Source organism: Vallitaleaceae bacterium 9-2 (assembly GCA_038396585.1).
GTDB lineage: Bacteria > Bacillota > Clostridia > Lachnospirales > Vallitaleaceae > UBA1351.
The window spans coordinates 1038086-1153428 of sequence record CP121691.1; the positions used below are offsets into that span (position 1 = coordinate 1038086).

Sequence of the window (115343 nt, forward strand, 5' to 3'; positions counted from 1 at the left end):
GTTTTTCTAGGACATATGTTACGAAAAATGTCGGTTATCCATTGGTTTGTGACCATTCAAAAAGTGTCAAAGATTTAAAAATACAGTATATCCCATTGGAAAAGACAGTTGTAGATCATATTGAACAATTAAAAAGAGATAAACTGATATAAAGTAGCAAGGAACTTCTGATGAGGAGAGGTTCCTTGTTTTTTTGATATATAATTCTTTAGAAGAAGTTGATGGTTGAGTATAAAGTGCATAAATATTACGGAATAATTCAATAAAATCAGGTGAAAACACACATAATGATGAACAAATGTTCATAAAAATATATAAAGTGGACAAATATTCTTTGCGTTGATATAATATTTTTAAATAAAATGTTTTGTTGACATTACGTGTATGGAAAGGAGGATATATCAATTTTTGAAAGTTATTTAAGTAAAATTTAATATGCAAAAGGAGAAATAAAATGTTAAAACGTTTGCAAGAAAATGATTTAGTACTCTATGCGCAAGAACAGCCAGAATCATGGGAAGATGCAATCAAGGTGAGCTGTCAAAAACTAGAAGAAAAAGGTATTGTAACAAAAGAATATGCACAAGATATTATTTTATCATTAGAAGAACATGGTCCATATATAGTATTAATTCCAAATGTGGCGATGCCTCATGCTCCAACAACGAGTAAAGGGATAAAAGGAACAGGGGTTTCGCTAACAGTATTTAAAGATTGTGTTGTCTTTTATGATAAAGAAGAAGAAAAAAAAGCTAAATTATTTTTTACCATTGTTGCAGATAATGCAGAAAAACATTTAGAGAATATAACGGGTTTAATGGATGTTTTGCAAAATGATGAATTGTTACAAGCGCTCTTAGAAACAAAATCATTAGATGATTACAATCAGCTAATTAATTTACTTTAAAATAATGGAGGAACACTTATGGATATTGTAATTGGTATTTTTCAAGCAGTTTTTGATACTATAATTTCTTTTCCACCTTTTTTGATGGCTATTTTAGTTGCACTAGGATACACATTAATGAAAAAGACAGTTTGGGAAGCGATAGCAGGGGGAATAAAGGCTGCTGTTGGTTACATGATATTACAAGTTGGGGCCAAAGGAATGATAACTTCATTTGCTCCGATTTTACAAGGATTAATGGATAGGTTTAAAATTAATGCAGCAGTTATTGACTCAAATATTGGATTTGCAGCAGCGAATCAAGCGATTCAAGATATCGGACAATCTTTATCTTCAACAATGTTTGTTTTACTTATTGGATTTGCAATGAATATAAGTCTAGTAATGCTCATTAAAATCACAAAAATTAGAACAGTATATACAACAGGTCATATTATGGTAAAGCAAGCGGGCTTTATAACCTGGATGATTTTTTATGCTTTACCGGATTTTCAAAATACAATCGGTATTATAATGATTGGACTACTTATTGGTGTTTATTGGTCGGTTTTTTCAAATCTTACGGTAGAAGCAACACAACGTTTGACTGATGGAGAACGAGTGTTTGCGGTTGGACATTCACAAATGTTTGGAATATGGTTAACGGATAAGTTTGCACATAAATTTGGTGATGCTGAAGATAGCGTTGAAAGTGTAAAACTTCCAGGAGTACTAAGTGTTCTTTCGGATAATATAGTTGGATCGAGTGTATTAATGTTGATTATGTTTGGATCGATCTTAGCTATTGTCGGATCTGATGCTATGAACCAGTTTGATCCAAATGTAGCGAAAAGCTCCTATACATCGTATGTCATACAAAAAAGTTTGTCATTTACAGTTAATTTTATTATTCTCCAAACAGGTGTGAAAATGTTTGTTGCGGAAATTACGGAGTCATTCCATGGTATTTCTGAAAAGCTGTTAAAAGGTGCAGTACCGGCAGTAGATTGTGCTGCGACATATGGATTTGCTTCGTCAAATACGATTTTACTTGGATTTGTTTGTGGATTCCTAGGACAGTTGATTGCGATTTTAGGATTGTTAGTATTTAAGTCTCCGATTTTGATGTTAACAGGCTTTGTTCCGGTTTTCTTTGATAATGCAACCTTAGCTGTCTATGCGAACAAGCGAGGTGGACGAAAAGCTGCAATGGGGATACCCTTTATCTCTGGAATTATGCAGGCGTTACTTGGAGCGGTCGGAGTTATGCTCTATGGTTTAGCTAAATATGGCGGTTGGTATGGCAATCTAGACTTATCAACTGTGTGGCTTGGTATTGGAGGGATTGTGAAAAGCTTTGGAATCTTTGGAGTCATATTGTCCTTAATATTAATGCTTTTGATTCCACAATTACAATATAAGAGAAACAAGGAAAATTATTTTTAAAAAGAAAGGAAGATGACAATGTATAAAGTACTTGTAGCGTGTGGAGCAGGAATTGGTTCCAGTATGATTATGAAAAGGAATGTAAAACAGATTTTTGATGAGTTAGGTGTCCCATGTGAGATTACCCATGAGAGCATTGGTACAGCAAAATCAAAAGTCAATCAGTTTGACTTGGTTTTTACCTTAAGTTCAATGGTCACGAACTTTTCAGCAGCAGATCATCCAGAAAAAATCATTGGTTTGAAAAATGTTGTTGCAAAAGAAGAAGCAAGAAAAGCTATTGAGACCTTTTTAGGAGGCCAATAAAGTGAAAAAATACAATGTTTTATATGTGCATACCCATGATAGTGGAAGATACTTCAGTCCTTATGGATATAAACTAGATACACCAAATCTTGAAAAGTTTTCGAAGAATGCGCATGTTTTTAATCAGGCGTTTTCAGTGTCTCCAACATGCTCTCCCAGTCGATCTGCTTTGTTATCGAGTCAGTATCCTCACCAAAATGGTATGATTGGATTAGTAAATAGAGGCTTTAAAATGCAGGATTATCAGCATCACTTGGTTAATACTTTCAATCAAGCACAGTATGATACAGTTTTGTGTGGAATTCAACATGAAGCAGGCCATTATAAAGAAGCAGATAAAGCCGCAGATATCATAGGTTATTGTGAAAATATAACAACAACATTAAATTTGGATGACTTAATAGACAAACGCCCTTGGGATATTGACAATGTGAGTAACGCAATTGCTTGGCTGAAAAAACATAATAATAAATCGCCATTTTTCATGTCTATGGGTTTTTTTGGGACCCATCGTCCATATCCTCCCATGTCTTTAGAGGGTTTGAAAGTAAATCATGGTGTTCCCGAAGGAATGGCCAATGTTATGCCAATTCGTCACGACTTTTCACAATACAATACGAGTGTGGAATGTGTGGATACACTATTTGGTCAGATTCTTGATACATTGGAAGAAGAAAAACTATTAGAAGATACAATTATTGTATTTACAACAGATCATGGCATTGCTGTTCCTCATGGAAAAAGTAATCTAACAGATCTTGGTTTGGAAGTCGCATTGATGTTTTACTTGCCGTGGAGTACGCAAGGAAGAAGCTATGAGGGATTGGTCAGCCACTTGGATGTGATGCCGACTCTGTGTGATTATTTGAAGTTAAAACCCGAACATAAAATGGAAGGGAAATCCCTTGTTCCTATGTTAGAAAAAAGAGAAGAACATGTGCATGATGCTCTATTTTTTGAAATGAATTTTCATACGTCTTTTGAACCGGCTCGTGCAATTCGGACCCAGCGATATAAATATATTGAATATTTGGATGATTATGCCTTGTATCAGTTATCAAATATTAATGATTCGCCAACGAAAGATTTTTTGGTAGAGAGTGGACTTAAACAAAAAGAAAAGCCTTTATATCAATTGTATGATTTGTATCATGATCCCCATGAAAAGAATAATTTAGTTGATAATCTAAAGTATAACGAAATTTTAGAAGAACTACGTAGGCAATTGAATCAATGGCGAAAAGCGACACAGGATATTTTGTATGAAGAGGGGGTTGAGTTGAAGCCTGAATGGGTAATCAACAAAAAAGAAAGTACAACGCCTAATGGCTCTTCAAAAGACGATTTTCTTGAAGGTCATATTCATAAAAAATGGATGTAAAAGTATTAAAAAGGTCGGCCAATCAATACAGATTGACGACCTTTTTAGATAAATTTATAAGTCTATAAGTATGAAAAAAATATATATTAATGAACAAATGTTCAAAAATGCATAAATTATGTACAAATGTTTATAAAAGATGTAATATAGAGGCAATAGTTCGAAAGGAGATGAAGAATTATGAATAAACAAATCATTGATGAAATTTTTAAGTGCTATTCAGTCAATGCTGTTGAAATATACGGAGAGACTCACTTGATTTATGCAGCGGAAGGAGTTGGTTCATGCCAAATCTATTCAGGAAAGAATTTTGAAAATAAAAAAGTGCTTTGGGAAGGTGGCGGAGGTACGATGTCCATTGTTGCTGTACCGGATTATGAAGGATACTTTTTTGCTTCAAAAGGATTTTACTCTATGGTGGACTCAGAGACCAGTGCAGTCTATCTTATTCGCTATCATCAAGGAAAATTTAGTGAAGTCAAACTTTTTGACATTCCATATTTACATCGGTTTGACGTGATTGATGGACCGGAGTGTCGATACTTTATAGGATGTACCCTGCATTCAGGGAAAAAAGATAAAGAAGATTGGACTCAACCAGGAAAGATATATGTAGCTCAATTACCAAAAGCATTAGAAAAACCAATCAAAGTAGAACTAGAAATTTTAAAAGAAGGATTAACCCAAAATCATGGATTTAACCGAGGAAAGTGGAAAGGACAAGACGCTGTTTTTGTGGCTTCCAAAGAAGGAGTTGCTGTTGTGATGCCGCCAATTCAAGCAGAATCTTGGAAGATGGAACAGATTTTTGAGCATCCGGTAAGTGATGTCGCAGCTATTGATCTTGATGGAGATGGCGAATTAGAATTTGCATTACTTAGTCCTTTCCATGGTAACAAAATGAATATCATGAAAAAAATAGGAAACGGATATGAAAGTGTATATAGCTATCCTGTTCCCATGGATTTTTATCATGCGATTTTTGCAGGTATTATTGGAGGAAAACCAAGTTTTGTACTTGGAGCCCGAAAAGACTCACAACAACTATATCTCGTTCAATATGATAAAGAACATGGGTATTTATCCACCCTCATTGATGAAAATGTAGGATCTAGTAATGCTAGAATTATACAGATTAAAGACAAGAGTTATATTATGTCAGCCAATCGTCAAATTGGCGAAGCTGCTCTATACACCATGGATTAAATAAAAACAATATATTATAAAAAATGACAAAGGAGAATATAAATGAGTAAAATTAATGAAATTACAAGAGAGAGTTGGATCTTAAGCACATTTCCTGAATGGGGGACATGGTTAAATGAAGAAATTGAAAATACAAAAGTAGAACATGGAACTTTTTCAATGTGGTGGCTTGGATGTACAGGTATCTGGTTAAAGTCAGAGGGCAATGCGAATTTATGTGTGGATCTTTGGGTAAAAACAGGTAAGAAAAGTCATGGAAATGGCTTGATGAAAGAACAGCACCAACATCAGCGAATGATTGGATGTGTTGAACTCCAACCAAACCTTAGAAATGTTCCGGTTGTGATTGATCCGTTTATGATTAAAGAAATTGACGCTGTACTTTCAACACATGACCATGGCGATCACATTGATGAAAATGTTGCGGCTGCAGTTTGTCAAAATACAGATGCATCTGTAAAATTTATCGGGCCCAAAGCGTGTACTGACTTGTGGAGAGCATGGGGAGTGCCAGAGGAACGTTTAGTTACGTTAAAACCGGGAGATACTTATAAAGTCAAAGATGTTGAGATTGTTGCATTGGACTCTTTTGATCGAACAGAATTAGTTACAGCGCCTAAAGGAGTAACACTTAAAGGGAAAATGCCACAAGAGATGGATGATTTAGCGTTGAATTACCTATTCAAAACACCAGGAGGCAATCTTTATCATAGTGGCGATTCGCATTACTCCAATTACTTTGCAAAGCATGGAAACGATCATGAGATTGACGTAGCCCTAGGTTCATTTGGCGAAAACCCACGAGGAATGACGGATAAATTAACGGCAGAAGGTATTTTGCGTATGGCGGAGTGCTTAAAGACCAAAGTTGTTATACCGATTCATCATGATATTTGGACAAATTTTATGGCGGACCCCAAAGAGATTACAACCTTGTGGCACATGAAAAAGGACCGATTAAAGTACAAGTTTAAACCCTATATTTGGCAAGTAGGAGGTAAGTTTACTTGGCCAATCGATAAAGATGGAATGGAATACATGTATGACAGAGGTTTTCACGATGCATTTGCGATTGAACCGGACCTGCCATTTAAGACATTGTTATAAAGTATGATGGAGGTATTATGTATAGTCTAAGTAATAATCCGATGGGAATTTATGAAAAAGCCATTCCAAATAAATTTGATTGGGCTACAAAAATAAAAATTGCAAAAGCAGCAGGATATGAATTTATCGAAATGTCTATTGATGAGAGTGACGAACGCCTATATCGTCTTGATTGGAGTAAAGAAAAGCGTGAATACATCAAAAAACTTTTAGCAGACAATGATTTTTATATCAATTCTATCTGTCTAAGTGGACATCGGCGATATCCTTTTGGCAGTCGCGATAATCAGATTCGAAAAAAAGCTTTTGATATGATGGATAAAGCTATCGCATTGGCAAAAGACCTTGGGGTTCGAAACATTCAATTAGCAGGGTATGATGTTTACTATGAAGCATCAGATGATGTGACAACTCAACTCTTCATTGATGGACTTAAGTATGCAACAAAAAAAGCTGCGAGTGCAAATGTCATGCTGTCCATAGAAATTATGGATACAGAATTTATTGGGACCATTACGCGCTGCATGCGCTTTATTAAAGAAGTCCAATCACCTTGGCTACAGATTTATCCGGATTTTGGAAATTTAAGTCAATGGACGGATGAACCGGAGGAGGAATTAGCAAAAGGGATTAATCATATTGTTGGGATTCATTTAAAGGATACAAAAAAAGGAGTGTTCAAATGTGTACCTTTCGGAGAAGGAACAGTAGATTTCCAAAAATTATTTCGGAAATTGGACCAGCTAGAATTTCAAGGTCCCTTTTTAGTGGAGATGTGGGTGGATAACTCTATGGACTTGACTTTTGAAGAAAGTGTAAGTTATATAAAAAAAGCAAAAGTGTGGTTGACGAAGAAAGCGGGGAACCGATTTGATACATAATCAAATTAATGAACGTATAAATATTTTAAAGCAACAAGTTTTTAAAGCAAATATTGAATTAGTAAAGCAAGATTTAGTTATATACACATGGGGAAATGTCAGCGGAATTGACTGGGAAACAGGACTTGTCGTCATAAAACCAAGTGGTGTGGACTATGAAAAAATGCAAGTTGAAGATATGGTTGTTATGAATTTGGAGGGTGAAATTGTTGAAGGTAAGTTGAAACCTTCATCAGATGCACCAACACATCTTGCTCTTTACAGAAAATATGATAAAATAAATAGTATAGTACATACACATTCACAGTGGGCCACTTCATGGGCCCAGGCAGGTAGAAGCATTCCGTGTTATGGAACGACGCACGCTGACTATTTTTATGGTGAGATTCCTTGTACAAGAGCGTTAAATGATGAAGAAATAGCAAAGGACTATGAACATAATACAGGAAAAGTAATTATAGAAACATTTGAGCAACGTTGTATTTTCCCGTTGGAAGTGCCTGGAGTTATTATTTCGAATCATGGACCATTTACTTGGGGAAAGCATCCATTAGATGCGGTTCAAAATGCAAAAGTACTAGAAGAGGTTGCAAAGATGGCTTACCGATGTGAACAACTAAATCCGAAAATAAGGCCAGTTAAAAAGGAACTTTTAGAAAAGCATTATTTGAGAAAACATGGTAAAAATGCCTATTATGGACAAAAAAATTAATGCAACATACATTAGGTAATTGAGGTGAAATAATGGCAGACAAAGACGAACAACAATTAATGATTGATGCATCTGTTCTATACTATTTGGAGGGAAAGACGCAAAATGAGGTGGCGAAAGCTCTTTTCCTATCTCGCCCCAAAATTTCGAGACTTTTAAAAAAAGCTCGGGATTTGCATATTGTTGATATTACCATTAATTACAATAATGAACAGATGGAAGAACTGCAAGGTGAAATACGAAGAACATTTAATGTGCCTAATGTTGTGATTGTCAAAACATTGTCTGATGAACAAGAAACCATTAATGAAGTTGGAAAAGCAGCGGCTAAAGAATTAGGGATGGTGTTACACGATGATATGACCTTAGGTATATCTTGGGGGAAACATGTACGTGTTTGCACATCTTATCTAAAAAAACATAGTTACTCAGGTATTCGTATAGTCGAGCTATTTGGTGCGATTAGTTATGACATGAACAAACTTGATATGTTAAGTATTGGACGAAGTATATCCAGTAAATTAGATGGTAAATTGTATCCATTGCCTTCACCGATATATATTCATGATGCTCATGCTAGAAAGGCAATTGTTGAAACACCATTAATTCGAGACACATTAGCTATGATTGAAGGGTGTGATCTAATCTTAAGTGGTATTGGAGCCGTTGATAGTGAAACATCAACATTTCAGACACTTTGGGATAATCATGTCGAGTCAAATATTAAAGAGCAAGTTATAAACCATGGTGGAATTGGATTTATTCTAGCCCATTTTTTTGATCAAAAGGGAGAATTCTTGGACATACCGGCAAATGATTCGGTCATAGGGATTCGAACTGATACTATTAAAGAAAAGAAAATCTTTGCTATTGCCGCTGGTGAGAAAAAAGCAAAAGCTATCTTTGCGGCACTCAGGGGGGGGCTTGTTCACACCATTGTATCGGATGAAGACACGCTGCGACTTGTGTTAAAGTATGGAAAAAAACTTAAAGAAATAGAAAAGGGAGGTTGCTAATTTGATACATGGAATTGGTGCGAGCGAAGGCATATGCATAGGCAAGATATTTAAGTACGATCATGTCGATGTGCAAGCAAAAACAAACACAGTGGAAGATTGTGGAGCAGAGATAGAACGGTTTAAGCAAGGCGTAAGCCAAAGCATTGTTGATTTAGAAGGAATCAAAGAGCATGCGCAAGAAAACATCAGCCCGGAGACAGCGGCGATTTTTGAAGCACATATAGAAATCCTAAAAGACCCGGAGTTTATCGGTCAAGTCAAAGAAGTGATAGAGACAGAAAAGATCAATGGAGAATATGGGCTAGAGAAGGTCAGCCAACAGTTTGTGGCAATGTTTGAAAGTATGGATAACGAATATCTGCGGGAACGTGCGGCAGATATAAAGGATGTATCCCGACGTGTGCTCATGCATATGAAAGGGCTAAAAAGTCATGACTTAAGCGAGATCAATTCAGAGGTCATCTTAGTGGCAAGAGATTTGACGCCATCAGACACAGCGCAGTTAAACCGCCGATGGGTCAAAGGATTTATAACGGATATAGGCGGGCGAACCAGCCATAGCGCCATTATGGCAAGAACCCTTGAGATTCCGGCAGTAGTAGGTACAATGACAGGATTTGAGAGCTTAAAGGATGGCGAGCAGGTCATTCTAGATGGGAACGAAGGCATCATCTATCAGAACCCGGAACAAGAGCGATTGGAAGAATATGCAGAGAAAATACAAGAGCTTGAACGGCAAAAGAAACTTCGAGAGACCTATATAGATAAAGCCAGCGTAACTGCCGATGGAGTGCATATCGAGATTGGAGCCAATATCGGAAGTCCAGAAGATATCGAAGGAGCATTGTCCCATGGAGCAGAGTGTATAGGACTATACCGAACAGAATTTTTATATATGGGCAAGAAAAACTTCCCTACAGAAGATGAACAATTCGAGGCGTATAAAAAAGTGCTGGAAGCCATGGAGAACAAACCGGTGGTAGTAAGAACACTCGATATCGGAGGAGACAAAGAGCTGGATTATATGACAATGGATAAGGAGTTGAATCCATTTTTAGGAAATCGTGCGATACGTCTGTGCCTGTCGAATGAGGAGTTGTTCTTGACCCAGTTAAAAGCATTATTGCGAGCGAGCGTCTATGGGAATCTGCATATCATGTTCCCGATGATAGCAACGTTAGAAGAGTTGCGCCAGGCAAAAAGATTGCTTGAAGTGGCCAAAGAAGAGCTACAACAAAACACAAAGTATAGTGAAGCCGAGTTTAAGTATAAGATTGGAATCATGGTAGAGATACCGTCAACAGCCATAATGGCGCCGGTATTTGCAAAAGAGGTGGACTTCTTTTCCATAGGGACCAATGACTTGATTCAGTATACATTTGCAGCAGACCGTATGAATGAGAACGTATCCTATCTATATCAACCGTTTAATCCGGCGATCTTGAATCTAGTACATATGGTAATAGAGGCGGCCCATAAAGAAGGTAAGTGGGTCGGCATGTGCGGAGAGATGGCAGGAGAACCCTTGGCCCTTGGATTACTGATTGGTTTGGGGTTAGATGAGTTTAGCATGAGTGCGCCAGGAATCTTAAGAGCGCGCCAGCAAGCCGCAAGGATTGATAGCCGCCAGGCAAGTAAGATAGCCAAGGAGGCATTAACATTAACCAGCCAAGAGGATGTCTTGGCACTTGTAAAAAATGTGCAATGGTCAATATAACTATATAAAATAAGCATTCACAATAATCCTGAGTCTTGTACTCAGGATTATTTTCGTTGACAAATCAAATAATAAAAGTTAGAATAAAACTGTTGAACATAAATGAGATGTATTATCAATACGAAAAGATAAAGGTATATTTTTTTAACGTTACAATGAGAATGACTACCGATATCAATAAAAAGAGGTGATATCGGGGACGGATTGTTAAAAATACTACTTTTTTTCTTTTACAACAATACAATAAACAGCAGAAAGGATTAAATATGAAACAACAAAAAATGCACACAAAAGATTTAATTACGACAGGAGTTTTTACAGCAATATACTTTGTCTTGTTCTTTGCTATGGGGATGCTTGGTTATATACCAATACTTTTTGTCTTGATACCGCTATTATTACCTATGGTTTCAGGGATTCCATTTATGCTTTTTTTAACAAAAGTCGACAAGTTTGGAATGGTTACGATTATGGGAACTATACTTGGAGGCTTAATGATGTTGACAGGGCATTCGTATACACCAATTGTTACAGGCGTTGTCTTTGGTGTGTTGGCAGACTTGATTTTTAAACTGGGAAATTATAAGAGCAAAAAACTTTCTGTAGTAGGTTATGGAGTATTTAGTATGTGGTTATTAGGCATGCTGTTACCTTTTTGGATTATGAAAGATGCATTTGAAAAAACGATGACAGATAGTATGGGCGCTGATTATACACAGGCAGTATTAGGTCTTTTTGAAAAGGCAGCATGGACTTTTCCGTTGATGGCATTTTGTGGCGGAGTTATTGGTGCAATCTTTGGTTTTAAAATGCTCAAAAAACATTTTGAAAAAGCAGGAATTGCCTAAGAGGATTAAAGGAGGAACGTTGTGGAAAAAAGCTATATGCAAGTAACACTTGATCAGGAGCAACAAAAGCTTGACCCACGCACAAAGATTATGATTTTACTCATTATTAACATGTCTGCATTTACAGTTAATGCATGGTATGTTATGGCGCTGGCTGCAGCAATACCCTTATCTTTATTATGGTTAACTAAGCAATATCGACAAACAATGTTGCTGACAATGGTATATGCGAGCTCACTTGTTTTATATATTTTATTGCTGGATACTGCTCATGGAAGTGTTAGTATAGTGATTGCAATGTTAACAAGTGTTATTAATCGTATGGGGCCAGGGCTTTTAATGGGATATTATCTGTTACGGACAACTACAGTGAGTGAATTTATTGCGGCAATGGAGAGATTAAAAATCCCAAAACAAGTGACCATTCCTTTGTCAGTAATGTTTAGGTTTTTTCCGACAATCAAGCAAGAGCATACATCAATCAATGATGCGATGAAAATGCGAGGGGTCAGCTTTGGAAGCTCAAAAGGTAATATATTAACATTAATGGAATATAGATTAATTCCTTTATTTATCTCTTGCGTAAAAATAGGGGAAGAACTTTCATGTTCTGCATTAACAAGAGGTCTGGGTGCAGAGACGAAAAGAACCAATGTATGTCATATTGGTTTTGCCTGGAGGGACTATCTGTATACACTTTTTGCACTGGTAACATTGGTATTGCTGATTTACTCAAAAGGAAGGTGAGCATGTGATTGAGTTAAAAAAAGTATCGTTTCAATATGATAACCACCAACAAAGCAATGGAATTATCGATATTGACTTAACCATTCAAAAAGGAGAAGTTGTATTGCTATGTGGCGAGTCAGGGTGCGGAAAAACGACATTGACCCGTTTAATTAATGGGTTGATTCCACACTACTATAATGGCACACTATTAGGTGAAGTGCGAATTGATGGTAAAGATATGTGTCAGATGGATTTGCATGAGATTTCCCAGCATGTGGGAAGTGTCTTTCAAAACCCACGTTCACAATTTTATTGTATGGATACTTGTTCAGAGATGGCTTTTGCGTGTGAAAATCAGGGGATGTCGGTAGAAGAAATAAAGACACGCATACAACGCACAGCGTCAGAGTTAAATATGGAAAAGTTGATGCAACGTAATATTTTCCATCTCTCAGGAGGTGAAAAACAAAAAATAGCATGTGGATGTGTACATACAGCGTCACCAAATATTATCGTGCTAGATGAGCCATCCTCTAATCTTGATACTGAAGGGACGCAAATCTTAAAAAATATTATTCGCCATTGGAAGGGGGAAGGTAAGACAATTATTATCGCTGAACACCGATTACATTACTTAAGCGACTTGGCAGATCGTATGATTTACATGCAATCAGGAAAGATAGAGAAAATCCTTTCGATGGAAGATGCGAAAAAAATAGAAGGACATGTGTTTAAAAAATTAGGATTGAGACCATTGAACCTTACAAAATTGTCCATGAAAGAGAAAATAAATGAAGATGTGGAAACGAAGATACAGCTGAAAAACTACGTCTATAGCTACAAGAAAGAAAAAGTAAAGGCATTAAATATTGATGCTCTAGATATTCCGAAAGGTAAAATTGTTGGAATTGTAGGGCATAATGGGGCAGGTAAATCCACGTTTGCTCGTTGTCTTTGTGGATTATCTAAGAAGTTTAAAGGAAAGATACAGATAGAAAGTCAAAGTTACAATCAAAAACAATGTGTAGGCAAAACATATATGGTTATGCAGGATGTCAATCATCAGCTTTTTACTGAAACGGTTCTAGACGAAGTTATGTTAAGTATGAAAGAAGATAATACTCACCGTGCACAGCAAATACTTAAAAGCTTGAATCTATTGGACTTACAGCAGCTACATCCCATGTCCCTTTCAGGCGGTCAAAAACAAAGAGTCGCCATAGCAGGGGCAATTGCTTCTGAAAAAGATATCATTATTTTTGATGAGCCTACAAGTGGCTTGGATTTAAAGCATATGATGCAGGTGTCTCAAAATATTAAGCAATTAAAAACCATGGGAAAAACAATGATTATCATTACCCATGATTTAGAATTTATTATGGAAACGTGTGATTATATCGCATACTTAAAAAATGGAGAAATTAAAGATTTTTATAAGTTGACGAAAGCAAAGCTATCTAAATTAATCGCTCATTTTAGTGTAAAAGAAGCTATAGGTACATAAGTACTTTTGTACTAAAGGTGGTTTCATCATAATGAATTTTCATAACACCATCGAATTTCTTGATGGAAGTTTGAATACTTTTTATCCCTAGCCCATGACTGCTTTTATCTTCTTTACGTGTTTGAATACCTTCAGAATTATTGTGAATAACACCGTCAAAAGAATTTTGTATTTCTATAATTAGCCGACCTTTGGTATAGTTTATTTTTATGTCAATCCAACGTTTAGGACTACGTACAGTGGCTTCTAGAGCGTTATCTAGAAGATTGCCTATGATGACAGCTATATCAAAGGTCGGCATCTCTAGTTTTGGAGGTAGTAATATATCTGTCGTAATAGCTATACCCTGAGCTTCAGACTGTTGGAGCTTAAAGTTTATAATACTATCAACAGTTGAATTTCCTGAGTTGGCGTACTCTTTGCTAATGTTACAGATGTCTGTCAGCTCGCTAAGACGTTCAAGAAGTTCATCCTTACGTCCGGCAACAGCTAAGGGGTAGAGCGGTGACACACGATTTTTAAGATCATGACGTAAAGTTCGCATCTTTTCTAGGGTGACTTTCATCATGTGGACTTGATATTCATAGTAACGGTTTTGCTCTTCTGCAATTCGTTTATTCATTTGTGAAACTAATAAGTCCGATATCTTGTCATACAGATAGAAGGTGAAGGTATTGATGAGTAATGCACTGACGATACTTAACAAAATTGTAGGTCGTGATAGAGAGGTATTCATAAAAATAGCAAAAAGCATTATGATTGTTCCTACCGGAATACATAATAAACTAAGCCAGTAGACGTTAGATATCGGATATTCATTACGTACGTTTTTAAAGCCTTGAACAGCAAAAACCAATGCCAAAGAAGCGATACGTATAACAATGATTCCAAAAGCAGATTCGTATTGAAAGGGAACGAGAAGATTAAGCTGTAATACACTCGTTAATACGACAAATATAGTTTCAATACTCATTAAGGAGAAGTAAATCATTAATACGGATAGCATGGACTTTTTAATTCGTCCTTCATACAAAAGGGTCAGTAAAAAAAGTAAAATAATATTGGCAACCATAACAATAATAGGTAACTTCAAAAAAACATGGGTAATCGTAATAAGAATAAAATAGCTAAAATATGCAGTAAGTTCAATAAAGACACTGACTTTGCGGGTAGTATAAAATATATGCATAAACTTAAAAATAACATAAGCCATAAAAAAATTGCCAAGTACATAGATGATATCATAGTTTTGCAATGCCATAGAAATCCTCCTTATAAGTCATGAAGCTGTCGGTTGCGAAATGAGCGACGCTTTGTTTTACCGATAGGTAATACTTCATCATTGGTCATTACAACTTCGGAATAACGCAAGACTTTTGCATGATTATAGTTAATAAGATACGAGCGATGAATTTGAAAAAATTGATAATCGCCCAATGTTTCAAAGACATCTTCAATCGTACTATAAAAAGCGTCTTTTGAGGTTGTGGTTACAATAATAATCTCTCGCTTGCGACTTTCAAAATAGAGAATCTCACTGATAGGGACATTATAGATTTCATGCCCTTTTTGATATTTAAAGTATTTTTCGGTAAGCTTCATACGATCAAGAGCAAGTTTAAGGTCATCAATAACGACGGATTCATCAATAGGCTTGGGGATAAAGTGCAATGGCTGCACATCAAATAGCTGACGGTCATATTCGTCATTTCCTGAGATGTATACGATTTCAGTTTTATAGTCTTTTAAAACTTGGCGAATCTGTTTACCCACTTCAACACCATTCATTTTTCCAAGTTCAATATCTAGATAGATAAGGTCAAACATGTTTTTTTGACGAAGGTACTCTATGAGACTCTCACCGTTATAAAAAACACTAATCTCCATTTTCAAATGCGTTGCACTTGAATAGCTGTTGAGTATATTTTCTATTTGAGAGCATATGAACGTATCGTCATCACAAATCGCAACATTAATCATATAAAAAATCTCCTAATCATTTAAAATATCTACAGATATTATAACCCATAATTACATTTTTTGCCATTCGTTACATCAAGAAGTACTGTTCGTTACATCAAGGCGTTTTTGCAATTTTTTTTTGTTATAATATGCAAAGCGCCACTGAAAGGAGGAATTCAGTATGAAACGAATTGTATTAAAATCAAGTGCGGTATTAGCAAGCTTGGCACTAATGTTTACGGCGTTCAATGTCAACACAGCGTGTATGTTATTTGTACATCAGCCAAAGTTGCCAGATAATGCTAAGAGATTACGCAGTTTTTAAGAGGGGTTCTAATATACTGAAATCTTTGCATCAAAGTAACAAAATGCAACAAAACATAATGAGTGGAGATATTTTAAATATATCGCATAAAATAGGATAACAGCATACTGTTATCCTATTTTCGTGTATGGACAAGCTGTCCAAGAACAACCATAAAACCGACACAAATGAGGGAAATACTTAGACAATATGTCAAGCTGTCCAACCCTAAAAACAAGAATATCCCGGTTAGCAAAAGCAAAAAGGATAAAATAATTCGAGAACGTTTTTTATAGACCTGCTTTTCTAATCCATCTAAAGGCTTATTAGCATCCTCAACAGGTGCAAGGATGAAGATGAAAAGGGAAGCGAGGCCAACAAGGGGTAAAAAAATCCAAGGGATCCATGGAACATACGATAAAAAACTAAGGACAACGATGATCATAGCAATAGAAAAAATATAGCAGTTTCGCTGTGTACGTGCATGATATCCGCCGGCAACAATTCGAAGCAAGCCATAAGCTGTGGTGAAGACAAGTGCTTGCCAGAGCATCCTAAACAAGAGACCGACAACGACAACGGATAAAAGGTTACCTATAAAAATAGTACCTTGCCAAAAGCCGTAAGTATATAGGTCCTTGTCTTCGCTTTTAATGATTTCCCATTCGATGAGTTTGTTGGTAAAGCGTTCGGCTAATTGATGCATCTTTATTTTTCCTCCCAGTTTATAATAGAATAATTATATCATAAATTTTAACACTTGACATTATTACTAATTAGTAATATAATAAGCCTATGAAAAAGAATAATAGCTATGGAGAACATAATGATTTAAATTTGAAAACCCTGATTGCATTATCCAGAAGTTTTCAATCCGTTCGCAAGCGTGAAGTCACAACGATTCGAAAGGGAGGCTTGACCATTGCCCAATTTGCAGTTCTTGAAATCCTCTATCACAAGGGGGCGTTAAGAATTGCAGAGATTATTGACGGAACGCTTTCAACCGGAGGCAACATGACAGTAGTTGTTGAAAACCTTAGAAAAGAAGGGTTTGTCACCCGAAAAAAAGACCCTGATGACGGAAGAGCTTGTTTGGTCGAGATTACGAAAAAAGGAGAGCAATACATTGAAGCCATTTTTCCAGAGCACGTCAAAAATATTAGTCAGATTTTTGATGCCTTATCGACACAAGAAAAGCAACAGCTGATTCAATTACTAAAAAAATTAAGTGATGGCGCAAATTAAGCGCCATTATTTCAAAATATATATTACTAACTAGTAACAAAAAACAACAAAAAAACAACACAAAATTAAGGAGTGTAATCTATGAAAAATGTAAAATTAGCAATTGTTTATTATACGATGAGTGGTTCAAATGATCAATTGGCACGATGGGCCAAAGAAGCTGGCATTGAAGCAGGGGCACAAGTGAGAATGGTTAAAGTTCCAGAACTTGCACCACAAGAAGTTATTGAGGCGAATCCAGCATGGAAAGCTACGGTGGAAGCGACCAAAGAGGTGCCGATTGCTTCTCTAGAAGACCTTGAGTGGGCAGACGCAATTATCTTTAGTACACCGACCCGCTTTGGTGTCATGGCAGCCCAGATGAAACAGTTTTTAGACACAACCGGCGGACTATGGGCCGAAGGGAAAACGGTTAATAAAGTTGTGAGCGCCATGTCATCTGCAATGAATCCACACGGCGGTCAAGAAGCAACAATATTATCGTTATATACAATGATGTATCATTGGGGAGCTATTGTTGTGGCACCGGGATATACAGATCCTGTTATCTATGGAGCCGGAGGCAACCCTTATGGAACATCGGTTTCAGTTAATCAAGATGGACAAATGGTTGAAGATGTTGAAGCGGCAGTGAAGCATCAGACAAGACGTACATTGGACATTGCATCCAAAATTGTCGGATAATTCTAGAATTATTACTCGTCCTTCCAAGGACACAGGCGTTTTTCAAGATAATCCACAAGTAAAAACAGAACAATGCCCATGGAACTGATAATAATAATACCTGCGAACATTCCACTATACTGCATTTTTAACCATTGATCCATGATAAAATATCCTATTCCATACTTGGTGGCGTAATTTTCAGCAAAAAACAGAACAGAAATAGCTGTTCCAATGCTAATACGCAATGTGGTAAATACATCAGGTAATATAGCAGGTAAGATTACATGACGATAGACATCCCTTTTATTAGCACCTAATGACTTAATGGATAGGTAGTAAAGAGGATGAATATGATGGACGCTATCGCGTACAGACAAAGTAATCTGAAAAAATAAAATAAGGTAGATCAAGATAACTTTTGACGTATTGCCTAATCCAAAAATCAGCATAATAATTGGTAAAAATGCTATTTTAGGAACTGGATAAAAGGCGTATACCAAAGGAGTAATCCAATGATCTGCCTTTTTATTTATTGCAATAATGATGCCTGTTAGGCCACCTAAAAAAACCGCAATGAGAATACTTGAAAAAACTCGGAGTAAACTGACACTAAGATGGGAGAGCAATAATTTAAAGTGGGACCCAATAAAGAGTAAGGTTTTAAGTGGAGACGGTATAAAAGGCCATGGAGACACAAAATATAAAAAACTCCAAAAAAGTAAAATAACAACTGAGCTATATAAAAAGGGATGGCGTCGAATGGGTGTCATCATGTCCTCCTTTTAAAAACTTTCGAATGTGCTTAATACGCTTAAAGTAGGCATCAGCTTCTCGCCAGTGTAAAGCTGTACATTCAGGGTTGTCAATTGTATGGGCAATAGTTCCATCCGGATGCATAATAAAAATGGTTTGCGCCAAAAAAACAGCCTCTTCAATGCTGTGAGTAACTAAAAAAAGAGAAAAATCCGATTGGCACAAGGTAGCTTTTAACTGATCTTGTAAATCTTCTCGGGTTAAAGCATCAAGTGACGAAAAAGGCTCATCCAAAAGAAGCAGGTCCGGCGCAAAAAGTCCGGCTCTTGCAATTGCAACGCGTTGTTTTTGACCGCCACTTAATGCTTTGGGGTAGTGATGAATATGTTCGCCTAAGCCAAGCTGCTTAAGAAGTGTTCGTGTCTTTGATTCGATATCGTGTTTGTTTTTTGGGGTAAGGCTATTTGGATTTAACTGTAATGGAAGAATGGTATTTTCAAAAACGGTTTTCCATGGAAATAGACCATATTCTTGTAATACAGTACTAATCTTTAAATCAGGCTTAAGATTTTTTTCGCCAATAGTTTGCGCCCCATTAGGTAATAAATTGGCAATAGCATATAAGAGGCTGGTTTTTCCACAACCTGAAGGACCGAGTAAGGCATAAGAGGTTCGAGGCATTAAGTCGAGACTTAGATTTGAAAAAACAGACGTCTGTGGATAGCTAAGACCATAATTTTTCAAAGACACTAGAGGTAATGGGTTGCTTGGGTTACTCATGATGCTCACCCCATGCGACATAACTTGGATGAGCAATATCGATTAAAGAGAGGATGCGTGCAACAGTTTGATCAATAACAGCGTCTAACGATTCGGGATGGGTATAAAAGGCCGGAACAGGTGGGAAAATAGTACAACCTGCTTGGCTAACTTTTAGCATATTTTCCAAATGAATGGAAGACAGTGGTGTCTCACGGGTAACCATCACGAGAGGACGACGTTCTTTGATACAGACATCTGCAACGCGAGTCAAGAGACTATCAGAGATGCCATAGGCAATCTTTCCTAATGTGCCCATTGAACAAGGGGCAATAATCATGGCATCGGTTTTAAAAGAACCGCTAGCAATTGAAGAAAAAAGATCATCATTGTCATGGTAGATTAAAGCATCGTTACGATAATGTGTTAAAAGTTGCTCTAATGGTTCAAGCTCATATTCAATCACTTTTTTGCCTTGAGAAGAAATGACAAGATGTACTTGATGATGAGCTTGGAGCAGAGCATCAAGGAGTTTGATCCCGTAGATGCTTCCACTGGCTCCGGTAATAGCTAAGATTATTCTTTTCATAAGTCCTCCTAGAAAAATATATCCATGGAAGCGCTAAATAGTAAGACCATAGATATGATTTGATTCAAATGATACGACACAAAGTTCATTTTTTTTCTGTTGTCAGAGTCAACAAAGGCATGTTCCATAATCAATAAAACACCGCTAACAACAACACCAACAAAGTAGATATAGGACAATGGAGTCATCAATATCAATGATAATAATGTTAGCCACATCAGAAGATGTAGACCTCGGGCAATCCATAAACTATTACGCAGACCAAAGCGTGCGGGGATAGAAAATAAGCCCGCCTTCGTGTCAAAGGCAATGTCTTGGGTTCCATAGATAATATCAAAGCCGGCAACCCACATCGTGACAACTGCGCCAAGGGCAATAGCCGGCAAATCCAACTGACCCTTAATCGCGATCCATGCACCAACAGGGGCGCCTGCACAGGTGATTCCAAGGATTATATGACATAACCAAGTAAAACGTTTGGTATAAGAGTACAATGTGAATAAAATCAGTGCAACAGGGGATAAATATAGACACAAAGGATTAATCTGTGCTGCTGCAACAACAAATAGTAGATAACATGCAAGGGTAATATAGAGAGCTTCTTGGCGTCGAACTTTTCCGGCAGGAATATGTCGTGATGCTGTTCGAGGATTTTTTTGATCAATCTCGGCATCCACATAACGGTTTAGTGCATTGGCTCCATTACGCCCGGCAAAAAGAGCCAGCATAATCCAAAAAAACACACGCAGTTCAGGAAAACCGTCAGCCGCTAAAAATAGTGCAATGAGGGCGAAGGGCAACGAAAAAAGTGTATGTGAGAACATCACCAATTCGCCATAATCATGAAGTTTTTTTCGTATTGTTTGAAGGATAGGTGCTTTTTTAGTCGATTCCATATAGATTCCATTTCTTTGTAACGCGTTGTTTAATAGGTTCAGACATTTCAATATCATCAGGCCACGGACGTTTGAGTCCATCGCTATCTCCTTTTTTGGTTGCATTGATGATTAGACAGATACTACCGTCTTCACATGTATGATAAGTAATGTCTCGGTTTGCATCAATATTATTAAAAACCTTCCAACTTACCGTGCTATAATCATCAAGCGCAATATTATCATCAACCAGGATACGGTAGCGGCAATTATAAGGCTCTGCGTAAGCTTTTGGGTCACTTATATGCAGCACTTGAATTAGCGAACTTAAGCTTTGGGTGGAGAGAGGTGCAGCCATGCTTTGCTCAAGTGGAAGTTTTTTTGTGGCATCGATACCTAGACGATACCCTTGAAAAGCTCGGTTGGATGCGTGATCTAAGGCGTCAAGCGGGCCTTCACTCACAACGTAGTGACTTCTTATATTGGCATGATATACCATGGCTTTGATAACCGCTTGATAATCATGAACATCGACAGTCTCGTCAACGATAATCAACATTTTGGTATACATCATCTGCCCAAGTCCCCATAGTGCATACATAGCTTTATTGGCGTGAAGAGGAAACGCTTTTTTTATGGAGATAATAGCGCAGTTATGGAACACACCTTCTAATGGAAAATCAATATCAACAATCTCAGGACATTGAATCTTCATGAGAGGAAGGAAAATACGCTCCGTTGCTTTGCCAAGATAGCAATCCTCCATCGGTGGCTTGCCAACAATGGTTGTAGGATAGATGGGGTGTTTTTTGCGTGTGATTTTTGTTAAATGAAATACGGGATACATATCAGCTAGGGAATAGTATCCCGTATGGTCGCCAAAGGGACCTTCAAGGCGTTCTTCTTCTAGGTCAACATAACCTTCTAAAATAAATTCTGCATGGGCAGGTACTTTAATGTCGCAAGTAGTCGCTTTGACTAATTCAATAGGACGTTTTTTTAGATAGCCTGCAAACAAAACTTCATCAATCATTTTAGGTAAAGGAGCTGTTGACGCATAAATCGTTGCAGGGTCACAGCCAAGTGCAACGCAAACAGGCATCCGTTTACCTGCCTTGCGATACTTTTCATAGATTTCCTTGCCATCTTTATGCAAGTGCCAATGCATGCCAGTTGTTTTTTTGTCATAGACTTGCATTCGATACATTCCCACATTTTGTTGACCGTTTTCCGGGTCTTTTGTAAAGACTAGGGGTAAGGTGATGTACTTACCACCATCCTGAGGCCAACACTTTATAATAGGAAGTTGTTCTAGATCCGGCTCTTCAATGACCTCCTGGCAAGGGGCTGATTTTACCGTTCTTGGAAAAATAAATGGGAGTGGCGCAAGCTTGGGAATGGCTTTAATCTTTCCGACGAGGGAAGCATAAGCACTCAAATTCATAAAATCTTCAATCTGTGATGCGATATCATTGAGATTATTAACACCCAAGCCCATCGACAAACGTTCATAGGTACCTAATGTATTGATGATTAATGGATAGTTTGATCCTTTAACATTAGTAAAAAGAAGAGCTTTACCATATGCTTTTGAGACTCTGTCGGCGATTTCGGTAATTTCTAAATCAGGATCCACAGGGGTATCAATGGTTACAAGCTGGTTGTTCTCCTTTAACGCATGGATAAATTGGGGTAAATCTTTATAGGTCATCGTAAAATCCTCCGTAAACATCGGTTTGGCTTTTTGCCATAATTGTAATCATTGTATCTGAAATCTAGAGCACTGTCAACGCGGCTAAAAGCATCGATTTGGTTTTCATGAGGGGTATGCAAAGTGTTAATAAAATGTTAATATTGCCCATTTGCGCAGAAAAAAATAGACGTGATAATCATCGCGTGGTATGATTAACAACGGTAAAAAATCAGGGGATGTATGGAGTTACATGAAATACGAAGTGAAAGGAAGGCAATATGGAAAAAGTGAAGTTCTCAATTGGCAAAAAAATTAGTTTGATTGTTATGCTGCTTATGGTACTTTTAATCACAGTAGTAACCCTGTTTTTTAGGTATACAACAGTCGAGCTTGCAACAGCTCTATCATTAAAAAATGCCCAGGATGTTGGGCAACAAACTGCCCTAGGCATTGACTATTATCTAAAAGGATATGAAAACATTGTCAAATCATTAGCATCGCAAGAGTCCATCCAAAATGGAAACCGCCAAGAGGTTGAAAAAATCTTAACAACATTTATGGCATCTGACAGTGATATAAAATATCTATATGTCGGGTACGAAAATGGAGATTTTATGTCAGGCAGTGGTGAAGATAATACAGGATATGATCCTAGAAAAATGCACTGGTATCAAGAAGGAAAAGAGACATTGCATTATTCGGATGAATACTTTGAAGATGGAGAGGAACTTATCACCATCACGTATCCGCTTTTAAATGCTCAAGGAAATTTTATTGGGGTGGTTGGAGTAGACCTAGATATGGATACATTTTCAAAAACGGTAGCTACAATTAAAGTCGGAAAAAAAGGATATCCCATTATCGTCGACGGTAACGGAATTATACTGGGACATTATGACAGTGAATCCCTTGGAAGTTCCATCGAACAGTCGCCATTAATGCAAGCCATGCTTAATGAACAAAAAGAGTTGGATTATCGTGTAGAAGAAGACGGACAGCAAGTCAATAAATATGCATCTTTTAGCCATCTAAATCAGGTTGAGTGGACCGTTATAACAACCTATTATTATGATGAAGTCGACAGTATTGTTACACAGATTATGACATTTGTTGCAACCGTTGCCTTCATTGTCTTTATCATTGCTCTCATCATTATTTTCTTATTTTCTAAAAAAATATCCAATAATATCGGAAAATTAATAAGTGTCATGGAAGGGGTTAGTAAAGGGGACTTAAGCCAACAAGCTACAGTATCTTCCAAAGATGAAATTGAAGTGTTAAGTTATCATTTTAATACCACAATTAAGGAGCTTTCTTCCTTGGTAAGTCGTATTATTAATGTCTCAGAAGAACTTAGTGGAACTTCACAGATGCTTGCATCAACCAGTGAAGAAGTAAGTGCATCGGCAGAGGAAGTATCAAAAACTGTGGAAGAGATTGCGCAAGGAGCCACAAGTCAAGCAGAAGATGCGGAAAATGGTGTTCAAATGATTCATCAACTGGCTCAAAAGATGGAAGAGCTTGGAGAAAATACTGTTCAAATGATTGATTCGGTTAACGAAAGTAATCAAGCTTATGAGGTTGGCGTCGTGTCGGTTGAAACATTAATTGAAAAAAACACCCAATCACGTGAATCGAGAGAATCCATCGAAAAAGTCATTACCTCGCTTAATCAGCACACATCAGACATTGATATGATATTAACAGCTATATCATCGATTGCAAGCCAGACAAATCTATTGGCGCTTAACGCATCTATTGAGGCCGCACGTGCAGGAGAACATGGCAAAGGATTTGCTGTGGTTGCAGATGAAATCAGAAAACTAGCAGAAGAATCTTCTAAATCCTCAGATGAAATTCGAGAGATTATGCAATTGATTCAAACCGATAGCAATACCTCAATTAAGACCATGGATATATTAAATGAAAATTCAAAAGATCAGGTGTTAGCAGTTGATTCTGTCGTTAGTTCTTTTAAGTCCATTAAAGAAGTCTATAACCAAGTGACAGAAAAAATCAATACGATGAGCCAATCAGTAACGACAATCATTGCGGATAAGGATGCCATGACGTCCAGTATTGAAAATATTTCTGCAGTATCGCAAGAAACAGCAGCAGCGTCTGAAGAAGTAACGGCAACAATGACGCAACAGTCAGAAGCTGTTGATTCAGTAGCGATATCAGCACAAAAATTAAATGGGATTGCAATAGAACTCCATGATGAAATTACAAAATTTAGTGTTTAGTGCACATGGTAGTCACTTCAAAAAAACATACATAGACGTAATAGCAGATCATGTGGTAAAATAATTTTTGGATGGTTCAGTGGATTGTCATAAGTATGGGGATTCACTGGACCAGAACTAAAATTGGAGGAAAATGAAGTGAAAAAAAGAAATGTAGTTCAAAAAATGATGATGTTGATGATGGTAGCGGTATTGCTTATGGGATGCAGCAGTGCAGAAAATAAGACCTTAAATATTGGAGTGATGTCGGATTTAGGGGCTGTACCCATTCTCATCGCGCAAGAAAAAGGCTTTTTTGAAGAAGAAAATATTGATGTGAATCTTGAAGTATTTCGAAGTGCAGTTGACCGGGATAGTGCTTTACAAACAGGAAACCTAGATGGGGCAATGGCGGATATGCTGACAATTTTCTTTTACCAAGAAGCTGGGTATGATATGAAAATGACCTCAAACACATATGGGAATTATAAACTTGTCTCTGCGCCGGGAGTGACAGCTGATACATTTATGGATATCGAAAGCAAGCAAATTGGACTCTCAAGTAATACAGTTATTGAATTTGCTACAACAGTCATTGCAGATGAGATGGGATTTTATGACAGTCTGGAAAAAGTGGCGATTCCACAAATGCCTGTTCGATTAGAGATGCTTAGCACGAATGAATTAAGTGGGGCTACCTTACCGGAACCATTAGCAACAAATGCGGTAATGGATGGGGGAACAGTCATCGGAGATACACAAAGCCAAGGATTATATCCGGCGATTATGATTTTCTCAGAAGCGGCTGTTACTGATAAGACAAAAGCCCTAGAAAAGTTCTACGTAGCATATAATAAAGCAATAGATTATTTGAATGCTACAGATAAAGCAGAATATTATGGATTGTTGGTTGAACATTTAGGTTTTTCACAAGCACTACAAGATACATTTGAGATTCCGGCATTTGAACATATTGCAGTGCCAGATGAATACACGTTTGATGTAACACAAACATGGATGAAAGAAGCAGGATTAATTGAAAATAGTTATAATTATGAACAAGTAAGTAACTTAAATCTATTACCCAATCGTTAAATTGGAGGCGCATATATGAATATATCAGGAACAAAAGTAGCCATTATTGGAACGGGCAATGTTGGAGCAACGACAGCATATAGTTTAACAGTTCAAGGTGTTTGTTCAGAGCTTGTACTTATTGATCGAAATCAAGAAAAAGCTATGGGGGAAGTTTTAGACTTGCAGCATAGTATAGAATATCTTAATCGTAATGTACGTGTAAGCACAGGAGATTATTCACAGTGCCAAGATGCACATATCGTTGTGATCACGGCGAGTGGAAGTATGGACGGCGTCCACTCGCGATTAGATCTATTAGACAAGAATATTCCGATTATGAAGGAAATTGTGGATCAAGTGATGGCAAGCGGATTTAATGGATACATTATTGTTGTATCTAATCCTGTAGATGTACTTAGCTATTATGTCTACAAAAGATCGGGATTATCAAAATCCCAGGTTATCGGAACGGGAACATCTATTGAGACGGCAAGATTAAAGCAAATCATTGGAGAACGCATGCGTGTTGATCCGCGAAGTGTGGATGCTTTTGCTATGGGTGAGCATGGAGACTCTCAAGTTGTTCCATGGTCCCATGTAAGGGTTGGAGGAAAAAGTTTTGACGATATACTTGAAGACAATAGTCATCGATTCCAAGAGGTCGATAAAGAAAAAATTGTTGAGATGACCCGTATGGCAGGCAGTGAAGTGCTTCGACGCAAAGGCAATACTGAATATGGAATTGCAAGTGCAACAACAGGAATTATAAAATCAATTCTGAGGGACGAAAATCAGATTATTACAGTGTCAACGCTTTTAGAAGGAGAATACGGAGAATATGACGTCTATTGTGGTGTGCCGGTGATTCTTGGTAAAGAAGGTGTTATAGAAATCGGAGAGTATCGGTTAACGGCAGATGAGAAGGAAAAGTTTCATGCGAGCTGTGAAATTATACGCGAGCATATTAATAAACTTTCTCTTGATAAAACAGATAAAAGATGATAAAGTATATATGGTCTAGGGAGTATAGCTCAGTTGGTTAGAGTGCTTGCTTGACATGCAAGAGGTCGCTGGTTCGAATCCAGTTACGCCCATAAAAAGCCTGTTTTGTACATGAATTTGTATAGAACAGGCTTTTTTACTTTGCTTTTTGTTTTAAGATGTTATAATACAAAGAGAGTATTTATAAAAATGTAGTATACAAGGAGTGACATAGATGAAAAAAGAGTTGGAAAAACGTTGTCAACAGTTTATCGAGAACAGAGATAAAATCAAAGAGGCTTTTGTGTGGAATGGAGGATTGATTCACCTTGCATGTGCCGCAATCTTTACTGCGAACAATAAAACTGCCGATATTCAGCTTCTTTTTTCAAGCAAGCAAATGTTAAAACAGCAAGTGGGTCCGTTTTCAAACTTTAGAAATACTGCACAGGCTGCCATCATATCTATGCTTGCCGTAAGCGATTATCCGGGAGAGTATTTAGAAGAAGGACTTGATGTATATGCAGCACTAAAAAAACGCTTTTGGAGTTCGACCCATCTTGCATTGGCTGCAATGGTTATCGCTCAATTGACAGATAAGACAGAATATATGGGTATTGTAGAACGTACCCGAAGTATTTATGACCTGATGAAGTCGGAGCATCCTTTTTTGACAGGCAGTGATGATAGTGCATATTGTGCGTTAATGGCCTTATCTGATAAATCAGATGATGCATTACTAGAGGATGCACAAATAATCTATACCACGTTAAAGGAACATTTTTTTTCGGCGAATGCAGTACAGTCGCTTAGTCATGTTCTTGCACTAGCAGAAGGTGAGATTGAAAAAAAGGTAGAGCGCACGATTGAATTATACAGACAGCTTAAGTTGAGAGGATATAAATATGGGACTTCATATGAATTGCCAACACTTGGTGTCTTAGCCTTAGGACAACAAAATATTACGGAATTAGTCGAAGCGATGATAGAGGTTGACACATGGTTGTCCAAGCAAAAAGGGTTTGGCTTTTTTAGTGGAGTCACCAATAAACAGCGCCTTATGTACGCAGGGATGCTAGTGGGGTATCAAGAGGATAACGATAAAATGTTGCAGACAGCAACGCTTAACAGCACAGTATCTATTATTATTGCACAGCAGGCGGCGATGATGGCGGCAATTGCTGCCGGTTCAGCATCTGCAGCTGCCTCAAATTGATTAAAAAGGAGACTATATACATGCAGAAGATTATTTTTTTTGATGTTGATGGAACATTAGTGGATTTTAACGGAGATATGCCGAAGTCTAACCTTCATGCTTTGGAACAGCTTAAGCGAAAAGGACATAAGATATATATATGCACAGGCAGAAGTCGTTTTAGTCTGACGCAAAAACTATTGGATGCGAATTTTGATGGAATTATTGGCGCATCGGGAGCCTATGTTGAATGTGAAGGTCAAGAGATATATCAACACATTATGAATCCAGATGATGTACATAATATCCTTGAGTTGGCCCAAAGAGAAGACTGGATCTATAGTTGCCAGACAAAAGACCAGATTTTGATGCCGGACAGATCCAAAGAGAGAATGTTGGATTATTTTAAAGAGCAAAAAGGCTTGACGGAAGAACAAATCAAAGAAAATCCGCTTTTTGTTAATTTCTTAAAGAAGGGAATTTCGTCAGAAATTGAAAAAAATATTGATAAGATTGAAAAGATTGTCTATAGAGAAAGTCCCTCTCCCATACATAAAGTCAAAGAAGTGCTGGGAGAAAATATCGAGGTGACAATGTTAAGCTTTGAAGGTGCAAATGAAGGAAGTGGTGAAATATCTACAGTAGGTATTCACAAAGCATTTGGCATCCAAAAAGTTCTTGATTATTATGGAATGGACCGATCCGAAAGTATTGCCTTCGGTGATGGACCCAATGATATTGAGATGATGCAATATGTTGGTCTAAGTGTTGCCATGGGTAATGCAACAGATGCAGTTAAAGAAGTTGCCGATATGGTGACAGACGCAGTGCATGAAGATGGGATTATCCATGCTTTAGAAAAATTAAAATTGATAGAATAATATGGTATAATATAAAAATATAGATATGTGTACTAAGGGATATTATATAAATGAACGGAAAGAGAAGATGCCATGAAAAAAATATTTTTTACAGTCATGAGTGTACTTATTATGATTTCATTTTCTTATCAAAGCCAAGGGTCTGTCATTAAAGACAAAAGCGAGAATGTACTTTATACGTATATTGATTCTTCACAATTTATGGCTTCAATATATTGGGAAGATGCCTGGTCCGATTTGGAAGGTGGAGACTTCGAATTAGTCGTTGTGGCAGATAATCATCTGGATGAACCCTTATATAGTGACAAAGTACAGGGGAAATCCATTGTGTTTTCTTATCCTGAACAAACAAAAAAGTTGAACATACAGCTATATTATCAGACGGGTGAAGAGGAACGGTTGCTTCAGGAAAAAGACATAGAGCTTATGGATGGAGAGTTCTTACGAGGTAATCAAGTAAGTGAAAAAAAGTCTCCTCAACTTAACTTAGCCTATTATTCGCTGGAAGAATCGACTCTATATATTGAAGTTAATGATAATAGACAACAACAGGTAATCTATGGGGAAGGTACGATTGCGATTGATTTAGAATCAGGTAATAATCGCTATGAAGTTTTTTTTGAAGGACAAGAGCATATTATTTATGGTGTGAGTGGTGAAGTGTTTTATAATACGGTTCCGCCAAGCATTCAAATTTATGATGAAACGTATGTGATTAATCAAGAGACAGAACGAGCCAGTATTCAGGGAAAGGTTGAGAATGGATCGTATCTTATGATTAACCAGCGCGAGGTTATACTTGATAACAATGGTGAATTTGAATATGATATAGAGTTGAATGAAGGTAAGAACCGAATTACTCTTTTTGCAAAAAGTGAAGCAGGTGTTAGTAGCTTTCGTAGCATTGTCATTGACTATCAACGAGAAAAAGCCACGCAAAAAAGCAATGTATGGAAGATTGTTTTTGGGAGTGTAGCAGGGGGATGTGCAGTTTTAGTTTTAGCTTTGTATTTAGTAAAAAAACGTAAGAAAAATTAGTTTTATAATGGAATAAAGGTTCATAAGTAGAGGATGGATGTACTTGATTGGTTGTGCTTGTACCCATCCTTTTTTGATGCATTATTTTTTGACGCTAGCAATGATTTGGAGTAAAATATAAATTAAGCACATGTAATGTAAAAAAGACTCCAAAGGAGATAAATATGAAAAGGTTTAAGTTTAAATCTATTGTCAGTAGACTCGCATTTCATGTATCCGTTGCGGTGTTTTTGGTCTCGATTGCCTTTAGCACATTAAACTACTTTGGAGAAAAAAAGGACATTGAAGAGAGGATGAGTGCAAAACTCGGATATATTCTTGATACCGCATCGTCAAGTCTTACACTCCCGGTATGGAGAATTGATTATCCTGCGATGGAAGGTATTATAAAAAGTTTTGCCAGAAAGTCGGAGGTTGTATCTATAGAATTGTTTGACTTAGATTATCAACCTATCTATAGTGCAACTAAAAGTGACAAATCCTATGAAGAATATATGACATATACGGATGAAGTTGATATCTTTTATAATGGAGAAATCTTAGCAAGTGTCAAGATATCGATAACCGACTATTACGAAGTGAAATTCTTCCAAAAAACGGTATCGAAAAACATGCTTCTATTAGCCTTTCAGATTATCATTATACTCTTTATGATTCGATTTTTAACGACAAGAGAGCTTCAACCTTTATCCAGAATTAATCAAGCGGCTAAACGTATTGCAGAAGGAGATTTTGAACATTTTATTACGGAAATTGGTGATAATGAAATAGGTGCTCTTGGGACAACGATTAACAATATGCAAGGCAAGCTTAATATACAAAAAAAACAAATCTTACATAACATGAACAAAATACGCCTTCAAAATGAAAAGCTCGTAAATGCCAATATGGAAATAGAAGCCCTTTATGGTCAGACCAAAGCATACAGCCAACAGCTTGAAGCATCAATTGAGATGAATCGGCTGGCGTATTTTGAGACCGTAAAAGCCCTTGCGAAAGCGATAGAGGCCAAAGATCATTATACAGCAGGACATTGTGAGAGAGTTGCAAGTCTATCTGTAGAGATTGGACGCCATCTTAAGCTAGAGGAACAGGATTTAGAGACATTACACTTAGCGGCTACCCTACATGATATCGGGAAAATTGGTATATCATCGGAGGTCTTAAATAAAGAAGGAAAGCTGACGAGAGAGGAGTACAATTACATCAAGCAGCATCCTAGAATCGGGTATGATATTCTTTGTGATATCTCGTCATTAAAAAAAGCGGCTAAAATTGTACTTCAACATCATGAACGCTGGGATGGAAAAGGTTATTCGTGTGAGCTAAAAGCTACAGAAACATCTCTTGAAGCAAGGATAATAGGAATAGTAGATGCGTTTGATGCTATGACAAGTAGTCGCCCATATAGAAAACAAGCACTATCAATAGAAGAAGCAATGCGTGAAATTCTAAACGGAAAAGGTAAACAATTTGATGAAGAGATTGCCGAGATTCTTCTCAAAATCATCGTCTTAGAAGGTGAAGCTTATGAATAAAAATAACAAGGCTCCTTATATTCCGATGTATTTTCGCTATGTACTGTTAGCTTTATTTTTGGCGTTTTTTCTACCGATTTATTTTAAGGATTTTCAAAGGCTTCAAACAACATCTGAAGAGATAACACTCATGAGCGAATATGAAACGGTGTTTAATATAGAAAATCTCCAGACAGAACCTATTATTTTAGTGACCAACAATTATGAACCATATATCTATAATGACCCAGACCGCTTTAGCTTTGTGGAAGAAGTTGTAGAAGCGGCGCTTTTGGCAGCAGAAGTTGATTACGTAATCGAAAGATATCCTTGGGAAAGGTGCCTAGAAATGGTTCAAACGGGCAGAGCATTTGGAACCTTCCCTTATATTGAAACCAAAGAGCGTAAAAGCAGATATATATTTTCATCCAGTATTATGGATACAATGGATGACTTTACGGTACTTTTTTATAATCGTCAGATACGTGAGTTGGAGGGGGTGCATATTGATAATATGCAGCAATTGAGTACATATCGTATAGGCGTGATGAGTAATTTTTATTATTTGCCGATAATTTCAAATTACAACTTGAAAACAGAGACAGCATATGATCAGGTATATCTTTTTCATGAACTTGCAGCGGGAAGGTTGGATATTGTTGTATCCGATTATTATGTTGGAGAATACATAGTGGAAGAAAACTTACCAGAACAAGCAAAAGATATTGGGGTATTAGATTATGAGTGGCCCGTGCATTATGATTATTATAAAGTCATGATGGACAAAGAAAATCCCCAAGCTAAGTGGTTTATACAAGCTTTTGATGAAGGCATGCAGATTATACAAAATAATGGACAATATGATGACTTATATAAGAAGTTTCAAGATGAGTTTTAACGTTAACCGTAGGTTCAATTTTTGTGAACATGTATTGGAGGGAATGCCATGAATAAAAACCGTAAAAAATCAAAGGTATCGTTTAGCATTTCATTAAAAATCACATTAGCAATCATTGTAGCGAATTTAGTTATTGTATCGGCTATTGGTATTATGGTAGGTCTTATAGTCGATAAAAATGTAGGAGAACAAACCAAGCAATATGCAATGGAGCAATTAAACGGACATCTAAATCAAGTGCATCATGTCTTTAGCGAGATTGAGATTGCGACAAAAGTCCTTGAATCCGAATTAGCGACTATGGTTGATGTTCAAAAACTTAAAAATGATATAAATTATGAAAAACAATTCAATGAAGAAATTACCAAGATGGTAGGTAATTTTGACGAGAACCTTGATATCACACGAAGCATATATATTTATTTCGATTATGAACGCTTTGGGAGAGAAATAGATATGTGGTATAATGATGCGAACGATGGTAACGGGTTTGTTCAGCAGGCTTCTATGGGAGGCGCAGAATTTTATGTGGATGGATATCATGCATGGTATCATGAGCCCATTAAGGGTAATGCAATATGGACTGAGCCCTATATGTCTACAGCAGGAGCACCCATCACGTCTTATGTTATGCCATTAGAAGTTGATGGTGAAGTGGTTGGCATGGTCGGCATGGATTTATATTTAGGTGATATACAAGAGCAAATCAATGAATTGGTTTTATTTGAAAGTGGCTATATTTATTTGATTCATGAAAATGGAGATTTGATTGTCCACAAGGATCATGGATGGGTTGATGGAAAGGCGCAAAGTCTACTTGATTTAGATAATGGCCAAGAATTTTTGAATGCGATGAAACAATCACCGACAGGGATTTTAAACACAGTCGATGCATCAGGTAATAAGATGTTTTCAGCTTATGGTCACCTTTCCAATGGCTGGATATTAGGCTCAAGTATTCCTGAAAGTGAGATGACGGCTGTCTTTCGTAATATTATCATGTTTTTAATTATAATTGCCTTGATTGGATTAAGTATTGCGATTGCCGTTGCATTTTTTATTGGCAGAACTATCAGCAAACCTATCTATACCATTGTTGAGGCGACAGAAAAAATCAGTGAAGGTGACTTAACAGTTCAAGTTCAACTCAAAAGCAATGATGAGACGTCATTACTCGCATCAGCTCTTAACAAAATGAGTGGGGAGATTAAGACACTGATTAAAGAGGCAAAAAATGTTGGAGAGCAAATGATTTTTACTGCAACGGATTTGGCTGCGATGTCAGAAGAAACGAATGCAACGGTTGAAGAAGTCGCAACGACCATTGATGAGATAGCAAAAGGAACAAATGAAACAGCAGCAGAAGCAGAGAGTGGTGCAACAATAGCAGGAATCATCGACAAAAAATTTGATATTTTGATTGAGAAAAGCAAGATGATGGGAAAAAATGCAACAGAAGTCATCAGTGTAAATGAAACAGGCCTTAGCACCCTGGGCATATTAAAAGATAAATCTAAAATTGTAGAAGCGTCCAATGCGAATGTTGTGAAAAGCGTTGGAAGTTTAGAAAAAAGAATTCAAGAAGTAACAGATATTATTAATGCCATATCTACGATTGCAGATCAAACCAATCTATTGGCTTTGAATGCATCGATTGAAGCGGCAAGGGCAGGAGAAGCTGGACGGGGATTTGCTGTCGTCGCGGAAGAAATACGAAAGTTAGCTGAAAGTTCCAGTGCTGCAACAGATAAAATTAGCACCATCGTCAGTGCAATCCAAAAAGAAAGTACGGACACGGTGTTGGTTATGGAAAAATTAAATATTATAACCAATGAGCAAAATCAAGCCGTTGGTGAAGTCAGTGGGTCCTTTGCAACGATTTATGCATCAGTGAATAGAATTACCCAAGATATTGATATGGTTATATCTGAGTTGAATGCTTTGTACGCAAGTAAAGACGAACTGATTCGTTCATCGAATAATATATCTGCTGTGTCAGAAGAGACGGCAGCGGCAACACAAGAGGTAAATGCATCAATGAATGAACAAACCAAAGCAGTAGAAGAGGTTGCAACGAGTGCAGAAAAACTCAATGTATTGTCACTAAAGCTTAAAGAGCATATTGATGTGTTTAAGGTACAATAAAAAAAAGGAGTTACGCATATGACAGAGCAAAATACAACGTATAATCAACTTAAAAATGAAACATCGCCATATTTACTCGCGCATGCCAACAACCCAGTCAATTGGTATCCCTGGGGTGAAGAAGCATTAGAAAAAGCGCGTAGAGAAAATAAAGTGATTTTTTTAAGCATTGGATATCATGCTTGCCATTGGTGTCATGTTATGGAAGAAGAAGCTTTTAAAAATAAAGCGGTAGCAGCATATCTTAATCAATACTTTATTAGCATAAAAATTGACCGAGAGGAACGACCAGACCTTGATCATCAGTATATGACTATTGTCAATCAAATCGCCGGACAAGGCGGTTGGCCATTACATGTTTGGCTAACGCCATCGTTGACGCCGATTTATGGAGGAACATATTTTCCGCCTCAAGATCATGTCGCTAAACCTGGATTTATGACGGTGCTTGAACATATTGTCAACAAATGGGAAGAGGGACCAGAAGCAATAGAAAAAAGTGGCACAGAATTTATTGAGCAGATGCAGCGACTAGAAGCTGTTGAGCCGCTTCCGATAGAGGGCAATATTTGCCAAGAAAGCGCCCAAGCGATTATGAAGCGATTTGACCCACCGTATGGAGGGTTTAGCCAAGCACCTAAATTTCCAGCACCCCATCAATTATTATATTTGATGGGATATGACCTGGAACATTCAGATGTGCAGCTACAACATATGGTTAATACGACCCTTATTGGCATGGCTGCAGGTGGGCTACATGACCATGTAGGTGGAGGGTTTGCAAGGTATAGCGTTGATGAACGCTGGGAGATTCCTCATTTTGAGAAGATGCTGTATGATAATTTGTTGCTTTTAAAAAGCTATAATGTTGCTTATGCACAATATAAGAATCCAGTCTATAAAACGATAGCCTATCGAATCGTTAGTTTTTTACGTCGAGAACTTTTGAGTTTAAAAGGTGGGTTTTATACAGCGCTTGATGCGGATACACAAGGCGTTGAAGGCGGATTTTATACCTTTAGCATTGATGAAGTCCAGTCCGTTCTTGGAAAAGAGGGCGATGGCTTTGTCAAGGCATATCAGATGACCCAGGAAGGTAACTTTGAAGGAAAGAATCACTTACACATTAGGATGGAACAATTAACCCAGGAGCATTTTAACCAATGGGAAAAGGCTTTAGAACGCCTGCTTACATATAGAGAAAAACGCAAGCATCCGGCACTTGACTATAAGATCTTAACATGGCAAAATGGTCTTGCTATATCTGTGCTTTCGCATATGGCAAGACTTTATGGAGACCCGCAAATCTTAACATTGGCAAAAGAAGCCAAAGATTTTGTGGTATGGGACTTAAGAAAGCAAGATAGGCTTGTTAGTCATATAACAAGTAAACAACAGGGGAAGCATGTGTTTGTTGATGACTATGCTTATTACATTGATGGTCTTATTGAGTTATATATGACTATGTTTGAACCAGCATATTTAGTGGAAGCCAAAGCAATGATGGAAGAAGCGCTCGAGCTATTTTGGGATGATAATCAAGGAGGTTTTTTCTTAGCAACGCGTGACAATCAAGAAGTGACCATACGACAAAAACAGTTTTTGGATACGGCGACTCCATCAGGTAACAGCGTTATGGGACATAATTTATATCGCTTATATGTGCTTACCCAAGACAAACGCTATGAACAGATGTTTCGACAATTACTAGAGGCCTATGGACACTATTTAAAAAAAGTACCGGGGTATTGTTCCTACGGACTGCTTCCATTACTTCAAGAAGAACGCGGAAGTCGTCTTTTGAAAATTGCTATTACAAAAGAAGATAATTGGCAGGAGTTATATCAAAAAATCGGAGATAAAATGATGGATTATGACGTGGTTTGTCTTGTGGATAATCCCGAAATATATCCGATTATTAATGGAAAAACAACATATTATCGTTGTGAAGGTTTTGTCTGTAAAGAACCTAGCAATGTGTTGATTTAGGAGATATTGAGAATGAAAAGAAACGTTAGCTTAGAGGAAATAACCGATGGTAAAATATATACCATTAACGATATGGTGCGTGCAGATACAGGAGGCTGTCAAGGTTGTCACGTGTGCTGCACGGGAATGGGAGAATCTATAACCTTAGATCCATATGATGTGTATCGCTTGACCCAAGGCTTAGCATGTTCCTTCGATGAATTAAATCAAAGCAAGCTAAGTTGGCATCGTGAAGATATGCTGATGTTACCAAACTTAAAAGTGGAAGGGAAAAACGAGCGTTGTATTTTTCTTGATGAAAATGGACGGTGTACAATACATGTATATCGTCCAAGCGTATGTCGCTTGTTTCCCCTTGGGCGATATTATCATGAAGACCAATTTAGCTATATATTGCAAGTACACGAATGTGTAAAACCCAATCGGTCGAAAATAAAAGTGAAAAAATGGATAAATAATCCCGACGGAAAAGCCTATGACGATTTTATCATGGCATGGAGACGATTTAAGAAAAACACTCAGGCATATATGGAACAAGTGCAGGATAAAAAGCAGATTGAAGCAATGAATCAGTTGGTGCTACATAGATTTTTTAAGACGCCCTATGATAATGAGCGAAGCTTTTATGAACAGTTTTATGAGCGTTTAGGTTAACTTGAAGAAAGGCTTGACTTCGAGTATACTATAAGGGATAAGATGATAGAGTAACGAATAAGGAGAGGATACATAATGATGCTAAGTATTAAAGAGGCTGCAATAAAGGTTGAGCTGACACCACATACATTAAGGTACTATGAATCGGAGGGGTTGATTCCTTTTCTTCAGCGCGATGAACAAGGGCACCGAGTATATCGAAAAAAAGATATCGAATGGATACAGTTTATCTTATGCCTGCGCAACACCGGAATGTCTATACGAGAGATGAAAAGTTTTGTAAAATTGTACAAAGGCGGAGAAGAGACAATACCTGATCGGATGGAGATTTTATATGAACATAAAAAACTCATTGAAGATCAACTAAGAGAGACTAAATGGTACCTGAACAATATTAACAACAAGATAGCATATTATGAATCGATTAACAAGGAGTATCTAAATTCAAAGGAAGAAAGGAAGACATTATCCCATGAATAATTTTGTGTTTAAAAACTCGACAGAACTTGTTTTTGGAAAAAACGTTGAAGACCAAACGGGCATCTATACTGCCAAACATGGTTCAAAAGTACTTTTACATTATGGTGGTGGAAGTATAAAAAGAACAGGATTGTATGATCGGATTATAAAAAGTTTAGAGGAGAATAATGTTGATTATATTGAATTAGGCAATGTTCAAGCCAATCCTAGATTATCTCTTGTTCAAGAAGGTATTCGACTGTGTAAAGAACAGCAAGTTGATTTTATTTTAGCTGTTGGTGGCGGAAGTGTTATTGATTCGGCAAAAACCATTGCGGTTGGAGCAAAATATGAAGGGGATATTTGGGAGTGTTTTGTCGGTGAGGCAAATGTGACAGATGCTCTAGGCTTAGGCGTTGTCTTAACGATACCTGCAGCCGGAAGTGAGACAAGTATGGGAGCGGTTATTACTAATGAAGAGGGATGGTTAAAACGACCATTAGGTCATCCGTTGATGCGTCCGACGTTTGCACTTTTAAATCCGGAATTAACCTATACATTACCGGATTATCAAACAGCATGTGGCGTCTCAGATATGCTTGCCCATACGATGGAACGGTATTTTACAAATACGACAAATGTGGACTTAACGGATCGGCTGTGCGAAGCGACGATGCGTACTATTATAGAAGAAGGACCTAAAGTTCTTGAAAATCCAACAGATTATGCGGCAAGAGCAGAGATTATGTTGGCAGGGACTGTCGCACATAATGATTCCTTAGATCTAGGTCGGGAGACGGACTGGGCGTCTCATGATATTGAACATGAACTTAGTGGAATTTATGATATTGCTCATGGTGCTGGGTTAAGTATTGTTTTCCCTGCATGGATGAAGTATGTATACAAAGAGAACAAGCCACGATTTGAACAATTTGCATATCGTGTCTTTGGCATTGAGCCTCAGTTTGATGATTCAGATGCCAGTATAGTGAAAGCGATAAAGGCACTTGAAGATTTCTATGTAAAAATGGGATTGCCAATTCGTTTGGAAGATGAAAATATAACCGATGATCGTTATAGTGAAATGGCAAAAAAAGCAACAAATAACGACACAAGAACACTTGGGCATTTTAAAGCTTTAAATTCTCATGATATTCATGAAATTTATAAATTATGTGCAATGCCGAAAAAATGGTAATTATATGAAAAAACAGTATGAAGATTTTGCATTTGTTTATGATGAACTAATGTCAGAGGTTCCCTATGAACAATGGATAGCATTTATAAAAAGTGTTTTTGATCAATCGGAGACAAATATACAATTAGTAGCTGATCTTGGCTGTGGCACAGGGAATGTAACAATTCCCCTGGCCCAGTCCGGATATGATATGATTGGGATTGATTTATCAGAAAACATGTTGATGATCAGTCGTCAAAAAGCCGAAGAGGCTGGAGTCAATCCTTTGTTTTTATTACAAGACATAACGGAATTTGAACTATATGGAACGGTTGATGGCGTGATAGCCGCTTGTGATAGCTTGAATTACTTGTCTTCAAAAGAAAAAATATTGGATGTTTTTTTGCTGGTTAAGAATTATTTGAATGAAGGTGGTATCTTTATCTTTGATGTCAATACGGAATACGTTTTTGAGAAGGTGTATGGAAATCAGACATTTACCTATCGCGATGATGATGTAGCCTACATTTGGGAAAACACATACGACAAAAAGAAGAAATCCAACACCTATGATATTAGTTTTTTTGTTCGGGACGATGAGGAAAACTATGTACGTTTTGATGAATATCATAATGAATATGCCTATGGGCAAGCGACACTTGAAGCTTTAATTTTAGAGGCTGGCTTGACATTGCAGGCGGTTTATGATAATTATAGTTGGAAACTACCGCAAGAAAACACAGAGCGATTAACATTTATAGTCAAAAAATAGGAAAGAGAATATATGGATAAATTATTAAGAGCTACAACAACAAATGGTGAGATACGTGCTTTTGCAGCCAATACGAAAGAACTTGTTAATATTGCCAGAACATATCATCAGACATCCCCTGTTGCTAGTGCAGCCCTTGGGCGCTTATTGACAGCTGGGGTGATGATGGGATCAATGTTAAAAAGTGAAAAAGAGTTATTGACTTTGAATATTCGTGGTGAAGGTCCAATTGGGGGCGTGCTCGTTACAGCTAATGGAACGGGACAGGTCAAAGGATATGTCAATAATGCATTAGTTGATTTGCCTTTAAAGCCTAACGGAAAACTGGATGTATCCGGAGCTATCGGACCGGGGACATTAACCGTAATTAAGGATCTAGGAATGAAAGAACCTTATGTGGGACAAGTAGAGCTAGTCTCAGGTGAGATTGCAGAAGATATCACCTATTATTTTGCAAGCTCAGAACAAACGCCATCAGTAGTTGCGTTAGGCGTATTGGTTGATACGAACTATTCAATCAGACAAAGCGGAGGCTTTATAGTTCAATTGCTTCCTCAAGCCAGTGAAGCAACAATTACCCAGCTAGAAAAAAATATTCAAAACTTACCAAGTGTGACAACAATGTATGAAAATGGTCTAGATGAAAAAGGCATGTTAGAGAAAGTTTTGGAAGGGTTTGAGATTCGAATTAATGACACTTCCCATCCAAAGTATTACTGCAATTGTAGCCGAGAACGTGTTGAAAAAGCGCTGATTAGTATTGGAAAAGAAGAGATGGATTCCATCATTCAAGATGGAGAGCCAATTGAAATGGCGTGCCACTTTTGTGATAAAAAATATCGCTTTGATATTGAGCAACTAAAAAACATGCATATATAAGATATTAAATCCTCAGATAATGAGGATTTTTTTATTTCCAAAAGCTACTTGACAAAGGTTCTCATTTGTTGTAGTATAAAACCGTACCCCCCATAGGGGGGTGGAAGGTGGTGCGAAATGAAAAAAAATTATGAAGTCGATGGGATGACGTGTACAGCATGTGCGCTCGCCATCGAAAAAAAGTTATCCAAAGTTGATGGAATCGATAAGGTCAATGTCAACTATGCAAATGAACGCATGGTTGTTGAATTTGATGAAGATAAAGTCGATGAAGCACTTTTAGCAGATCAGGTTAAAGATATTGGGTACCGATTGAAGTTAGATCAGGCAAATACTCAGCATAGTGGACTTGAATCTCCTGTTGAAGAACATCTACGCGATATGAAGAGGCGCTTAATCGGTTCGCTGATTTTTACAGTTCCCGTGTTTTATATAGCAATGGGACCGATGGTAGGGCTGCCTATCCCATCGTTTTTATCCGGGATGCAAAACCTATTAATTATGGCATTAGTACAGATGTTGTTGACGATTCCGGTGATGATTTTGAATCAGGAGTTTTATATTGTAGGATTTAAGACCCTTTATAAAAAAGCGCCGAATATGGATTCTTTGATTGCAGTAGGTACGACGGCTGGGTTTATCTATGGATTATATGTTGTTTTTCAAGTAGCATATGGATTTTCCTATAATGACATGGATAGGGTACATCAATTTTCCCATGATTTGTATTTTGAATCAGTTGTGGTTATCTTGACACTCATTACACTTGGTAAGTTTTTTGAGATTCGAGCAAAAGGCAAGACACTAAAAGCCATTGAAGCCTTGATGGAATTGGCACCGGAAGTTGGCTTAGTTGAACGTAATGGCGAACAATTTATGGTACCTGTTAAGGAGATCGTACATGGCGATATTTTAATCATAAAAGCTGGAAATAAAGTTCCTCTTGATGGGGATTTGGTTGAAGGACGCTTACTTATGGATGAATCCATGCTAACAGGCGAAAGTCTACCTATTCAAAAAGAAGAGGCAGCGACAATATTTGCAGGAACATATTGTCAAACAGGGTTTGGAAAAATCAAAGTGACAAAGCTTCGTGAAGAAACCGCTTTGTTTGGGATTATAAAATTAGTTGAAGATGCTCAAAGTACCAAAGCGCCTATCGCAAAATTGGCAGATACTATTAGTGGGTATTTTGTTCCTGTAGTTCTTGGGATATCCCTTGTCACATTTATCGTGTGGATGGCGCTGGGATATGGACTTGAATTTGCGTTTGTCATGGCAGTATCAGTTTTAGTCATATCTTGCCCATGTGCTCTTGGGTTGGCGACACCAACGGCTATTATGGTTGGAACAGGTAAAGGTGCTTCCTATGGAACGCTGATTAAGGGTGGAGAAGCCTTAGAGCAACTACATAAGATTGAAGCCATTGTTTTTGACAAAACAGGAACACTGACACGTGGAGAACCACACGTAACACAAATCCGCTATGTCGATTCCAAGGTTTCAGAAAAAACGACACTGGAATATCTTGTTAGTATAGAATCTAGGTCGGAGCATCCATATGCACAGGCAATCAATCATTATGGACAAGAACATCAAGTTCAATTGCTAGAGACACAAGAATATGATACGATTCCAGGACATGGAGTAAAAGCGAAAATTAATGGTCAAGAGATATTAGTTGGAAATAAAAAACTGATGAATGATCATAACATAGGTTTAGCAGAGGTAAAAGATGAGCTAGGCAGTATAGCAGAAGAAGGCAAGACACCTCTATTAATGGCAATCCAAGGCAAAATTGCAGCTTATATTGTTGTTGAAGATGTCATTAAAGAAGAAGCACCGGAAGTTATTGAAAAGATTAAACAACTTGGTATTGAAGCTATTATGCTCACAGGTGATCATAAAAAAACAGCACATGCGATTGCCAAAAAAGTAGGCATTGACCAAGTATATGCTGAAGTATTGCCAGATGGTAAAGCTGACATTATAGATCAGATTAAGGCACAAGGTAAATCTGTTGCCATGGTCGGTGACGGTATTAATGATGCAGTTGCATTAACCAAAGCAGATGTCGGCTTAGCCATTGGTAGTGGAACTGATGTTGCTATTGAGTCGGCAGATGTAGTATTAATGAAAGACCATCTTTCCGATGTACTTACAGCCATAGAGCTAAGTAAAGCAACCATTCGCAATATTAAGCAAAATCTATTCTGGGCATTTTTCTACAACGTGGTCGGTATTCCTATTGCAGCAGGTTTATTATATACGAGTTTAGGCATTCGTCTAAATCCAATGTTTGCAGCAGCAGCAATGAGCTTTAGTTCTGTGTCTGTTGTAACCAATGCCTTACGTTTAAAACGTTTTAAACCAACATTTTCAAATGCTGGATCGAAAGGCGTAAGAACACAACAAGTAAAGAATAAACCAACAAGTGAAAACCAGACAAATGCAGTGAATACAAATGAAGTAAATACAAATAAAGTGCAACAAGAAAGGACGATGATTATGAAAAAATTAATGATTGAAGGAATGACCTGCATGCATTGTGTAGGACGTGTTGAAGAAGCGTTAAAGGCAGTTAATGGGGTATCTAGTGTTATGATCGACTTAGAGACAAAAACCGCTGTTGTTAATGTGGAGTCCGGTGTTGAAGAAAGCGTGTTGTCCGAAGCTGTTGCAGAAGCTGGCTATACGGTAACAAGTATTTCAGGTATATAGGTATGAATGAAGAACGTAAAAAAGCAATGAAAATATTAAAAACAGCTCGAGGGCAGGTAGATAGCGTCATTACGATGATTGAAGATGACCGCTATTGCATTGATATCGCTAATCAGATTTTGGCGGTGAATGGTCTGCTTAAACGTGCAAACCTGGAAATCCTTAAGCAACATATTAATCACTGTGTAAAAGAAGCCTTTGAAGAAGATGCAGGAGAAGAAAAAGTCGATGAGGTCATTAAAGTCATCGGGCGATTAATTGATACAAAATAAGGCTTTGAACATCAAAGCATAATCCATTATAGTATTTTCAGATTTTTGAATTGAAACTACAATATGCTTATAAGTTACAAATATTCCGACAATTTTAATGAAAAATGCAAAAACATCTGATAATATACTTGCATTTTCAATAAACACGGTGTATAATATAGACAAAGGTTGAATCCGGAATCACCTTATAAACTTATAAATCGTAAGCTTACACAGTATTTAGATGACAAAAGGAGTGATAGGTATGATTGAAAAGCTCCAAATGGTAGGATTTATACGAGCAGTAAAATAAGGCCCCATGCGTTGCGAGGGGCGTGTAACAACATATGTTTATCAAATGACGTAAAGAAGTCGTTGATAATAGGTGGATATGTTTGACATGTAATTATTATAATGAAATATTATAGTGGTCACAACTAGCACCTAAGCAATCACATGTGTTGTGAGGTTGATTATCACGTAACTGACGGTCGAAGAGAAAGGCCGAACAAGTAAACAATTAAGTAGTACAAGTATATATGCAGTAATAAAAGAGACCAAGGAAACTTGGTCTCTTTTATGTTGGTATGACGAAAAGTAGGAAATGTGATATAATCATCATATGAAAAAGTCAAAGAATAATTATAAAATAGATGAAAAATTTTCAAAACAATTAGTGGAGTGGTTTGAAAAAGAGCAGCGGATACTTCCATGGAGACAGACAGATAATCCTTATCATATTCTGGTCTCAGAAGTCATGTTGCAACAAACACAAGTGAATACAGTCATCGCATATTACTTCCGGTTTTTGGAAGAACTTCCGACACTAGAAGCGTTGGCTCAGGCATCGGATGAACAATTGCATCGCCTTTGGGAAGGATTAGGATATTATTCACGTGTATTTCGCTTGCGTCAGTTTGCGGTGGAAGTATGTAGCAAGTATGATGGAAGCATTCCACAGCAAAAAGAACAATTACTGTTACTTCCTGGGATTGGTCCGTATACATGTGGCGCATTGTTGAGCTTTGCATTCCATATAAAAGAACCGGCAATTGATGGCAATGTTAAACGTGTGTTGGCAAGACTTACAAATGATTCGAGAGATATCTCCAAGGCGAGTACACTAAAAGATATGCAGGAGACAGTTTGTGAATTGATGCCAAAAGATCCTTATGCGTTTAATCAAGGGTTGATTGAGTTGGGAGCTACGCATTGCCGACCGCGACAGCCTAGATGTGACCTATGTCCAGTAAAACAATTTTGTCATGGGTATCAACAAGGTACCTTAGAATTCCTGCCGAACAAACCAAAAAAGAAAAAGCAAAAGGAAATGACCGTGCCTGTGTTTTTGTTTCACGACAACCAGGAGGTGCTTTTTGTAAAGCGCCAATCCGAAGGACTACTTGCGTCCATGTGGAGTTTGCCCATAGTCGAAGTCGATTTATCCCATGTAATTAAAGAAAAAAAATCAATGAAAGCTAAGGAGATTATAGAATTAGCTACCGTACAAGATTTTTTTAGTGAGAACTTTGGACAAATGTTAAACCCAAGTACGATGACCATCGTCGGACCTATTAAGCATGTTTTTTCACATATCATTTGGAATATGCATGTGGTCATTGTCAAGGACCAAGCTTTTTGGAATCATGTAGATAAAATTGAATCACCCGAAATCATCAAAACGACAATAGAAGAGATTTCATTGCCAACGGCTTTTAAAAAGTGTGTTGAGTTCATTCAAAAAAAGGAGCTTATATGAAAAAATATGATGTAATCATAGTAGGCGCAGGAGTGATTGGATGTGCCATTGCAAGAGAGCTTAGCCGCTATCAATTACAGGTAGCGGTTTTAGAAAAAGAAAATGATGTGAGCTGTGGTGCATCTAAGGCCAATAGTGGGATTGTTCATGGAGGCTTTGATGCAAAAGCAGGAACAAATAAAGGATATTTTTCTCGCCGAGGCAATCGCATGTATGCAAAATTAAATGAAGAACTGAACTTTGGGTACTTAGAGTGTGGATCTTTAGTTTTGGCTTATGATGATAAAGAGTATGAGACGCTGCTTCGCTTAAAGGAAAATGGAGAAAAAAACGGAGTCGATGATCTTCAGATTCTTGACCATGAAGCGGTTATTGCGATGGAACCACATGTGTCTACAAAGGTAAAGTATGCCTTGTATTGTCCTTCATCAGGAGTGACATCACCCTATGAATTGACCATTGCTCTTTGTGACAATGCGATTGAAAATGGTGTGGATGTTTTTTTGAATACAGAGGTAACAGATATTACCCTGAATCCATCAACGCAAGCAAGACCACGATTTGATGTGATAACAAAGGAAGACGTTTATCAAGGCGACTATATTATCAATGCAGCCGGTGTGTTTAGTGACCGTATTGCACAGATGGTTGGAATCACTGATTTTACAATTATTCCACGCAAAGGTGAATATATTTTATTGGATAAAAAGCAAGGGCATTTGGCAAAGCATGTTCTTTTTCAGACACCCACAGCAAAAGGCAAGGGAATTTTGGTTACACGGACATTTCACGGGAACTTGATGCTAGGACCTAATGCTCAAGAAGTTGCAACGCGTGATGCTATTGGTACGAATGAAGAGGTGCTAACTTATATTGTGGATACTGCTAGAAAGTCAATTCCTGATTTTGATATGCGGTTTATGTTGACATCTTTTGCCGGATTGCGTGCAACAAGTTCAACCCATGACTTTATTGTCGGACGTAGTCAAGTGGATGGATTTATACAAGCTGCAGGTATTGAATCGCCAGGACTAACTTCCGCACCAGCGATTGCACAATTTGTTGCTAAAACATTAGAAGAATCAGGCTTAGCTCTTGAAAAAGATCCGACGTTTAATCCGAATCGCCCGCCCATTATTCAAAAACAGGACGAGGACATTATTTGTTTGTGTGAACACGTGTCAAAAAAAGAGATTATCGATGCACTTAGTCGAGGATTATATATTGACCATATAGATGGCGTCAAACGACGAACACGTGCCACTATGGGGTCTTGCCAAGGACATCGTTGCAGGCAAAAAGTGGCAAAAATTATTGCTCAATATCATGGTATTGAGCAAGAGCAGGTAACGCTTCGAGGCAAGGAATCCTTTGAGCTTCCTCCAAGAGAAGACCGAATGTTTTGGAAAAAATTAAATCAAAGTGAGGATTAACGAAATGAAGACAAAAGTTGGACATCTCTTGGCGGCATTTGTTGCGTTTGTATGGGGCGTAACGTTTGTATCAAGTAAGATACTTCTAAAAGACTACACACCGATAGAAATTATGTATATGCGATTTGTGTTGGCATATATCGGCCTTTGGATTATCCATCCCAAGCACCATCCATATAAAAATTTTCGTGAAGAGCTGAATTTTTTGATTGCAGGTATTACTGGTGTTTTCGGGTACTTTATGTTGGAAAACTCTGCAATGATATATACATCTGTTTCAAACACAGGGTTGATTTTAGCGGCGGCACCTTTATTTGTATCGATTATTTTGCATGTATTTAAACAAGATGAACGCTTTGAGCTTAAGATACTCATCGGCTTTATTTTTGCTATGCTTGGTGTTGGAATAATTGTCTTTAATGGACAAGTGGTGTTGCAAGTCAATGGATTTGGTGATTTTTTAGCGATTATGGCGGCGATTATTTGGGGATTCTATTCGTTATCCTTAAAGAAAATGGACCAAACACTATCGTCTATTATCTTAACACGTCGTACATTTTTTTATGGTATCCTATCGGCAACTCCTTTTGTGTTCACACGTGGACATGGCATCGATTTAATGCCCTTATTTGAAGGATATGGCTGGCTGCACCTTGTTTTTCTAGGTATTGTTGCATCAGGTATTTGTTATGTGTTTTGGAATTTATCCATTCGCTATATCGGTGCTGTTAAAGCCAGTAATTATATATATTTGATGCCGTTATATACAATGGCAGCATCAGCGATTGTGCTAAAAGAAGACATTACCCCATTGATGTATCTCGGATGTGGACTTATCTTATGCGGTGTATATGTTTCAGAGCGAGGAATGAAACCTTGGAATGCAAAAAAAAGTATAAAAGTGTTACCGGATTCAAAATAAGGAGGCGTGTTTATGATTGAACAAGGGCGGATAGAAGTTCATTGTGTTAGCGAAAAGAAAAAAGATGCAGCATATGTATTATATTGGATGCAGCAGTCACAGCGTGTTTCATATAATCATGCCCTTAATTATGCGATTGAACAGGCCAATGCATATGATGTTCCGCTATTAGTGGTTTTTTGTATTACCCCGGACTATGTGGATGCTAACGCACGACACTATCAATTTATGCTGGAAGGCTTAAATGAAGTGGCAAGGCGACTTTCAAATCTACGCATTGGATTTGTGTTAGAAACAAGTCATCCGGTCAGTGGTATTCAAAAATATATGGAAAAGACAGAACTACTTGTAATGGATAAAGGTTATTTACACATACAACGAAAATGGAGGGAAGAAGTCCTACAAGCCAGTCGCAAGTGTAGAGATATTTCTGTTGTCGAAGTGGATACAGATTTAATTGTACCTGTTGAAAGTGCTTCAGATAAGGCAGAACATGCGGCAAGAACGATTCGACCCAAATTATGGCGCCAATATCCAAATTTTGATCATACACCTGGCAGTTATATAGTGAATAAACCTTGGGAGAATAGGTTGCTTCAAGGCTTAAGGATATGCAACCAAACCCAGTTATTAATGGAACAAGAGTATGACCAGTTAATGCAAAGCCTTGGAGTGGATTTTTCGATTGCACCTTCCAAGCTTTATCATGGAGGATATACTCAGGCAGTTCGCGTTATAGAAGAATTTTTTGAGAACCGATTAAATGCATATAAGGATCCATCGCCAGTTGCAAGAAATACATCGCGTATCGGTATGTATTTACACTTTGGACAGATAAGTTCCCTTGAAGTACTTAAACGCCTTTATGCTTATGTATCCATTCAAAAACAAAAGAAGAATGCGTTGGATCAAGAATCTGTTGATGGGTTTATAGAGCAAATCTTTATTCGACGGGAGCTTGCATATAATTATGTGTTTTATACTCAAGGCTATGATCAGTTTGAGGCCATGACGGACCCTTGGGCATATCAGACAATGGCGCAACATATCCATGATGCGCGTGAGTATATCTATACTTTAGATGAACTTATTGCATGTCAAACCCATGATGTCTACTGGAATGATGCTATGCGTGAAATGGTTGAAACAGGTTATATGCATAACTATATGCGCATGTATTGGTGCAAAAAAATTCTTGAATGGTCCCCATCGTATGCACAAGCATATGCCAATGCTATATATTTAAATAACCGCTATTTTATTGATGGTCGGGACCCTAATGGATATGCCGGAGTTGCTTGGTGCTTTGGAAAACATGATCATGGGTGGAAAGAACGTCCGGTTTTTGGTAAACTACGTTATATGAATGCCAATGGGCTAAAGCGCAAGTTTAAAATGTAATAGATACTAAGTGAATGAAGGATAGACAGATAAAAAAGGAGAGCTTATGAACCAACAATTAAAACTTATATCATGGAATGTTAATGGGATACGTGCAGCAGTAAAAAAGGGCTTTATGGATACGTTCCATAGCTTAGATGCAGATATGTTTTGTCTGCAAGAGACCAAGCTTCAAGAAGGTCAGATTGAATTGGAACTTGATGGATATTATCAATATTGGAATTATGCAGAAAAAAAAGGATATTCAGGAACAGCAATTTTTACTAAAATCAAACCGTTAAATGTGACGTATGATTTAGGGATTGAACATCATGACAAGGAAGGACGCATTATAACGGCAGAATATTCGGAGTTTTATCTGGTCACTTGCTATACACCAAATTCCAAACGCGGTCTAGAACGCTTAGAGGATCGTATGGATTGGGAAGATGAAGTTAGAGCGTATTTGAAAGGTTTAAATGAAAAAAAACCTGTGGTATATTGTGGGGACCTTAACGTTGCCCATGAAGAAATTGACCTGAAAAATTGGAAGACTAATCGTATGAGCGCTGGATTTACTGATCAAGAGCGAGAGAAGATGTCACAATTATTGGCGACGGGATTTGTCGATACATTTAGATATTTTTATCCGGAGGCAACCCAAATGTATAGCTGGTGGTCTTATATGGGTAAAGCGCGGGAAAATAATACAGGATGGAGAATTGACTATTTTATCACATCCAAGGATTTTGAAAAAAATCTAGTTGATGCAAAGATACACATGGATGTATTTGGAAGCGATCACTGTCCGGTAGAGCTTGAGATAAAATTATAGATATAACTAGAGATAAAAAAACAGTACGGATAAGTTAATATCCGTACTGTTTTTTGGATTTGTTTAAAAGGCTTTTAATAGAGCTTGAACGTCCTTAATATTACGTGTACGTTTAATAATTGGGGTTTTATCCTCTTCATAGACATGCAGTTGATTTTCAAAGGATGCATCGCCTTCTTTTTGATAGAGAACGCCAAGGGCATATTTTTCAATATCTAAAGCTTTGTCCAAGGCTTGTTTTACATTACTTCGATCATAGTCTTCATCTAAGTAGTAAGTATTGTCTTTGAACCACTTAAAATTATTGATTTTATTAAAGGTAACACATGGATGGAAAATATCAACAAGTGCATATCCATCGTGTTCAATAGCCTGCTTAATGATTTTTGTCGTTTGTTCAGGGTCGCCAGAGAATGCCCTAGCCACAAAAGTGGCACCTAGACTAATAGCGACGGCTAAAGGATTAAAGGGTTTGTTGCGTACACCATTAACCTGTACAGGCGTAATAAAATCCAGTTGGCTGGTTGGAGACGCCTGACCCTTGGTTAGTCCATAGACCATATTATTATGAACAATGTGAACAATGTTTGGATTACGACGGATGTTGTGGATAAAGTGATTACCACCTTCACCATACATATCCCCATCACCACCCTCGGCAATGACGGTTAACTCAGGATTGGCTGATTTGACAGCGACCGCAACAGGCATACCGCGACCATGCAATCCATTAAAATAGTTGGTATTGATATATTGAGGCATTTTTGCAGCCTGTCCAATTCCTGACGATAAGACAAGGTTCGTAGGATCAATCTCCAATTCTCTTAAGGCATTAACGATGGAGTTTCTAATTTGAAAGTTACCACATCCTGGACACCAGGCAATGTCTAATTCATAGTCAAATTCATAAGGTTTCATTAGAACACCTCCTTAATCTTTGCATCGATTTCTTCAATGCTAAACGGGGTACCGTTATATTTTACAATACGATTTTGAATATCGCGATCAAGGTGTAGCTTGATAAGATTTGCCAACTGGCTTGTAGCATTGATCTCAAATATAGCGACAGAGTCTGCTTGATCAATATAGTCACGAATCATCGTATGTAATGGGAAGACTTCCTTGATATGTAGATAAGCAAGATCTTTTTGATCCGTACTTTGAACAGCTTCCTTAAGGACACCATAAGTTGAACCCCAACTGATGATGAGCTTTTTATAGTCCTTAGGACCGATGAGTTCAGGTTCAATATATTCTTCAAGGATGCGATCTTCTTTGCTTAGACGCTTGTCATTCATAGTAACACGAACATTAAAGTCTTCAGTAATACTTCCACGTTCATCGTGTTCATCACTATCGACCTTCACAAGTCCTTGACCAAAGCCTGGAATACCACGTGGACTAAGTCCGTTGTCGGTTACTTTATAACGTAAGTAATCCGATGTGGTCTCGACAATAAAAGATTCCAAATACTTCTCGGAAAGTTCGAGGGGAGGAATGGAAAAATTACTGTCAACATAATATTGGTCAGTTAAGACAAAGACCGGAACTTGATATTTATCGGCTAGATAAAACGCTTTTTGTGTGAGTAAAACACCATCCTCAACGGATCCGGGAGCTAGGACAATACGTGGGAATTCACCATGACCGGAATAGACGACCAAGTTAAGATCAGCCTGTTCTGTTCGTGTGGGGAGTCCTGTACCAGGACCGGGACGTTGAGCAATATGTATAACGCTTGGTGATTCTGTAATTCCTGCAAGACTTACGCCTTCTTCCATTAATGCAAAACCACCGCCTGAAGTCGTCACTAACGACCTAGCACCAGCATACCAAGCACCGATGCTCATGTTGATGGCAGCGATTTCATCCTCGGCTTGTTCAACGATAACATCAAAATCATTGCCTTTTTGGGCAAGATATTGTAAGACGCCTGTACCAGGAGACATAGGATAAGATGCGATATAATTAACGCCACCGGCAAGGGCGCCGATACCTATGGCCTCTGTACCACTAATAATCCGATGATCTCTTATGATATCCGTTTTTTCAATAGAGATTTTTCGCTCATATGCTTTTCCAAGTTGATAGCCTTTGTGAAAAGCGTTGATGTTGTTTTCAATAATTTTTTCGGATTTTGATTGGAATTTTTTACGAATGGGTGCTTCTCCGGCTTCGGTATCAAGGTCAAGTAGACCGCTGATAAATCCGAATAATACAGTGTTACTGTATAAAACACTACCGGCTTCGGAAGCCAAATCATTTAACTTAAGTTCTGAAAATCTTGAACCTGCTTTTTCCAACACATCCTCATCGATAAAAGCTCGCTCACCAAAAATAACAGTGTCTTCATTAATGCGATCATGTAAACGATAAAAAGAATGGTCATTAAGGAGAAAGAGCATATCAATAGTATGTTTGTAAGCGTCAACAGGTTGTGATGAGACACGGATCTCTACGGTATTATTTCCGCCTCGAACACGGCTCATAACTTCTTGTGTACTAAAGACATAGTAGTCATTTTTAATGGCTTGACTAAGAAGTTTTTCAATTGTCGCAAGACCTTGTCCGGCTTGGCCGGATAATACAAATGTCAATGATTGTAACATAAATTACCTCCTTCTGAAATATATGTGGAAATTTGCATAGATTCTTGTTATATTAAGTATAACGTAATACGAGTAAATGTACAAACATAAGAAAGAATCAAATGCAAATGATAGTCAATATCAATTAACATTATACACGAAATATTTGGAAGGTCAATAGAAGAAGGCGATTGTATAAATAAAATACAATAATGCAAATAAAAAAGGCGAGTACATTGTACCCACCTTTAACTATCCATAGAGTATGGACAAGCCTTTGTGCTTATTCCGTTGCGTTTGCTTCATTTGCCCATTGATCAAACTTATCCATGGTTAAATCATAGGTTTCGTAGGAAATATCAGGAAGTGTGCCACCAAACATTTCTTCGATTTCTCTAAAACCTTGTTCAAAAGCATCTTTGAGCATTCCTGCTTTTTCAGGATCGCCACCAGATAAAGCTTTTGCGAATTCAACTAATCGGTTTGAAGTTTCATCAGCGCTCCAATAACCACCAGGAGCGATATCTTCTTGAGCTTGCTTAACATCTTCAGCACTATATTCGATGGAGAGCTCATCCGTAAGTTTCAAAGTCATAATAGAAGCATCTTGACGAGCCCCAGAGACTTGTTTTTTTGTTGTTTGGCTAGCTGTTCGTTTGAACAGTTCAAGCATACGTAAATCGGCTTCTTCTTTCATTGCACGAACTTTATCCATATCAACGGTATAGGTTTTTTTCTCCGCAGTTTGTGTTTTTTTGGATTCATAAGAAGCCGCAGGGGCTTTATCTTCAGTTGTTTTATTTGATTGTTTTGCTGTTGATTTATGTAGGGCAGATTGTGATGACGCATTGATTTGCGCCTGCTGGTTTGGGTTCACATTAAAATTTAACATGCATCTTCCTCCTTGAATAAGTGTATGCCGTCCAATGGCATGGTGTCTATTATATATATCGGACAAAGGTGTGAAAATGTTTAGTCAGAATTAGCATTCATTTAATATAGAAATATATGAAAGGAAAACAACATGAGTATAGATAAAATGAAACAATTGCTTCAGAGTGAAAAACAACAAGAACGTATTATTACGGAAGATCAAATGTTTGAATCAGCTGTACTTATACCGATTGTTCGATATAAAAATAGGGAATATATTTTGTTTGAAAAGAGAAGCCAGTTTGTCAGTCAACCAGGTGAGATGTCTTTTCCCGGAGGGCGCAAAGATGTTCAGGACATAACCCTTGAAGCCACGGCTATTCGAGAGACGATAGAAGAATTAGGGGTTGTTCAAGAAGATATACATATTCTAGGAAAACTAGGTGTCATGGTGCATCAACATCGTTCGGTGATTCACTGCTATGTAGCTGAGATCAGCTGGCAAGAGGCATACTTTTCAGCCTTTAATCCAACAGAAGTAGAAGAAATTATTCTGTCACCTTTTGAAGATATTATTCATCAGAAGCCGTTAGAGTATCGTATTAAATTAAAGGCATATGATCATGAATACAGTCCCAATGGAATAAGAAAACAATTGTTTCCGGCGAAGCAACTAAGCTTGCCCGGGATCTATCAAGATGAATGGGAGCTTGGATATCGAAAAATATTTGTATATCCGTTGGAAAGTGTAACCGTTTGGGGAATTACCGGGCGTTTTCTACTGGAATTGCAACATTTATATTTGGAAGCGAACACGAAGTAGCTATAGCTACATAATGAACGCTTTTTTTTTGATATACTGTGTGCATGTTAATCGTAGATATCAGAAAGGAGTTATAGCTAAGCTATAAATATAATGATGATAATGATAAAAAATACAGACACGCTTTATAATACAGTTACAAAATATCCAGAGGTTAAAGACTTTCTTGTCAATCAAGGATTGACACAAGTTCAGGATAAAACCATACTCGAGCAAATAGGGAAAACATTAACTTTAGAAATGGTGGCAAAGTCAAAAAAAATAAGTTTGGACTTATTTTTAGATGAATTGTCGGCGATCATTAAGGAACATCGACAGGCAACGGATACCACATTGGTTGAAAGAGAGCGAAACCAAGAAGCCAGTCTTGATATTCAAGGTATTCTTCCTTGTCCGGTACGCATCCCACTACTAGAAGGGTTTGAGACTTGGCTTGAGCAACAAGAAGAAGCATATAGTCAAGATATCAATTATGAATTAAAAGCAGCTTCAATGGGCGTTGATTGGATTAAGGAAATTATTGAAAACAGTTCTAGCGAAGAAGTACTGGCAGATGTTTTCTTATCAGCCGGGTTTGACTTATTCTTTGATAAAAAACTTATGGGGCACTACAAAGCAGAAAAAGTATTTGAAGATATGACCAACTGGTCAGGCTACAATCATGATTTTGATAATGAAGTTTTTTGCTTAAAAGATCCAGAGGGTGACTACTCTATTCTTGGAGTCGTTCCGGCCATTTTCTTAATTAATACAGATGTATTAGGGAATCGAAAGATGCCGACCACGTGGGAGGAACTTCTTAGCGGTGATTATGACAATCAAGTCAGTTTGCCTGTTGGAGACTTTGATTTATTTAATGCAATCATCCTTAATATTTATAAGGGCTATGGTTTGGATGGTGTAGAAAAATTAGGCAAGACGTTGATGCGAAGTATGCATCCGGCAGAGATGGTCAAGTCTAATACAAAAAATGAGCAGCCACTGGTAACGATTATGCCGTATTTCTTTACAAAAATGGTTCATGAGCGAAGCCCAATGAAGGCGATTTGGCCTAAAGATGGAGCTATTATCAGTCCGATTTTTATGTTAAGTAAACGTTCCAAAAAAGACAAGTTACAACCGATTGTAGATTTTTTTGCTTCAAAGCAAGTAGGAGAGATTTTAAGTCATAATGGCCGTTTTCCAAGTGTACATCCTGAGGTGGATAATCACATTGTACCGGAAAATACCTATCAATGGCTTGGTTGGGACTTTATAAAAGCACATGATATCGGGCAATTAATCGATGAATGTATGCAGGCATTTAATGGAGGGAATAAATAATGAATCTAGTTACAATATCGGGGCCTCCGTCTTCGGGTAAGACCTCAGTTATTATAAAAACAATCGCTGCGTTACAGCAACGCAATCTTCAAGTCGGAGTCGTGAAGTTTGACTGCTTATATACCGATGATGATGTCTTATATGAAAAGTTAGGTGTACCGGTTAAAAAGGGATTATCTGGCGCCTTATGTCCAGACCACTATTTTGTCTCAAATATTGAAGAGGTGGTTCAATGGGGATTAGAACAAGAAGTGGATGTGCTTATTACAGAAAGTGCAGGTCTATGTAACCGATGTTCGCCATATATCAAAGAAATTCAAGCTATTTGTGTGATTGACAACCTTTCAGGAATCAATACGCCAAAGAAAATTGGTCCGATGTTAAAGGCGGCAGACATTGTAGTTATTACAAAAGGCGACATTGTCTCCCAGGCGGAGCGGGAAGTCTTTGCCTCACGGGTACGCTCTGTGAATCCGAAGGCAATGACGATGAATATCAATGGCTTGACTGGACAGGGTGCATATGAGTTAAGCACATTGATTTTTGATGAAACAGCACATGTGGATACGGTTAAGGGGAAGGAACTACGTTTTTCGATGCCATCTGCATTATGCTCGTATTGCTTAGGAGAACGGCGCATTGGAGAAGACTATCAAATGGGAAATGTTAGAAAGATGGATTTAGGTGATTAGTCATGGATAGAGAACAGTTTTTACAGTTAAAAATTAAAGAGGTCATTGAACGTTACCCATTTATGGAAAGCTATTTTGAAGAACATAGCGATCGCTATGTTGATATAAATATTAGTGTTGTAGAAACCTATGAAAACATCAGTGAAGAAGAACGAGAAGATTTTGCCATTGATGTTGAACAAAGCATAGAAGCTTACTATACGTATGTACAGCAGATGTTTGAATTTTTAGGAATTAAAGAAGAAGATAAGGTGCGTTCATTAACTTTATTACCGGGGACGAATAAATTCAAAGAGCCTGAACAGTATGAAAAGCTACATATCCAGCAAGGAGAGATTGTTGCCATTGTGGGACCGACCGGATCAGGAAAAAGCCGGTTACTTGCAGATATTGAATGGACAGCAGATAAAGATACACCGACTTCCAGAAGTGTGTTAGTCAATGAGAAGACGCCGGATAAAAAATGGCGCTTTTCATCAGGTAATAAATTAGTGGCTCAATTGTCTCAGAACATGAATTTTGTTATGGACTTGACGGTTCAAGAATTCTTGGAGCTACATGCTGCAAGTCGTATGATTGAAGACATCAAAGGAGCCATTGAAAAAATAATTGCAGCGGCAAATGCTTTAGCTGGTGAAGCTTTTGATTTAGATACACCGATTACAAGTTTATCGGGAGGGCAGTCTAGAGCGCTTATGATAGCCGATACAGCAATCTTAAGTGAGTCGCCGATTGTGTTAATTGATGAGATTGAAAATGCAGGTATTGATCGTAAAAAAGCACTTAAGCTTTTGGTCAAAGAAGAAAAAATTGTATTAATAGCAACCCACGATCCGATTTTAGCACTTATGGCAGATCGTAGAATTATTATCCGCCACGGAGGAATATCTGATATAATTGAGACGACTGATGAAGAAAAGCAGATGCTTGTTGAGCTTGAAAAGCTTGATAGTTATATGATGGAGCAACGTACGCTTTTACGTCAGGGACAGAGGCTTAAATTAAATTAGAGGAGGCTACAATGCAGTTAACCTATGAACAAATCTACGAAAAGCTTTATGACATTTTATGTAAAAAAGGCGTCGCTAAGGCAAAAGCAAAGCAGTTAGCAGAGACGATTACCAATAGTACACTCGATGGAGTGGTTTCCCACGGAATCAATCGATTTATGACTGTTTTAGAACTTTTAGATGGAGGATATATTGACAAAGACGCACAGCCCACATGTGAAGCATCCTTTGGAGCGTTGGAACAATGGGATGGACATCAGGGATTTGGGGTGACTAATGCCCATCAATGTATGGCACGTGCACTTGAATTGGCCAATGAATTTGGTATCGGGCTGGTTGCCTTAAGAAATACTAATCATTGGCTTCGTGGAGGAACCTATGGTTGGCAAGCAGCAGATGCAGGATGTATAGGAATATGCTGGACGAATACGCTGCCTAATATGCCGGCGTGGGGAGCTAAAGATTGTCGGTTAGGTAACAATCCTATGGTTATTGCCATTCCTAGAGACAATATGGAACATGTGGTTGTGGACATGGCAATGGCACAATTTAGCTATGGAAATCTAACGACAGCAAGTTTGGAAAAGCGTCAATTATCTATTGATGGTGGATTTAACAAAGATGGGAAGTTAACAAAAGACCCGAATGAAATTTTAGAGACATCGCGAGTTCTTCAGATGGGATTTTGGAAAGGATCGGGGTTATCACTGGTTTTAGACTTGCTAGCCAGCGTCTTGTCAGGCGGCAACAGTGTTAAAGATATTGGTACCCTAGAAAAAGAAACATCTATAAGTCAAGTGTTTATTGCGGTTGATCCTAAAAAAGTCAGTCAAACAAAAGCCATCGAAGAAACCATCAATCAAACACTTGAATATATTAAAGCTTCAGATATTGCAACGGAAGGCAGTCACGTGCGATATCCGGGAGAACGTGCGTATGCAACGCGGATAAATCAAAAAGAACATGGCATCCAAGTCCATGAAGAGATTTGGAAAGCGATTAATACTTATTAAGTTGGTATTGCTTTGGTGTCATTCCAAACTCGCGTTTGAACAATTGAATAAAATAGGAAGGGTTTTCATATCCTAGGCTAAAAGCTGCATCGGTTACCGATGTGGCTTTTAATAGTTCAAGGGATTTTTTGAGCTTTCGCAAATGAATATATTTTTGCGGCGACATGTTGGCATGTTTTTTAAATGCGTGAGAAAAATTGGATTCACTCATATGTAAAGCACTGGCAACATCTTTTACCGCGATAGTATCATAGATATGGGTTTCAATCCATTTTTTGGCTTGATCCATAGGTGTTTGGCATTGTTGCATAATCACAGAAGAAGCTTGATCAAACTCTAATAGATCATAGATTAGTTTTTGGGCATACAAATCAATTAAAAAAGGATCTTGTTCTTTTTTAAAGCGACTTTTTTGAATAAGCAAAGCGACATCGTCTTTTATATTTCGATGCAAATTATTCACTAAAACTTCCTGAATATTACCATGACGGCTTTGAGGGAGTTCTTTTGACGTCTTTTTTATAACCGATTGAATCAATTCATCATTAAGCTCAAAAACCAGTGCTTGAGTAGGTTCTTCGATAGTCATCTCAACTTTTGAGTGGGCAGGCAAGAGTAGGGATTCAGAAGTCGAATAACTAAATATTTTGTTTTTGACCTGTATTTTCTTTTCACCATTTAAAATCGTGCAAAACCTTGCATAATGATGGGTTTTATATATGTCCGAAAAATTCTGTGGTAAATCATAGTAGAGAATTTTGACATAATCTGTCTCAAAGCCATGGAGTTTTTCTAATTCGTGATTAAATGAACTTAACATGATGTCTCCTTACACCTCTAATTGTTAAAAAAATATCATTATTATTCAAAAATGTTATGTTTTTTCAAAAGTGAGTGAGTTTTTATTCGATTTATGATGTAAAATCGTTTTTGTAATTCAATAATAATGAAAAGATAGAAGAAAGTCAAGAGAATTGGATTAAAATAGTTATTTTTTTAACAAGAAAGGTATCGATATGAATACGATTATTCAAAGAAAACACTGGAATGAGGTTGTATTCTCATTAGAAGTCAAAGCACCTCATGTTGCCATGAATGCAAAACCCGGACAATTTGTTATTGTAATTATTGAAGAAGACGGAGAACGGGTACCCCTAACGATTGCAGGAATCAACCCGGAACAAGAGACAATTACACTGGTCATCCAAGCGGTAGGGTATTCAACAAAAAAATTAGCGCAATTTAATGTAGGGGATAATATTCCTCATATTTTAGGACCTTTAGGAGAACCAGCCCCTCTTGAAGGATACAAGAAAGTACTTGTTGTTGGCGGTGGTGTTGGAATTGCACCATTATATCCACAAGCAAAGTATTTAAAAGAAAATGGAGCAACCATATATAGTGTCCTAGGAGGACGAAGTGAAGAATATATTATCTTTAGAGAAGCCTTTGAAGAGATTAGTGATGAATATGCCTATGCGACCAATGACGGAAGTTTAGGTGTTGAAGGATTTGTTACAGATGTCATTGAAAAAGAACTTGCCAAAGATTCAAGCTATGATTTGGTCATTGCTATTGGACCACTGGTGATGATGAAGGCTGTATGTGAGGTGACACGTCGTTACAATATCAAAACAAATGTCAGCTTGAATCCGATTATGGTTGATGGTACAGGAATGTGCGGTGGATGTCGTGTAACCGTTGGTGATCAGACGCGCTTTGCATGTGTGCATGGTCCTGACTTTGACGGACATCTTGTGGACTTTGATGAGGCGATTATGCGTCAAGGTATTTATAAAAAAGAGGAAAACCATCATTGTCGATTGGAGGGAATTACAGAATGAGTAGTTTAGTTAAAACACCAATTCACGAATTAGACCCTTTGGTACGTAATCAAACCTTTGATGAAGTGGTGACAGGATATACACTTGAAGAGGCGATGAAAGAGGCAAATCGTTGCCTTGAATGTAAGCATGCACCATGTATGAAAGGATGTCCGGTAAATGTACGTATTCCTGAATTCATACATGAAGTTAAAGAAGGAAATATTCAAAAAGCTTATGAGATTTTGGTTTCAGAAAACCGATTACCTGCAATTTGTGGTCGTGTCTGTCCACAGGAAAATCAATGTGAAGGTAAGTGCGTTCGAGGTATTAAAGGTGAACCGGTTGCCATTGGCCGTCTTGAACGGTTTGTTGCAGATACTGTTGAAGGAAAGGCGCAAGTACTTGATGCAAAGTCGTTAAAAAAGACATTGCCATATAAGGTTGCAGTTATCGGTTCGGGTCCAGCGGGCTTGACTTGTGCGGCAGAGCTTGCTCAAGAAGGAATCCAAGTGACATTATATGAAGCTTTGCACAAAATTGGTGGGGTATTAACGTATGGAATTCCAGAGTTTAGATTACCCAAGGCTTTGATTGAAAAAGAAAAGGACAAATTGGTACAACTAGGTGTTGAGATTAAGACAGATACACTAATAGGACGTTCATATACAATAGATCAATTAAAAGAAATGGGATTTGATGCAGTCTTTATTGGTAGTGGTGCAGGATTGCCTAGATTCATGAATATTCCAGGAGAGAGCCTTAATGGTGTATACTCTGCCAATGAATATTTGACACGCGTGAATTTGATGAAAGCCTACGAAGAAGATGCTAGAACACCGATCAAAAAAAGTGGGAATGTTGTCGTCATCGGTGGTGGTAACGTTGCGATGGATGCGGCAAGAACAGCCAAGCGCTTAGGGGCAGACCAAGTAAGTGTTGTCTATCGTAGATCGTTAGAAGAACTTCCAGCAAGAGCAGAAGAAATTCATCATGCAATGGAAGAAGAAATCGAATTTAACACTTTATGGAATCCGGTTGAAATTATTGGTGATGGTATAAATGTTACCGCAATACAATGTCAAAAGATGGAACTTGGAGAAGCGGATGCATCAGGACGCCGACGACCTGTTCCGGTTGAAAATTCATATAAAGAAATACCTTGTGACACGGTCATTATTGCGATTGGACAAACCCCCAATCCTTTAATAAAAATGTCAACACCAGGAATTGAAACCTATGATTTTGGTGGAATAAAAGTGAATGAGGAAACAATGGAAACCAATATGCCTTTAATTTATGCAGGAGGCGATGCGGTAACTGGAGCTGCAACGGTTATTAAAGCGATGGGTGCCGGAAAAGTTGCATCAAAAGAAATATTAAAACAGTTCATTCAAAAAAATTAAAATATATTCAGGAGGAAGAGACATGAGTTTAAAATGGTTTAGAGTACCAAAGGATATTGTTTTTGGGGAAAATGCACTTGAGTATTTATCAACATTGGAAGGAAAAAAAGCAACCCTTGTTACAGGTGGTAGCTCCATGAAGCGTTTTGGCTTTTTAGATGAAGCACAAAAACAATTAGAAAAAGCCGGAATGGAAGTATCTATTGTTGATGGCGTTGAACCTAACCCTTCAATTGAAACAGTTATCCGTGGCGGAAAAGAAATGGCAGAATTTGGACCGGATTGGATTATTGCCATTGGTGGTGGTTCTGCATTAGATGCAGCTAAAATCATGTGGGTATATTATGAGTATCCAGAAACGAAATTCGAAGACCTTGTACAGATGAAGTTTCCAAAGCTTCGCACAAAAGCTAACTTTGTTGCAGTTCCATCAACAAGTGGTACAGCTTCAGAAATAACAGCTTTCTCTGTAATTACAGATACAGAAAATCATATCAAATATCCTCTTGTATCCTATGAAATGACACCGGATATTGCTTTATTAGATGCGAATATTCCAGCAAAAATGCCACCACACATTACAGCAAACACTGGAATGGATGTTATGGCACATGCAGTGGAAGCTTATGTATCATCTGCAGCGACAAGCTATACAGATCCATTAGCTTATGAAGCAATCCGTCTTGTCTTTGATCAATTGCCAACGGCTTTTGAAGATGGAAGCAATATCAAAGCAAGAGAAGATATGCATAATGCATCGGCACTTGCAGGTATGGCATTTACAAATGCTTCCCTTGGTTTAGTACATAGTCTAGCACATAAAATAGGTGGAGAATTCGGCATTACTCACGGTTTAGCCAATGCAATCTTGATGCCATACATCGTTGATTACAACCGTAAAGGTACAGATAAAGTTGAAAAATTAGAAGACTTACTTCGCATCGATAATTTAACAGATGCATTACAAGCATTAAATAAAGAAGTTGAAATTCCATTAACACTTCAAGAAGTTACAGAAGTTGAAATTACAGAAGAAAAATTCTTGGAAGTCCTTGATCGCATGAGTAAAAATGCATTTGAAGACCCATGTACATTGACAAATCCAAGACAATCATCCGCTGAAGATGTACGTAAAATTTATGAATGTGCATTTTACGGAAAATCTGCATTAACGATCTAGTCGGTTTAGCAGCCATGACATAGATAGATAAGCGTCTGCATACTATACAATGCAGGCGTTTTCTTATTTGATTTTTACACGATAGATTTTTTATGTTGGTTCTTGCAAAAATAAAAAAATTATGTATAATATAAAGAAGTTATAAAATTTGTTTTGAATATAAATCTAAATACAACACTGCCACCGGGTAGATAAAATGCTTTAAGCATTCGTTGCATATCGTTAGGTCTTAGAAGATATGTTACGGGTGCTTTTTTTGGAGGTAAAATAAACATGAACATTTATGCATCAATAAAAAACTTAACATCTTTTGAAAAAGGACTTTGGTTTTTGTCAACGGTATTGGTTTGGGGTTCTTATGCATTGGCAAATCAAAGTGATTATCTAACGCTCATAGCATCACTTGTTGGAGTTACAGCCCTTATTTTTGTTGCTAAAGGAGATGTGCTAGGGCAAGTGCTGACGATTGTTTTTGGAATTATATATGGCATTATATCCTATCGCTTTCGATATTATGGGGAAATCATTACGTATCTTGGAATGACCGCTCCCATAGCTTTATTATCTGTGATTACATGGCTTAAACATCCATATGCAAAACAGGAAGTCAAGATTAGTGAAGTGACAAAAAAACAAGGGATTATCCTTTTGGCAGTGACCCTCGTGGTGACCATTGCATTAGGTTATGTCTTAATTCAATTAGGTACGTCAAATATTGAATTTAGCATTATCTCCATTGCAACAAGCTTTTTGGCATCAAGCCTGATGATGCTTCGAAGCCATTATTATGCCTTAGCCTATGCTGCTAATGATATTGTATTAATTGTTCTTTGGACATTAGCGAGTATGTCTGATGTGATGTATTTGCCTATGGTCATTTGCTTTGTTGTTTTTCTTATTAATGATCTTTATGGTTTCTTCAATTGGAAGCGTATGAAGCATTATCAGCAGGAGGCAGAAGCTGTATAAAAAGCATATGGGAGACACCCTTGACAAGCAGTAGAAAGTTTGATATGATACCTTGATGAGAATAATAATCAAAATCATTTTAAGAGAGGTGTTATATTGGCAAGAAACCGTGAACCAAGATTTAAAAAATGTCGGAGTCTGAATTTGAATGTATGTGGGCATCCGAAGGCTATGAAACGAAGTGTTCCATCTCAGGCACGTGACCGAAGAAAAATGTCACCATATGGCGAGCAGTTACTGGAAAAACAACGTCTTCGTGGCTATTATGAAGTTTTAGAAAAACAATTTCGAAATTATGTAGACAAAGCACTTGCAAGCCCGGAGCTTACAGGAGAAAAGTTGATAGCAGACTTAGAGTGTCGATTGGACAATATGGTCTATCGCATGAACTTCGGTGCGTCCATTCGACAAGCCAGACAGATTGTAACGCATGGTAATATTTGGGTGAATGGAAAAAAAGTAGACCGGCCTTCTTATGCATTGTCCCCTGGTGATAGTGTTGAAATTCGAGATAAAGCAAAAGATATCGCTATATATAGACATAATTTTTATGAAAAGGCAATTTATAATTTACCATATATTGAATATGATCAAGAAGGGTATAAAGCGATATTGCGTGAAAAGCCAATTCGCGAGCAGATTCCTATTGAGATTCAAGACCAACTGGTCGTTGAGTATTACTCCAATAGATAAACTTCTTAAGTGGAGTATTTTTTATAGTTATATAACACATGGTTGAAAAGGTTAAACTTTTCAACCATGTGTTTTTAATATCTGATTTAAGGTATCTTCATAACGTACCTGACGTGAGCTTATTTCAGCTCCGCCATCATGTGGGGTCATGATTACATTATCAAATTGGTGCAAGTTGTATTTTGAAGGATATATGAGCGGCTCTTGCTTGGAAGGGTAATGGTACCACACGTCAGAACCAAAGCCATAGAGACCGATATTTTTTAGACTGTCATAGAGAGCTTCTTCATCAATAACCAAGCCCCTTGCAACATTAACTAGAGTTTTTCCTTTCATTTCATGAAGCACTTCTTGGTTTATGGAGCCATACGTTTTATCCGTTAGAGGCGCAGTAACGACCATGATGTCACACCACTGTGCTAGTGAAGGAAGGGATGAAAAACGTGTTGTATCATTATACTCTCTGTTTTTATAGGCTAAAACGCCTATAGAACAGCGAAAAGGCATTAACATTGTATGCAGATGCTGACCAATATGTCCATATCCATAGATGGCTACTTTTTTATCAAATAAGCTATGCCAGAACTGTCCATAACCGCCTTGACCGTCACGTGACCAGTCTCTTTGTACTAATTTATGATGTGAAGGCAAGAGTTTACCTTGTAAAGCAAGTATAAATGCAAAAGCACGCTCCGCGATAAAAGGGGCATGTGCAGAAGTGTTATGTACATGGATACCTTCAGCCTTTAGAACATCAAGGTCTAAATCATCCAAACCTGTGTAGGGAACAAAAATATGTGTTAAATTTGAAAAGTGACGAAGGTCGTCTTTACCAAAACGTCCGGTAATCAGATGCGTTATTTGAGGATGGTTATTGGTATCGGTTCGCTCAAGTAGTGTCGGTAAAATCAAGTCGGCAATGTCTTTGTTTTCAGGTGTTGACAATATGTCTGTGATCAGAGAAAATTCATGTGAATTAAAAACACCAAGGTGAATCATCGATAACCTCCTTATAAATGTAAATGTTATAGCCATTATACCATTATTTTGTTACAATAAACATATGCTTTTAGGATTAAAAGCAATGAACAATACAAAAAAAGGGGAGTGAATATGGTAGCTTTTTTATATATTTTAGTGATTGGATTGATTATATATGTTGTTATATTAGGAAACAAAGTGCATTGGCTTGAAAAAAAACTGGATGCGATGACACAGAAAAAGACACTTGAGGCAACGAAACCAGCACAAGTAAATCCTACGCCAGTAAATCCTACACCAGTAACGCCTACAGTTAAAGCGCCTGCTATTAAAGCGCCTGAACCCAAACGTCAGTATCAAGGGTTAAAAAGAATCGACAAGGTAGAGAAACCACTAAAAATCCAAGTGTCGATGGCTTCGGTTTTAAGTAAAATGGGAATCGGATTGGTGCTTATAGGTATTGGCTTTTTATTTAAGTGGGGATATGACCAAGGATTTATCACAGAATTTTTCACCATTGTTTTGGGGATACTCATCGGATGGGGACTCATCGCTTTTGGACGTATTGCTTTTAACAAAGGACGCCTAGTTGTTAGCCAAATTGTCTATGGCGGAGGAATTGCAACGCTGTATATTACAGTATATGGAGCCTATGGCGCATATCAAATGCTCAATGATTTACTGGCGTTTTTATTTTTGATTCTTGTCAGTCTTATCGCTTTTTTTATTTCGCTGACACACCAAAAATTGTCCCTTTCAGTTACAGCGCTTTTGGGAAGTCTGATTATTCCACTATTGGTAGATGTCCAGTTTATAGGCTTTTTTGGTTTTGGTCTATATGTGATAGCCCTGGCCTTATTGAATGGAATGATTTTTTACTATAAAAGGTGGCGAAGTCTTCAGTTGCTTTCCATTGTTGGAATCTATCTGCTAATATTTATTGTGATTGCACAGGTCCAGTTATCTATGGAACAAAAATTTGAGCTGGGTATTTTGTTTTTTATTCTATATATTGTCTTTAATGGACAAGATATACTTATGTCCCTTAAAAAACGTACAAAACAAGACGAACTTTGGATAAGTAGCCTCTTGATTATAAGTATTCCCCTCTTTACAATTTTTGTGAATAAAAATCTTCTTGAGTGGTCGGTAAAAGGCTGGACGCTACTTTTTGGAGTTATAGCGATTGGGTATTTTAGTGGATCCTATGCATATTATAAGAAGAAAGGTGAGGACCTAATCAATAATTCGACACTTGTTTTGATGGCGGTCTTTGCATATTTTGCTATCATTCAATTTTTTGAAGGACAGGTGGAGTGGATGATTCTTCTACTTATGGGACATGTCTTTTTTTACTTTTATCACCGTCAAAAGGCAAACATCTTTCAATGGATCGGACATGGAGTTAGTGGAATTGCATGGATAACTATCCTTGGCAATAGCATTATCCAGTTTGAAGATTTTGCCTATACTTTTGAATATATTGGAACAACCATCCTTATCTATCTATTATTTATTGGACTGCTCTTTTGGCAAGGAACATGGAAAAAGCAAGTCTATGGAAGTATGATTTTCTTTGGCTATGGAACCCTTTTTAATGGGTATTATGCGTATCATGTGGTTCAACACGGATACCGTTTGTTCGGATTTTTGGTGTTAACCTTTTTATTAGGAGCTGTTTTGTGGATTCTTAGCCAACGCTATAAGTTATTATTTGCCTATACATTGCCAGCCTATGGATTTATCCTCTTTTTCATTCGAATAGGCATCTCTTGGGATGTTATAATTACTCAAGAAGTCCATTGGATATATACATTCATGGTGATAGGCAGCGTTATCTTTACAATTGGTTTGTATATGCGCCGACAACAACAAAATGAAGGGTTGCTCTATCAGATTCTAGGCTCGATGATTTTATTATGGAGTGCATATTATGATGTACATGAGATAACTCAAGAATACATGTTTGGTCTATTAGCTGCAGGACTTTTGCTTGCACTCATGGAGTTGGCTATAAACCATGTGACTAAGAAAAAAGATATCAGTACGAATGTTTATCGTGGAATTTTCTTTTTAATGTATGGATTTGGACTTATTGACCAATTGTTTTGGTATGAATTTAGGTGGACGCATTTCATAGTTGAGATCATTTTACTAGCTGTCTTTATCTGGCATCTTTACCATATATCCAAAAAACCTATTGTCAACTATTTGATTTTAACGGCGGTATTTTACCTATATACTTATGGCGCATTCCGTGAAGTAGCGACGGGGTTAGTGACGCTATTTTGGGCAGCCATGGGTGTGGGAGGACTTGTCTATGGAATATTAAAGCGCAATCAACGTTTTTCATATGTGGCATTAGGACTTGTTGTCTTTGTGGCAGGACGACTTGTTTTGATTGATTTGGCTTCGGTAGAAGTCTATTGGAAAGTGATTACTTCCATGGTTTTTGGTAGTGCACTTTTAGCGATTAGTTATTTTCTTCAGCCCTATTTTGACAAAGAATAGGAATGAATAATTTTCAGAGGATATATACGGAAAAATTGTTGAAATAGACAATAAACTACATATTCATCAAAAAAAGTGCTTGAAAAGTGAACATAAACACTGTGTCAAGTGCTTTTTTATGTGGATATTCGACGAAAATGCGGGAATCGATTGTGCAAATTCAACGAAAGGCGTATAATGAGGTCTGGGTTGAAAAAAATAGGTAAAAATGGAGGCGAAACAATTGAATGAAATGACAGGAATAGGCATTGCGATTATTGCCGGTTATTTTATCGGAAAACTTATTAACAAACTTAATGTACCCTCGGTTGCCGGATACATTATTGCAGGATTAATTTTAGGGCAATCATTTTTAGGGATTTTCAGCGAAGCATTTGTTGAAAAAACCAGTTTGATTAGTGATATGGCACTTGCGCTAATTGCATTTACCATCGGCGGTGAATTGCTAAAAAGCAGTCTAAAGAAGATTGGAGCAAAAGTCTTTATCATTGCTTTCTTTGAGGGTTTTTTAGCATTCATCATCGTAACGATTGCTATGATGTTGATGAAACTACCCTTTGAAACAGCGTTGCTTCTTGGTGCCGTTGCATCAGCTACAGCGCCTGCAGCAACACTTATGGTTATTAACGAGCTTCGAGCAAAGGGACCGCTTTCAGAGAGTCTAGTTGCTGTTGTAGCGATCGATGATGCCATATGTTTGATGATCTATGCGGTTGCATCATCAGTTGCAAAAGTGATGATCAAACATACAGGAACGATTGAATGGTCCCATGTATTGGTTAAACCGCTCATTGAAATAGGTGCATCAATTTTACTTGGAGCAGTAATTGGTGGGTTGCTTGTTATTATATTGCACTGGGTAAGTTATTCGAGAGAGGTTCTAGCTGTTGTACTTGCAGCGATTATGATTACTCTTGGGTTAGCCACAATTCTTAATCTATCAGCATTGCTTTGTAACATGACACTAGGAATTATGGTGACAAACCTAAGTTCAAATAAAACAAAAGCATTCTCAGTGATTGAGTCAATTACGGCCCCAATCTACACTGCCTTTTTCGTGTTGGCAGGTGCTAGATTACAGATTGGATTGTTGGCGCAAGTAGGACTTATCGGATTGGTCTATACAATTGCAAGAATGTTTGGTAAAATTGCAGGAGCATCTTTTGGAGCAACAATTGCAAAAGCAGATCCAGTAGTAAAAAAATATATCGGTTTTGGGTTATTATCTCAGATTGGGGTAGCTGTCGGATTAGCGATTGTCATCAGTCACGAGTTCGCCGGTACCGAGGCAGGTACGTTGATTATTACAGTATTACTCGCAACAACAGTCATTACCGAAATTGTCGGACCGTTGTCTACGCGGTATGCTATAATAAAATCAGGAGAAGCTGGCGGTATGGATGCGAAAGTAAATTCGTGATAGGAGAGTGAAAAACAGATGTATGTGCTTTTTATTGTATTAAATGAGATTGAGTATTTATCAGACATTATTACAAAAATGCGTGAGGTCGGTTTACGTGGAGCCACAGTACTTGAAAGTATGGGGTCACGTAATGTTGTGGAAAATGAGTTGCAGACAGATTCTTTTCTGGCAAGTATTGTTAATACAGTTGAACGTCAGTCCAAGGCAAGTCGAGTTATTTTTTCACTGATTGAGCGAGAAGAGCAAGTGCAAAATGCGATGAAAGAAATACAGACATTGCTTGGAGGCGATCTTAAAAAGCCCCGTCTTGGTATGATGTTTGTTTTGCCAGTGACACATATGCGTGGTGGTGAATTGGAAAGACATATTGAAAGCAGGGATCGAAAACGCCGAGAACAACAACTTCATGAGGAGGAATAAGTATGTATGTTATGGTTACCGTACTAAGCGAGACGCGTCGATTAAAAGCCATACTTAAAGCGTTATCCAATATGGGAATAAAAGGATCTGTAGTGATTGATTCCATGGGGACCAATTCATTGCAAAACAGCTATTCAGACTATAAGCCGTTTTTGGAATCTTCCCTTATTGCTATCAGTGAAAAAACACGGTATAAAAAGACGATTATTTCTACAGTGACCGATGATGTCTTAGTAGAAAAAGCCATGGATAAGATTCAAGAAATTTTAGGGCAAGATCTAAAAAAACCGAATGTTGGAATTATGTTTACGATTCCGATGCTTACCTTTGTTGAAGGTAGTGCGCTCAATGAATATACTTCTTTTACGTGGGACGAATAGAAATTTCTTGACGACGATAAAACTTTATGTTACGCTTTATGCGTGTTACAATGAATTTCATAAGAACGCTAGGGGGGCCGGAAATGCCGGCTGAGATAAAGACCAATTGTCTTTGACCCTTGACCTGATTCGGATCATGCCGACGTAGGAAAGCTTAAGTCAAATATAAGGCTATTATACAGGTTAAACATGTATAATAGCTTTTTCTTTGTTTAAACCCCTTAAAAAAAACTGCATAATTCGAATCGCCAAATGATTGTAATGATGGAGGTAAGAATGAAAAACGTATCATTGAAACTGTCAATTTCAGGACTATTGATTGCACTAGGCGTTGTCCTTAGTACATTTTACATTCCTTTTGGTGTATCTAAGTGCTTTCCGGTGCAGCATTTTATCAATGTGCTCGGTGCGGTCTTGTTGGGACCTGGGTATGCGGTTATTAATGCATTTTTGATATCCCTTATCCGTAATATGCTGGGGATGGGATCCCTGCTGGCCTTTCCGGGAAGTATGTTTGGCGCCCTGCTTGCAGGTGTGTTTTATCGTTTGTATTCCCATCATCGATTAGCCTGCCTTGGAGAATTTATCGGGACGGCTCTTATTGGTGGTGTGGTTGCAGGTTTTATTGCATCCCACGTTATGGGAAATCCCGTCGGATTGTTCTTTTTTGTGATTCCATTTGGTATCAGTACCTTTGTTGGAAGTATTTTCTCACTGCTACTGTTTGAGGTCACAGATTTGCTAAAAGTCACGAGAGGATGGAAGGAAAAAATATGAAAAGTATTCTAACCATCGCAGGTTCTGACTCTTGCGCCGGTGCAGGGATCCAAGGGGACATAAAAACGATTGCATCTTATGGTCTTCATGGATTGAGTGCCATAACAGCAGTGACGGCACAAAATACCCGAAGGGTGCGCCATATTCAACCGATTCAGGTGGAAGAACAGCTGCTTAGCATTGAGGAAGATTTTACATTAGCTGCAATCAAAATAGGTATGCTTTATACCAAACATAACATGCGCCAAGTTATTGACTGGACAAAGGCGCAGACCTGTCCGATCATTCTTGATCCTGTTCTTTGTTCGTCAACAGGACAGCAGTTAATCGAAACGGATGGGATAGATTTAATGAAAAAACTGATGAGACAAGTAACGTTGATTACACCAAATTGCGATGAAGCAAGCCTGTTGCTGGGTGAAAAAATCGTGACCTATGAAGCAATGGAAAAAGCCTGTAACGCCTTGTATGAGATGTTTGGTACCTCGGTCTTACTCAAAGGTGGACACTTCTTCTTAGAAGACAAGGCGATTGATTTTTTCTGTGATGGAAAAAGTGTACAAACCTATACCCAAGATCGACTTATAAGCACATGTACTCATGGAACAGGGTGTTGCCTATCGACGGCGATTGCCTGCGAGATGGCTTCAGGGCTGGTCTTGGCAGAGGCTATTAAAAATGCTAAGAAGAAAGTCTACGCGGCTATTCGTGATGGGTATAAAATCGGTCAAGGTGAAGGGACGGTGAACATCCTTGGAATATAAGATGCCACGCGTTCACTTTTTAACCAATGCTGTCACAATGAATGATGTTGCTAATATGTGCATTGCCTGTGGGGGATCGCCGATGATGGCGGAGGCTGTTGAAGAATTTGCAGAGATTATTCCCCGTATGGATGGGCTTGTCCTTAATACTGGAACGGCAGATAGTGCACGGTGGGAAAAAATAGTTCATGCACATCGTATAGCTGTGACCAATGACAAACCGATTTTATTTGATCCCGTTGGATGCAGTGGGAGTACTTTTCGGTTAAAGCGTTGTCTAGATTTATTAAATCGTGGGGGTGTGACGGTTCTTAAGTGTAATTACAATGAGGCAAAAGCATTGGTTCAAGAGCAGGTCAATGCGAATTTTTTTGGAGTGGATAGTGAACAGGCCAATTTGGATACTGTCCAAGAATGGGCAAAGCGCCTATGGGAAAAATATGCAAAACTCCACTTAGGACTTGTTGTCGTTATCACAGGCTCTACCGATGTCATCGTATCTCAATATGGATGCGAGTGTGTTGAGGGAGGGGCGGTGCAGCAGCGATACATCACAGGTTCAGGATGTATGCTTGGGAGTCTTTTGATGACAAAACTGTGTCGACACCGTCTGAATCCGGAGACGAAAACTGACGACCATTATGTTATAAAAAAAGGACTTGTATGTATGAAACGAAGCAGTATGATGGCAGCTGCATCTATTAAAGACCAAAGAGCTTTAGGAAACTACAAAGTGCATTTGCTTGATCACGTTGCAAAACGTCAAGGACCCATATATTTAATTACAACGGAGGCAAAAGATGCAGATGCTTTTTCTAAAGAATGCCTTCCAAAAACAAAAAAAGCGATTGAAGCAGGGGTGACCATGCTGCAATATCGGGTCAAACATAAGTCATGGGAAGAAAAACTTTTTGAAAGTCGGCAGTTGCAAAAGTTAGCAAGAGACCATGGAGTTACATTTATTATTAATGATGATTTGGAGTTGGCAAAAACCATTGGTGCGAATGGGATTCATCTAGGGCGTAACGACTGTTCGGTTGCTCGGGCAAGACAAATGTTAGGACCTTTAGCCGTTATTGGAGCAACGGCAAAAACAGTAGAACAAGCATGCAGGGCAATGGAACAGGGTGCAAGCTATCTAGGTGTAGGCGCTTTGTTTCCATCACCAACCAAACCGGATGCTCTGGCTATGAATCTACATACCTTAGAGGAGATACATGCTCATGTACCCCTACCCTTATATGGGATTGGTGGCGTCACACAAGAAAAATTAAGCTCCCAATATACAGAACTTTTAGATGGAGTGGCTATGGTTTCTGCAGTATATAAAGAAAACACAGAAAATATTTTTAATGTGATTAATGCATTTCAACAACTATTTTAGGAGGAAAAGAAGATGCAAGTAAATACAACACAAGAATATACAACACAAATGAATGCAGCAAAGCAAGGAATCATCACAGAGGCAATGAAAATCGTTGCACAAAAAGAAAACATAGATGTTGAGGTGATTCGTGAACGCGTGGCAAAAGGAACGATTGCAATTCCGGCTAACCGTAACCACCTGTCCTTAAATCCGGAAGGGGTAGGAGAAGGTCTGCGTACAAAAATGAATGTTAACCTAGGTATATCCAAAGATTGTAATGATATGGAGATGGAACTTGAAAAAGTACGTGTAGCCCTTGACATGGGGGTTGAAGCCATCATGGATTTGAGTAATTATGGTAAAACAGAAGCCTTTAGAAAAGATCTTATTGATATATCCGGTGCTATGATTGGAACCGTTCCAGTATATGATGTATTTGGATTTTATGAAAAAGAGTTGAAAGATGTTAAACCGGATGATTTTTTAGGCATGGTTCGAAAACATGGTGAAGATGGTGTGGATTTTGTTACTATTCATGCGGGAATGAACAAAGCGGCAGCAGATACATTTATCAAAAATCCACGGATGATGAATCTTGTATCACGTGGCGGTTCTCTTATGTTTGCATGGATGCGCTTAACAGGTCATGAGAACCCTTATTATGAGCGTTTTGATGAGTTGCTTGATATATGTGCAGAGTTTGATATTACGCTTAGTCTTGGTGATGCATGTCGTCCGGGAGGACTGGCAGATTCAACAGATGCCAGCCAAATCCATGAATTGATTATGCTAGGAGAATTGACACGCCGAGCATGGGAAAAGGATGTACAGGTTATTATTGAAGGACCTGGGCATATGTCCATGGACGAGATTGAAGCGAATGTCTTATTAGAGAAAAAACTCTGTCATGGAGCGCCGTTCTATGTACTTGGACCTTTGGTTACGGATATTGCTCCGGGATATGATCATATTACCGGTGCAATTGGAGGAGCGATAGCAGCATCGGCAGGAGCGGACTTTTTGTGCTATGTAACTCCGGCAGAACATCTTCGTCTACCGACAGTGGATGATATGAAGGAAGGGATTATTGCGACAAAGATTGCAGCTCATGCAGCAGACATTGCAAAAAAAGTGCCAAAAGCCCGACAATGGGATAACAAGATGAGTCAGGCGCGAGTGGATTTAGATTGGCAACAAATGTTTGAATTGGCAATTGATCCGACAAAAGCGCGTGCTTATCGAGAAAATGCAGAATTGGAAGATGAGACGACATGTTCCATGTGTGGCAAGATGTGTGCTATTCGTAATGTCCACGAAGCGTTGAAAAAATAAAGTGGATAGGCTATACTTATAGAAGATTATCTGTACAGTTACTGATGAGGAGGAGATAATAATGTCTATAATACCTAGGCCGCAAAAAATAGAATTTAAAAAAGGTTTTTGCAATCTACGCAGGAAACTATCCATTGACTGTGGTGAGTTTTATGAATTGCGTTCGGTGACAGAGCATTATCTTAAAAAAGAGCTGGATTTTGCCGACATAAAGGATGAAAAGCAAGGGGTCACCTTGGAATATAAAAAAGTGGCAAACCTTAAAAGTGAAGCATATATACTTCATGTGGAAACAGATAGGATCCAAATAAGCGCATCAACAAAAAACGGGATATTTTATGGTCTGATGTCATGGATTCAATATAGCTTTGGCAAAGACCGCGTACGACAGGGCAAAATTGTAGATTGCCCGGATGTTGCCTATAGAGGGATGCATCTAGATGTGAGTCGGCGCTTTATACCCGTTGAGGAAGTCAAGCGCTTGGTGGATATTGCCTCTCGCTTAAAGATTAATCATCTGCATTGGCACCTAAGTGATGATCATGGGTGGCGAATAGCCATGGATGCTTTTCCACGATTGTATGCGGATAACAAACTAGAGACACAAGATGCAGAAGATGCAAAAGATGCGATTTGCCGCGGAAAGTACTTAACCAAAGGTATCTACTCCAAAGCCGAGATAAAAGAAGTTGTTGAATACTGTCGAGAACGTATGATAGAAGTCATTCCGGAAATTGATGTCCCGGGTCATGTCTTATCGGCATTGGTATCCTATCCTGAACTAGCATGTGAGCCTAAAGCATTTGACTATCCTAGGGGATCAATTATTGCGGAAGATGTACTATGCATAGGGAATAAGTCAGCATGGAAGTTTGTATATCAAGTGTTTGATGAGATTGTTGAGTTGTTTCCCTATGATAAAGTGCATATTGGTGGAGATGAAGTGCCAAAAGTTCGTTGGATGGCATGTGAAAAATGTCGTGCCTATGCCAATCAACATAATATTAAAAACGGTTATGGGATGCAACTGCACTTTATGCAGCGTATGATTGATTATCTTAATACCAAAGGTAAGACGGCGATTGTGTGGAATGATATGCTCAAAGGTGCCCAGTTGCGTGGGGATGTTATCTGCCAATTTTGGATGGATACCCATGCATTAGATGTTAACGCCAAGCATTATGAACGGCGATATCAGGTTATTGATTCGGATTTTTTCCATTTTTACTTTGATTATTCGAATGTTATGACACCGATGAAAAAAGTGTATACCTATGCGACAAAATTTGACGCTAGAAAAACCTCCAATCAAAAAAGAGGACTTTATGGAAAAGAATGTGCCTTATGGACCGAGTTTGTGGGCTCTAAGGAAGTGCTGAATCGCTTAATGTTTCCGCGAATGTTTGCATTTGCAGAAAATGCGTGGACGGCAAAAAAACGTTTAGACTACCCATCCTTTAAAAAGAGATTGAAGTGTTTGATGCCTTTGTTTGCCCAATGGGATGTAGGGCGCTTTGAACAGGTGCGGTGGGAATCATGTTCAGTGATGCAACGGTTGGCGATGTTAAAACGCTTTGTCTCGATAATGTCATGGGACATGCTCAAACGTCAGCAACGTTCAAAAGAAGCGGACAAACAAGCGTTTCATTAAAAGGAAGTTAATATAAAGTTGGTCGTAAAAAAAGTGGAATCTCCATACCTTTATTCGTAAAGGATTGAAGATTCCGCTTTTTTTGGCTAAAACATAGGTTATACATCTGTCTTTTTTGATTTTACAGTAGACCCTCTTTCGATTAAGAGGGGGAGGGTGGAATACGACTGAACCTGTAGATTTGGATTTTTTATTTTTCTAAGTAAAGTCTTAGCTGCTTGGCAACCCATATCAAACACGTCGATATTGACTACGGATAACATAGGTTCGGTAATGCGTGAATAAGGATAATCGTCAAATGTAATTACTGAAATATCATCCGGTATTTGAAAATTATTGTGTTTTATTGCATCAACTACGCCAAGAGCGATGTTGTTATTGGCGCAAATTACGGTGTCAGGTAATGGTGATTCGTTTAATATTTGGTCCATTACTTCATAACTCATTTTTTTAGAAGAATCCGTGTGCTTGTTATGTAGCAGGGAACTATGACTTCGGTTAATAATCGTTCTGGCGCCTTCTAAACGATGGGCTGATATTTGGTCATCCGGTGTCCCGCCGATAAAGGCAATCTTTTTGTAGCCCAACTCGATAACGTGTTTTGCTGTGATTTCTCCAGATAAATAATTGTTGATATCAACCCAGCATAAGGCGCTATTATAATCAGGTTTGCCTATAAGCACATGGGGGAAATTAGAGGTTGTTATAACGTTTTCTATGGTAGGGTCAAAGGCTGAGGCGTGAATGATAATGCCGTCAGCACTTTTTTGATAGATTATTTTATCAATAAACTTAGCGATGTCTTCTTCAGAATTGGAATTTACAAGTGTAAGATTATAATCTTTTTTTGAGAGTGCTTCTTGTATTCCGCACATAATTTCAAAAGAGTGAGGATTCGTAAAAGCTACGTTTTTTTCGATTTTCATCATATAGATGATGTTCTTTGTTGTCTGTCGAGCAAAATTCCTTGCTCTTGTATTGGGGTAATAGTGTAATTTTTTCATGACAGCTTCAACCTTCTCTGTTGTAGCGTTAGATATAGGTGAAGATTTATTAATAATTTTAGATACTGTAGAGATAGATACTCCGGCTTCTCGTGCTACATCTTTTATGGTTGCCATATGGTTAGTCCTTTCTGTATTGGGAAAGTGTTATACCAAAATAGTACAACGTTTTCCTAAAAAAGTCAAGGTAAATATAGTGATTTTGTTGACTTTGATAATATATAAAGGTATAATTGGGGTAAATTTACCAATTAAAGTCTATTTATGTTCCAAGAATAAAGGGAAAGCGCTTTCCTTAGTTGGTAAAAAATTGTAAGTTATGCTATGTTATCGGAATGAGGAAATGAAAAGGTTTCATTAAAACGTATGCAATTTAAAAAATAGGAGGAATTCGTATGAAAAAAATGTTGTCTGTCTTACTAATTGCTGCACTGTGTTTAAGCGTTGTAGCGGGTTGTGGCAAAACAAATGGGGAAAATCAAGATGTGACTGTGGATTCAGAAGATGAAAGTGCTTCTGGAAATACGGTGCAGGAAGTTCAAGAGCCAACAAATATTATAATATGGTATGAAACGCAAGAAGCCATCGCCCAAGAGCTACAAAAAGAACTAGATAAGTTGGCTCCGGAGATTATTGTATCTGTTGAAAGAAAAGATAAATTGACAGAAGCTTTAAAACTGGTTGGAAATGACCCGAGTAGTGCTCCTGATATGTATTTTTTTGCGCATGATAAGATTGGGATATATGCTGAGATGGGAATTTTGTCACCGATTACTAATTTTATTCCGGCGTCAACATTTGACGATTTTATTCCAATGACAGTCGATGCGGCTACATATAAAGAGCAAATCTATCAATTGCCTATTTATTTTGAGTCATTGTTGTTTATGTACAACAAAGAATTGATGCAAGAAGTTCCGACAACAACAGATGAGTTGCTTTTGTACATGGAGGCAAATACAATAGATGGAAACTATGGATTTGTTGAACAACATAGTACTGCTTATTTTTCTGTAGGATGGATTCATGCGTATGATGGTTTTATTATTAATGACAAGGCGCAACCGGGGCTTGATCGCCAAGAAACCAAAGATGCTATTAAATATCATAAACAGTTTGTGAACTATATGCCAATAGATGGTGACTACAATACAATGACGACACTGTTTAAAGAAGGGCGCGCGCATTCAACTATTGGCGGACCATGGTTAATTCCGGATCTTGTTGAAAATGGTATTGATATAGGGATAGCTCCTATGCCTATTGTAAATGCAACATCAAAAGCGATTAGTCCCTTTGCCGGTATTCAGGGTATTTGTGTGTTAAAAGAGGCGGAAAACAAAAAGGAAGCAGTGACGAAAGTACTTGAGCAACTATCGAAGCCGGATATAGGTATCAATTTGGCAAAAACCATTGGTTCAGCACCTGTTAACAACAAATGCTACGACGATGATGCTGTTAAGAATAATGAAATTGTGATGACGCTTAAAGAAGCTTCTGCAACAGCTGTTCCAATGCCTAATGTGCCGGAAATGGATGTTATGTGGGCGATAACTGAGAACTTGTTGTCCAGTGTAAACAAAGGGGATAAAGATCCGGTCATTGCTTCAGATGAAGCGCAGAAAAAGGCGTTGGAACAGATTGAAGCCATGAAATAGACGACAGAAGGGGGAGTCCCCTTCTTCTGTATAATAACTTGAGAAGAAGTGACGTTAAGGCAGGTGCACAAGATGAAAAAAAGAGGTTATAAAAAATTCATTCCATATATATATTCTTTGCCTGGGTTGATATTTATAGGTTTAATGATTGTCTTTCCCATTCTTTATACAGGATATATTTCTTTAACGAATATGAATGTGTATCATTGGTTTGATTTTCATATTATCGGGTTTCAAAATTATAAGAAGGCGCTTTTTGTGCTAGATACAGGATTTCTCGCAGCATTTGGTCGAACGATTGTATGGACGGCAGTCAATATGATGTTGCAGATGATTATTGCTTTTTTGATTGCGAGCTTGTTAAATGTAGAAGGTCTTAAATTAAAGGGAATGTATAAGACGATACTTATGTTTCCATGGGCGATGCCTGGATATATATCGATTCTTTTGTGGAAAATGGGAATGTTTAATACAGAATTTGGGTTGTTAAACAACTGGTTAAATCGTTTAGGGTTTTCGGATGTGCATTGGCTAAATAGCGACCATATAGCCTTTGGGTCTTCGGTTGTGGTTAATTTGTGGCTGGCGTTACCGTTTATGATTATGATTATTGATGGAGCGCTGCAAAGTATTGATAAAACATACTATGAGAGTGCAACTATCGAAGGTGCGGGATATTTTGTTCAAGTAAGGCAAATAACGCTTCCTTTGTTAAAGCCCATCATAGCGCCGGCGGTTATCATTACTATGTTTACTACGTTTAAACAGTTTGATATTATCTATCTGCTAACACAACAGCAAGGTTCGAAGACGGGAGCGGATATTCATACAGTCATTACATATACATATGAAAAAGCTTTTGTTACTAACAATTATGGATACAGTTCAGCCATATCCATCATTATCTTTATGATTTTGATTATATTTTCATTGGCTATTCGAGGTGGAAAAAAAGGAGGAGATGTAGATGCGTAGAAGAACAAAGCTTAAAGTCAAGTTGGGCTTACTTAATCTGTTTTTTGTTGTAGCCTGTTCGCTGTGCCTTATACCTATTCTTTATACTTTGTCTGTGTCCCTAAGTGGAACAAATAATATATTGAGTGGATCATTTTCTTTTATTCCCAAGACGTTTACATTGGACAATTATAAGGCGGTTATATTTAATGAACCCTATCTTTTGTGGTTAAAAAATACATTAATATTAGTTAGTGCAACGGTTACGTTATCTTTAGCTGTAGCTATTCCAGCGGCTTATGCGTTCTCTCGATTTAGATTTATTGGAAGAAAAACGATTTTGTATATATTGATTTTGTTAAATGCCTTTCCGTCAATTTTATCTATGTTTGCCATATATCGTATATTGATGCCAATCAAGTTGGTGAATTCTTATCTTGGATTAATCTTGATATATGTTGGAACGATGGCGATATTTGGTCTTTGGAATATGAAAGGGTATTTTGATACGATTCCTATAGAGATTGAGGAGGCAGGGAAAATAGATGGTGCAAACGATTTTCAACTAGTGACAAAGTTGATTTTGCCATTAGCCAAACCATCAATAATTGTTACAGCGGTGATGATCATTATTTTTGTATGGAATGAGTACATATTTGCAGTTACGTTTATGACGGGAGCGCAGAAGTATACCTTGGCTGCCGGATTATATGCGCTTCAAGCAACCCAATATACACGTAACTGGCCTGTTTTTTCTGCGGCATCGTTGTTGACAACTATTCCTATACTTATTATTTTTTTGATGATACAGAGAAATATGGTTTCGGGACTTACAGCAGGTGGCGTCAAAGGATGATATTAATAGAGGAGGATTACTAGATGAATTATGAAGCGGTATTGCATATACCCCTCTCGAATTATGCTCATGGCATGGATGAAGAGAATGTTGTGTTTAGACTACGAGCGGCAAGGGGAGATATAAAAAGTTGCAAGTTATATTATGGAGATAGAGCATGTCGGGTCAATCCGGTGGTTTTTAGTTGCGAAACTATGACTGTCGTCGCGCAAGATCAGTTATATGATTACTATGAAGTGGTCCTTCGTTCGCCATATACGCGAATTTGCTACTATTTTGAGTTAAATGATGGTGAAAAAAGTGTGTACTACTATTATGATATGTTCATGAGCACCTTGCCTGTAGAACGCTCGGAGTTTTATCAGTTGCCTTTTAATCGACGTGAGGATATAGCTACAATTCCGTCGTGGGTGCAAGATGCGGTCGTTTATAATATATTTCCGGATAGTTTTGCTACAGCTAAAGGATATATCAGTAATCAAAAAGGTCAAGCCGATTTTTTGCACCATACGACATATAGTATGCGGGGTGGAACGCTAAAAGGCATAAAAGAAAACATACCGTATTTTAAGGATTTAGGTGTTAATTGTATTTATATGAATCCGATTTTTGTGGCTGGAGAGTGGCACAAATATGATGTAATTGATTACTATAACATTGATCCGTGTTTTGGCAGTAACGAAGACTTTAAAGAATTAGTTGATGCTTGTCATGATGAAGGTATAAAAGTAATTATTGATGGAGTGTTTAATCACTGCGGGTGGAATTTCTTTGCTTTTGAGGATGTGTTAAAAAAAGGTGAAGCATCTCGCTACAAAGAGTGGTTTTATGGATTGAAGTTTCCTGTGGAGTATCCGGATAATCAAGAAGATATACCGACATATGATTGTTTTGCATATGAGCGTAAAATGCCAAAAATGAATACCTCTAATGCAGAAGTTATGGAATATTTTTTAGATGTATGCAAATACTGGACCCAAGATTATGGAATTGATGGATGGCGGTTGGATGTGGCGAGTGAAGTTGATGATGCATTCTGGCGTGCATTTCGAAAGGTGGTCAAAGCAATTAATCCGGAGTGTTTTATCATAGGGGAAGTGTGGGAATCAGCCCAACATTGGCTTATGGGAGACCAATTTGACTCTTCAATGAACTATGACATGCGTAAAAATTGCCGCGATTTTTTTGCCGTTGATGCACTAGATAGCTATCAATTTGATGGCAGGGTGACAGCAATGATAATGCGCTATAATAAGCGTATAGCACATGGGCAGTTAAACTTGCTGGATAGCCATGATGTGCCGAGATTTTTATCGATATGCCAAGAGGATATGCATCGATTAAAATTGTCGGTAATCTTCCAGATGACATTCTTAGGTGTCCCTATGGTTTTTTATGGGGATGAGAAAGGTTTGGTTGGAATACAAGAACATGAATATAGAAAACCTATGTGTTGGAAAAGTCAAGAAGGTATAAAGATATATAAATTTTATCAGGATATCATTAAGTTAAGACGAAGCAAAGATACCTTAAAATACGGAGAATATAGAACAGTTATGGCAAAACAAAATAGTGGAGTGTATGTTTTTAAGCGATGCTTTGCTGATGAAGAAACATATGTAGTGCTTAATCGCAGCGAAGAATATATCCCTATTGAACAATGTGTTGGGAATGCATGTTATACGGTGGATTTGGCAAGTGATGCAGAAGGGAAAGTGGTTGAACCCTGGGGATTTGCCATAGTTAGCAAAGCGTGCTGAGTTGTTTTATCAAAACACTATTTGACAAGAAGGCGCCTGCTATTTATAATATAATGTGTAGAATAACTGATGAATGAATAACAGACTAGCGGATGCAATGCATCCGCTAAGTTTATGTAGGAGATAATAGTATGTTAAATCAATTTTCAAGAACAGAACTTCTGTTGGGAAAAGAAGCGATGGATAAATTAAGTCGCGCACGTGTGGCGGTTTTTGGTATCGGTGGTGTCGGAGGCAATGCTTGTGAAGCATTGGTTCGCAGTGGCGTAGGAGCATTTGACCTTATTGATGATGATCAGGTGTGCTTGACCAACATTAACCGACAGATTATTGCGACGCGAAAAACTGTCGGTCAAGATAAAGTGGAAGTCATGAAAGAACGTATTTTAAGTATAAATCCAAAGGCGGATGTGCGAACGTATAAAACTTTCTTTTTGCCCGAAAATGCAGACAGTTTTCCTTTTGAAGAATATGATTATGTGATTGATGCGGTGGATACCGTGACGGCCAAGCTTGAACTTGTGATGCGAGCAACGGAAAAAGGGGTTCCGATTATTAGTAGCATGGGTGCAGGCAATAAGCTGGATGGAAGTCAGTTTAAGGTTGCGGATATATATAAGACCAAAGTATGCCCTTTGGCAAAAGTTATGCGCCGGGAACTAAAAAAACGTGGTGTGAAAAAATTAAAAGTGGTATATTCGGAAGAGCAACCGATGCGACCCATTGAAGATATGGCGATTAGCTGTCGGGCGAACTGTATTTGTCCGCCTGGCGCAGAACGTAAGTGTACGGATCGAAGGGACATACCTGGGAGTGTAGCGTTTGTTCCTCCGATTGTTGGCCTCATTATCGGTGGCGAAGTGATCAAAGATTTAGTATCAAAATAGTGTATAGGAGCAATAGCGCTTACATCAAATGTGTTTTTCTGTTATAATATAGAGGTGGCGATTTTTAGCTACGTGTGTTTATAAGACAAAGGAGAATTGAAATGTTTGAAGTAGGCGATTATATTATTTATGACAACACAGGTGTCTGTCAGGTGGAATCCATTGGACATTTAGATATGTCCGGCGCATCAGGAAAACGATTATACTATACATTAAAACCGCAGCATGGTAAGAGTGGTACGATTTATACTCCGGTGGATAATGAAAAAGTGACGATGCGACCTGTGATGAGCAAAGACGAGGCACTAACACTCATCGATGAAATTCATGACATTGGGACATTAGATTTGTCTGATGAAAAGAAGAGGGAAGTCGAGTATAAAGAGGCGTTTGCAAAATATGATTGTCGCGAATTAGTTAAGGTGATAAAAACGATTTATTCATTAAAAGAAGATCGTATCGCTGAGGGGAAAAAAGTAACAGCGCTCGACGAAAAATATTATGATATGGCTGAAGAAAAGCTGTATGGAGAGTTGGCGATACCGCTCCACAAGGATATTGATGAAGTCAAAGCGTATGTCATAGAACATGTAAAACAATACGATATGTAAATAAAACTCGCTTCGCTCAACGATCTTGAGCGAAGCGAGTTTTAGAATAGGAAGGACTATGGAAAAACAAACATATATAGAAATTAAAGGTGCGAGAGTACATAATTTAAAACATATAGATTTGAAGATTCCAAGAGAACAATTGGTGGTCATTACCGGATTAAGTGGATCGGGGAAATCTTCCTTGGCGTTTGATACAATCTATGCGGATGGACAGAGAAAATATATGGAGTCTCTGTCTTCTTATGCAAGGCAGTTTTTGGGGCAGATGGATAAACCGGAAGTGGACAGTATTGAAGGCTTGTCCCCTGCAATATCCATTGCACAAAAAGCCACCAATCATAACCCGCGTTCCACTGTAGGGACGGTAACAGAAATCTATGATTATTTGCGACTGCTTTTTGCGCGTATTGGATTACCTCATTGTCCGGAATGTGGCAAACCTATTCAACGTCAGACGATAGATCAAATGGTAGAACGTATTATGGGGCTGGAGGTCAAGAGTAAAATTAACATTTTAGCTCCGGTCGTTCGACAGCGAAAAGGTCAGCATGAAAAAGTGCTACAACAGGCTAGAAAAAGCGGCTATGTTCGAGTGATGATTGATGGGCATATGTATGGTCTTGATGAAGAAATTGTGCTGGACAAAAATAAGAAGCATGATATTTTGGTTGTTATTGATCGGCTTGTTATCAAGCCAGGAATTGAAAGTCGATTGACCGACTCTTTGGAGCAGACCATGCGCTTGACAGAAGGGATTGTTGAGGTTGATGTGATTGATGGCGAGCGCTTTATCTTGAGTAGCCACTTTGCCTGTCCGGACTGTCATATAAGCCTTGCGGAAATTGAGCCTGTGCATTTTTCGTTTAATAACGCTTTGGGAGCGTGTCCTCACTGTGAAGGGATAGGTTATGAGATGGCCTTTGATGAAGCGTTGATGATTCCAGACCCATCTCTAAGTATCACTGAAGGAGCGATTCAGGTTTATAGTTGGCAATCAAGCAAGGATAAGGGAAGTTTTACACGGGCGTTGTTAGAGGAGTTATCCAAGAAATTTGATTTTCGACTAGATGTCCCTTTTGAATCCTATCCAAAGAAAATTCATGATATCCTTATCTATGGAACTGACGTGGAAGTGACCGTGTCTTATAATGGACGTTATGGACCAGGGGTCTATGACATTGCTTTTGATGGATTAATTAAAAATGTTGAACAGCGTTATCATCGGACTGGCGGTGCAGCCTCAAAAGCTGAGTTTGAATCCTTTATGCGAATTACTCCCTGTCAAGTCTGTCAAGGCAAGCGTTTGAATAAGCAGGCGCTAGCAGTGACCGTTGCGGATAAGAATATTGATGCTATCGTTAATATGTCCATCAAAGAACTGATTCCTTTTTTTGATGTACTCTCCTTATCAGCTCATGATCAAGCTATAGCTGAGAGAATTCTTAAAGAGATTAAAGAGCGAATTCGTTTTTTGGACAATGTCGGACTAGATTATCTTACCCTAGACCGAGGGGCATCGACTTTATCCGGTGGGGAAGCCCAGCGTATCCGTTTGGCGACCCAAATTGGTTCAGGCCTGGTAGGGGTATCTTATATACTGGATGAGCCAAGTATTGGGTTGCATCAGCGTGATAACGACAAGCTCATCGCTACCCTTCATCACCTACGCGACCTTGGCAATACAGTGATTGTGGTGGAGCATGATGAAGATACCATTAAGGCGGCTGATCATATTATTGATATCGGTCCGGGGGCTGGCGAACATGGAGGGCGAATTATTGCTCAAGGCTCTTATGAAGAGATTTTAGCTCATGATCAATCCGTTACAGGCAAGTACCTTCGAGGAATATATAAAATTCCGGTGCCAAATATACGACGTCAACCGGCAGGGACCTTGATGGTCTATGATGCCCATGAGAATAATCTAAAACATGTGGATGTGGAGATTCCTTTAGGGGTCTTTACCTGTGTGACTGGTGTGTCCGGTTCGGGAAAAAGTTCATTGGTCAATGAAATACTCTATAAAGCCTTGGCGAAAAAGTTGAATCGAGCCCGTACTATTGCCGGAAAACACGGACGCATCGAAGGGGAAGATCAATTGGATAAGATTATCGATATTGATCAAAGTCCAATTGGGCGAACACCGCGTTCCAACCCAGCAACCTACATCGGAGTCTTTGATATGATTCGTGACTTGTTCGCCTCGACTCAAGAGGCGAAGATGCGAGGGTATAAGAAGGGGCGATTTAGCTTTAATGTTAAGGGCGGGCGCTGTGAGGCTTGTTCAGGCGACGGAATTATCAAGGTTGAGATGCACTTTTTGCCGGATGTTTATGTCCCTTGTGAAGTATGCAAAGGAAAGCGTTATAATCGGGAAACCCTAGAGGTTAAGTATAAAGGCAGAACTATTCATGATATCTTGGAGATGACTGTGGAAGAAGGGCTGACCTTCTTTGAAAATATACCGAGAATTCTAAAAAAAATCCAAACCCTTAATGATGTGGGACTGGGCTATATTCGCTTAGGCCAACCGTCCAACACCCTCTCTGGAGGAGAAGCCCAGCGTATTAAGTTAGCGTCGGAGCTAAGCAAGCGAAGTACCGGTAAGACCATTTATATACTGGATGAACCTACGACGGGATTGCATTTTGAAGATATCAAAAAGCTTGTCATCATCTTGCAACAACTGGTGAATGAAGGCAATACGGTACTTGTGATTGAACACAATATGGACGTCATCAAAAATGCTGACCATATCATCGATATCGGTCCTGAAGGAGGCGATGGTGGTGGAACCATTGTGGCAACAGGAAGCCCGGAACAAATCGCGCAAGTAAAAACGTCCTATACAGGCCAGTATTTGGGGCGATATTTAAATTAAGTAAACTATTGACCTAAAAAATAAAATGTGATACTGTTTCTATAGATGAATGAACAATAATAGAGAAAAGAGGAACAGTATGAAAGTTAAGCTTAGTGATATTGCTAACGAAATGGGAGTATCAATAGCAGCTGTTTCCATGGCGCTGAATAATAAAGGCGGTATTGGGGAAGAGACACGTGAAGAGATTTTAAAAACGGCTGAGCGTATGGGATATAAAGCGAGAAAAGCTTCGAAACCTGCCTCAGAAACAAAGGAGCCACGATTTATAAAGCTGCTAAGAATCAAAAAGCATGGTATGGTCGTTATGGAAACTGAATTTTTTGCAGCGGTTATTCAAGGCATTGAGAATCAATGTCGTAAGATGGGATATCAGTTGCTTATAGCTAATGTAACCCTTAGTGATGATGCGCCCCAGCAAATTGCAGAGGAGTATCATGATGATGTTGATGGTATGATATCTTTGTGTACGGAATTAGACGAAGAAGATATTCGCCCTTTGATGCAAATCAGGTGTCCGCAGGTGGTTATTGATCGAAAGTTTGTATGGAATGTCAACACGGTACTTATGAATAATCAAAAAGGAACGCGCCAAGCGGTTGAGTATCTATATCAAAAAGGACACACAGAGATTGGTTATCTAAAGAGTAATACACCAATTTATAATTTTAAGAGTCGGTTTAAAAGTTACTTAGAATCGATTGAACGCTTAGAACTTCAATGTCAAGAACAGTATGTTATAGAGCTTGACCCAAGTATTGAAGGAGCTTATCAGCATATGAAAGCTTTTTTGAAAACCCCGGCGGGGCGAAAGCTCCCTACGGCTTTTGTAGCAGATAATGATAATATTGCTCTTGGGGTAATGAATGCGCTTAAAGAAAGTGGCATACGCATACCTGAGCAAGTATCTTTGATTGGCGTGGATGATATGCCTTTTTGTAAAATTGTTGACCCGCCATTGACTACAATTAAAGTGTATAAGGAAGAAATAGGGCGCCAAGCAGTCAAGATGCTTGTAGAAGAAATTGTTGGCGATAGTGAGTGTACCAAAAAGATGGAAGTGGATACAGTATTGGTGGAAAGAAGTAGTGTAAAGGTCTTAACAGAATAACGAAGCGTTGATTGTGACGATGCAGTTCTCAATATGAGAGCTGCATTTTTTTAAATCAATAACTTAAATTAACTTAAAATATTGACCTAATACTGAAACGGTGATACAATTAACACATAAAATTAAGTAAAACATTAAAGAGTTATAGAAATGGAGGACAAAAGGTGATTAAAATAGGTGTAGCTTCAACACGGCGATTTGTATTTAGTAAAGAGGATGCCCATAAGTACAAGGATTTGGTTTTAGAAAAACTGAAAGGTATGGAAAATATAGAGGTGGTGGATATTGAAAACATCAACTCAGAAGGCTTGTTATATGATGATGACTCCCATGCGGATCAAATCAGTGAACTGTTTATCCGGGAAAAAGTTGACGCGGTTTTCTTTCCCCATACCAATTTCGGAACGGAAAACACCGTGTGTCGTGTGGCAAAGGCTGTGAATAAGCCGGTCCTATTATGGGGGCCTCGTGATGAAGATCCTTTAGAAGATGGTATGCGTTTACGCGATACTCAATGTGGTTTGTTTGCTACAGGAAAAATATTGCGACGGTTTAATGTACCTTTTACCTATATTCCCAATACGCATCTAGATGATCCGATCTTTGAGAGAGGTCTAGATAACTTTATTGCTGCGGTTCAAGTAGTTAAGGCGATGGATCGTTTACGGATTCTTCAAATATCCACTCGTCCTGCAGGTTTTTGGACGATGATGTATAACGAAGGTGAGCTTTTGGAAAAATTCGGCATCGAAATCTTCCCGATTACCCTTGTAGACATTAAAAATCGTACAGATGCTTTGGCGGCTTCGAATAATGAGGAAGTGACAAAGGTTGAACAGATGATTAAGGCAACAATGCAGACAGAGCATGTGACAGATGCGGCTATTCGCCAAATTGCGGCTTTAAAAGTAGCCATGCAAGCCTTTGCCCATGCAAAAGGATGCAAGGCTATTGCAATTCAATGCTGGTCAGCGATGCAAGAAAGTATGAAGATTATGCCTTGTCTAGCCAACGCTCTACTAACAGATGAGTTTTTGCCAGTGACATGTGAGACGGATATTCATGGTGCGATTACCTCGGTGATGACTCAAGAAGCAGCAGGACGCACGACACCTACATTTTTTGCAGATCTTACGGTACGTCATGCAGACAATGACAATGGAGAGCTTCTTTTTCACTGTGGAAACTTCCCTGTATCCTTGGCTTGCGAGGGATGCAATGCTTCAGCAGAAAAACACTTCTTGTTTGATGACCATGCACCGGGAACGTTTGAAGCCGAGATTAAAGGTGGTGACATGACGATTGTACGATTTGATGGCGATCATGGAGAATATAACCTTTTCATGGGACATGCAAAAGGCATTCAAGGCAAGTATAGCCGAGGTTCTTATGTCTGGGTTGAAGTAGATGATTGGGTAAAATGGGAACGACGATTGGTTGAAGGGCCTTATGTTCACCATTGTGTAGGTATTCATGCGGATGTAATTCCGGTTCTATATGAAGCTGTAAAGTATATCCCGGGAATTAAACTAGACCTTGTAGACACAACAGAAGACGCAATTGTTGATTGGTTGAATGGAGGTTCAAAGGCATGGATGTCAGAAGCTTAGAAAAAAAAGCGGTTCAAATTAGAAAAGATGTCATTCAAATGATTTATGATGCAAAGACAGGACATACAGGAGGCGCCTTATCAGCAACAGATATTATGACCACCTTATTCTATGGAATTATGAATATCACACCCGAGAACTCTAAACACCCGGATCGTGATCGGTTTATTCTCAGTAAGGGGCACTCGGTTGAACCTTATTGGACAATTTTAGCGGAACGTGGATTTATTAAAAAGGAAGAATTAAAGACATTTAGTCAATTTAATAGTCGATTGATCGGTCATCCTAACAATAAGGTGGATGGTGTTGAGATGAATACCGGATCTTTGGGACACGGATTAAGTGTAGCTTCGGGTATGGCGCTTGCAGCGAAAATGGATAAAAAAGACTATCGTGTATTTACACTCATGGGCGATGGAGAACAAGCGGAGGGTTCTGTTTGGGAAGGGGCAATGTTTGCTGCCCATTATAAGTTGGACAATCTTGTGGCCATTATCGATCGTAACCGATTGCAAATTAGCGGGTGTACGGAAGACGTGATGGGGCTTGATCCTTTAGATAAAAAATGGGAAAGCTTTGGTTGGAATGTTATGGAAGTGGATGGTAACAATATCGAACAGCTCTATGATGCTTTGATTAAAGAGCCGGCTTGCATTGATAAACCGACGCTAATTCTAGCGAATACGATTAAAGGAAAAGGAGTCTCCTTTATAGAAAACCAGGCAGCTTGGCATCATAAGGTGCCTACAGAGCAAGAATATGTCCAAGCTATCAATGAGCTAGATCAGATGTTAGAAGCCTTGGAGGTGTCTCATGAATAAAATACCAAATAGAGAAGTGGTTAATGATGTCTTGGTAGAACATGCCAAGACCAATAAAGATATTGTTGTACTTGCAAGTGATTCGAGAGGTTCGGCAAAATTAGCACCATTTGCCAAAACGCATCATAACCAATTTGTTGAGACAGGGATTGCTGAACAAAATATTGTAGGTGTGGCGGCAGGACTTGCTTCTTGTGGAAAGATACCTTTTGTTGCTTCTCCGGCATGTTTTTTAAGTATGCGAAGTGTAGAACAAGTGAAAGTTGACCTGGCTTATTCAAATACAAATGTCAAGTTGGTCGGTATCAGTGGAGGGATTAGTTATGGCGCCTTGGGGATGTCTCATCATTCGGTTCAGGACTTAGCTGTTATGCGGGCGATTCCCGGAATGACGGTGGTGCTCCCGGCGGACCGTTTTGAGACACAAAAAATGGTTGAGGCCCTTTTAGAAACCTATGGTCCGACGTATATGCGAATCGGACGTAATCCGGTTGAAGATGTCTATGATTCCTTGGATTATGAATTTAGACTAGGCAAGGCCAATGTGTTGTATGAAGGAAAAGATGTAACACTCATCGGTGCCGGAGAGACGGTACGCGTTGTTTTGGATGCTGCGCTTATGCTTGAAAAAGAAGGGATACATGCTCGGGTCTTAAATATGCATACTATAAAACCTCTCGATACAGAGGCTATCATTAATGCGGCTAGAGAGACCGGCTATATTCTTACACTAGAAGAACATAGCATCTATGGTGGTCTGGGTGGAGCTGTGTCTGAAGTGGTTGCAGCCCAATGTCCGGTTAAGATGGAGATTATGGGAATACCGGATGAACCGGCAGTTGCAGGAACCACGGGAGAAGTTTTTGCTCATTATGGAATGACGGCTGAGATGATATGTCAAAAGGTCAGTGCACAACTTGGTAAAAAAAAGGAGGCATAAGATGTATATCCTAGGAATTGATCAAAGTACTTCGGGAACCAAAGCTGTACTTGTCGATGTCAAAGGCCGTATTGTATATAAGGATATGCTAGAACACCGGCAATATTATCCAAAACCTGGATGGGTGGAGCATGACCTGGAAGAAATCTATACGAATGTGGTAACTTTGATTGGTCGTGTCATAGAAAAAGTCGATCCAGGTGAAATTATGGGACTATCCATCACGAATCAGAGAGAAACGATTGCCTTTTGGGATGCCAAGACAAAAAAATCCTTGTGCCATGCCTATGTATGGCAGTGCCGACGCGGCTTAGAGATCTGTCAAGACTATAGCGAGAGAGGCTATGATGAAATTATTGAAAAAAAGACAGGGCTTAAACTAGATACGTATTTTTCGGCGAGCAAAGTAAAGTGGGCAATGGAACATGAGGCTAAGGTTAGGAAAGCAAAAGAGCAAGGTACCCTCCGTGTGGGAACGATAGATGCCTGGTTGATTTTTCGCTTGACGCAGGGAAAAGTTTTTGCAACCGATCATACCAATGCGAGTCGGACCATGCTCTACAACATTGAAACATCTGACTGGGATGAGGAGCTGTTAACCCTTTTTGGTGCACAACGAGGGATGATGCCATGTATTTATCCGTCCAATGGAAGCTTTGGACGTGTAGAAGCGCCGGAACTTTTGAAGATAGGCGGATTGCCTATAGCAGGCGTTATCGGTGATAGTCAGGGCGCCTTATTTGGACAGTTATGTTTTGAACGCGGGATGGCTAAAGCAACCTATGGAACCGGATCTTCCGTGATGATGTATACCGATCAAGAGCGAATTCGCTCGGACAATGGGTTGGTGACTTCGGTGGCGTGGGCTATGGATGATCAGGTATACTATGCGATTGAAGGACTCATCAATTCGTCAGGCGATACATTAAAATGGGTGAAGGAAAACTTGGGGCTCTACCAAGAGGATGTCCAAGTGGAAACGATGATCCAGAGCTTGGATTCCAATGAAGGCGTTTACATTGTCCCGGCTTTTGTTGGGTTAGGCGCCCCTTATTGGAAAGGGGATGCTAAAGCTTCAATTGTAGGTCTTTCGCGTAAATCCCACCGGGCTCATATTGTTCGTGCGGCAGTAGAGTCGATGGCTTATCAGGTATCGGATTTGATTCATTTGATGGAACGAGATGCTAAGATAGATGTTGCTACACTTAATGCAGATGGCGGGCCAACAAAGAATAAATTCTTGATGCAATTACAGGCGGATGTCATAGGGGCAAAGGTTCGCTGTATTGAAAAACAAGAATTATCTGTCATGGGGGCTATATATCTTGGAGGGCTAAGCCTTGGTGTATGGCAAGACTTTGAAGCCTTAAAGGCGCTGCCTATGCAAGAAACCATCTATGAACCGATGCGTTCAAATCAGGAGGTCAAAGCTCTCCTTACAGGGTGGCATGATGCCATTGAGAGTGTCTGTTAAATGAAGGCGTAAATAAACAATGACTAAAATAAAAAAGGTCCGGTACAATCTGTACTTGACCTTTTTTTGTTGCGTTTATTGAACATGAATAATGATCCGCTGATAGCGTGTGAGAGCCGGTACGCCATCATCAGTGACTGCAAGGATGATATGGATTGAACCGGTACGAAAAACACGTTCAGTGGGGATGTCAAACCATGCTTCTTTTTCCGTGTGTTGATGAATCGTAATAGGTTGACCGCTTGTAGCAGATGAAGTGGAAAAACTTCCGGCCTCGGGATAATAAAACCATTCATAGCTTAAGTTGTCACCATCGGGATCATATGAACCTTCGGCGTTTAAGGTGATGGTATCGCCTAATTTGGCGTGTAAGACACTGGGGTGGGCTAGTTTTGGGACAGGGGGATGATTGGCGTCTTCATAGTTTGGGGTGACGCTCCAATCCATGCGTGCACGAAAATCATTTTGATAAGCGCTTCGCCAACGCCAAATCGTTGCTTTGTTAGAGGTATGCCAGAAATCATCCATACCAAGGACTTCGTCGCAGGCATCAGAGTAAAAAGGGCGCGTCTCAGGGGTTAAAAAGTGTTTTTGGGTAGGTGGTTGATAATACTCGTAACGTCCACCCCAACTGCCCCATTCTGGATGCTCGCTATCGCCTAACCCATTTTGGACTAAAAATAAAAAAGTGGGTGTGTCTCCTTCCATCAAAAATTTGGATGAAGGATATACGGCGCCTAGAGGACCTTTGGATTGAATGTGTTCTTCCAGCCATGGGTTATCTACAAGGGAAAAATCGGCACCACAAAAACGTCCGTGAAATCGATCGCCACTAATGCCGCTCCATGTGCCAAGGTGGTAGGCGCCACCGGCGTGAAATCCAGGGCTTGCAATGTAGTGAAGATCAGGGAAGGTTGCGCGCATCCAGGGACCGGAATCGTCCTGATCTGATATAGTATATACTCTTAATTTAGCGATGAGCTCCTTGAGTTTGGTCGCGCTGACGTCGGCTTGGAGTTGCCATAAGGTTTGAGCTAACACATTTGGACCGCCCCAGACTAAGACCCATAAAGGGCGAGGGTCATCCTTGAGCAGGCATGCACGTAATAAGTCGGAACCGGACGAGTTTTTACCTTCGCCGACAGCATTCATACCGTATTCTGGCAAGCCTTCTTTAATAATCGATTCAAGATAGTCGGCAGTTGGATAGCCATCTTCGTGGACTAAGAGGTTATCCCGGACAGAACGGTAAGCTTTAACGATTTCTTGAATTCGCCACGGTGCTGTTTTGTCTTTAAGATGTATTGAGGTCGTTGCAACGAGGCCTTCTACATCCCACTGATTCGCATAGGTGAGAAAGCGGACTAGAGACATAGCATCATCCGGTTCGTTTTCGATGTCGGTTAATACGAAGATGCGTGGTTTGGGTGGTGTATGACTTTGATTTAACATAAGAACCTCCAAATTTTAGTGAAATTAAATTAATATACTTAAATTCTATAGGTCTATATAGGAAAAGTCAACTAAATATAAGAAAAAAACCCCAAAAAATTGAAAATACTTGACTAATTCACTGAAAAAGAATATAATTTTAACTAAATATTTAATTAAATAAATTAAGTATATGCAAAAGGGGGTTGATTGTGCGAGCGAAGGATATAGCAAAAAATCTTGGAATATCTGCGGCAAGTGTATCACTTGTTATGAATAATAAACCGGGGGTAAGTGATGCGACCCGAGCAAAAGTGCTAAAAGCAATTCAAGAAACGCAATATGGTATGGGGATAAAAAAAGTATCTTCAGATAAAACAGTGCTATTCTTAGTTCATCGTAACATTGAGTTGGATGAAAGCAGGGTGCCATATTTTTCACAAGTTTTTGAGCAGGTGATGATTGGCATAGAAAGTGGCGCAAAACAAGAGCAATGTAAAGTGGTTATTCAATACATAGATAATATATCCATACAAAAATTTGTTGAAGATCAAGTGCCGGCTAACATTGATGGAATCGTTTTATTGGGTACAGAAATTCGACAAAAATATGTACAAATGCTTTTAAAGTTGGATATACCTATTATTCTTATGGATAATTACATGTACAATCTTCCGATTCATTGTGTTGTAATCAATAATGAACAAGGGGTTCAACTAGCGATTAATCACTTCATTGAAAAAGGGCATGCTTCGATTGGCTATGTTCATGTAGCAGATAATGCGAATAATTTTCAAGAACGCTACTTTGGATTTATGCGTTCCATGCAACAATGGAAGCTGGAGATTGAACCTACGCATATCGTTTTTCTAAAAAGCGATAGTAACCAGACGTTGTATCAACAAGTGCTGGAAAAACTAAGTGGAATATGTTCTTTGCCGACAGCTTTTTTTGCCGATAATGATATTGTTGCCATAGAGGCATATAAGGCGCTGACCCAATTAGGGTATACGGTCGGAGAGGATATATCAATCATCGGATTTGATGATATTGCCTATAGCCAAATAATGAATCCCCCATTAACGACGATTAAATCTCCCCAATATGCCATGGGTAAAGTGGCGGTTAATATGTTGATGCGTCAAGTGGAAAATTCGCTTTTAGGCATCCAAAAAGTAGAGATTATGACCTCTGTCGTATCGCGTCAGAGTGTAAAGCAAAGGAGAAGATTATGTTAACAGATACAAAAAAATCAAAATACGCAAAGATTCATTCACTGCCTCATGATGCAGTTACCTGGACACAAGGATTATGGGCAGATAGTGTAAAGGTATGTGCCAAAGCAACCGTTCCTCAACTAAAGAAAATGTTTGATGATAAAGAGGTCAGTCATGTCGTTGAAAACTTTCGAATCTGTGCTAAAGAGGTAGAAGGGGAACATGCAGGAACCGTATTTGGTGATGGGGATTTTTACAAATGGATGGAAGCGGCGCTGTATTCTGCGACGCGCTACAACGACCAAGCATTATTAGAAGAAATTGATGGATACATTGCCCTGATAGAACGTGCTCAGCAACCGGACGGATACCTATCAACAAAACAGATTATCGGTGAGATGAATCAAAATGGTATTGCTCGCATGGGTGATATTAACGATTTTGAAGTTTATAATTTTGGGCATCTATTTACAACAGCTTGTCTGCATTATCGAATGACCGGTAGCAAACGCCTCTTAAATGTAGCCATTCGTACGGCGGACTATCTAGAACGCTTATATATAGAGGCTGCACAAAAAGGAGAAGTACAAACCGCAGTCTGCCCATCCCATTATATGGGGTTAATTGAGATGTATCGAACGACCCAAGATGCAAAGTATCTAAAACTTGCAACAACGGCGATTGAACTAAGAGATTCAGTTGAAGATGGAACAGATGATAACCAAGATAGAACGAAGTTAAAAGAACATGAAAGCATTATCGGACATGCGGTCCGTGCAAATTATCTCTATAGCGGTGTTGCAGACCTCTACTTAGAAACGGGAGACTCTGAATATGTAAAAATGCTGGATAAGGTGTGGCATAGTTTGGTCAACCATAAGATTTATATTAATGGTGGATGTGGAGCGCTCTATAACGGTGTCTCTCCTTATGGGAACTTTTTTGTCGATCAAAAAGTTCATCAAGCCTATGGATATGAATATCAATTGCCAAATATTACGGCGTATAATGAGACATGTGCCAGTGTTGGGCTAGTGATGTGGGCACATAGAATGTTTGCAATAAAAAAAGAAGCGCATTTTTATGATATGTTGGAAAAAACTATGCTAAACCTCAACTTAGCAGCGATTAGTTTAGACGGTCGTAAATATTTTTATGAAAACATGTTGCGTAGAACCAAAGAGTTGAAGTATGAACTGGTGTGGCCATTGACACGTACGGAATATATTACAAGTTATTGTTGTCCTCCAAATGTCGCACGTGTGATTGCCCAAAGCACGGAATATGCCTATAGCACTTCGAAGGACACGGTTTATGTGGGCATGTATGGGGCAAACACGGCGACAGTAGCTTTAGATGAACAGACACAATTTTATGTGGAGCAAAAGACCGATTATCCCTATCATGGTCGGGTAGAATTTAATGTACGACCTGTTACCAATAATGAGGGAGCCTATATAGGCGTGAGAATACCTAGCTGGGTCCAAAAGGGATATATTCAAGATGGATATGGTAAAAGGATAATACTAGAAGCTAAAGATGCCAACACATTTGTCCAAGTAGCCTTGGCTGGGAATGTGGAGACGAAGATTGAAGTGTTTTTTGACATGGACGTTCGTCTAACAACCGCTCATCCTATGGTTGAAGAAGATACGAACCAAGTGGCTGTTGAAAAAGGACCGCTTGTATATTGTGTGGAATCATTTGATATTGATGTGGCAACCGTTGATGATATTATGCTCACGCCGGATGTCAATTTTACAGAACACACATATACGATTATGGATCGAGACGTTATGGCGCTAGAAGCGGATGTTCTTGTTATGAAGCGACCTGAAAAAGAACGGGATAGCTTGTATCAAACCTTAGATTTTCAAGGTTTTGAACGTAAAAAGATGCGGATGATTCCTTACTTTGCATGGGATAATCGCGGGGTTGAAGAGATGAAGATATGGCTTCCGATTACGTTTCCATATGAAAAACTCTGACATAATATAAGAAATGAGAGACTATATTCTTAAAATAGAAGATGGTAAGATAAAAATGTAGTTAAATTAACTTAATATATTAATTTGGAGGGAAAACAATGAAAAAGAAAGTATTGGCACTTGTTCTTATGTTATGTCTTATGACAGCGGCATTTTCAGGCTGTGGCAAAGACGAAGGAGCGCAAAGTAATGAAGGAACATCACAAGAATCAAATCAAGGCAGCTCAGATAATGTGAATACGTCGGATTTTACAGGCGAAGATCCACAACTTGAAAAGCATATTAAGATTTTATCCATATGGGCTGAAGATAACGATAATGGTATCCTTATTAATAACATTCTTCAAAGATATCAAGATGAAGTCAATCCAAACTTCTCTTATGAATATGAGTTGGTATCAGCAGACGATATGAAGACAAAGATTGCTACATTGGCTTCATCCAATGACTTGCCGGACTTTTTTGCCTATGAATCCGGAACACCGCTAAAAGAGTTGGTTGATGCTGGCAAAGTTCTTGATATCGGTTCAGAACTTGAGCGTATCGGAGCTATGGACATGATGAATCCATCGGCAGTATCCTTGCTTAAAAACCTTGCAGAAACCAACGAGCTTTATGACTTACCTCTTGGATTAAATATTGAAGGTTTTTGGTATAACAAGGCTTTGTTTGAACAAGCAGGTGTTGAAGCACCAGAGACTTGGGATGAGTTTGAAGTGGTTTTAGAAAAGTTACATGCGGCAGGCATTCAGCCATTATCTTGTGGAGCAGGTGACAAATGGGGCGCAACACGATTAGTTAATGCCTATACAGTACGTCTACTCGGAGAAAATGCAATGACTGCAGCAGCCAATGGCGATGCAAAATATACAGATGAAGGTTATGTAGAAGGAGCCGCTAAAATCCAAGAATGGGCAGAAAAAGGCTACTTTGGTCAAGGGGTAACAACAGTAGATATGAATACAGCAGGAACAATGTTATGTTCTAGTCAAGCAGCGATTTTCTATAATGGAAGCTGGTTTACATCGAACTTAAACGATCCTACATATAACTTACAAGGTGAAGAAGGAATCGGATTCTTTAACATTCCTGTAGTGGATTCGAAGGTGAGCGATAGTAATTCATATTCAATGAACTGTGGTAACATCTTAGCGATGGACAAAGAAAAGTATGATGATGGTACGGCGTGGTTCTTAAAGTATTTTGTTGAAGAAATCGGCAATGAAGCTATGAGTACTCAAGGAACAGTTAAAGGGTATGTATATACAGTAGAAGAAGGCGAAATGACACATTATACGAGTTTGGTTTTAGATAAAATCATGAATGCAGAAACAGCTTTTGCATGGTATGAAGCGAAAATGAGTTCAGAAGTATCAACGGTTGCTCAAGAAAATGTACAGACGCTCATTAATGGGGATATGACTCCGCAAGAATATATGGAATCTATTCAAGAAGCGTATGATCTTAGTCGTTAACAACATGTAACATAAAGGTGTCAGTGGTCTGCATTGACACCTTTATTATAACAGAAAGATGGTGTATTCATGAACAAAGTACTTAGTAATAAAAAGGCGATTGCAATTTTTGTGTTGCCGCCGTTAATTTTATATTCGATTTTAGTAGCTCTGCCGGTGGTATGGTCCTTCTATTATTCGTTTTTTTCAGGGACACCTGGGTTAAAGTGGGAGTTTGCAGGTATTGCCAATTATATCAAATTATTTAAAGACAGTAACTTTAAAGCGGCATTATGGGTCAATATTCGATATATAGCGATTGTTATGTTGGGACAAGTTGGTTTAGGACTTGCGCTTGCGCTGATGTTTGAGTTTTGGTTAAAACGCTTTAAGAGTTTAGTTAGAACCCTTGTGTTCTTTCCGGTGGTATTACCAACGGTAGCTGTTGGACATTTGTTTGCAAAGATATATGAGATTCAGCCAAACTATGGTTTGCTCAATAGTGTGTTGTCGGCTGTCGGTCTTGAAAGTTTAGTCCAACCATGGATTGGTCAGGCTTCAACAGCGTTGTACTGTTTGATTGCCATGGACATATGGGTGGCTATGGGATTTTATGCCATCATTTATTATGGAGCATTGTTAGATATTCCTGGAGACATCATTGAAGCTGCAAGCATTGACGGATGTAATGGGCGACAACTTTTTCGACATATTATTGCACCTCTACTAAAACCTGTAACCATTACATGTCTTGTGTTTAGTTTTACAGGAACAGTAAAAATGTTTGAATCTGCCTTGGCCTTAACGGGTGGAGGTCCTGGAAATGCAACCAAGTCCTTATCGATGTATATGTATAACGTCGCTTTTGGATATAACAATATGGGCTATGGAAGTGTCATCGCCATTTTTGTATTTGCGCTATGCTTTGTAGGATCGAAACTCATTCGTAGATTTGACGAAAGCTATTAGGAGGATAGGATGAAAACATTAAAAAACATACTCATAAAAATGCTGATTTTTATATTGTGTCTCATTGAGACATATCCTATTTTTTGGATGTTGACGGCATCATTTAAACAACAACATGAATGGGTGTCAAAACCGGCATATGCACTAAATAGCGGATTTCATTTTCAAAACTACATCGATGCATGGACCAGAGGGCATATGTCTACTTATTTTTTCAATAGTTTGGTTGCCACCCTTGTTGCCTTGTTTTTTATCGTGTATTTTAGTGTGACCGTTGGTTTTGCATTGACAAAAATGCGATGGAAGATGCGAAAGAAAGTAGCGATGTTCTTTGATATGGGAATCATGGTTCCAATAGCAACAGCCCTTATTCCTTTGTTTCAAATATATAATAAAGTAAATCTATTAAATTCACGTACAGGTTTAATCTTAGTGTATATTGCCTTTGGGCTTTCCCTATCATTTTTCTTGGTGACGAGTTATATGCGTGCGTTGCCACAGGAAATACTTGAGGCAGCAGTTATTGATGGATGTGATATATATCGGCTGATGTGGCATATCGTGATGCCGCTTATGAAAAATGCAGTGATGACGATTCTTGTGTTGCAGTTTTTCTTCAAGTGGAACGATCTATTATTCTCCATGACCTTTATCAGTTCGTCCAATTTAAAAACGATTCAAACCGGACTCTTATACTTTGAGACGGAATTTGGTGCGAAAAACTGGGGAGCTATTTTTGCTTCTGTATCGATGAGTGTCATGCCGCTTTTATTTATATACATTTTACTCAACAAACGTGTTATCGAAGGATTGACCTCAGGAGCAGTTAAAGGATAAAAGGAGCGAAGATGAATATTCAGGAGTTAAAAACATACCAATATATTAAGGACAATATGGATAAGATATTTAAACAACCACGAGGGTTTATCCGCTATCCGTTTATTGATCCGGGATCTGTGTATGATGGAAACGTATGGGATTGGGATACTTATTGGTCAGTATATGGTTTGATGTCTTTTTCAAAACATTATCAAGATGCGGCATTTGATGAGCAACTTGAACGTCACAGCAAAGGTAATGTGTTGAATTTTTTTGACCATCAACTGGAAGATGGCTATATTCCTATGATGATTGAAGTGGCTGATTGGCCAAGACCTTATTTGAATATAAAGCATAAAGAAGGCCATATTCTGAATATGCATAAGCCTTTTTTGTGTCAGCAAATTGTTTTGATTAGTGAGTTTTTTGACGGCTATAGTTGGGTTGCAGATAAGCTTGGACAGCTAGAAAAATATTTTGAATGCTATGATACCCATTATTTTTTTGAAGACAAAGGTCTATATGTATGGGCAGATGATATCATGATCGGCATGGATAACGATCCGGCGACCTTTGGACGTCCTAGGTTCTCAACGGCCAATATATACCTTAATAGTTTTATGATTCTCGAATTTGAAGCGATGATTACTCTATTAAAAGCCTTGAATCAGCCTCAGGAGATTATTGAGCGATTTGTTACAAAGAAAAAGGCTCTTGCTGAGGTTATTGAAGAAGAATGTTGGGATTCTAGGGATCGGTTTTTCTATTCGGTGGATGTGGATATTAAGACGCGACCTTTTGAATGGATACATCAGGGATTGGGAGTCTTTTGGAAGACGTTGCCGATTAAGATTCGTACTTGGTCCGGATTTTTACCCTTATTAGCTCAGATAGCATCACCTGGACAAAGCGAAGCGCTCATGGAACATGCAAGAGATCCAGAGACGTTTTGGAGTCCTTATGGCATTACGACGTTGGCCAAAGATGAGAAAATGTTTGACTTAAGTATAACCAATAATCCGTCAAACTGGCTTGGACCGATATGGCTCGTGGCTAACTATTGTGTCTTTAAAGGATTGCTAAATTATGGACATAGGGATGAGGCGACATCCTTGGCAGCTAGGACATTAAAACTTTTAGAAGGGGATATGCAAATGACAGGATGTCTACATGAATATTATGACCCCTATACCGGAAAACCGATTATGAATGGTGGATTTGTCAATTGGAATATATTGCTGCTCAATATGATTGATGACTTATCTGAACAGGGTATTGACCTTTTGGGGACAATGACTTTGACATAAGAGCGTGATACAATATACCTTAGAACTTAAAATGTAGATGTAGAAAGGGTTTAAGGTTATGGGTAAGATCAGAAGGTATCTTAAGGAACTAAAAATTCGACAACAAGTGCTTTATGCCATGATAACGATTGCTGTTTTGTCTTCGATGCTTCTTGGAGTGGTTGCGTTTAATATTTCAAAATATATTATTGAACGCAACTATAAAGAAGCCTATACCTATAATCTTGACGTGTCGTCAAACATTGTTGATATCCAGCTAGATAATATTATTGATTCTGTGCGAAACTCTTTGCTTGACCAGCGTATTATGGAGGTTCTTAAAAAAGCACCGCAAGGATATTCGGGAAAACTTTTTTCCAGTGTGGATGATCTTGAGCTATCAAGAGCTTTAACTGAACTTGCAGGTCTTTATACAGAAGTTGAAGGGATTTCGCTTATTAGTACAGATGGAAAAGCAAAATTTTATTATAAACGTAATCGAAGTGGAGATTTTCAAAAGTATTATAATGAGATCGATATCTTAAATGAACCTTGGGTTTTGGAGACCAATGCGCTTGAAGGAAAGGAACGCTTCTATAGTTATGATGTTTTGTTGGGCAAGAGTAAGCCCTATTTTTCCATGACAAAAAAGTTGATTGAACCTTTTAGCGGAGAGTTTGTGGGATATATGGTTATTAGTCTGCGCCATAATATTTTTGAAAAAGCTTTTGGAAAAGGCATTGAGCGTTATGCGTCGGTGAGCTCCATGGTTGTAAGTCCCATGAGCGACCATGCCATTGTTTTTATCAATGGTGATGCGATGCGTAAGGAAACCATAGCGCAAGCCTATTTAAATAAAGAGACCCAGTCGTATTTATTTAGTTCTTCAAAAAATCGAATAACTGGATGGGAACTCATTAATGTAATTGATAAAGAGGATCTGGAAAAGGATAGTCTCTATATTGGGATGCTTATTCTGATCACATTATTTATCCTTATTTTAATGAGTATATTTATTGCTCGTAAAATTGCAACCCATATCTATCGTCCGCTAAATCAGTTGGCGACAGTCATAGAAGAGGTCGGTGAAGGGAATCGCGATATACAAGAGCAGTTTGATACCACGGAAATAGGAAAGCTTGGGCATAAGTTTAAAGAAATGGTCAATAATAACCTTGAACTTAGAGAGCGTCTGTTGAGTGCACAGCTTCATGAAAGAGAGTCCGAACTCTTACTTTTACAGGCGCAGATTAATCCCCATTTTTTGTATAACACCTTGGACTCGTTATATTGTATGGCGATGATTGAAGATAATGAAAAAATCGCATCCATGGTTGAATCTTTATCCAATATCTTCAAATTAAGTTTGAATAAAGGTAAGACCATGATTAAAGTTTCAGAAGAGATACGACATATTCAAGAATATATGGCGATTCAGAACTATCGTTTTAATGGGCGGTTTGATTTGCAGATTGATATTGATGAAGCGTTGTTAGATTACGAGATGATTAAGCTGATTTTACAGCCGTTTGTCGAAAATGCCATCCTACATGGACTTGAAAAAAAACTTGGGCCTGGATGGGTAAGGATTGAAGGACGATTGATTGATGCAAAGGCTATGTGTTTTAAGATTATGGATAATGGTGTTGGTATCGCAGATATGGAACGCATCCGACAAGGTTATGGAATACAAAATGTTAAAGAACGCATCCGATTATGTTATGGAGAGGGATATGGCGTTGAGGTCAGTTCGAAAGTTGGCTTTGGCACAGAGGTATCCCTGATTATCCCATGGAATATAGAGCTGCATAAGGAGGATGGACATGATTCGATTAGCGGTATTTGATGATGAATTTGTGGTAGTAGAAGGCGTGAAGGCGATTTTGAAAAAAATGGGTCTAAACTATGAGGTTGTCGGAACGGCTAATGATGGTTTATCAGCACTGGACGTGATAAAAAAAGTTCAGCCTAAGGTGATTATGACAGATATTCGCATGCCTGGGATTGATGGTTTAGAGATGATAAAACGTGCCAAGCAGATTAACCCGGATGCAGTTTTTATTGTTATCAGTGGATTTCAAGAATTTGAATATGCCAGAACAGCCCTTGATCTTGGGGTTATTGGTTATATAGATAAGCCGATTACCAAGGAAAAAATTCGAGATATTCTAAAAAAGGCTGAAGGACAAATCCAAGAAGAAAAACATTATTCAGAAAAAGAAAAAGAGCAACTGGAACGACTGCACCATTTAACGGAAGAAATAACTAAAAAAATTCAATGCAATAAATCGGAGGACATCGATACGTCCATTAAAGAAGCGCTTCGCATTTTAGACATCCTCTATTCAGATTTGGATACATATAAATCTGAAAGCTATAAGCTTATATGTAGTTTATTAGGTGTTTTTTTTGACGGACATGCATCGTATGAAGTCAATCAACATTTTCCTTCATATAAGAACCTGGAATTAACACACTCAAAGCAAGAGGTTAACCGATATATGTTTGCAATTGCCGAAAGTATGATTAAAAAAATGGAAGCCCTTAAGGTAGGAAGTCATAACCAAACGATTTTGAAAGTTTTGGGATATATAGCAGAAAATTACGCCGAGGATTTTGGGTTGAATGAGCTGGCAGACATGGTTAAGGTAACGCCAAGTTATTTGAGTCAATTATTTAAGGAAGAGGTTGGAACAAGTTTTATTAAATATTTGACGAAGTTTAGAATAAATAAGGCGAAAGAATTATTGCTTCAAGGAGAAAAAGTAGCCAATGTAAGCCATGCAGTGGGGTATAGTAATTATCGCTATTTTTGTGAAATATTTAAACGTTATGAAGGTAAGACACCAAGTGAATATAAAGGTGCACGAAGAGAAGCTGACTAGGAAAAAGATAGGAGAATACAATGAATTCTAAAGAAATGCTTGTCAATAAAATCAAGGAGCCACAGGTTGGTCATAGACCCTTGCCTTTTTGGTCGTGGAATGACCAGCTTGAGATAGAAGAGATTACATATCAAATCGATGAAATGCATAAACAAGGACTGGGAGGCTTTTTTATGCATGCACGTTCTGGACTGCGTACAGAGTATTTAAGTCAAGAATGGTATGAGTGTATAGACGCCGGGATTCAACAAGCCAAGGCTAATCAGATGGAAGCATGGATTTATGATGAAGAAGGCTGGCCAAGTGGTTTTGCTGGTGGACGTGTTCCGGCTATGGATGAAGCATATCATGCCAAATACATGCAGATGTTACGTAGTAGCTCCTTGGATGAAGCTAAAAACATAGTCAGTGCCCATCCTAACAATATATTAGGAATCTATATATATGAAAGACAAAAGGATATTATAGAAACTATTTCCATCAATTATGAACCGGATTTTACAGATTACAATCAAGAGCTTACAGCAAGTGAAGAGTTTTTAATTATAATTAAAAAAAATAATCCTTATTATGTGGATACATTAAATAAAGAAGCGATTGTGGCATTTACCCAAACCACACATGATGAGTATTATAAGCGCTTTGGGGATGAATTTGGCAAAACGGTCAAAGGATTTTTCACAGATGAACCAAGACTATCGTGTGACCGTTTTGGGGATTTGGCATGGTCAGATTGTTTGGCAGAGCAGTTTCTTAAGATGCATGCATACGATGTTATGGAGGTTTTACCGGCGCTTTTTATAGATATCAAAGACGGTCAAAAATACCGTTATGACTTTTGGGTAACAGTCAGTCATATGTTTGTTCATGGATTTATGGAAACTTTATATGATTGGTGTGAAGAACATAACGTTCAACTTACGGGACATTTAATGATGGAAGAGAGTATTTTTAGTCAGATGACAAGTACCGCAGGCGTAATGCCGTTCTATGAATATATGCATATGCCGGGCATTGACTGGTTGCGTCGACCGATTGCTTCCCCGGTTATTGCAAAGCAAGTGGGTTCGGTTGCTGCCCAGTTAGGTCATAAGACCGTACTTTCAGAATCGTTTGCCCTGTGTGGTTGGGATGTATCCCTTGAAGAATTAAAATGGATTGCAGAATGGCAGTATGTTAATGGTGTCAATCGTATCTGCCAGCATCTGGAAGGTTATACCATTCGTGGCGTCAGAAAACGGGATTATCCGCCTTCACTTTTTATTCAGCAGACATGGTGGGATGAATATAAAGTCTTTAATGATTACTTAGGACGTCTTAATGTGGTCCTATCCGAAGGTGAACAATTAGCCGATGCACTTTTACTCCACCCGATGCGAAGCGGTTATGTGGTCTATAATGGGACTCGAACCGATGCGATTCGACGTTTGGATGATCGTTTTACACAGGTTTGTACCCGACTATCAGAAGAGCATATTAGTTACCATCTTGGCGATGAAACCATCCTGGCAAAATATGGTCGTGTCAAAGAGAAGCAGTTATGGGTTGGCAATGTGGCGTATAAGACGGTCATCCTTCCGCTGATGTATGCAATTGATGAAAAAACTTTGGCGCTCTTATCAGAGTTTGTGAGCCAAGGCGGGAGTGTATACTGTGTGGATGGAGAGATTCCTTTTACAAATGGATCAGAAGAAAAACTCCAGGACTTCAATCAGAAGTTAGTTGGTGTCGAATTGAATAAGTTACGTGAAGTATTGCAAGAAAATGCAGCGGTACATATATCGATTGAACAAGAGAATGCACAAATTCCGGATATCCATTACCAGCTACGTGAATGTAATGATGGGATTATCGTTTATATGGTGAACCTAAGTAAAGAAAAAACCTATGATGCCCACATTACACTCTTCGAAGAATCCATAGAACTTACTGCCTTGGACATGAATACAGGGGACCATCAAGAGATATTAGCTAAGAACCATCCAGGGTATACAATATTTGAACAACGGTTTTATCCAATGCAGTCCCATGTTATTATGTATAAGAAAAAGTCGGATGCGCCACAAGACCTTCTGATGCATCCATCATGGAAACTTAAGGAGATTGATAACAATGCCCTTACACTTGATATGTGCCAATATCGCATTGATGGCGGACGCCTTGAAGGACCTATCTCTGTTATCGCGCTTCAAAAGCAATTGATGGACTTGCAAAGACCATGTACAATAGAAATGTTTTTTGATGTAGAGATACGTACAGATATTAAGGACATATCGGACATCCAATTGGTAGTTGAGGATATGGATAAATATACACTCAGGATTAACGCGCATGAGGTGAAGGTTCAAGACCAAGGATACTGGAAGGATAAATCCTTTAGAACCATGTCTGTTCGTCCCTTCTTGCATCAAGGTAAGAATAGCATTAAGCTATCTACAGAGTTTAGACAGCCCCAAAAGGTGTATGATGTATTATATGGTGAAGGTGTATACGAGACGGAAAAAAATAAGATAACCTATGATGTTGAACTAGAAAGTATTTATCTCATTGGGGATTTTGGCGTATATAGTGACCATTCGTATGTGAAGTCAGAACGTAATACATTGACAACGTCAGGCCCGTTTTATATTGATGCATTACCTCAAGGGGTAGCTGGGTTAAACTTAGTGGAGCAAGGATTTTTGTTTTTTGCAGGAGTAATGACATTAGAGCAAGAACTTGACCTTAACCTTGATAAGGGAAAAAGGTATATTTTTGATCTGACGGGACAACGAGCACCGATGATTCACCTCTATATTAATGATCAACTTGTCAAAAAATCCTATTGGGCACCCTATACGGTGGATGTTACAGAGTATCTTCATACAGGGATGAACAAAGTGACGCTCAAAATCTATGCGTCCAATCGGAATGTGTTTGGACCCCATCATCATATTCATGGTGAATGTTATAATGTGGGTCCGGAAAGTTTTACAGGAAAATGGAGTTGGGTTGAGCGCAACTCCGAAGCAGATGCAACAGAAATTTTTGATCGGGATAAAAACTATTGGACGGATCAATACAATTTTGTGACTTTTGGAGTCATTGATGAAAGGAAGAGTTTATGAAAATAGCTTTAGTTTATACAAGTACTACCCCAGAATTGATTGAAACAGTTGAGACGCAGATTAAACAACAGGTGGGGCCAGACGTTAAACTGTTGACGTATGAAGATGCAAGCGTTTTAACAGAGACAGTAGAAAAAGGTCGTGTGACGTCCATAGCGGCAGCCAAACTTGTCGCTATGTATATGGATGCCATCCGTCAAGATGCGGATGCGATTATGAATGTGTGCTCTTCAGTAGGTGAAGTGGCCGATGCAGCCCAAGACCTGGCAAAGTACATAGGTGTACCGATTGTTCGTATTGATGAACAAATGTGTCGTGAAGCTGTGCGCAGTGGAAAGCGAATAGGTGTTATGGCAACCTTGGCTTCAACCTTGGAGCCAACCAAAAATACACTACGTCGTGTGGCTAGAGAGATGAATAAAGAGATTGAACTGATTGATGGTTTAATTGATGGTGCATTTGGACTTGATCAAGAAACCTTTAAGGCTAAAATGCTTGAACAAGCACAAGAGATACAAGCGGATGTTGATGTGATTTTGTTTGCACAAGGATCTATGGCATATTGTGAGGAATATATTGCGACACAATGCGACAAAAAAGTACTGTCAAGTCCGCGCTTTGGTGCAAAGGCAATTAAAGATGCGTTGAAAGTAAAAGGAGTCCTTTGATTTATGAATGATATGAAGATAATTGTTCTTGATGATGATCCGACGGGAATTCAAACGGTACATGGCATTTATGTCTATACCCATTGGGATCGACAGACCATTCGCGAAGCTTTTTTAGATCCAAATCCTATGTTTTTTATATTGACAAATTCAAGGAGTTTTAGTGAAGAGGAGACAATCAAGGCGCATCGAGAGATAGGTAGTAATATTCAGCATGTAGCGGATGAACTTGAAAAAGAATTTATCATTGTCTCACGTGGGGATTCAACCCTGCGTGGACACTATCCTCTCGAAACAGAAATTCTCAAGGAAACATTAGCGGAGAGAGAGGTAACTGTTGATGGTGAAATCCTTTGTCCATTTTTTATTGAAGGCGGTCGAGTGACAAAGCACGGTGTCCATTATATTCAAGAAGGTGATGGATTGATTCCTGTGGGAGAGACGGAGTTTGCCAAAGACAAAACCTTTGGATATCAGCATTCGAACTTGGGGGCATTTATTGAGGAAAAAACCAAAGGACGATTTCTTGCAAAAGATTGTATATATATCGATGTAGAGTTGCTTCGACAGGGGCGTAGCGACACTGTTTATCAAAGATTAATGGAGGTTAACGGCTTTAATAAAGTTATCGTTGATAGCACGTCTTATGAAGAGCTTCAAGTATTTGTGGAAGCATTCATTAAAGCGATTGCGTCGGGAAAGCGTTTTTTGATACGTTCTGCAGCAGGGTTAACGAAAATCTTAGGCAATATATCGGATAAAGCCCTACTCACACGTAAGGATATACGCCCTACGAACACTTCGTATGGTGGAATCATTCTTATCGGTTCCCATGTTAAAAAAACAACGGAGCAATTAGTATGTCTTGAGCAGTCAGGCTTAGACTTAACGTTTATTGAGTTTAATGCAGAGACGGTTAAAGTGGATGGTGGATTAGAGGCAGAAGTCGATCGCATTGTTCAACAGGCGCAAGACAATATCTTGCATCAAAAAACGACAGTGGTTTATACAAGCCGAACGCTGATTGATTTGGGTACCAAAGATAAAGAAGCTATCTTAAAGGCATCAGTTCGTATATCTGGAGCGCTCACAAGCATTATCGGGCGCCTAAGTATTCAACCAAGCTTTGTCTTAGCTAAAGGAGGTATTACATCTAGTGATGTTGGTACAAAAGCCCTTAAGGTAAATAAAGCACTTGTGTTAGGACAAATTAAGCCGGGAATACCCGTTTGGAAAACGGATGCAGACAGCAAATTTCCAGGTATGCCTTATATTATTTTCCCGGGAAATGTCGGCACACGTGAGACATTAAAAGAAATTGTTGAAATCATTATATAAGATAGGTTAAGTATGGTTTACTTTTTTGCAGATTTTATAGTATAATATTACTTGGGTACAAATTGTAGTGATAAAGACGGGGTAGATTATACATGAATGAGCAAATACAACAAGGAGTACAGTTAGACAATTATATTAATAATTATATTGAAGAACGTGATTTTTTGCGTGCAGTCATCGATTTAATTCCTGGTTTTATATCCATAAAAAATAAAGAAGGGCGCTTTGAACTCGTTAATAAAGCATTAAGTGAAGCATATGGGACAACGGTTGAAGCGCTTGAAGGAAGTAGAGATTGTGACTTTGGCGTAAATAAAGAAGAAACATTATATTTTCGAGAAAAAGATTTAGAAGCAATTTGTGAGAAAAAAACAATTTATATTGAAGAAGAACGGCTGACACGTGCAGATGGACAAGTTGTATGGTTAACAACTAAAAAAGTACCGATTATTGAAAAAGATGGACAGTGTTATCGTGTGTTGGCAGTGTCAAATGATATTACAGAACAAAAAAAATTAAAGCGCCAATTGGCCTATCATGCCTATCATGATGAGTACACAAAGGTGCTTAATCGATATGGATTTAGAGAATATGTGGAACAAGAGATTAGCAGTGCTTTAGAAGGTGCCTGTTTGGTAATTCTTGAAGTGCGCCATCTTAATGCCATTGTGTCTGTCTACGGTACAGACTTTGGCGATAAAATCCTTCGAGAGATTGGTAAAAATTTTCAAAAAAAACCACATGGTGATTTTTATGGGCGTATAGCAAGTGATAAGTTTGGTGTATGGATGCATCAAGGAAATCTTCAAAAGATACGTATGCTAGTCAAAGAGCTAAAGAAAGCTTTAGATAAGTTTATTGAAGAAGAAGGACGATACCATCAGATTGAATTTGCCATTGGATATACACAAGATATTCATAAGGAGCAAACCTTTGAACAGCTAATTCAACAGGTTAATGCAACGATTGAATATGGAAAAAAAGAGAATATATCTGAGATATTGTGCTATGAAGAAGCCATATATAAGCAATTGGAACGAAGCGAGTTGTTAAAAAGCTATGTTCGAAAAGCAATTTCGGAAAATGAACTGGTACTATATTATCAAGAAAAGATTGATGTGCAATCCAAAGCGATTGTAGGCGTAGAAGCCTTGGCTCGATGGTTTTCCAAACGTCTAGGGTACGTATCTCCTGTTGAGTTTATACCGCTGCTTAGTCAGTCAAAGCTTATCTTTGAATTTACAATATGGTCCTTAGAAAAGGTGCTTGAAGATTATGGAAAACTACAAAAAATATATCACGAAGATATCAATGTCTCAGTAAATATCTCTCCATTGGTGATTCATACGGAAGAATTTTATAATCGATTAATCGGGTTAACCCAAAAATATCAAGTAGACCCTCATCGTATTACTCTTGAAATTACTGAAGATATCTTTATTAATGATTTGAGTTTAATCATTGATAAAATCACCTTGCTACGATCCCTAGGCTTTCGAATTTCTATGGATGATTTTGGAAGTGGATATGCATCGTTAAATCATTTGATTAACTTGCCTTTTGATGAAGTGAAAATAGACAAATCTATTGTTGACCTTATAGAGACAACTGTTGGTCGTATTTTTGTGGAAAATATAATTACGATTACAAAAGAGTTGGGTTCAGAAGTGGTTGCAGAAGGTGTTGAAAGTGAAGAACAAGTAAAAATATTACAAGCACAAAAGTGTGACTATATTCAAGGATATTATTATTCAAAACCAAAGCCGATAAATTAATCGGCTTTTTTTAATAGTATAGGATGTAGTCGGTCGATTCCGATAGCTCCAAGCGGAGCGGTAATCATAATTGAAAGAACGGCAATTGTTAGGATAAGATTACCTGAGGTAACACCATGTGTCAATGGGATTGCGCCTATAGCTGCTTGTACAGTGGCTTTTGGCATATATGCAACCGAACAAAAAAGTCGTTCTTTTAGGGTGAGTGGCGTCTTCATTAAGCTTAAGTTTACCGCAAAGACACGACCAATTAGAGCAATACAGATAATGGCAATGGAACTGATGCCGGTATGGGCGAGATAACGAATATCGACTGCGGCGCCGACAAGAATAAAAAGAAGAAGTTCAGCGCCAACCCATATTTTGGAAAATTTGTGCATGATGCGTTGGGCAAGGATTTCATATCGTTCTAACAAGGTAATTCCTAGGGCCATGACACCTAATAAACCTGACATAGGGATAAAACCTTTGAGAAAGTCTTCTAAAGTAATAAGTAAAAAAGCTGTGCTCAAGATAATCAATACTTTAATGGTATCGCGCATATGGATTTTTTTAAATATGCGCACCAGAATTAATCCACCGATAACACCTGTTAAGAGACCAACAAGGATAGATAACGGAACATTTAGCAGTTGAATGCTGTCAAAATTAGCGCCATCATACATTCCCATAAATGCAGTGAAAAGTATGATAACATAGATATCATCCACTGAGGCTCCGGCCAAAATGAGTTGAGGGATGCTTTTTTCCTTACCATATCCGGATTCGATTAACTTAATCATTCGAGGGACTACAACGGCAGGTGATACGGCAGCAAGAACCGTACCCATGATGGCAGCTTCGATATAGCTTATTTGAAAAAAGACAGGAGCTAGGAGAACAACAAGGATAATCTCAACAGTGGCAGGTATAAAACACATGAGAATAGCCGGTCGTCCGACCTTTTTTAAGTCACGAATATCAAGAGAAAGTCCTGCACGTATGAGAATAACAATAAGGGCAATCTCTCGAAGATCCTTTGAAATATTTAGAATATCTGGTGAGATGAGATTTAACACAAAGGGACCTAGAAGGATTCCAGTGATCATCATTCCTAATAAGCCTGGAAGCTTCAAGCGTGTAAAGAGTCCGCTTAACGTAAAACCGAGAATTACCATGAGTGCAATACTTAATAACATAATAGGCTCCAATCCTTTGTAAGTCGCTGAATATGTAATGATAAAAGATACTCTACTATTTTAGTTAATAATCTTTATTATGTAAAGTGTTTTATTTCTTTTGATTATATTGTATAATGAGCATATAGTGTAGTACGTTATATAGAAATAATATAAGAATGATATAAATGGAGGAAAAAAATGGAAAAAGCAGATATAGGATTAATCGGTTTAGCCGTTATGGGAGAAAACCTTGTAATGAATATGGAACGCAATGGCTTTACCGTTGCTGTGTTTAACCGCAGTACTGAAAAAGTGACCCGGTTTGTTGAAGGGCGTGCCAAAGGTAAAGCGATTATAGGAACATATTCAATACAAGAGCTTGTGAGCCAATTAAAAAGACCTAGAAAAGTGATGTTAATGGTAAAAGCAGGTGAACCGGTAGATATTTTTATTGATAAAGTTATCCCTTATTTAGATGAAGGGGATATTATTATTGATGGTGGAAACTCTAACTATGAAGATTCTATACGCCGTACAAAGTATATTGAGTCCAAAGGCTTATTGTACGTTGGTGCAGGTGTTAGTGGTGGAGAAGAAGGGGCACTTAATGGGCCAAGTATTATGCCCGGAGGGTCGATAGAAGCATGGGAACATATACAACCGATTTTTCAAACGATTGCCGCAAAGGCTGATGATGGAACGCCTTGCTGTGATTGGGTAGGTGCTAACGGTGCAGGACATTATGTAAAAATGGTCCACAATGGGATTGAATATGGAGACATGCAGCTAATTACAGAAGCCTATCAATTGATGAAAGATTTATTAGGCATGAGTAATGCACAGATGCATGAAGTTTTTAGCCAATGGAATGAAGATATTTTAGATAGCTACTTAATTGAGATTACTCGAGATATACTGGCATATAAAGATGCAGATGGCACATATGTTGTAGATTCAATTTTAGATACTGCAGGACAAAAAGGAACGGGAAAATGGACAGGGATATCTTCACTTCTTGAAGGGGTTCCTTTGACGCTTATTAGTGAAGCAGTCTATGCAAGGTGCTTATCTGCTATCAAACAAGAGCGTGTAAAAGCGTCCAAAGTACTTACCGGACCTGAACTAAGCTATGATGGCGATGAACAAGAGTTCATCCACCAACTTAAACATGCGTTATACATGGCGAAAATCATCTCATATGCACAAGGATATATGCTTATGCGTGAAGCGGCAAATACATATGGCTGGGATTTGAATTATGGTGAAATTGCGGCGATGTGGCGTGGAGGATGTATTATACGAAGTGCGTTCCTAGATAAAATAAAAGCAGCATATGAAAAAGTACCTTCATTAACTAATCTTCTATTAGATGGGTTCTTTACAAAAGCAGTAACTGAATCCGAACAACATTTGCGTAGTGTCGTTGCTACAGCGATTTCAAAAGGTGTTTCTGTACCGACATTATCGGCAGCAATTACCTTTTATGATGGGTTCCGAAGCGAGCGGCTCCCGGCGAATCTATTACAGGCGCAAAGAGATTACTTTGGTGCACATACTTATGAACGCGTTGATAAACCTAGAGGTGAATTTTTCCATACCAATTGGACGGGAGAAGGTGGTTCAACGGCTTCAACAACATATCAAGCATAAAAAGCAAATGAACAAAACAGGTGCAATACCCGGCAACGTATTGCACCTGTTTTATTTTGTGCTAAAAATGCCGGATTTATATGGTGAAGAACTTTCGATAAATCCTTGACAAAAAATCTTCATAGCGATATAATAATCATGAAAATGATAATCCTTATCAGAAAGGGACATTATGACCAATTCAGAATCAATGGAAATGTATTTAGAAACCGTATTAGTTCTTGAGAACCATCATGGACATGCGCATAGTGTGGATATTGCTAATCGTTTAGGTGTCAGTAAACCAAGTGTAACAAAGGCTATGGGTTATCTAAAAGGAAAAGGATTGATTCATAAAGAGGCATATGGTTCCATTACGTTAACGAAAAAAGGAAGAGAGCTTTCTGATAAGATTTATAAACGGCATCGAATGATTACAGCATTTCTTGAACATTCATTAAATCTTTCAACAAAATCAGCAACAGATAATGCGTGTAAGATAGAACATGTGATTGATAAGACGATGACAGAAGCGATTAGTAAATATTTAAGCGATCATAATATTGAGCTTAACAAGTGATTTTCTGGAGGTTATGTAAATGGATAATGTAGTCAGAAATAACAAAGTATTAAATTATAGCAAGGTTGAACCTGATAGTAGCGTAAATAGTGTTGCAGATGCGCAAGTAGATGTAGAAAATACGATTAAAATGATTGACACTACTGACGTAGAGATGAAAGACTTTTTGTTTACACTAGGGTGCTATGAAGGCGAAAAAATTACAGTGATTTCTCGATTGGCAGATAATATTGTTATTTCACTAAAAGATGCAAGATATAGTATTGATACCGAATTAGCATCAGCTATTCGTGTTTAAATATAAACAAATGAAGTAACGTAAGCTATTTTTCATAGCTTTTTACTTTGGCTTTAAAGTTAACTTAGGCTAACTTTGCACTATAAGTTTTATATATGGAGGATATTATGAGAATTGCATTAACAGGTAACCCGAATAGTGGAAAAACCACTCTATTTAATGCCATTACCGGTAAGATCGAAAAAGTCGGTAACTGGGCAGGTGTAACAATTGAAAAAAAGGAAGGCGCGATTAAGAGTAGTCTATATAAGTCAAATAATGAGATTATAGCGGTTGACTTGCCAGGCGCGTACTCGATGTCACCCTTTACTTCTGAGGAAAATATCACCAGTGATTTTATTAAGAATGAAAAGCCTGATGTTATTATTAACATTGTGGATGCTACGAATCTTAGT

102 protein-coding genes, 1 tRNA gene and 1 riboswitch (2 of these 104 running past the window's edge) are annotated in these 115343 nt (G+C 38.3%); of the genes, 87 read left to right on the forward strand and 16 right to left on the reverse strand.

The features are described from left to right. From QBE53_04825 to QBE53_04890, 14 genes are all read left to right on the forward strand, one after another. Window positions 1–152: the final stretch of an NAD-dependent epimerase/dehydratase family protein gene (locus tag QBE53_04825; GenBank protein ID WZL82431.1), read on the forward strand. 889 nt of this gene lie to the left of the window's left edge; 152 of the gene's 1041 nt are visible here — the last part of the coding sequence; the start codon falls outside the window, past its left edge; it ends in the stop codon at window positions 150–152. A 302-nt stretch (window positions 153–454) separates the two neighbouring features. Beyond that, window positions 455–907 carry a PTS sugar transporter subunit IIA gene (locus QBE53_04830; GenBank protein WZL82432.1) on the forward strand — a complete coding sequence of 151 codons (453 nt, stop codon included), beginning with the start codon at window positions 455–457 and terminating at the stop codon, window positions 905–907. A gap of 18 nt (window positions 908–925) precedes the next feature. Further along, window positions 926–2332, forward strand: a complete 1407-nt coding sequence (locus QBE53_04835) for a PTS transporter subunit IIC (GenBank protein WZL82433.1) — start codon at window positions 926–928, stop codon at window positions 2330–2332. Window positions 2333–2350: 18 nt separating this feature from the next. Next, a complete protein-coding gene (locus tag QBE53_04840) occupies window positions 2351–2638 on the forward strand; it encodes a PTS sugar transporter subunit IIB (protein WZL82434.1) in 288 nt (95 codons plus the stop codon). Between the two features lies 1 nt (window position 2639). Continuing rightward, window positions 2640–4019 (forward strand): sulfatase, encoded by a 1380-nt coding sequence (locus QBE53_04845; GenBank protein ID WZL82435.1) that lies wholly within the window; start codon window positions 2640–2642, stop codon window positions 4017–4019. 180 nt (window positions 4020–4199) lie between these two features. Next, window positions 4200–5225 carry a hypothetical protein gene (locus QBE53_04850; GenBank protein ID WZL82436.1) on the forward strand — a complete coding sequence of 342 codons (1026 nt, stop codon included), beginning with the start codon at window positions 4200–4202 and terminating at the stop codon, window positions 5223–5225. A gap of 42 nt (window positions 5226–5267) precedes the next feature. Next, entirely contained in the window at window positions 5268–6332 is a 1065-nt protein-coding gene (gene ulaG / locus QBE53_04855; protein WZL82437.1) for an L-ascorbate 6-phosphate lactonase, read from the forward strand. Between the two features lie 17 nt (window positions 6333–6349). Beyond that, window positions 6350–7213, forward strand: a complete 864-nt coding sequence (locus QBE53_04860; protein ID WZL82438.1) for an L-ribulose-5-phosphate 3-epimerase — start codon at window positions 6350–6352, stop codon at window positions 7211–7213. After that, window positions 7203–7925 carry an L-ribulose-5-phosphate 4-epimerase gene (locus tag QBE53_04865; GenBank protein ID WZL82439.1) on the forward strand — a complete coding sequence of 241 codons (723 nt, stop codon included), beginning with the start codon at window positions 7203–7205 and terminating at the stop codon, window positions 7923–7925. The genes QBE53_04860 and QBE53_04865 overlap by 11 nt, the downstream gene beginning before the upstream one ends. Before the next feature lie 32 nt (window positions 7926–7957). After that, window positions 7958–8941 (forward strand): sugar-binding domain-containing protein, encoded by a 984-nt coding sequence (locus tag QBE53_04870; GenBank protein ID WZL82440.1) that lies wholly within the window; start codon window positions 7958–7960, stop codon window positions 8939–8941. Window position 8942: 1 nt separating this feature from the next. Next, window positions 8943–10661, forward strand: a complete 1719-nt coding sequence (ptsP, locus tag QBE53_04875) for a phosphoenolpyruvate--protein phosphotransferase (GenBank protein WZL82441.1) — start codon at window positions 8943–8945, stop codon at window positions 10659–10661. Between the two features lie 266 nt (window positions 10662–10927). Beyond that, window positions 10928–11509: an MptD family putative ECF transporter S component gene (locus tag QBE53_04880; GenBank protein ID WZL82442.1), complete on the forward strand. Its 582-nt coding sequence runs from the start codon at window positions 10928–10930 to the stop codon at window positions 11507–11509. 21 nt (window positions 11510–11530) lie between these two features. Further along, a complete protein-coding gene (locus QBE53_04885; protein WZL82443.1) occupies window positions 11531–12256 on the forward strand; it encodes an energy-coupling factor transporter transmembrane component T in 726 nt (241 codons plus the stop codon). 4 nt (window positions 12257–12260) lie between these two features. Then, window positions 12261–13742: an energy-coupling factor ABC transporter ATP-binding protein gene (locus tag QBE53_04890; protein ID WZL82444.1), complete on the forward strand. Its 1482-nt coding sequence runs from the start codon at window positions 12261–12263 to the stop codon at window positions 13740–13742. On the opposite strand, the gene QBE53_04895 is transcribed toward QBE53_04890, so the two are convergent. Both QBE53_04895 and QBE53_04900 read right to left on the reverse strand, forming a co-directional pair. Next, complete coding sequence (locus QBE53_04895; protein ID WZL82445.1) at window positions 13729–15003, reverse strand: GHKL domain-containing protein; 1275 nt, start codon at window positions 15001–15003, stop codon at window positions 13729–13731. The two genes, QBE53_04890 and QBE53_04895, sit on opposite strands and share 14 nt — an antisense overlap. Before the next feature lie 11 nt (window positions 15004–15014). Continuing rightward, window positions 15015–15722 carry a LytTR family DNA-binding domain-containing protein gene (locus tag QBE53_04900; protein WZL82446.1) on the reverse strand — a complete coding sequence of 236 codons (708 nt, stop codon included), beginning with the start codon at window positions 15720–15722 and terminating at the stop codon, window positions 15015–15017. Window positions 15723–15885: 163 nt separating this feature from the next. On the opposite strand from QBE53_04900, the gene QBE53_04905 reads away from it, so the two are divergent. Then, complete coding sequence (locus QBE53_04905) at window positions 15886–16029, forward strand: cyclic lactone autoinducer peptide (protein ID WZL82447.1); 144 nt, start codon at window positions 15886–15888, stop codon at window positions 16027–16029. Between the two features lie 115 nt (window positions 16030–16144). Here the strand turns inward: QBE53_04905 and QBE53_04910 are convergent, their stop codons facing one another. After that, window positions 16145–16714: an accessory gene regulator B family protein gene (locus QBE53_04910; protein WZL82448.1), complete on the reverse strand. Its 570-nt coding sequence runs from the start codon at window positions 16712–16714 to the stop codon at window positions 16145–16147. 89 nt (window positions 16715–16803) lie between these two features. On the opposite strand from QBE53_04910, the gene QBE53_04915 reads away from it, so the two are divergent. Next, a complete protein-coding gene (locus QBE53_04915) occupies window positions 16804–17253 on the forward strand; it encodes a MarR family transcriptional regulator (protein WZL82449.1) in 450 nt (149 codons plus the stop codon). Between the two features lie 81 nt (window positions 17254–17334). Continuing rightward, the gene (gene wrbA, locus QBE53_04920) at window positions 17335–17937 is read left to right on the forward strand and encodes an NAD(P)H:quinone oxidoreductase (protein ID WZL82450.1); all 603 of its coding nucleotides are present in this window, start codon (window positions 17335–17337) and stop codon (window positions 17935–17937) included. 11 nt (window positions 17938–17948) lie between these two features. Here wrbA and QBE53_04925 read toward each other — a convergent pair whose 3' ends face one another. From QBE53_04925 to QBE53_04945, 5 genes are read right to left on the reverse strand one after another with little or no spacing between them, the layout of a single operon-like run. Further along, entirely contained in the window at window positions 17949–18692 is a 744-nt protein-coding gene (locus tag QBE53_04925; GenBank protein ID WZL82451.1) for an ABC transporter permease, read from the reverse strand. Beyond that, complete coding sequence (locus QBE53_04930; protein ID WZL82452.1) at window positions 18655–19452, reverse strand: ABC transporter ATP-binding protein; 798 nt, start codon at window positions 19450–19452, stop codon at window positions 18655–18657. The genes QBE53_04925 and QBE53_04930 overlap by 38 nt, the downstream gene beginning before the upstream one ends. Continuing rightward, a complete protein-coding gene (locus QBE53_04935) occupies window positions 19445–20020 on the reverse strand; it encodes a UbiX family flavin prenyltransferase (protein ID WZL82453.1) in 576 nt (191 codons plus the stop codon). Before QBE53_04935 ends, QBE53_04930 begins: the two co-directional genes overlap by 8 nt. 8 nt (window positions 20021–20028) lie before the next feature. Next, window positions 20029–20916 carry a UbiA-like polyprenyltransferase gene (locus QBE53_04940; GenBank protein WZL82454.1) on the reverse strand — a complete coding sequence of 296 codons (888 nt, stop codon included), beginning with the start codon at window positions 20914–20916 and terminating at the stop codon, window positions 20029–20031. Beyond that, entirely contained in the window at window positions 20903–22606 is a 1704-nt protein-coding gene (locus QBE53_04945; GenBank protein WZL82455.1) for a menaquinone biosynthesis decarboxylase, read from the reverse strand. The genes QBE53_04940 and QBE53_04945 overlap by 14 nt, the downstream gene beginning before the upstream one ends. A 260-nt stretch (window positions 22607–22866) precedes the next feature. Here QBE53_04945 and QBE53_04950 point away from each other — a divergent pair, with 260 nt between their 5' ends. The 23 genes from QBE53_04950 to QBE53_05060 all read left to right on the forward strand — a co-directional run bounded on the left by QBE53_04950 (window position 22867) and on the right by QBE53_05060 (window position 49776). After that, entirely contained in the window at window positions 22867–24834 is a 1968-nt protein-coding gene (locus tag QBE53_04950) for a methyl-accepting chemotaxis protein (protein WZL82456.1), read from the forward strand. 138 nt (window positions 24835–24972) lie between these two features. Beyond that, window positions 24973–25908: an ABC transporter substrate-binding protein gene (locus tag QBE53_04955; GenBank protein WZL82457.1), complete on the forward strand. Its 936-nt coding sequence runs from the start codon at window positions 24973–24975 to the stop codon at window positions 25906–25908. 15 nt (window positions 25909–25923) lie between these two features. Continuing rightward, on the forward strand, window positions 25924–26892 hold the full coding sequence (locus QBE53_04960) for an L-lactate dehydrogenase (GenBank protein ID WZL82458.1): 969 nt from the start codon (window positions 25924–25926) through the stop codon (window positions 26890–26892). A gap of 18 nt (window positions 26893–26910) precedes the next feature. Continuing rightward, window positions 26911–26984: transfer RNA gene (locus QBE53_04965), tRNA-Val, on the forward strand. Between the two features lie 122 nt (window positions 26985–27106). Beyond that, on the forward strand, window positions 27107–28087 hold the full coding sequence (locus QBE53_04970) for a DUF4003 family protein (protein ID WZL82459.1): 981 nt from the start codon (window positions 27107–27109) through the stop codon (window positions 28085–28087). A gap of 20 nt (window positions 28088–28107) precedes the next feature. Further along, window positions 28108–28947, forward strand: a complete 840-nt coding sequence (locus QBE53_04975) for an HAD family hydrolase (GenBank protein ID WZL82460.1) — start codon at window positions 28108–28110, stop codon at window positions 28945–28947. A 72-nt stretch (window positions 28948–29019) separates the two neighbouring features. Beyond that, complete coding sequence (locus QBE53_04980; GenBank protein WZL82461.1) at window positions 29020–29985, forward strand: hypothetical protein; 966 nt, start codon at window positions 29020–29022, stop codon at window positions 29983–29985. Between the two features lie 164 nt (window positions 29986–30149). Next, window positions 30150–31523: an HD domain-containing protein gene (locus QBE53_04985; protein WZL82462.1), complete on the forward strand. Its 1374-nt coding sequence runs from the start codon at window positions 30150–30152 to the stop codon at window positions 31521–31523. Beyond that, entirely contained in the window at window positions 31516–32400 is an 885-nt protein-coding gene (locus tag QBE53_04990) for a transporter substrate-binding domain-containing protein (protein ID WZL82463.1), read from the forward strand. The genes QBE53_04985 and QBE53_04990 overlap by 8 nt, the downstream gene beginning before the upstream one ends. A gap of 48 nt (window positions 32401–32448) precedes the next feature. Then, on the forward strand, window positions 32449–34545 hold the full coding sequence (locus QBE53_04995) for a methyl-accepting chemotaxis protein (protein ID WZL82464.1): 2097 nt from the start codon (window positions 32449–32451) through the stop codon (window positions 34543–34545). 18 nt (window positions 34546–34563) lie between these two features. Further along, window positions 34564–36534, forward strand: coding sequence for a thioredoxin domain-containing protein (locus tag QBE53_05000; protein ID WZL82465.1), 1971 nt, complete (start codon window positions 34564–34566; stop codon window positions 36532–36534). Between the two features lie 12 nt (window positions 36535–36546). Beyond that, the gene (locus QBE53_05005; protein WZL82466.1) at window positions 36547–37188 is read left to right on the forward strand and encodes a YkgJ family cysteine cluster protein; all 642 of its coding nucleotides are present in this window, start codon (window positions 36547–36549) and stop codon (window positions 37186–37188) included. A 75-nt stretch (window positions 37189–37263) separates the two neighbouring features. After that, window positions 37264–37668: a MerR family transcriptional regulator gene (locus QBE53_05010; protein ID WZL82467.1), complete on the forward strand. Its 405-nt coding sequence runs from the start codon at window positions 37264–37266 to the stop codon at window positions 37666–37668. Next, window positions 37661–38845 carry an iron-containing alcohol dehydrogenase gene (locus QBE53_05015; protein ID WZL82468.1) on the forward strand — a complete coding sequence of 395 codons (1185 nt, stop codon included), beginning with the start codon at window positions 37661–37663 and terminating at the stop codon, window positions 38843–38845. The genes QBE53_05010 and QBE53_05015 overlap by 8 nt, the downstream gene beginning before the upstream one ends. A gap of 4 nt (window positions 38846–38849) precedes the next feature. Further along, window positions 38850–39596 carry a class I SAM-dependent methyltransferase gene (locus QBE53_05020; GenBank protein ID WZL82469.1) on the forward strand — a complete coding sequence of 249 codons (747 nt, stop codon included), beginning with the start codon at window positions 38850–38852 and terminating at the stop codon, window positions 39594–39596. A 12-nt stretch (window positions 39597–39608) separates the two neighbouring features. Next, complete coding sequence (gene hslO / locus QBE53_05025; protein ID WZL82470.1) at window positions 39609–40475, forward strand: Hsp33 family molecular chaperone HslO; 867 nt, start codon at window positions 39609–39611, stop codon at window positions 40473–40475. Window positions 40476–40592: 117 nt separating this feature from the next. Beyond that, window positions 40593–43196, forward strand: coding sequence for a heavy metal translocating P-type ATPase (locus QBE53_05030; GenBank protein WZL82471.1), 2604 nt, complete (start codon window positions 40593–40595; stop codon window positions 43194–43196). 2 nt (window positions 43197–43198) lie between these two features. Further along, window positions 43199–43468, forward strand: coding sequence for a metal-sensing transcriptional repressor (locus QBE53_05035; protein WZL82472.1), 270 nt, complete (start codon window positions 43199–43201; stop codon window positions 43466–43468). A gap of 601 nt (window positions 43469–44069) precedes the next feature. Further along, a complete protein-coding gene (gene mutY / locus QBE53_05040) occupies window positions 44070–45206 on the forward strand; it encodes an A/G-specific adenine glycosylase (GenBank protein ID WZL82473.1) in 1137 nt (378 codons plus the stop codon). Then, the gene (locus QBE53_05045; protein WZL82474.1) at window positions 45203–46639 is read left to right on the forward strand and encodes an NAD(P)/FAD-dependent oxidoreductase; all 1437 of its coding nucleotides are present in this window, start codon (window positions 45203–45205) and stop codon (window positions 46637–46639) included. The genes mutY and QBE53_05045 overlap by 4 nt, the downstream gene beginning before the upstream one ends. A gap of 4 nt (window positions 46640–46643) precedes the next feature. Then, the gene (locus QBE53_05050) at window positions 46644–47561 is read left to right on the forward strand and encodes a DMT family transporter (GenBank protein ID WZL82475.1); all 918 of its coding nucleotides are present in this window, start codon (window positions 46644–46646) and stop codon (window positions 47559–47561) included. 12 nt (window positions 47562–47573) lie between these two features. Then, window positions 47574–48962, forward strand: a complete 1389-nt coding sequence (locus tag QBE53_05055) for a deoxyribodipyrimidine photo-lyase (protein ID WZL82476.1) — start codon at window positions 47574–47576, stop codon at window positions 48960–48962. A gap of 46 nt (window positions 48963–49008) precedes the next feature. Next, complete coding sequence (locus QBE53_05060) at window positions 49009–49776, forward strand: exodeoxyribonuclease III (GenBank protein ID WZL82477.1); 768 nt, start codon at window positions 49009–49011, stop codon at window positions 49774–49776. A gap of 63 nt (window positions 49777–49839) precedes the next feature. Here the strand turns inward: QBE53_05060 and QBE53_05065 are convergent, their stop codons facing one another. The 3 genes from QBE53_05065 to QBE53_05075 all read right to left on the reverse strand — a co-directional run bounded on the left by QBE53_05065 (window position 49840) and on the right by QBE53_05075 (window position 53256). Then, window positions 49840–50694, reverse strand: a complete 855-nt coding sequence (locus QBE53_05065; protein WZL82478.1) for a thiamine pyrophosphate-dependent enzyme — start codon at window positions 50692–50694, stop codon at window positions 49840–49842. After that, window positions 50694–52385 (reverse strand): 2-oxoacid:acceptor oxidoreductase subunit alpha, encoded by a 1692-nt coding sequence (locus QBE53_05070; protein ID WZL82479.1) that lies wholly within the window; start codon window positions 52383–52385, stop codon window positions 50694–50696. The genes QBE53_05065 and QBE53_05070 overlap by 1 nt, the downstream gene beginning before the upstream one ends. Before the next feature lie 262 nt (window positions 52386–52647). Further along, window positions 52648–53256, reverse strand: a complete 609-nt coding sequence (locus QBE53_05075; GenBank protein ID WZL82480.1) for a hypothetical protein — start codon at window positions 53254–53256, stop codon at window positions 52648–52650. Window positions 53257–53388: 132 nt separating this feature from the next. Between QBE53_05075 and QBE53_05080 the strand changes: the two genes are divergently transcribed. From QBE53_05080 to yiaK, 5 genes are all read left to right on the forward strand, one after another. Beyond that, window positions 53389–54060, forward strand: coding sequence for a CoA pyrophosphatase (locus QBE53_05080; protein WZL82481.1), 672 nt, complete (start codon window positions 53389–53391; stop codon window positions 54058–54060). 102 nt (window positions 54061–54162) lie between these two features. After that, the gene (locus QBE53_05085; protein ID WZL82482.1) at window positions 54163–55383 is read left to right on the forward strand and encodes an ABC transporter substrate-binding protein; all 1221 of its coding nucleotides are present in this window, start codon (window positions 54163–54165) and stop codon (window positions 55381–55383) included. Beyond that, window positions 55383–56075 carry a GTP-binding protein gene (locus QBE53_05090; GenBank protein ID WZL82483.1) on the forward strand — a complete coding sequence of 231 codons (693 nt, stop codon included), beginning with the start codon at window positions 55383–55385 and terminating at the stop codon, window positions 56073–56075. The genes QBE53_05085 and QBE53_05090 overlap by 1 nt, the downstream gene beginning before the upstream one ends. A 2-nt stretch (window positions 56076–56077) precedes the next feature. After that, entirely contained in the window at window positions 56078–57085 is a 1008-nt protein-coding gene (locus QBE53_05095; GenBank protein ID WZL82484.1) for an ATP-binding cassette domain-containing protein, read from the forward strand. Between the two features lie 11 nt (window positions 57086–57096). Next, a complete protein-coding gene (gene yiaK / locus QBE53_05100) occupies window positions 57097–58098 on the forward strand; it encodes a 3-dehydro-L-gulonate 2-dehydrogenase (protein WZL82485.1) in 1002 nt (333 codons plus the stop codon). Here yiaK and QBE53_05105 read toward each other — a convergent pair. Next, window positions 58085–58918 carry an AraC family transcriptional regulator gene (locus tag QBE53_05105; protein ID WZL82486.1) on the reverse strand — a complete coding sequence of 278 codons (834 nt, stop codon included), beginning with the start codon at window positions 58916–58918 and terminating at the stop codon, window positions 58085–58087. The two genes, yiaK and QBE53_05105, sit on opposite strands and share 14 nt — an antisense overlap. Before the next feature lie 196 nt (window positions 58919–59114). Between QBE53_05105 and QBE53_05110 the strand changes: the two genes are divergently transcribed. From QBE53_05110 to rpsD, 5 genes are all read left to right on the forward strand, one after another. Beyond that, window positions 59115–59942, forward strand: coding sequence for a sulfide/dihydroorotate dehydrogenase-like FAD/NAD-binding protein (locus tag QBE53_05110; GenBank protein ID WZL82487.1), 828 nt, complete (start codon window positions 59115–59117; stop codon window positions 59940–59942). Continuing rightward, the gene (gltA, locus tag QBE53_05115) at window positions 59939–61327 is read left to right on the forward strand and encodes an NADPH-dependent glutamate synthase (protein WZL82488.1); all 1389 of its coding nucleotides are present in this window, start codon (window positions 59939–59941) and stop codon (window positions 61325–61327) included. Before QBE53_05110 ends, gltA begins: the two co-directional genes overlap by 4 nt. A gap of 22 nt (window positions 61328–61349) precedes the next feature. Further along, window positions 61350–62507: an iron-containing alcohol dehydrogenase gene (locus tag QBE53_05120; protein WZL82489.1), complete on the forward strand. Its 1158-nt coding sequence runs from the start codon at window positions 61350–61352 to the stop codon at window positions 62505–62507. A gap of 273 nt (window positions 62508–62780) precedes the next feature. Further along, the gene (pnuC, locus tag QBE53_05125; protein WZL82490.1) at window positions 62781–63476 is read left to right on the forward strand and encodes a nicotinamide riboside transporter PnuC; all 696 of its coding nucleotides are present in this window, start codon (window positions 62781–62783) and stop codon (window positions 63474–63476) included. A gap of 96 nt (window positions 63477–63572) precedes the next feature. Beyond that, window positions 63573–64169, forward strand: coding sequence for a 30S ribosomal protein S4 (gene rpsD, locus QBE53_05130; protein ID WZL82491.1), 597 nt, complete (start codon window positions 63573–63575; stop codon window positions 64167–64169). Between the two features lie 60 nt (window positions 64170–64229). Here rpsD and QBE53_05135 read toward each other — a convergent pair whose 3' ends face one another. Next, complete coding sequence (locus QBE53_05135) at window positions 64230–65168, reverse strand: NAD(P)-dependent oxidoreductase (GenBank protein ID WZL82492.1); 939 nt, start codon at window positions 65166–65168, stop codon at window positions 64230–64232. A gap of 114 nt (window positions 65169–65282) precedes the next feature. Between QBE53_05135 and QBE53_05140 the strand changes: the two genes are divergently transcribed. From QBE53_05140 to QBE53_05180, 9 genes are all read left to right on the forward strand, one after another. Beyond that, window positions 65283–67661 carry a DUF2339 domain-containing protein gene (locus QBE53_05140; protein ID WZL82493.1) on the forward strand — a complete coding sequence of 793 codons (2379 nt, stop codon included), beginning with the start codon at window positions 65283–65285 and terminating at the stop codon, window positions 67659–67661. 232 nt (window positions 67662–67893) lie between these two features. Further along, the gene (locus tag QBE53_05145; GenBank protein ID WZL83267.1) at window positions 67894–69081 is read left to right on the forward strand and encodes a cation:proton antiporter; all 1188 of its coding nucleotides are present in this window, start codon (window positions 67894–67896) and stop codon (window positions 69079–69081) included. Window positions 69082–69099: 18 nt separating this feature from the next. Next, window positions 69100–69504, forward strand: a complete 405-nt coding sequence (locus QBE53_05150) for a hypothetical protein (protein WZL82494.1) — start codon at window positions 69100–69102, stop codon at window positions 69502–69504. Window positions 69505–69506: 2 nt separating this feature from the next. After that, entirely contained in the window at window positions 69507–69884 is a 378-nt protein-coding gene (locus QBE53_05155; GenBank protein ID WZL82495.1) for a hypothetical protein, read from the forward strand. Window positions 69885–69944: 60 nt separating this feature from the next. After that, window positions 69945–70052, forward strand: a riboswitch (TPP riboswitch). Between the two features lie 108 nt (window positions 70053–70160). Then, window positions 70161–70661: an energy coupling factor transporter S component ThiW gene (gene thiW, locus QBE53_05160; GenBank protein ID WZL82496.1), complete on the forward strand. Its 501-nt coding sequence runs from the start codon at window positions 70161–70163 to the stop codon at window positions 70659–70661. Continuing rightward, window positions 70658–71425: a bifunctional hydroxymethylpyrimidine kinase/phosphomethylpyrimidine kinase gene (gene thiD / locus QBE53_05165; GenBank protein WZL82497.1), complete on the forward strand. Its 768-nt coding sequence runs from the start codon at window positions 70658–70660 to the stop codon at window positions 71423–71425. The genes thiW and thiD overlap by 4 nt, the downstream gene beginning before the upstream one ends. Before the next feature lies 1 nt (window position 71426). Further along, window positions 71427–72809: a thiamine phosphate synthase gene (gene thiE / locus QBE53_05170; GenBank protein ID WZL82498.1), complete on the forward strand. Its 1383-nt coding sequence runs from the start codon at window positions 71427–71429 to the stop codon at window positions 72807–72809. 12 nt (window positions 72810–72821) lie between these two features. Then, entirely contained in the window at window positions 72822–74123 is a 1302-nt protein-coding gene (thiC, locus tag QBE53_05175; protein ID WZL82499.1) for a phosphomethylpyrimidine synthase ThiC, read from the forward strand. Between the two features lie 61 nt (window positions 74124–74184). Beyond that, the gene (locus QBE53_05180; protein ID WZL82500.1) at window positions 74185–75774 is read left to right on the forward strand and encodes a family 20 glycosylhydrolase; all 1590 of its coding nucleotides are present in this window, start codon (window positions 74185–74187) and stop codon (window positions 75772–75774) included. Between the two features lie 98 nt (window positions 75775–75872). Here QBE53_05180 and QBE53_05185 read toward each other — a convergent pair whose 3' ends face one another. Beyond that, window positions 75873–76895: a LacI family DNA-binding transcriptional regulator gene (locus tag QBE53_05185; GenBank protein ID WZL82501.1), complete on the reverse strand. Its 1023-nt coding sequence runs from the start codon at window positions 76893–76895 to the stop codon at window positions 75873–75875. Between the two features lie 278 nt (window positions 76896–77173). Here QBE53_05185 and QBE53_05190 point away from each other — a divergent pair, with 278 nt between their 5' ends. From QBE53_05190 to glpK, 12 genes are all read left to right on the forward strand, one after another. Beyond that, the gene (locus QBE53_05190; GenBank protein WZL82502.1) at window positions 77174–78436 is read left to right on the forward strand and encodes an extracellular solute-binding protein; all 1263 of its coding nucleotides are present in this window, start codon (window positions 77174–77176) and stop codon (window positions 78434–78436) included. Window positions 78437–78508: 72 nt separating this feature from the next. Next, window positions 78509–79411 carry a sugar ABC transporter permease gene (locus QBE53_05195; GenBank protein WZL82503.1) on the forward strand — a complete coding sequence of 301 codons (903 nt, stop codon included), beginning with the start codon at window positions 78509–78511 and terminating at the stop codon, window positions 79409–79411. Next, window positions 79404–80246, forward strand: a complete 843-nt coding sequence (locus QBE53_05200) for an ABC transporter permease subunit (GenBank protein WZL82504.1) — start codon at window positions 79404–79406, stop codon at window positions 80244–80246. Before QBE53_05195 ends, QBE53_05200 begins: the two co-directional genes overlap by 8 nt. A gap of 23 nt (window positions 80247–80269) precedes the next feature. Further along, window positions 80270–82006 carry a glycoside hydrolase family 13 protein gene (locus QBE53_05205; protein WZL82505.1) on the forward strand — a complete coding sequence of 579 codons (1737 nt, stop codon included), beginning with the start codon at window positions 80270–80272 and terminating at the stop codon, window positions 82004–82006. 131 nt (window positions 82007–82137) lie between these two features. After that, window positions 82138–82893 (forward strand): tRNA threonylcarbamoyladenosine dehydratase, encoded by a 756-nt coding sequence (locus QBE53_05210; protein WZL82506.1) that lies wholly within the window; start codon window positions 82138–82140, stop codon window positions 82891–82893. A gap of 101 nt (window positions 82894–82994) precedes the next feature. Further along, a complete protein-coding gene (locus QBE53_05215; GenBank protein WZL82507.1) occupies window positions 82995–83504 on the forward strand; it encodes a CarD family transcriptional regulator in 510 nt (169 codons plus the stop codon). A 58-nt stretch (window positions 83505–83562) separates the two neighbouring features. Beyond that, window positions 83563–86388, forward strand: coding sequence for an excinuclease ABC subunit UvrA (gene uvrA, locus QBE53_05220; protein ID WZL82508.1), 2826 nt, complete (start codon window positions 83563–83565; stop codon window positions 86386–86388). A gap of 79 nt (window positions 86389–86467) precedes the next feature. Beyond that, a complete protein-coding gene (locus QBE53_05225) occupies window positions 86468–87499 on the forward strand; it encodes a LacI family DNA-binding transcriptional regulator (GenBank protein WZL82509.1) in 1032 nt (343 codons plus the stop codon). Between the two features lie 164 nt (window positions 87500–87663). Beyond that, window positions 87664–89109 carry an L-fucose/L-arabinose isomerase family protein gene (locus QBE53_05230; protein WZL82510.1) on the forward strand — a complete coding sequence of 482 codons (1446 nt, stop codon included), beginning with the start codon at window positions 87664–87666 and terminating at the stop codon, window positions 89107–89109. Further along, window positions 89091–89930 carry a transketolase gene (locus QBE53_05235; GenBank protein ID WZL82511.1) on the forward strand — a complete coding sequence of 280 codons (840 nt, stop codon included), beginning with the start codon at window positions 89091–89093 and terminating at the stop codon, window positions 89928–89930. The genes QBE53_05230 and QBE53_05235 overlap by 19 nt, the downstream gene beginning before the upstream one ends. Beyond that, window positions 89923–90870 carry a transketolase C-terminal domain-containing protein gene (locus QBE53_05240; GenBank protein WZL82512.1) on the forward strand — a complete coding sequence of 316 codons (948 nt, stop codon included), beginning with the start codon at window positions 89923–89925 and terminating at the stop codon, window positions 90868–90870. Before QBE53_05235 ends, QBE53_05240 begins: the two co-directional genes overlap by 8 nt. 1 nt (window position 90871) lies before the next feature. Continuing rightward, entirely contained in the window at window positions 90872–92344 is a 1473-nt protein-coding gene (glpK, locus tag QBE53_05245) for a glycerol kinase GlpK (protein WZL82513.1), read from the forward strand. A 75-nt stretch (window positions 92345–92419) separates the two neighbouring features. Here glpK and QBE53_05250 read toward each other — a convergent pair whose 3' ends face one another. Next, window positions 92420–93796 (reverse strand): DUF1593 domain-containing protein, encoded by a 1377-nt coding sequence (locus tag QBE53_05250; GenBank protein WZL82514.1) that lies wholly within the window; start codon window positions 93794–93796, stop codon window positions 92420–92422. A 191-nt stretch (window positions 93797–93987) separates the two neighbouring features. On the opposite strand from QBE53_05250, the gene QBE53_05255 reads away from it, so the two are divergent. The 12 genes from QBE53_05255 (at window position 93988) to QBE53_05310 (ending at window position 111281) form a co-directional block, all read left to right on the forward strand. Next, entirely contained in the window at window positions 93988–95013 is a 1026-nt protein-coding gene (locus QBE53_05255; protein WZL82515.1) for a LacI family DNA-binding transcriptional regulator, read from the forward strand. Then, on the forward strand, window positions 95007–96980 hold the full coding sequence (locus QBE53_05260; protein WZL82516.1) for a glycoside hydrolase family 127 protein: 1974 nt from the start codon (window positions 95007–95009) through the stop codon (window positions 96978–96980). The genes QBE53_05255 and QBE53_05260 overlap by 7 nt, the downstream gene beginning before the upstream one ends. A 98-nt stretch (window positions 96981–97078) precedes the next feature. Next, window positions 97079–98455: an extracellular solute-binding protein gene (locus QBE53_05265; protein WZL82517.1), complete on the forward strand. Its 1377-nt coding sequence runs from the start codon at window positions 97079–97081 to the stop codon at window positions 98453–98455. A 69-nt stretch (window positions 98456–98524) separates the two neighbouring features. Beyond that, entirely contained in the window at window positions 98525–99403 is an 879-nt protein-coding gene (locus tag QBE53_05270) for a sugar ABC transporter permease (GenBank protein ID WZL82518.1), read from the forward strand. A gap of 9 nt (window positions 99404–99412) precedes the next feature. Next, window positions 99413–100240, forward strand: a complete 828-nt coding sequence (locus QBE53_05275) for a carbohydrate ABC transporter permease (GenBank protein WZL82519.1) — start codon at window positions 99413–99415, stop codon at window positions 100238–100240. A gap of 11 nt (window positions 100241–100251) precedes the next feature. Then, the gene (locus tag QBE53_05280) at window positions 100252–101529 is read left to right on the forward strand and encodes a trehalase family glycosidase (protein WZL82520.1); all 1278 of its coding nucleotides are present in this window, start codon (window positions 100252–100254) and stop codon (window positions 101527–101529) included. A gap of 58 nt (window positions 101530–101587) precedes the next feature. Beyond that, on the forward strand, window positions 101588–103354 hold the full coding sequence (locus tag QBE53_05285; protein ID WZL82521.1) for a histidine kinase: 1767 nt from the start codon (window positions 101588–101590) through the stop codon (window positions 103352–103354). Next, window positions 103332–104393, forward strand: coding sequence for a response regulator (locus tag QBE53_05290; protein WZL82522.1), 1062 nt, complete (start codon window positions 103332–103334; stop codon window positions 104391–104393). The genes QBE53_05285 and QBE53_05290 overlap by 23 nt, the downstream gene beginning before the upstream one ends. A 20-nt stretch (window positions 104394–104413) precedes the next feature. Next, complete coding sequence (locus QBE53_05295; GenBank protein ID WZL82523.1) at window positions 104414–107500, forward strand: glycosyl hydrolase; 3087 nt, start codon at window positions 104414–104416, stop codon at window positions 107498–107500. Beyond that, window positions 107497–108168, forward strand: a complete 672-nt coding sequence (locus tag QBE53_05300) for an aspartate/glutamate racemase family protein (protein ID WZL82524.1) — start codon at window positions 107497–107499, stop codon at window positions 108166–108168. The genes QBE53_05295 and QBE53_05300 overlap by 4 nt, the downstream gene beginning before the upstream one ends. Before the next feature lie 3 nt (window positions 108169–108171). After that, window positions 108172–109506 (forward strand): four-carbon acid sugar kinase family protein, encoded by a 1335-nt coding sequence (locus QBE53_05305; protein ID WZL82525.1) that lies wholly within the window; start codon window positions 108172–108174, stop codon window positions 109504–109506. Window positions 109507–109598: 92 nt separating this feature from the next. Next, complete coding sequence (locus tag QBE53_05310; protein WZL82526.1) at window positions 109599–111281, forward strand: EAL domain-containing protein; 1683 nt, start codon at window positions 109599–109601, stop codon at window positions 111279–111281. On the opposite strand, the gene QBE53_05315 is transcribed toward QBE53_05310, so the two are convergent. Then, window positions 111278–112459 carry a cation:proton antiporter gene (locus QBE53_05315; protein WZL82527.1) on the reverse strand — a complete coding sequence of 394 codons (1182 nt, stop codon included), beginning with the start codon at window positions 112457–112459 and terminating at the stop codon, window positions 111278–111280. The two genes, QBE53_05310 and QBE53_05315, sit on opposite strands and share 4 nt — an antisense overlap. Window positions 112460–112639: 180 nt before the next feature. Here QBE53_05315 and gnd point away from each other — a divergent pair, with 180 nt between their 5' ends. The 4 genes from gnd to feoB form a co-directional block, all read left to right on the forward strand. After that, entirely contained in the window at window positions 112640–114091 is a 1452-nt protein-coding gene (gnd, locus tag QBE53_05320) for a decarboxylating NADP(+)-dependent phosphogluconate dehydrogenase (GenBank protein WZL82528.1), read from the forward strand. Window positions 114092–114263: 172 nt separating this feature from the next. Continuing rightward, complete coding sequence (locus QBE53_05325) at window positions 114264–114650, forward strand: metal-dependent transcriptional regulator (protein WZL82529.1); 387 nt, start codon at window positions 114264–114266, stop codon at window positions 114648–114650. A 19-nt stretch (window positions 114651–114669) separates the two neighbouring features. Beyond that, complete coding sequence (locus QBE53_05330; GenBank protein WZL82530.1) at window positions 114670–114948, forward strand: FeoA family protein; 279 nt, start codon at window positions 114670–114672, stop codon at window positions 114946–114948. A 107-nt stretch (window positions 114949–115055) separates the two neighbouring features. Next, window positions 115056–115343: the beginning of a ferrous iron transport protein B gene (feoB, locus tag QBE53_05335; protein ID WZL82531.1), read on the forward strand. 1725 nt of this gene lie beyond the right edge of the window; only the first 288 of its 2013 coding nucleotides appear in the window; its start codon is at window positions 115056–115058; the stop codon falls past the right edge of the window.

Excerpts from the sequence above, each read along its gene's own strand:
- QBE53_04830 (WZL82432.1), top strand. The coding sequence starts at position 455 with ATGTTAAAACGTTTGCAAGAAAATGATTTAGTACTCTATGCGCAAGAA.
- QBE53_04835 (WZL82433.1), top strand. The coding sequence starts at position 926 with ATGGATATTGTAATTGGTATTTTTCAAGCAGTTTTTGATACTATAATT.
- QBE53_04840 (WZL82434.1), top strand. The coding sequence starts at position 2,351 with ATGTATAAAGTACTTGTAGCGTGTGGAGCAGGAATTGGTTCCAGTATG.
- QBE53_04850 (WZL82436.1), top strand. The coding sequence starts at position 4,200 with ATGAATAAACAAATCATTGATGAAATTTTTAAGTGCTATTCAGTCAAT.
- ulaG (WZL82437.1), top strand. The coding sequence starts at position 5,268 with ATGAGTAAAATTAATGAAATTACAAGAGAGAGTTGGATCTTAAGCACA.
- QBE53_04860 (WZL82438.1), top strand. The coding sequence starts at position 6,350 with ATGTATAGTCTAAGTAATAATCCGATGGGAATTTATGAAAAAGCCATT.
- QBE53_04870 (WZL82440.1), top strand. The coding sequence starts at position 7,958 with ATGGCAGACAAAGACGAACAACAATTAATGATTGATGCATCTGTTCTA.
- QBE53_04880 (WZL82442.1), top strand. The coding sequence starts at position 10,928 with ATGAAACAACAAAAAATGCACACAAAAGATTTAATTACGACAGGAGTT.
- QBE53_04895 (WZL82445.1), bottom strand. The coding sequence starts at position 15,003 with ATGGCATTGCAAAACTATGATATCATCTATGTACTTGGCAATTTTTTT.
- QBE53_04900 (WZL82446.1), bottom strand. The coding sequence starts at position 15,722 with ATGATTAATGTTGCGATTTGTGATGACGATACGTTCATATGCTCTCAA.
- QBE53_04905 (WZL82447.1), top strand. The coding sequence starts at position 15,886 with ATGAAACGAATTGTATTAAAATCAAGTGCGGTATTAGCAAGCTTGGCA.
- QBE53_04910 (WZL82448.1), bottom strand. The coding sequence starts at position 16,714 with ATGCATCAATTAGCCGAACGCTTTACCAACAAACTCATCGAATGGGAA.
- QBE53_04915 (WZL82449.1), top strand. The coding sequence starts at position 16,804 with ATGAAAAAGAATAATAGCTATGGAGAACATAATGATTTAAATTTGAAA.
- wrbA (WZL82450.1), top strand. The coding sequence starts at position 17,335 with ATGAAAAATGTAAAATTAGCAATTGTTTATTATACGATGAGTGGTTCA.
- QBE53_04925 (WZL82451.1), bottom strand. The coding sequence starts at position 18,692 with ATGATGACACCCATTCGACGCCATCCCTTTTTATATAGCTCAGTTGTT.
- QBE53_04930 (WZL82452.1), bottom strand. The coding sequence starts at position 19,452 with ATGAGTAACCCAAGCAACCCATTACCTCTAGTGTCTTTGAAAAATTAT.
- QBE53_04935 (WZL82453.1), bottom strand. The coding sequence starts at position 20,020 with ATGAAAAGAATAATCTTAGCTATTACCGGAGCCAGTGGAAGCATCTAC.
- QBE53_04940 (WZL82454.1), bottom strand. The coding sequence starts at position 20,916 with ATGGAATCGACTAAAAAAGCACCTATCCTTCAAACAATACGAAAAAAA.
- QBE53_04945 (WZL82455.1), bottom strand. The coding sequence starts at position 22,606 with ATGACCTATAAAGATTTACCCCAATTTATCCATGCGTTAAAGGAGAAC.
- QBE53_04950 (WZL82456.1), top strand. The coding sequence starts at position 22,867 with ATGGAAAAAGTGAAGTTCTCAATTGGCAAAAAAATTAGTTTGATTGTT.
- QBE53_04960 (WZL82458.1), top strand. The coding sequence starts at position 25,924 with ATGAATATATCAGGAACAAAAGTAGCCATTATTGGAACGGGCAATGTT.
- QBE53_04970 (WZL82459.1), top strand. The coding sequence starts at position 27,107 with ATGAAAAAAGAGTTGGAAAAACGTTGTCAACAGTTTATCGAGAACAGA.
- QBE53_04975 (WZL82460.1), top strand. The coding sequence starts at position 28,108 with ATGCAGAAGATTATTTTTTTTGATGTTGATGGAACATTAGTGGATTTT.
- QBE53_04980 (WZL82461.1), top strand. The coding sequence starts at position 29,020 with ATGAAAAAAATATTTTTTACAGTCATGAGTGTACTTATTATGATTTCA.
- QBE53_04985 (WZL82462.1), top strand. The coding sequence starts at position 30,150 with ATGAAAAGGTTTAAGTTTAAATCTATTGTCAGTAGACTCGCATTTCAT.
- QBE53_04990 (WZL82463.1), top strand. The coding sequence starts at position 31,516 with ATGAATAAAAATAACAAGGCTCCTTATATTCCGATGTATTTTCGCTAT.
- QBE53_04995 (WZL82464.1), top strand. The coding sequence starts at position 32,449 with ATGAATAAAAACCGTAAAAAATCAAAGGTATCGTTTAGCATTTCATTA.
- QBE53_05000 (WZL82465.1), top strand. The coding sequence starts at position 34,564 with ATGACAGAGCAAAATACAACGTATAATCAACTTAAAAATGAAACATCG.
- QBE53_05005 (WZL82466.1), top strand. The coding sequence starts at position 36,547 with ATGAAAAGAAACGTTAGCTTAGAGGAAATAACCGATGGTAAAATATAT.
- QBE53_05010 (WZL82467.1), top strand. The coding sequence starts at position 37,264 with ATGATGCTAAGTATTAAAGAGGCTGCAATAAAGGTTGAGCTGACACCA.
- QBE53_05015 (WZL82468.1), top strand. The coding sequence starts at position 37,661 with ATGAATAATTTTGTGTTTAAAAACTCGACAGAACTTGTTTTTGGAAAA.
- QBE53_05020 (WZL82469.1), top strand. The coding sequence starts at position 38,850 with ATGAAAAAACAGTATGAAGATTTTGCATTTGTTTATGATGAACTAATG.
- hslO (WZL82470.1), top strand. The coding sequence starts at position 39,609 with ATGGATAAATTATTAAGAGCTACAACAACAAATGGTGAGATACGTGCT.
- QBE53_05030 (WZL82471.1), top strand. The coding sequence starts at position 40,593 with ATGAAAAAAAATTATGAAGTCGATGGGATGACGTGTACAGCATGTGCG.
- QBE53_05035 (WZL82472.1), top strand. The coding sequence starts at position 43,199 with ATGAATGAAGAACGTAAAAAAGCAATGAAAATATTAAAAACAGCTCGA.
- mutY (WZL82473.1), top strand. The coding sequence starts at position 44,070 with ATGAAAAAGTCAAAGAATAATTATAAAATAGATGAAAAATTTTCAAAA.
- QBE53_05045 (WZL82474.1), top strand. The coding sequence starts at position 45,203 with ATGAAAAAATATGATGTAATCATAGTAGGCGCAGGAGTGATTGGATGT.
- QBE53_05050 (WZL82475.1), top strand. The coding sequence starts at position 46,644 with ATGAAGACAAAAGTTGGACATCTCTTGGCGGCATTTGTTGCGTTTGTA.
- QBE53_05055 (WZL82476.1), top strand. The coding sequence starts at position 47,574 with ATGATTGAACAAGGGCGGATAGAAGTTCATTGTGTTAGCGAAAAGAAA.
- QBE53_05060 (WZL82477.1), top strand. The coding sequence starts at position 49,009 with ATGAACCAACAATTAAAACTTATATCATGGAATGTTAATGGGATACGT.
- QBE53_05065 (WZL82478.1), bottom strand. The coding sequence starts at position 50,694 with ATGAAACCTTATGAATTTGACTATGAATTAGACATTGCCTGGTGTCCA.
- QBE53_05070 (WZL82479.1), bottom strand. The coding sequence starts at position 52,385 with ATGTTACAATCATTGACATTTGTATTATCCGGCCAAGCCGGACAAGGT.
- QBE53_05075 (WZL82480.1), bottom strand. The coding sequence starts at position 53,256 with ATGTTAAATTTTAATGTGAACCCAAACCAGCAGGCGCAAATCAATGCG.
- QBE53_05080 (WZL82481.1), top strand. The coding sequence starts at position 53,389 with ATGAGTATAGATAAAATGAAACAATTGCTTCAGAGTGAAAAACAACAA.
- QBE53_05085 (WZL82482.1), top strand. The coding sequence starts at position 54,163 with ATGATAAAAAATACAGACACGCTTTATAATACAGTTACAAAATATCCA.
- QBE53_05090 (WZL82483.1), top strand. The coding sequence starts at position 55,383 with ATGAATCTAGTTACAATATCGGGGCCTCCGTCTTCGGGTAAGACCTCA.
- QBE53_05095 (WZL82484.1), top strand. The coding sequence starts at position 56,078 with ATGGATAGAGAACAGTTTTTACAGTTAAAAATTAAAGAGGTCATTGAA.
- yiaK (WZL82485.1), top strand. The coding sequence starts at position 57,097 with ATGCAGTTAACCTATGAACAAATCTACGAAAAGCTTTATGACATTTTA.
- QBE53_05105 (WZL82486.1), bottom strand. The coding sequence starts at position 58,918 with ATGTTAAGTTCATTTAATCACGAATTAGAAAAACTCCATGGCTTTGAG.
- QBE53_05110 (WZL82487.1), top strand. The coding sequence starts at position 59,115 with ATGAATACGATTATTCAAAGAAAACACTGGAATGAGGTTGTATTCTCA.
- gltA (WZL82488.1), top strand. The coding sequence starts at position 59,939 with ATGAGTAGTTTAGTTAAAACACCAATTCACGAATTAGACCCTTTGGTA.
- QBE53_05120 (WZL82489.1), top strand. The coding sequence starts at position 61,350 with ATGAGTTTAAAATGGTTTAGAGTACCAAAGGATATTGTTTTTGGGGAA.
- pnuC (WZL82490.1), top strand. The coding sequence starts at position 62,781 with ATGAACATTTATGCATCAATAAAAAACTTAACATCTTTTGAAAAAGGA.
- QBE53_05135 (WZL82492.1), bottom strand. The coding sequence starts at position 65,168 with ATGATTCACCTTGGTGTTTTTAATTCACATGAATTTTCTCTGATCACA.
- QBE53_05140 (WZL82493.1), top strand. The coding sequence starts at position 65,283 with ATGGTAGCTTTTTTATATATTTTAGTGATTGGATTGATTATATATGTT.
- QBE53_05145 (WZL83267.1), top strand. The coding sequence starts at position 67,894 with ATGACAGGAATAGGCATTGCGATTATTGCCGGTTATTTTATCGGAAAA.
- QBE53_05150 (WZL82494.1), top strand. The coding sequence starts at position 69,100 with ATGTATGTGCTTTTTATTGTATTAAATGAGATTGAGTATTTATCAGAC.
- QBE53_05155 (WZL82495.1), top strand. The coding sequence starts at position 69,507 with ATGTATGTTATGGTTACCGTACTAAGCGAGACGCGTCGATTAAAAGCC.
- thiW (WZL82496.1), top strand. The coding sequence starts at position 70,161 with ATGAAAAACGTATCATTGAAACTGTCAATTTCAGGACTATTGATTGCA.
- thiD (WZL82497.1), top strand. The coding sequence starts at position 70,658 with ATGAAAAGTATTCTAACCATCGCAGGTTCTGACTCTTGCGCCGGTGCA.
- thiE (WZL82498.1), top strand. The coding sequence starts at position 71,427 with ATGCCACGCGTTCACTTTTTAACCAATGCTGTCACAATGAATGATGTT.
- thiC (WZL82499.1), top strand. The coding sequence starts at position 72,822 with ATGCAAGTAAATACAACACAAGAATATACAACACAAATGAATGCAGCA.
- QBE53_05180 (WZL82500.1), top strand. The coding sequence starts at position 74,185 with ATGTCTATAATACCTAGGCCGCAAAAAATAGAATTTAAAAAAGGTTTT.
- QBE53_05185 (WZL82501.1), bottom strand. The coding sequence starts at position 76,895 with ATGGCAACCATAAAAGATGTAGCACGAGAAGCCGGAGTATCTATCTCT.
- QBE53_05190 (WZL82502.1), top strand. The coding sequence starts at position 77,174 with ATGAAAAAAATGTTGTCTGTCTTACTAATTGCTGCACTGTGTTTAAGC.
- QBE53_05195 (WZL82503.1), top strand. The coding sequence starts at position 78,509 with ATGAAAAAAAGAGGTTATAAAAAATTCATTCCATATATATATTCTTTG.
- QBE53_05200 (WZL82504.1), top strand. The coding sequence starts at position 79,404 with ATGCGTAGAAGAACAAAGCTTAAAGTCAAGTTGGGCTTACTTAATCTG.
- QBE53_05205 (WZL82505.1), top strand. The coding sequence starts at position 80,270 with ATGAATTATGAAGCGGTATTGCATATACCCCTCTCGAATTATGCTCAT.
- QBE53_05210 (WZL82506.1), top strand. The coding sequence starts at position 82,138 with ATGTTAAATCAATTTTCAAGAACAGAACTTCTGTTGGGAAAAGAAGCG.
- QBE53_05215 (WZL82507.1), top strand. The coding sequence starts at position 82,995 with ATGTTTGAAGTAGGCGATTATATTATTTATGACAACACAGGTGTCTGT.
- uvrA (WZL82508.1), top strand. The coding sequence starts at position 83,563 with ATGGAAAAACAAACATATATAGAAATTAAAGGTGCGAGAGTACATAAT.
- QBE53_05225 (WZL82509.1), top strand. The coding sequence starts at position 86,468 with ATGAAAGTTAAGCTTAGTGATATTGCTAACGAAATGGGAGTATCAATA.
- QBE53_05235 (WZL82511.1), top strand. The coding sequence starts at position 89,091 with ATGGATGTCAGAAGCTTAGAAAAAAAAGCGGTTCAAATTAGAAAAGAT.
- QBE53_05240 (WZL82512.1), top strand. The coding sequence starts at position 89,923 with ATGAATAAAATACCAAATAGAGAAGTGGTTAATGATGTCTTGGTAGAA.
- glpK (WZL82513.1), top strand. The coding sequence starts at position 90,872 with ATGTATATCCTAGGAATTGATCAAAGTACTTCGGGAACCAAAGCTGTA.
- QBE53_05250 (WZL82514.1), bottom strand. The coding sequence starts at position 93,796 with ATGTTAAATCAAAGTCATACACCACCCAAACCACGCATCTTCGTATTA.
- QBE53_05260 (WZL82516.1), top strand. The coding sequence starts at position 95,007 with ATGTTAACAGATACAAAAAAATCAAAATACGCAAAGATTCATTCACTG.
- QBE53_05265 (WZL82517.1), top strand. The coding sequence starts at position 97,079 with ATGAAAAAGAAAGTATTGGCACTTGTTCTTATGTTATGTCTTATGACA.
- QBE53_05270 (WZL82518.1), top strand. The coding sequence starts at position 98,525 with ATGAACAAAGTACTTAGTAATAAAAAGGCGATTGCAATTTTTGTGTTG.
- QBE53_05275 (WZL82519.1), top strand. The coding sequence starts at position 99,413 with ATGAAAACATTAAAAAACATACTCATAAAAATGCTGATTTTTATATTG.
- QBE53_05280 (WZL82520.1), top strand. The coding sequence starts at position 100,252 with ATGAATATTCAGGAGTTAAAAACATACCAATATATTAAGGACAATATG.
- QBE53_05285 (WZL82521.1), top strand. The coding sequence starts at position 101,588 with ATGGGTAAGATCAGAAGGTATCTTAAGGAACTAAAAATTCGACAACAA.
- QBE53_05290 (WZL82522.1), top strand. The coding sequence starts at position 103,332 with ATGATTCGATTAGCGGTATTTGATGATGAATTTGTGGTAGTAGAAGGC.
- QBE53_05295 (WZL82523.1), top strand. The coding sequence starts at position 104,414 with ATGAATTCTAAAGAAATGCTTGTCAATAAAATCAAGGAGCCACAGGTT.
- QBE53_05300 (WZL82524.1), top strand. The coding sequence starts at position 107,497 with ATGAAAATAGCTTTAGTTTATACAAGTACTACCCCAGAATTGATTGAA.
- QBE53_05305 (WZL82525.1), top strand. The coding sequence starts at position 108,172 with ATGAATGATATGAAGATAATTGTTCTTGATGATGATCCGACGGGAATT.
- QBE53_05310 (WZL82526.1), top strand. The coding sequence starts at position 109,599 with ATGAATGAGCAAATACAACAAGGAGTACAGTTAGACAATTATATTAAT.
- QBE53_05315 (WZL82527.1), bottom strand. The coding sequence starts at position 112,459 with ATGTTATTAAGTATTGCACTCATGGTAATTCTCGGTTTTACGTTAAGC.
- gnd (WZL82528.1), top strand. The coding sequence starts at position 112,640 with ATGGAAAAAGCAGATATAGGATTAATCGGTTTAGCCGTTATGGGAGAA.
- QBE53_05325 (WZL82529.1), top strand. The coding sequence starts at position 114,264 with ATGACCAATTCAGAATCAATGGAAATGTATTTAGAAACCGTATTAGTT.
- QBE53_05330 (WZL82530.1), top strand. The coding sequence starts at position 114,670 with ATGGATAATGTAGTCAGAAATAACAAAGTATTAAATTATAGCAAGGTT.